Source organism: Thermoanaerobacterium sp. PSU-2, from assembly GCF_002102475.1.
In the GTDB taxonomy this organism is placed as follows: domain Bacteria; phylum Bacillota; class Thermoanaerobacteria; order Thermoanaerobacterales; family Thermoanaerobacteraceae; genus Thermoanaerobacterium.
In genome coordinates, this window is record NZ_MSQD01000002.1 from 57,672 (window position 1) to 173,014 (window position 115,343).

The window sequence follows — 115,343 nt, forward strand, 5'->3', positions numbered from 1 at the left end:
ACTTAAAGAAATAGAAGAAAAAATTCTTGGTGCAGAAACTAAGCTTGTAGAGATGGAGTATGAAATATTTGACCGTATAAGAGAGCAGATAAAAAATGAGATATATCGAATACAGATGACGTCCAGATATATAGCTATTTTAGATGTTCTCGTTTCTCTGGCGACAGTGGCAGAAACAAATAATTATGTTAAGCCTGTGGTAAATAGCAGTGACAGGATTGTAATAAAAGATGGAAGACACCCAGTCATTGAAACGATTATGGATGACTCTTTTATATCAAATGATATCGAAATTGATGGCAAAAAACCTATCATGATTATAACAGGGCCAAATATGGCCGGAAAATCTACTTACATGCGGCAAGTTGCATTAATTGTTTTGATGGCTCAAATTGGCAGCTTTGTTCCTGCATCTTATGCTGAAATAGGTGTTGTCGATAGGATTTTTACAAGAGTAGGTGCTTCTGATGATTTGTTTTCCGGGCAAAGTACTTTTATGGTGGAAATGAATGAGGTATCAATAATATTAAATTCTGCCACAAAAAACAGTTTAATTATACTTGATGAAGTTGGACGTGGTACAAGCACTTATGACGGTATGAGCATAGCATGTGCTATTCTTGAATACATTCATGATAAAATAAAGGCAAAAACTATGTTTGCAACACATTATCATGAATTAACTAATTTAGAAGACAAGCTAGATGGAATTAAAAATTATAATATCTCTGTTGAAGAAACGGATGATGAAATAATTTTTTTGCGAAAGATAATACCTGGTGCGGCAGATAAAAGCTATGGCATTCAGGTTGCAAAATTAGCTGGACTGCCGGATGAAGTCATTCAAAATGCGAAAAAAATATTGAATAATTTAGAGAATAGCGACTTAGAAGTGGCCACTACATTTATGCCTACTCAGATTGATATATTCAGCTTAGAAAAAGAAACGTTGATAGAAGAAATAGTTGACTTAGATATAGAAAATATTACACCTATACAAGCTTTAAATTATTTATACGATTTAAAGAAAAAAGCCCTTTCATTAAGGATGTGATCTCAATGAATAAAATCAACCTTTTAGATGATGAGTTGATAAATAAAATTTCTGCTGGTGAAGTTGTTGAAAGACCAATGTCTATAGTTAAAGAACTTGTAGAAAATTCAATAGACGCAGATAGTAAGAACATTACAATTGAAATAATAGATGGTGGAATACCTTACATAAAGGTTTTAGATGATGGTTGCGGTATGAATGAAATTGATGCTGTTTTAGCTTTTGGGCGTCATGCTACAAGCAAGATAAAATCAACAGATGATCTTTTTAACATAGGGACATTAGGGTTTCGCGGTGAAGCATTAGCAAGTATTGCGTCTATATCAAAAGTTTTGTTAAAGACTAAGGAAGAAAATTCCTTGTATGGAACTTTGATTAATGTTGAAGGTGGAAAAATTTTAAAAAAAGTTAAGTGCGGATGCGAGAAGGGCTGTAGCGTTGAAGTAAAAGATGTGTTTTACAATACACCAGCAAGGAGAAAGTTTTTAAAGCGACCATCTACAGAGGCAATGTATATAACAGATATGGTAGCTAAAATTGCCCTTTCAAGGCCGGACATATCATTTAAATACATAAAAGATAAAAGAATGGAATTTATGACGTCTGGAAATAATTCTGTCAATGAGGTCATTTTAAGGCTTTATGGTGACGAATTGTATTCAAATTTGATAGAGACTGAATACAATGATGAATATATGAATATAAAAATATTTTTATGTAAGCCTTCATATACAAGAGGAAATCGAAACATGCAAATTTTATTTGTCAATGGAAGGTTTGTAAAAAACAAGATCTATACAACTGCTGTTGAAGAAGCATATAAAACATTGATTCCAGTAAATAGATATCCTGTTGCGATTACGTATTTAAATATTGATCCTAAAAATATAGACGTAAATGTTCATCCAACAAAATTAGAAGTTAAATTTTCAGACGAAAAGGAAATTTTTGACTCTATATACAAAAGTATAAAAAATGCTTTAAATAGATCAAATCTTATTCCAACTATTAGACATGATATGTTTACATATGCAGATATCACAGAAAATAAAGTAGAAGAAAAATCTAATCCGAAACAGCTTAATATGATAGAAGAAGAGTCAACTAATAAAATATTAGAAGTCTATCCAAATAACAAAAGTTTAGTATCCAACGTAAAGGAAAGCAGCGAAAAGGCTTATTTTGATTACAATGATGTCAATGCTTTCAACAAAGAAATCGAAAATACGCACATAGAAAATTTTAATACATTGCCTGATGAACGTGATGATTATAAAATCGTTGGTGTGATTTTTTCAACTTATATAATTGTAGAAAAAGACGACGTGATATACTTAGTAGATCAACATGCTGCGCATGAAAGGATATTGTATGAAAAGTTTATGAACATGTATAATAATGTTCAGGGAAAACAGACAACTATCCCCATTCTGATAAATATTGAACCTGGTGATGATGTTATAATTAATGAGAACATAGAATTATTTAATAAATTGGGTTATAAATTTGAAAGTTTTGGAAATAATTCAATTATATTAAGAGAAGTGCCGGTTGTATTAGGTCAGCCAGAATCAAGACAACTATTCATTGACATAATTGATAAATTGAAAAGAGATGATTTTAACAAAGACATTAATTTAAAAGAGGAAACAATAATAATGATGGCTTGCAAAAAGGCAGTTAAAGCAATGGACAGTTTATCAAAAGAGGAGATTACCTCCTTATTTAATGATTTAAAAGTTACTGAAAATCCCTATACGTGTCCACATGGGCGGCCGGTAATAGTATCGATAAAAAAATATGAATTAGAAAAAATGTTTAAAAGGATCATGTAAGAGGTGTTTCAATGGCAATACCATTATTAATAATCGTAGGACCAACTGCTTCAGGAAAGTCAAGATTATCTATAGAAATTGCTAAATTTTATAATGGTGAAATAATATCTGCTGATTCGATGCAGATATATAAATATATGAATATTGGAACTGCTAAAGTAACAGATGAAGAAAGACAAGGTATACCACATTATATGATAGATATAGTTGAACCAAACGTTAAATTTAGTGTCGCTGAATACGAGAAAATGGCTAAACCATTGATAGATGATATTTTTAAAAGAGGGAAATTACCAATTGTTGTTGGCGGTACAGGCTTATATGTGGATTCATTGATTTACATAATGAATTTTTCAGAGTATATTGGCAATGATGATTTTAGATCTGCCCTAAAAAATATAGCGTCTGTTTTAGGCAATGAATATTTATTTGAAAGGTTAAAAATGATCGACCCTAAAACTTATTCTAAACTTCATCCAAATGACTTAAGAAGAGTCATTAGAGCTTTAGAGGTTTACCAATTTACCGGGATACCAATTTCTGTTTATCAGGAATTAAGCAATAAGCGCGTCAATCCAGACTACAATGCCATAATGATAGGTTTAAATTACAGAAATAGAGAAACTTTGTATAAAAAAATTGATGATAGAGTAGATGCGATGATAAAAAATAATTTAATAGATGAAGTGGTAAATTTGCTAAAAATAGGGTATAATAAGTATGGTACATCTATGCAGGCTTTAGGGTATAAAGAAATTGTAGAATATCTGGAGGGAAAAGTTTCATTAGAAGAAGCAATTGCTGATTTAAAAACGAAGACAAGGAGGTATGCAAAAAGGCAGATAACATGGTTTAAAAGTTATGAAACCATAAATTGGTTTTATGTTGATGATTATAGTAGCTTTGAAGATCTTGAAAAAAATATTATTTCTTTTTTAGCAGGAAAATTAAAATTTAAGTAGAATATAAATAATTATTAACAACAATAGAAGGGGGATGGCTATATGAATCAAAAAACAGCTATCAATTTACAGGATATTTTTTTAAATCAGGTAAGAAAAGAACATATTGCTGTAACAGTTTATCTGATTAATGGCTTTCAGTTAAAAGGCATGGTTAAAGGTTTTGACAATTTTACGGTTGTTTTGGAAACAGATAATAAACAACAGCAGCTTATATACAAACACGCTGTTTCTACAATAACTCCTTTAAAGCCAGTAATTTTTACAACGACTGAGAAGGATGAAAAGCAGCAATAATGTAAGAAAACGCAAAAACAGTATTAGAATAGCTAATACTGTTTTTAAATATTGGAGGTATATGTTTATGAAAATTGGATTTATAGGAACCGGTAATATGGGGACAGCTTTAATCAACGGCTTAATAAATTCTGAGTTTGCCACTGCAAATGATATATATGCCTATGATATTTCGTATGACAAACTTTTAAAATTAAAGGATGAATTAAGCATAAACATATCTAAAAGCAATGTCGATGTGATAAATGAGTGTGATGTTGTTATTTTAGCAATAAAGCCAAATTTATATGATAGCGTCTTGGAAGAAATAAAAAACGATGTAGATGAAAATAAAATTATTATTATAATTGCCCCTGGAATTAGTATTGATCACGTAAAGAGCATTTTAAATAAAGGGAAGATAGTGCGTACAATTCCCAATACACCGGCTTTGATTGGAGAAGGTATTACAGCTATATCGTATCCTGAAGATATATCTTCTAATGATAAAGAAATAGTTGAGAAAATATTCAAATCATGTGGAGAAATAGTTGAGATAAAAGAAAATCTAATAGATGCGGCAATGGCAATATCAAGTTGTAGCCCAGCTTACGTGTACATGTTTATTGAAGCTTTATCTGACGCTGGTGTATCGTTAGGTTTACCGAGAGATGTAGCCTACAAATTGTCTTCAAAAGCTGTTTCGGGTTCTGGTAGTATGGTTTTAAAAACAGGTTTTCATCCTGGCTATTTAAAAGATATGGTTACATCACCATCTGGAACTACAATACAAGGTGTCAGGACTTTGGAAAGGTACGGATTAAGAAGTGCTGTTTTTGAAGCTGTAATTTCATCTTTTGAAAAAGTAAAGGGAAACAAACAATGATAAATATGTCTGATGTTACTATATATACTGATGGCGCTTGTAGTGGTAATCCTGGTCCAGGTGGCTGGGGAGCAATTTTGATTTATAAAGACATAATAAAAGAAATATCAGGCTACGAAGAAAATACCACTAATAACAGAATGGAATTGACAGCCGCTATAGAAGCTTTAAAAATGCTAAAAAGGCCTTGTAATGTAAATTTATATAGCGATAGTAGTTACTTAATAAATGCATTTAATCAAAAATGGATAGACAATTGGCTGAAAAGAGGCTGGATTAAGTCTGATAAGGCTCCTGTGGAAAACAAAGACCTGTGGCTTAAATTATTAGATTTATCATCGATACATAATATTAAATGGATTAAAGTCAAAGGACATGCTGATAATGAATACAATAATAGATGTGATAAACTGGCCACTGATGAGATAAAAAAACATCAAATTGGAGTTATAAAATAATTTTTTAAATCAACACCCAATTATACGAAATAACTATTTCGTATAATTGGGTGTACATAAAGTTTATAGAGGTGAATTTTTGACATGTTTATCTCAACTAAAGATAATTTAGAATTACCTCCTATTCTTGAAGAATTCTTAAACTATTTTTCTACTATAAAAGCTAGATCACCTAATACTGTTAAAGCCTATTTATACGATTTAATTTTGTTTTTCAGATTTATAAAGGTTAGAAAAAATCTATGCTCTGATTCGGATTTTGATAACATCGATATTAGCGATATTGATATCTCTCTCATTGAGTCGATCGATTTAAATGATTTGTATGCTTTTTTATCTTTTGTCACACATGAAAGATCTAATACTCCTCCAGCCCGCGCTCGCAAAGTTGCAAGTTTAAGATCTTTTTATAATTACCTATACGCAAAAAGAAAAATAATAACAAAAAACCCTGCTTTGGAATTAGAGTCACCTAAGCTTGGCATTAGACAGCCTGTATATTTGACATTAGATGAAAGTGTAAAATTATTAAACTCTATTGATGGAGAATTTAAAGAGCGGGATTACGCCATAATCACCTTGTTCTTAAATTGTGGACTTAGACTGTCAGAATTAGCAAATATAAATATTAGCGATATTAAAGATGATAAACTTACTGTTATTGGAAAAGGAAACAAACAGAGGACTGTTTACCTTAATGATGCGTGTATAAATGCCATAAACGATTATTTAAAAGTTAGGCCACATGACGGCGTTAAAGACAAAAAGGCATTGTTTTTAAGCAAAAGATTGCAAAGGATAAGCATTAAGACTATACAATACATCGTTAAAAAACATTTAAAAGACGCTAATCTTGATGGCAAAAAGTATTCTACTCATAAACTTAGGCATACGGCAGCGACACTTATGTACAGATATGGAAAGGTTGATATCAGAACATTACAAAGGTTATTAGGACATTCTAACGTATCAACTACACAGATATATACACACGTTGATGACAGTCAACTGAGAGACGCTGTAAGTAAGAATCCCCTCTCTGAATTGAATATTGATAATAAGAACTAATGTTTGATTAAATTGTGCCTTTGTGTTATAATAAAGAAAAATTTGGAGGGGTCTAATCGTGAAAGATGTATCTAAAATAAGCATTAAGCAACAAGAGATAATTGATTTTATAAAGAGTGAAATTAAACGCAAAGGATATCCACCATCGGTTAGAGAAATTGGGAAAGCTGTGGGCTTGCGTTCTACATCAACAGTTCATGGACACTTGTCGCGCCTTGAGAAAAAAGGCTATATTAGAAGAGATCCAACAAAACCAAGAGCTATTGAGGTTTTAAGCAATGATGAAAAGTATATTAGCGACGTTGTAAAGTTGCCTGTCATTGGCAAGGTCACTGCTGGAACTCCTATATTAGCTGTTCAAAATATTGAAGAGTATTATTCTGTACCGAGAGATCTTATTACAGGTTATGAAAGTGAAAGTTTTATTTTAAAAGTTCGCGGAGAAAGCATGATAAATGCGGGTATATTAGACGGTGATTACATCATAATTAGAAAGCAGTCATACGCAGACAACGGTGACATTGTAGTAGCTTTAATGGAAGATGAAGCAACTGTGAAAAGATTTTATAAAGAAAACAATCATATAAGGTTGCAACCTGAAAATCCTTCAATGAACCCTATAATTGTAGATGATGTGATGATTTTAGGAAAAGTAGTTGGAGTAATAAGAAAGCTCAAATGATGATTCGTTTGAGCTTTCTTAAATTTAGATTTTGATGAATCCTTTCTCTATCATATTGCTTATTGCAATCATAAGGCTAAGCTTTACTTGATAATATGATAAACCACCCTGTACATAAGCTGTATATGGTTTCCTAATAGGAGCATCAGCACTTAATTCAATAGATGAACCTTGAATAAATCCCCCTGCAGCCATAATAACTTGATCGTCATATCCTGGCATATCCCATGGTTCAGGAACCACATGTGAATCAACAGGAGAACCTTTCTGGATGCTTTGAATGAAAGTAATTAATTCTTCTTTTGTTTTAAATCTAATTGCTTGTACAATATCTGTTCTCAAATCATTGAATCTTGGCAAAACTTCATATCCCAGCGTTTCCATTATTTTAGCTAAAATTATAGCTCCTTTCAATGCATTGCCAACAATCAAAGGTGAAAAAAATAATCCTTCTAATGTTAAACGATTTGTATTCAGTGTAGGGCCAACCTTCTTCCCTATCCCAGGTGCAAATAATCTGTATGCTGCTTTTTCAACAAGCTCTTTCTTTCCTGCAACATAACCACCTGTAGGAGATATACCACCTCCAGGATTTTTTATCAAAGAGCCTGCAATCAGATCTGCTCCAACGTCTGTAGGTTCTAAATCTTCTGTAAATTCGCCATAACAATTGTCTACAAATACAATTATATCTTTATTTTTGTCTTTCAACTTTTTAATAACAAATTCAATATCATCAATAGAAAGTGAATACCTAAAGTCATATCCTTTTGATCTCTGTATCATAACCATTTTTGTTTTTCTTGAAACTTCGCCTATAAGTCTTTCTACATCAATTTTCCCGTTTTTTAAAAGAGGAATTTCTTTGTATATAATTCCTAAATCTGTAAGAGAACCATTGTTGCTATTGCTTCCCTTCCCTATTATATCAGTAAGAGTATCATACGGTGTTCCACAAGCCGATATTAGCTCATCATTTGGTCTTAATACACCATAAAGGCATAAAGATATGGCATGTGTTCCAGAAACTATTTGAGGCCTTACTAAGGCGTCTTGTGTGTTAAATATGTCAGAATATATTTTTTCTATTGTATCTCTTCCTATGTCGCCATAACCATATCCTGTTGTTCCATTAAAATGTATATCGCTCAAATGATTCTTTTGCATTGCGTACAATACTTTGTATTGATTTTTTTCTACGATCTTATCAATTTTTTTAAACTCCTCTTCAACATCATTTTCTGCCTTTTCAAGCAAAAAAATAACATCTTTAGAGATGTTAAATTTTTCTTCAAGTATGTTTTCCGACATATTCTCAATCCTCTCTAATATCAATAGAATCAATTATCATCAAATCGTCTTTTGTTATTGTTTTTTTATTTATTACTCTTACAGCTTGTTTTCTTATAGCTCTTTCAATTATGTTTCTAACCAATCTCGCATTGCCTATTTCTCTTGTAGTATTGTCATTAATTAAAACTTTCATTATTTTTCTTTTTGCGCTATCTGTTAGTACGTATTGCCTATTCTTTGTCATTAATTCTGCAATCCGTAACAATTCATCTATAGTGTAGTCAGGAAAATCAATTTGTATAGGGAATCTAGATCTTAAACCTGGGTTTGTGTTTAGAAAATATTCCATTTCATCTCTATAACCTGCCAAAATCAAGACAAATTGATCTTTGTAATCTTCCATTGCTTTGACTAAAGTATCAATCGCCTCTTTACCAAAGTCCTTTTCTCCACCCCTTGCCAAGGAATAAGCTTCATCTACAAATAATATTCCGCCTAATGCTTTTTTTACATTTTCTTGTACTCTATGAGCCGTATGTCCTATGTATTCGCCAACTAAGTCGGCTCTTTCCACTTCTACCACATGTCCTTTGTTAAGGACTCCAATGCCCTTTAAAAGCTTACCCAATATTCTTGCAACGGTTGTCTTTCCAGTACCAGGATTCCCCTTAAACACCATATGTAAAACTATTGGATCTGTCACTAATCCTGCATTTTTCCTCTTAATTTGAACTTGCTCTAAAGCATATAACTCGTTTATTATTTGTTTTACTTTGTTAAGGCCAATTAAAGAGTTTAATTCTTTTAATGCTTCTATCTCGAGGTTTTTATCTTTTTCTATATTTTTATTGTCATCAGATTTTGATTTTTTTTCAATCTTATAATTTTCAAAGTTTACAGACCATATACTCATGACAATCACATCCCAATACATTTTTCGCTAATACTATTTTATGATATTGGGATGTGAAATGTTCATACTGTTTATTATGGGCGAATTCTGGACAGTGTTCTTGGAAATGGTATGCATTCTCTCACATGTTCTGTATTAGTTATCCATGCAACTGTTCTCTCTATACCAAGTCCAAAGCCGGAATGTGGTACAGTGCCATATTTTCTTAAATCAAGATACCAATCGTACATATCAATAGGCAAATTTTCTTCTTTCAGCCTTTTTACTAACAAATCATAATCGTGAATACGCTGACTGCCTCCAATAATCTCCCCATAGCCTTCAGGTGCAAGCAAATCTGCACATAGCACTACTTCAGGTCTATCTTCTTTCGGCTGCATGTAAAAGGCTTTGCATTTGGCAGGGTATTCAGTTATGAAGACAGGTTTATCGAATTGATTTGACAAGAATGTCTCATCTGGCGAGCCCAAATCATTCCCCCATTGAATCTCATATCCATTTTTATTCAAAAGCTCAATTGCTTCATCGTATGTCAATCGAGGAAAAGGAGTTTTGATTTTTTCCAGCTTACCTAGATCTCTTCCAAGTTCTTTTAATTCCCTTGAACAGTTTTCTAATACAGATTGAACTATGTATTCTACCAACTTTTCTTGAACTTCCATATTGCCGTAATGATCGACAAAAGCCATTTCAGGCTCAACCATCCAAAACTCATTTAAGTGTCTTCTCGTTTTTGATTTTTCAGCTCTAAATGTTGGACCAAAGCTGTACACCTTACCAAATGCCATGGCAGCAGCTTCTTGATACAACTGACCAGTTTGTGAAAGATAAGCATTTTCACCAAAATAATCTATTTGAAAAAGGTCTGAAGTTCCTTCACAAGTAGATGGTGTTATGATTGGCGAGTCAATTCTTACAAAATCATTATTATTTAAAAACTCTTGTATTGCCTTTATAACTTCATGGCGAATAGACAAAATTGCCTGCTGTCTCGGTGTTCTGATCCAAAGGTGTCTATTGTCTAATAAAAAATCTACTCCATGTTCTTTTAATGAAATAGGATAATCATTAAAAGCCATCTGTATTAAATCTACATTTTTAACTGTAAGTTCGAAACCGAAAGGAGATCTTTCATCTTTTCTCACAATGCCAGAAACTGATATAGAAGATTCCTGTGTTAATTTGTCGCAAAGTTCAAAGACATTTTCGTCTACTTCATTTTTTACAACTATGCCCTGAACAAATCCAGATCCATCTCGTATTATTAAAAATTTAATTTTCCCGCTGGATCTTTTATTGTATAGCCATCCATTAATTGTAACTTCTTCCCCCACATGATCTTTCATTTCTTTTATTTTTATCAGATTCATATTTACGCCTCCTATCACGTAAATTATAACATAATTATTTTTATACTTCTATACTGACTTCTACGTCTTCAATGCGATTTGCATTAAGCAACGGTTTAACCACATTCTTTATGTATTCTACCGTCTGATTTATAGCTCTTCCAGTAAATTTGATAGGATTTATAATATCATCAATCTCTGTGTCTGACAAAATTATTCTTTCATCTTTTTTTAACATATCTAATAGCTGATTTTCTCCACCGTTTTTAATAATTTCCTGGGCCTTTAGCGAATTTTCACGTATGACTTCATGCAATTCTTGTCTATCTCCGCCTTTTACAACACATTCCATTAAAATTGCTTCAGTAGCCATAAATGGCAGTTCATTCATGACATGCTTGTTAATTATTTTGGTATTCACCTGTAATCCAGATGCGACATTTAAATATAAATTTAAAATAGCATCAGTTGCGAGAAACATCTCTGGTATTATAATTCTTCTATTGGCAGAATCATCAAGTGTTCTTTCAAACCATTGTGAAGATGATGTAATTGATGAATTAAGCAGTGCCGTAATAACGTACCTGGAAAGTGATGCTATCCTTTCGCATCTCATTGGATTTCTTTTATATGCCATTGCTGATGAGCCTACTTGTTTTTCTTCAAATGGTTCTTCTATTTCCTTTAAATGCTGCAACAATCTTATATCATTGCTGAATTTGTGTGCACTTTGAGCTATTTCACTTAAAACAGAAAGAAGCAAAAAGTCATACTTCCTTGTGTAAGTTTGGCCAGTTACGTCAAACGATTTGTCAAAGCCCATCTTTTCTACTACAAGCCTATCAAGCAGTTTTACTTTTTCTTCGTCACCATTAAACAGCTCCATGAAACTTGCCTGTGTTCCTGTTGTTCCTTTTACGCCTCTTAGCTTTATATTTTTAAGCCTATATTCAAGATCTTCGTAATCAAATATCAAATCTTGAATCCATAGAGTAGCTCTTTTCCCGACAGTTGTCAACTGAGCTGGTTGAAAGTGAGTAAAACCCAATGTAGGTATATCTTTATATTTTAATGCAAAATCTGAAAGTATCTCAATTAGCTTAAGTAATTTTTTTCTGATTATCTGGAATCCTTTATACATAAGTATAATATCTGTATTATCATCCACAAAAGCAGATGTTGCTCCTAAGTGTATAATTGGCTTTGCCTTTGGACACTGCAGGCCATATGCTCTAATATGTGCCATGACATCGTGCCGAAGTTCTTTTTCCAGTCTCTTAGCATCTTCGTAATTTATATCTTCAACATGTTTCTCCATCTCTTCTATTTGTTCATCGGTAATATTAAGCCCTAATTCTTTTTCGCTTTTTGCTAAAGCGATCCATAGCTTTCTCCAAGTTTTGAATTTTTCATCATCTGAGAATATTTGAGACATTTCTTTGCTTGCATAACGTGTTATCAATGGATTTTCATATAGATTTGACATAATTACCTCCGATTTCTAAAAATTTGTTAATAAGTTTTCTATTCTATTGAAGCCTTCTTCAATATTATTCATCGATGTTGCATACGAAACTCTAATATAATTATCATTGCCAAATGGAAGACATGGTATTACAGCAACTTTAGCTTTTTCTAAAAGAAAATTAGCAAAATCAATGGAACCATTTATTTTTCTTCCATCTATTTCAGTCCCAATAAAATTACTAATGTTGATAATTATATAAAATGCGCCATCTGGTGCGATAGCCTTTAAACCATCTATTTTATTTATTCTTTGAAGCATGTAATCCCGTCTTCTCTTAAATTCAACAACCATAGCTTTGATCGTATCATCGCCTTGATTCAGTGCTGCAACACTGGCATATTGAGCTATTGTATTAGGATTTGATGTAGTATGACTTTGAATATTGTTAATTAATTTAGCAATCTCAGGATTTGATGCAGAATATCCAATCCTCCATCCTGTCATTGAATAAGCTTTTGACATGCCATTTATTATAATTGTCAAATTTTTTATTCCTTCATTAAAAGAAGCAATGCTGACATGTTTCCCATTGTAAATTAACTTTTCATAAATTTCATCAGAAATCACATAAATGTTATGTTTTACAGCTAAAGATGCTATATTTTTCAATTCATCTTCATTATAAACTGCCCCAGTAGGATTATTTGGGCTATTTATAATAATTGCTTTTGTCTTATCGCTTATTGCTTCTTCTAATTGCGTTGCAGTAATTTTAAAATTATTGCTTTCTGCAGTATCAATAAAAACTGGAACACCGCCAGCTAACTTAACCATTTCAGGATAGCTAAGCCAATAAGGAGAAGGAATTATGACTTCGTCACCTTGATTTAATATGGCACATAATGTATTAAAGATTGCCTGTTTAGCACCATTTGAAACTACTATTTGAGAAACATCATAAGATAAATTATTGTCTCTTTTTAACTTTTGTACTATTGCTTCTTTTAGCTCCAAAATACCTGAAGTAGGTGTATATTTTGTGTAACCTTCTCTTATAGCACTAATTGCTGATTCTTTTATATAATCAGGTGTATCAAAATCAGGTTCTCCTGCTCCAAAACCAATCACATTTATTCCTGATTTTCTCATTCTATTTGCTTTGGCGGTAATATCTAATGTCAGTGAAGGACTAATGCTAAGAGCCTTGTCCGATAATCTCATATTTCCACCTCCTACAGTATATCTATTATTTTAACTTATTTTTGATATTATTTCTACTATTTAATACTTTCTTTAAGTTTTACTACATATTCGTAATCAAGCTTTACTGTGCCCAACAGATATTTTCCATCTACATCAATTCCATGAAAATCTGAACCGCCGGTTATCAACAAATTATTTTCTATGGCAAAATTTTTAAAAAACGCTGTATCATCCTTGCTGTGTTTCGAATGATATACTTCGATGCCTTTTAAACCATTTTCGATAAGATGACTTATAATTTTTTTATCTTTAAGAAGACCTGGATGCGCCAATACAGGTATGCCACCAATATCTTTTATCATTTTAATTGATTCAAATGGATGAAGCCTATATCTCTCAACATAAGCTGGTTGTCCTTCACCAATATATCTGTCGAAAACTTCTTTTACGCTTTTTGAATAACCTGCCTCAACTATAGCTCTTGCAATATGAGGTCGTCCTATGTAAGATTCTTTAGCGTATTTTAGTACATCATCATAATTTATGTTAACGCCAATTCCATTAAGCTTTTGAATCATTAGTTTTGCGCGAGAGATTCTGGAATCTCTAATCTCTGCCAATCTTCCTAAAAAGTCTTTATTATTATGATTGATAAAATATCCAAGTATGTGTACATCTTGTTTTCCATCATATGAGTTAAGCTCGATCCCAGGTATTATTTCTACGTCGAAAATTTTTGAGGCATGTATTGCTTCATCAATGCCTTCCAATGTATCATGATCTGTAATAGCAATAATACTTAAACCGGCTTTTTTTGCCAAGTATACTACTTCTTTTGGTTTATGTGTTCCATCTGATTTAGTAGTGTGTATATGCAAGTCAGCAAACATTTATTTCCACTCCTAATGTTAAACTAAAAACAACCTGTTTTGCAGGTTGTTTATCTTGGTTCTACGATCAACTTAATGGCTGTTCGTTCCTCTCCATCGATTTCAATGTCTGTAAAGGCTGGTATGCAAATCAAATCGATACCACCAGGTGCAACAAAACCTCTTGCTATAGCTACTGCTTTTATTGCTTGATTTAATGCACCTGCTCCAATTGCTTGTACCTCTGCCCCACCGCGTTCTCTGAGTACACCAGCTAGTGCACCTGCTACTGAATTTGGATTAGACTTTGCTGAGACCTTTAAAACCTCCATCGTATATCCCCCTTTTAATATATCGAATACATTATCTATATTCTACAAAAAAATTAAAAATCCTTCTAAATTAAAACTTATATATAATTTTTGTTTATTCTGTAAATATCAATACATTTTCCTGTAGATTCGTCTATTTTTATTACCAATCCATTTATTTGAGCTGGGCCTTTTGCAATATCAAATTTAACAGGCAAAGAAGATGTAAATTTTTTTATTATCTTATCTTTGTCCATTCCCAAAACAGAATCATACGGGCCTGTCATTCCCACATCAGTTATATATCCGGTGCCACCTGGCAATATTTTTTCATCTGCCGTTTGAACATGTGTATGTGTTCCATACACACATGATACTTTCCCATCTAAGTAATAACCTAAAGCTATTTTTTCTGATGTAGCTTCAGCATGGAAGTCGACAATTATTATATTTGTATGTTCTTTTAACATTTTTATTTCTTCATCAGCAACAAAAAAAGGATTGTTATTACACGGCATAAACACTGTACCTTGTAAATTGATAATTCCAATTTTTACATTGTTTATGTTAAGCAGAGAAGAACCTCTTCCAGGGGTGTTAGGAAGATAATTTGCAGGTCTTACAATTCTTCTTTCTTCATCGATAAAATTAAAAATTTCTTTTTGATCCCAAACGTGGTTACCCATAGTTAAAGCCGATATTCCCATTTCAAAAAGTTCATCGGCAACTTTTCGTGTTATGCCATTTCCACCCGCAGCATTTTCAGCATTTGCAATGACTAAATTAATATCATTTTCTTCAATTAATTGTCGCAATTTATCTTTTAGTATATTTCTTCCGATTCTTCCAACAATATCACCTATTATAAGCGTATTCATATAAACCTCCGTTCATTTACAACATAATATTATTATACTACTATAATCGATAATTATAAATCGAAAAGCGTGCATATGCACGCTTTATTTCAAATTTATTTAGCATAATCAACTGCAACAGTTTCTCTAACTACTATAACCTTAATTTGACCAGGATATTCCAATTCTTCCTCGATTTTTTTAGTAATTTCTCTTGCTAACATGATCGTAGTTTCATCGTTTATGATCTCTGGTTTTACCATTATTCTTATTTCTCTGCCAGCCTGTATAGCATACGATTTTTCAACACCATCAAATGAATTAGCAATTTCCTCTAATTTATTTAATCTTTTTAAATACGCTTCAAGTGTCTCGCGTCTTGCACCAGGTCTTGCTGCAGATATGGCGTCTGCTGACTGAACTAAAACTGCTTCAACTGTCTGAGGCTCAACATCATTGTGATGTGCCATTATAGCATGAATGACTTCATTTGATTCATGATATCTCTTTGCAAGATCTGCCCCTATCATTACATGTGGACCTTCAACTTCATGGTCTACTGCCTTTCCTATATCATGCAATAATCCGGCCCTTTTGGCTATATTTGCATCAGCACCAAGTTCGTACGCCATAAGCCCCGCTAAATGAGCAACTTCTATAGAATGCTTCAAAACATTCTGCCCGTAACTTGTCCTAAACTTTAATCTTCCAAGTAATTTTATCAATTCAGGGTGAATTCCGTGAACGCCAACTTCAAAAGTTGCTTCTTCTCCAGCTTTAATAATGACATTATCGACTTCTTTTCTAGCTTTCTCCACCATTTCTTCAATTCTGGCTGGATGTATTCTTCCATCTTCAATTAATTTTTCTAAAGCTATACGGGCGATTTCACGCCGTATTGGATCGAATCCTGATATAACTACTGCTTCTGGTGTATCATCAATTATCAAATCAATACCTGTCAATGTCTCTAAGGTTCTAATATTCCTGCCTTCACGACCTATGATTCTTCCTTTCATTTCATCGTTAGGCAATGCTACTACCGAAACAGTTGTTTCGGCTGCATGATCAACAGCACATCGTTGAATTGAAGTAACAACTATTTCCCTCGCTTTGCTTTCTGCTTCTTCTTTTGCTTTAGCTTCAATTTCCTTTATCATCAAAGCAGCTTCATGTGATATTTCGTTTTTAACATCGTTTAATAAAATATTTCTGGCTTCTTCTCTGGTTAATTCGGATATTCTTTCTAATTCTTCAACTTCTTTTTGATGCATTATTTTAATTTCTTCTTCCAAATCGCTTATTTCTTTTTGTTTCCTTTCAATCATTGCATCCTTTTGTTCTAATGTTTCAGCTCTTCTGTCAAGAGACTCTTCTTTTTGGATTAAACGCCTTTCCATTCTTTGAAGTTCGCCTCTACGATCCCTGACTTCCTTTTCGAGATCAGTTCGTTGTCTATGAATTTCTTCTTTTGCTTCCAAAAGCAACTCTCTTTTTTTATTTTCACCGTCTTTTTTTGCATTTTCCAAAATAGTTTTAGCTAATTCTTCAGCGCTTTTTATTTTGGATTCTGCAATAAATTTTCGTATGAAATATCCTGCAAAAAGACCAATTGCTATGGCGATTAATGCAATTACTGCTATAAATAGTGGACTAATATTGTTAATATGCCTACACCTCCTTTGTTGATACTCATTTTATATTTTATTCCTATTTCAAAATTATGTCAAGTTAGCATCCTTGCTATATTACTGACTTAGTGCTTAAGGATATACTATATGTGACCCATTTTCATCTTTTGTGATTTCTATTGAGTATGGAAAGCTTTCTTTAAGTTCATCAATATGCGTTATTACTAAGACTAATTCAAATTCATCTTTTATCATATTCAATACGTCAATAATATTTTGACGTCCAAGTACATCTTGAGATCCAAAGCCTTCGTCTATTATTAAGGTTTGTAAATTAACACCTGCTCTTCTTGATAGAAACTTCGATAAAGCAATTCTCAACGCAAAATTGATCCTAAAGGCTTCTCCACCGCTAAAAAGTTCGTATTTTCTTTTTCCCAATTCATCTGAAATTTCTATATCAAGTGTTTCTTGTACAGAGCCATTTTTGTTAATTTTTTGAGTGACTAGACTTACATACATCCTTCCATCTGATAATTTAGACAAAAAATTGTTGGCAGTATCTTCAAATTCCGGCAATGCATTTTCTATAATTAATGCTTGTATACCTTTTTTGCTAAAACTTTTCTCCAATATTTCGTAATAATGTATTTCAGATAGATAAACATCTTTCTCTTTATTTAAATCGACAATTTTCTTCTCTAAAATTTCTAGCCTATTCAGTTGGTCAACAATAGATGTTAAATTGGCGTTTAGTTCTAGATATTCATTGTTTATAATATCTATTTTTTGCCTTAATTTTTTTATGTCATCTATCAAATTATCATAACCGGCAAACTGTGACTTAAAAAACTCCAACATTTCTTTGTCTTTGTTTAAATACTCTGAATAAACTTCTATCGTCTTTTTATAACTTTGATATGTATCCTGATAATCAGATAAGCTTTGCTTTGAAATGCAAAGTCTTTCATATTTTTTTTCAAAGTCTCTATATAATTCATATTTATTCTTTATATTTTCATAAAGCTCAATTGAAAAGTTTAAATTTTTTAATTTAGTTTCAACATCTGACAATCTATCTTTCTCAGCAGAAGCAAAAGATTCATTAGCCAAACAATTATTAACATCGCTCATTTTTTCCTTTAATTCATTTAGTAGATTTAATAAGCTTTCTTTTTCAGCAATAGTATTTTTAAGTGAATCAATGTTAGCTATTAACTTTCCCCGTTTATTTTGAAGCATCAACAGATTATCACGCTCTTTTTTTAAAAATCTTATATTGTTTTGCTCTTTTAAAATTTCATCATTTATTGCATATATCTTATTTGCTATATCTTTTATTTCTTTTTTGATATCATTCAGCAAACTACTTTTTTTATTTTCATCAAGTGGCGAACTACACAATGGACATTTCGCATCAGTTTGCAATATTAGTTTGTAGTTTTCTTTAAGTTCTTCCGTCTTTTTATTAAAATTGTCCAGTTGAACTTTATATTCAGCTATTTTTTGAGTAGATTTTTGAATTTCTTCATCGTTTAATTTTATTTTTTCTTGTAAATTACCAATTTCCTGTAAGCCTTTTTCCAATTCAAGTAATTTTGAAACATTATTTTCTATTTCATTGTACCTTAGTAAAGTATCATTGTATTTAAATTGCAAATTCTTTAGTTCCAACTGAGTTTCTTTTCTCAATATATTTATGGTAGTTTCAATTTGGATTTTTTCTCTTTCAAGCTGATTAAAATTAGTATATTTTTTTTCAAGTTCTTTTATCTGTTCTTTTACAAATTTAAATGTATTGTATCCTTCAACGATTGCACTTTCATCCTTCAAAAGATTATTTACTTCATTTATTTTATTTTTCATATCCTCCATCATAATTTTGTATTCTGAGATTACTTTTTCGTTAAACTTTATTCTCTCGTTATATTCATTGTATTTTATTATGTTATCATCCATGTGACGCTTTTTTTCATCTAATTCGTTTAAATCAATGCTTAACCTGTCAATTTCACATTTTTTTTCACTGCATTTTTTTAAAAGTTCATCTCTTTTGTTAACTAACTCATTTTTATCTTTTACTTCATTCATATACAGTTTCAATTGTTCATCTATAATATTTACCTTTTTCTCATATTCATTGCGTTTTATTTTGGCTTTTTCCTGTAATCTATCGTATATATCTAAGCCCAGGACCTCAGAAAATATCTCCTTTCTTTTTGTCGAATCAGCCTCAGAAAAAAAGCCATACTTGTTTTGTGGCATGAAAGATGAAGCGACAAAAGTATCATAATCTAACATGATAGTGCTTTCAATTTTGTCCCTTGTATCTTCTAACCTTTCTTGAGTCAATGATTTTAATGTTCCATCATCACCTATTATATGAAACTCAAGGATAGAACTTGAATTTCTTTTTTTCTTTCTTAGAATTCGATATTTAGTATTATTTATTTTGAATATGAATTCTACTTCCATCTCATCAGCACCAATTCTTATGAGATCATCACTGCCTCTGCCAGCGCCGTCTAAACCTCTAGCTCTTCCCCAAATACACCATGTTATAGCATCCCAAAGTGATGATTTGCCATTCCCATTTTTACCTGTAATTGCAGCAATATGAAACCTTGTAAAATCCATTACTTCGTTTTCAGAATATGACATAAAATTCTTTAACGTAAGCCTTATTGGAACCATTTATTTGTTCACCTCTTCTATCAATTCTTTGTATAAGAGGGAAGCTCTTTTTAGAAGTTCATCTTTATCAACATCTAAATCAACAGACAAAAAATATTTCGATAGAGCATCAATTGGATTAAGCTGTTCATTTATTTCAGGATTTCTTAAAGCACCTTTATCAGCATCAAATTCTTTTTTTATGCCAACAAAATAATAAGAATTTTCAATAAAATATTTGCTTATTTCTCTGTACCTGATGTGTTTATCGATATCCTTTGTAATTTTTAAGTTTAGTCTGACAATTGACTCTTTTAAATCGTATTTTTTAGCTGCTTTTAATATTTCTTCAGTAGGAGAAGAATCATCTTTTATTTCGATATTGATAGTTTTAAACTGCCTGGAATTCGTAGTGATAAATTTATGTGTAACATTTTGTCCATCGATAATCACATGGCAGAATCCTTTTTCGTCTCTTTCTTCCCCAAAATCTATTTTCTCTATGCTGCCACTGTATACGGCAAGTGGCATATCCCATACTATTTGATATTTATGTATGTGCCCTAATGCAATGTATTTGTATTGCGGTCTAGCAATTACGCTTATTGGTACAACAACCTCATCTCCAATCATGATGCTTTTTTCACTGCTGGTGATAGCTCCTGTTACGGATACATGAGCTGATAAAATTGAGGGTATAGAAGGATCAAGTTTTGCCGTAAGAATATCAATAATAGTATTTATTTTTTCAATCATTTTTTTGTTTATCTCATTTATACTTAAATTTTTGCTTTCTTCAAGTTTCAAAAGAAAACTTTTAGGAAAATACGGAAGACACGCAACTTGCAATGGACCGTTTTTAGTTTTAATAAGAAAAATATCAGGTCTGTTGGCTACATATACGTTCTTTACATCTAAAATTTTATATATATCAAAAGCCCTTGCTTTCGAATCAGAATTTGGTTGGTCATGATTTCCGTTGTTTATGACAACAGGAATATGTTGTGAAAGACGCTTTATTCTTTTTGCCAGTTCTCTTTGCTGAGTAGGATTAGGTTCTCTTGATTTGTACATATCGCCTGAAATAACTGCTATGTCACAATTCTCTATAGAATAATCTACAAACCGATCAAACGCATTTAGAAAATCTTCTAATCTAGTATTTAATCCTGTTTTTTTATTTATAACACCGTAATTCTCTATTCCAATATGAATATCTGCTGTATGTGCAATATTTATCATTTGTTTCACCTTCTTCTAATCAGTCTGGAAATAGCTCATCGATTTTTTCTTTTTCCATCAATTCTAAAAATGGCTTATCTATAAAATCCGAATCGTCATAAGTCGAAATATCTTTATAAAATTCTTGATCGTAGTTTCTCGTTTTAATCACAACAGGCATAGGTACAGCATGTCCCAATATTAAAGCCTGTTGCTTTTGGTCAAGACTTGCTAATACATTTCTCAATTTCGATGCATTATTTACACCAGATAAAAACGAATTAATGTCGTTATCATCCTCTAATCGACAAGTAATCTTTGTCCCAATTTGAGACATGACCTCTGAATCAATTTGGGATGTCCTCTGGTCTACAATCAATAAAGTCACATTGTATTTCCTCATTTCCCTTGCTATTTCTCCCATAGTAGTCTCTTTAGAAATTGAAGGATCTAAAAATCTGTGAGCTTCTTCTATTGTGATGATTAAAGGTATGGGACCTTTTCCATTATTAGCTATAGCTTCCTCGGATTTTTTTACATACATATCATGTATATGTCTTGTTATGATATTCGCCACAAGCATATAACCTAATGTTGACACATTTCCAAATTCAACAACGACATTTATACCATTTTGCAAGTAATCCATTATTTGTTTTATACAATCGTTAGGGACAACCTCCATCAAAAAAGGAAGCTTCGTAAATCTCTCCAACTTTCTTCTTAAAGCTTGAAGAGAGCTGGCATTAGCACCTATATCTAATGCATATTCATCAATTTCTGAAGCATCTATATTAAGGAAATTATACAGCCAATTGTTACCTTCCCTCTTCATTATTTGATAAATACTTTCAATTGCTGTAGTATTTAGATTCAACATGGAATTAAGCAACAAAATATCATCCGGAGTTATCTGATTATAGGCAATGTTTAAAACGCCATCAATAGGTACCTGTCTCCTCAAAGAAGATTCTCTATCTAAAGTAAATATTGCAACTTTACTTCCGAATAATTGCTTTAGCCCTTTTACATACCCGCTATTTTCGCTTTTGGCACCATAACCATATTCATTATGAGCATCAAAAATAAGACTAACTGCTAAATTTGATTTTACTAAACCAGACAACAATAACCGCGTCAAATACGTTTTTCCAGTTCCAGCTCGGCCAAAAATACCTGTGCTTCTTTCTACTAACCTTTTTAAATTAATACAAATTGGTATATTCATTTCAGGCGGTGTACCGATGTAAAAATTTTCTTCTGATGGTTCTCCAAAAACAGCATATATATCTTCTTTATCTGCATCTAATGCATAAGAACCATAAGAAGGTATCGATTTTACTGTTAAAGGATTTTTGCTTTCATCTATTTGTATCATAGGTGACAATGTAACGACACCATATACACCGGTACCTTCTATTATTTTTTCGTCTATTTCGCTGTCAAAATCTGTTCCACTGATCATTATTTGAGGATTAACAGCCTCATACTTTATATCAGTTACCATGCATAAATATTTGTTTTTCTTGCCGGTTACTACTATAAAATTGCCAACCTTAACATCTTCTATAATGCTGTCACCTATAAGTTTAACATCTAAACCAGATGAAATAGATCCTCTAAAAATTTTTCCTTTCATATATTACACATCCTTTTTATGGTCACATACCTGTCAAAATCATTCTTTAACAATCTTATCAACTCTTTGCCAACTTCAATCAAATATGTTTTTTCATCAGAATCGTGAGAATATAAATTCCTTATGGCTGCTGCTATTAATTCATCTTCAATCCCTGTTTTGCTATTTAATATATACTTTATGTAATTGAGATTTTCCCTTATACATTTTAAATCACTTTCATCGCAGGGATATGTAAAAGCATGTATTTTAGCTGGTTTAGGTGGAATTAATCCAATATACCTGTCTTTTTTATATCCAATTATTTGCACTTCAAAATACGTGTGCATTAATTCAAAAATTTGTGGTTGCTGCATTTTCAACTCTTCTTCAGACAATCCAAAAGCTACTGGTTTTCTACTTTGGTCATCGCTCATTGTAGAGACATTATATACAATTCCATATATAGTTATATCGTTTGATGTTGTTTTTACAAAACTTCCAAAGTCAGGACCATCATTTAATTTTATCGATTGACACAAAAATTTCTGCGTACTGGTTTCTATGACTTCACCTATATGATTCTGATTCATAGAATACTACTCCTTTTCCTTTGCGATTTATACGATCGAGATACTTTCAAGCCGCTTCTTACATATAAGTTCGAAAGAATATTATAGAATTGTTCCCTATCTGCGCCAGTAACAACAGCTTGTTCATGTGCTTCTGACAGTGATATTGGATACCCATTTCCTTTTTTGGCTTGATCATAACATATAAAATGAACTAAATCTAAATTTTTTCTATCAGTTGCAACCCAGTATGGAATCTCTATTCGTGCAATTTCATTTCCTGTATTTAAATAAAAAAATACAATTTTGTGCTGACCATAGTTTTCTAAAATATGGGATGTGCTTAGGAACAACGGAGATCTTTCTCCTTCATTAAGTATTTTCAAAAAAAGATCAGCATCGTTTAACTTGCTTATAGTGCTACAAGGCAATTCTTTATCATTTTTCAAATATGGACAATTACTACAATTTACTGGATCTTGTGGACACAGCGATATACGCAACATATTTATAAAATCATTGCTTTTTGGAGAACTTATATAACCGACAATAGGTGTATCAGATTTTTGTGCATAATCAAAAGTCGCAAGAACACTATCGATTATATTCTGTTCATCAGGTTCCCCCTGTACCATCCATTCTATCAGTGTCCCATCAACAAATGCCATCTTATTTTTGCTCTTCATTTTAGAGATACATTCGGAAATTTTTTTATACTCCATTACTGTTCTCTTAAATGTTATATCCTTAGGAGTAACTAAAGCTTTAACACCTGCATATTCCTTAAATAAATCTTCTTCCTTAAAATACAGATACGGTTCAGATTTTAATTCTGCACCTGAATCTTCGCCATAGGTAAATATTACATAACCAATATTTATTAAATAGCACAATCTGATTTCATGTCTATCAGGCATAATTTGTGAGCCATCCACTGCAAGTACACTGTAGTCTTTTATAATATCGCTGACAAGATTTGTGCTATTTAAACTTTCAAGAGGAATTGCAGTTAACCAAGATGTTTTGCTGGATTTTATCTTTTTTATAAGTTCATCCTCAACACCTTTAGCTTTATCAAATTCATTGATTGCATTCTTTAAATCATTTGATATATTATTAAGCATATTTTTTTCGCTGCTTATTAATGCATTAAGCAAAGGAATCAACTTAGAACTATTTAACAATCTAATAAACCTCCTCATCTGAGAGGACTTTATTTATGTCTTCGATTTTAAATCCCTTTCTGTATAGATAATTTTTGATTTTTAACTTATCATTTGTGGAAATACTTTTTTTTCTAATTAATTTTTGAATTACTTCTACTTCATTATCATATAGTTCAAAAAGTTTAAGCTCAACTAAAGAAGGTTCTACTCCCTTTCTTATAAGTTCATTGTAAATCCTATACTTGCTAAAAAGGCGATCTTTCTTTTCTTTTACGTATACCTCTGCGTAATATTCATCATCCAAATAATGCAAATCTATAAGCTTATTTACGACATCACTAATTACAGAATCGCTATATCCTTTTAAGCGAAGTTTCTCACATAGCTCTTTTTTTGTTTTCATAGCATAAGATAAAATTCTAATAGCATCGTTATATGCATTTTTAAACGTCAAGTAGTTTACATAATAATTATATTGTTCATTATCAATTTCAACGCCGCTCTCTAAATTAAACATTTCTTTTTCTTCATAAGAAACTGAAAAAGCGTATTTATCATCTATATAAACGTTGAATCGCATATTATCTTTTTTTTGTTTTTCTATATTTGTTATCTTCATTCAATCACCTTTTATAGAAAAATAACCCTCTACAGGGTTACTAATCTTGTTCAACTTCATCATCGATGACAGATTTTTTTGTTGTCACCAAAAGGTTGAAATTTTCTCTGATTTTGTTTTCTATCTCATCAGCAATTGCTTTGTTTTCCTTCAAATATTGTTTTGCATTTTCTCTGCCTTGTCCAAGCCTTATGTCACCATATGAATACCATGCACCACTTTTATCAATTATATCGATACTTGAAGCCAAATCTAAAATGCTTCCTTCTCTCGATATGCCTTCTCCATACATAATGTCGAATTCTGCTTGTTTAAATGGTGGCGCAACCTTATTTTTTACGACCTTTACCCGAGTTCTGTTTCCTACAATATCATTACCTTGTTTTATGCCATCCACTTTTCTTACATCTAGACGAATCGTAGAATAAAATTTTAATGCCCTTCCACCAGGTGTTGTTTCGGGATTTCCAAACATTACGCCAACTTTTTCTCTCAACTGATTTATAAATACAGCTACAGATTTTGTTTTGCTTATGACACCAGATAACTTTCTTAAAGCTTGCGACATAAGCCTTGCTTGAAGTCCAACATGTGCATCGCCCATGTCTCCATCTATCTCTGCTTTCGGTACGAGAGCAGCTACAGAGTCAATAACAATCACATCTACAGCGCCACTTCGAACTAAAGCTTCGACAATTTCAAGAGCCTGTTCACCAGTGTCCGGTTGAGAAACCAGCAAATTATCTATATTGACACCTACATTTTTAGCATACACAGGATCTAAAGCGTGTTCAGCATCTATAAAAGCACCTGTGCCTCCCAATTTCTGAGCCTCAGCTAATATATGTAATGCAATTGTCGTCTTGCCTGAAGACTCTGGACCAAATATTTCTATTATTCTTCCCCTTGGAACTCCCCCAACTCCTAAAGCTATGTCTAAATCTATAGAGCCAGTTGAAATCACATCGATATTAAGCTTGCTATTATCGCCAAGTCTCATTATGGAACCTTTCCCAAATTGTCTTTCAATTTGGCTTATGGCCATATCTAGGGCTTTTTGCTTTTCTATCATAATTTCTCCTCCCGCCAAAATTCGGCAATATTCATAATTCAATTATATATTAGTAACATTCAATAGTCAATTTTTAAACCGCTTAAATGTCTTCTAAGCATATCTAAAGCATTCATGGCAGAATTTAATCTTATTTTGTCTCTATTTCCATTTGAAATTATTTTTTTTATGTGTACCGCATCTTTATATGCTAAACCTATATAGACTAAGCCAACAGGTTTATTTGGCGTACCACCGCTGGGACCGGCTATACCTGTAATAGATAAACCGTAATCTGTTTTTGCAATATCTTTTACATTGACAGCCATTTCCCTAGCGGTTTCTTCGCTAACTGCTCCATACTTTTCTATGGTGTTTTTAGATACACCTAAAATTTCTTCTTTTGACTCGTTACTGTACGTTATAGCTCCAAATTTAAATATTTCAGACGCACCTGGTATATCAGTGATTTTTTTAGATAACAATCCACCCGTACATGATTCAGCAGTAGAAAGTGTGAGATTTTTTGTCTTTAATAAGTTTAAAACTACAGATTCCAATGTATCATCATCTACTCCAAAAATGTATTCGCCTAAAAGCTTTTTTATATTTTTTTCATATTCATCAATCATGTTTTTTGCTTTTAGAGGATCATCTGATTTTGCAGTTATTCTCAACGTGACAATTCCATTTCCAACAAGTGGAGCAACAGTAGGGTTCTGTGACACAAGCAAATTATTTACCATCTCATCAACTTGTGATTCACTAATGCCAAACATCTTTATTACTTTAGAAACAATTATTTCATCGCTTAGAGGCTTTAGATATGAATACACATAGTTTTTAAATATAGGTATTAATTCCGCTGGTGGACCAGGTAAAACAACTACTATATTTTTGTTTTTTTCTATAATGAAACCAGGAGCTGTACCATTGTCATTTGGTAAAATTTTAGCCCCTTCCGGGAATAAAGCCTGCTTGTAATTATTTTGAGTTAAATTTCTTTTTGACCTTTCAAAATATGATTGAATTTTAAGCTTTGTGTCAATGTCTTCAATAAGCCTTAATGAAAAAAACTCAGCAACAGTTTCCTTTGTTAAATCGTCTATTGTCGGTCCTAAACCACCTGTTAAAATTATCAAATCAGAACGTTCTGAAGCAATTTTAAGGCACTCTAAAAGTCTACTTTTATTGTCACCTACATTTGTTTGAAAATAAACATCTATTCCAAGTGTAGTTAACATCTCAGATATAAATTTTGAATTTGTGTTAGCAATTTGCCCTAAAAGAAGCTCTGTACCAACAGATATTATCTCACATTTCATAAAATGCACCTTCTCATCCTAAAATTATGTTTCTACATTTTACAACATAATCAATTCCAGAATAAACTGTAAAAAATAGCGCTAAGTACACAGCTATAGTCGAAAATGGAAAAAACACATATTCAAATGGATAATTATTTAACATCAGTGATATTATAGCGATGATTTGAAATGTCGTCTTATATTTGCCAAGATTGCTGGCTGCGATTACAACCCCTTTATCTGCTCCAACCGCTCTTAATCCAGTTATTATAAATTCCCTGCAAAGAATAACTATGACGATCCAACTTTGTATGCGATTTAGTTGTATTAAGACGATTAAAGCAGATGAAACCATAATTTTATCTACAAGAGGATCCATAAACTTACCTAAATTTGTAATTTGATTGTATTTTCTTGCTATATATCCATCTAACTTGTCAGTTAACGAAGCAACTAAAAATAAAGAAGCTGCAATTATGTTTGAGTATTTAATTCCTGACAACATTACTATTATAAAAAAAGGAACTAAAATCAATCTTGCAATTGTAATCTTATTTGCTGCGTTCACAACAACTCCCCCATTAGATCATAATCAAAAGCTTTTGTGATCTTGACCTTAGCAAAATCGCCAATGCTTAACTTCTTATGCGACTTAAAAAACGTCATTCCATCAATATCCGGAGCATCAATATAGCTTCTTCCATAATAAAGTCCATCTTTTTGTCCTTCCACCACTACTTCAAATTCACTGCCAATTAATCTCTTGTTATATTCAAGCGATATATTCTTTTGCAAAAGCATTATCTCATTATATCTTTTTTGCTTAATTTGTTCTGAAATTTGATTCTGCATATCATAAGCTTCAGTATCTTCCTCTCTGGAATATGTGAATACACCTAATTTATTAAACTTTTTCTCTACAATAAAATTTTTTAAATCGGCGAATTCATTCTCTGTTTCCCCTGGAAAACCAACAATAAACGTTGTTCTAATTATCATTCCAGGAATAGATTTAAGCTTTTCAATTGTATCTTCAATCTTTTTTCTCGTTGTATTTCTTTTCATTCGTCTTAAAACTTCATCATTTGAATGTTGCAACGGTATATCTATATATTTTAACACTTTTTCATTTGTCTTTATCTCATCAATAAGTTCATCTGTAATGCTGTCTGGATATGCATACAGTATTCTAATCCATTTTATTCCACTTATGTTTGCCAACTTCCTCAATAAAGTCGGCAACATGTATTTATTGTAGATATCAATGCCATACTTTGTTGTGTCTTGAGCAATTAATATTAACTCTTTGACACCATTTTCAGCTAATATCTTTGCTTCATTGAGCAAATCTTCCATTTTGACACTTCTGTAACGCCCTCTCAATTTTGGTATGATGCAGAATGAACACTTATTATTACATCCTTCTGAGATCTTCAAATATGCGTAATGTTTTGGCGTGCTTAATATTCTTGGTGAGTCTTTATCGTCCAATTCGTTTGCATGCCCATATTCTAAGATTCGCTTCCCCTTCAATGTATCTTCAATTACATCTGCAATTTTCAAAAAATCGCCAGTGCCTATTACAGCATCCAATTCAGGAAGACTTTTTAAAAGTTCATCTTTATATCTTTCTGATAAGCATCCAGATGCAATTAAAGATTTTAATCTCTTTTTCTTCAATTTGCCCATTTCTAGTATATAATCGATAGATTCTCTTTTTGCACTTTCGATGAATCCACATGTATTTATAATCAAAACGTCAGCATCATTTTCATTATTTACTATATTAAATCCTTTTTCCTTTATTATTCCTAACATTTTCTCTGAGTCAACGATATTTTTCGCACATCCAAGAGATATTATTCCGACATTTACCATTTGAAGCTCCTTCCTTAACCTTTTTGTATTTACAAAGAAAAGTATATACCATATAAACCACATTGTAAAGAAATATTAACCGTTTATTATTCTTTTTATTTCTTCTTCTGATAGCAATATTTGCCTTGGTTTAGAGCCGTCGTATCCACTTATTATTCCCTTTTGCTCCATCTGATCTATTATTCTTGCAGCTCTTGCATAGCCTATCCTAAGCCTTCTTTGCAGCATGGATATGGAAGCTTGTCCAGTTTCTACAATTACTTTAATTGCATCATTCATCAATTCATCTTCTTCTATTTCTTTGTTTAATGTACTTTTTGACTCGACGATTATTTCTTCATATTTTGGCTCATTAGCATTTGACTTTAAGAAATTTACGATTTCTTCAACTTCTTTATCCGAAATAAATGCACCTTGTACACGAATTGGTTTGGATTCGCCAATCGGGTAATAAAGCATGTCTCCCTTTCCTAACAATTTCTCAGCACCAGACATGTCTAAAATAGTTCTCGAATCTATTTGTGATGAAACAGCAAAAGAGATCCTAGACGGTATATTTGCTTTTATGACACCAGTTATAACATCTACTGATGGCCTTTGTGTAGCAATTACTAAATATATACCTGCAGCTCTTGCCATTTGGGCCAATCTACATATGTATTCTTCCACTTCTGCTGGTGAAACCATCATGAGATCTGATAATTCATCTACAATAACGACTATCTTAGGCATTGTGTCAATGCCATGAATTTTATTATACCCATCAATGTCCCTTACATTGTTTTCTGCAAATGCTTTATATCTTTCTGTCATTTCATTTACTGCCCAATTAAGGACACCAGCGGCTTTTTTAGGATCTGTAACAACAGGCGTTAGCAAATGCGGTATGCCATTGTAAATATTCAATTCGACAACTTTAGGATCTATTAAAATCATTTTGACTTTATCAGGGGAAGCTTTGTACAATAAACTTACAATTAGAGTATTAATACAAACACTTTTGCCTGAACCCGTAGCACCAGCAATCAACAAGTGAGGCATTTTTGATAAATCAGCTATAACTATGTTCCCAGCAATGTCTTTACCTAACCCTATTGTTAAATCGGACTTGCTTTCCCTAAATTTTTTAGTATCTATAACTTCTCTAAGTGTTACAACAGATATTTTTTCATTTGGTACTTCAATCCCAATTGCAGATTTTCCTGGGATTGGTGCTTCTATTCTAACGGAAGGCGCTGCAAGACTTAATGCAATATCGTCTGTTAAACTAACTATTCTGCTGACTTTGACTCCAGGGCTTGGTTGCAATTCAAATCTTGTAATAGCTGGCCCTCTGCTGACTTGCACTACTTTAGCATCAATGGCAAAATTTTTAAGTGTTTCTTCCAATTTCTTAGCATTTTCTATGATTAAATTATTGTTAACTCTTTGGTGTGGTATACCTTCTTTAAGCAATTCTATGGGTGGATAAATATAATTCTCGTAAGTTTTCCCTTTATTTTCTATCTTTGAGATTTTGGCTTCATCTTCGCTATGGTCTTTTTTCTCATCTATTTCTTCTTCTAAGTACGGTTGTATTATCTTTAATTGTTGTTCTTCGCTATTTGCAACTTTTTTTCTGGATAATTTTTTTTCATCTGGTTTTTCTACAATTTCAGGTAGCATATTTTCATGACTAAATTCTAATGTCTTTTTTTTGTTTTTATATTTTTCTATAAGCTTAGACATCTGTCTATATACTGATTTTATGCTTTCAATAAGTGATATATCTGTAAGAAGTATGATGCTGATGACTAATGTAGAAATCAGAAATAACCAGCTTCCTATAACTCCCAAAAACTTAACAAGTACAAAGACAGTTATGGCAGAAACAATTCCTCCGCCTGACCCATTTAGTCCATGCTTAATGCTATCTAAAACATAATTTTTAAAATAGCCAATGTTATAATAAAAATATATCTGAACCATATTTATAAAACACAGAAATGTTATTAATAAACATATGATTCTTTTATAGTCTAAAAAATTCTTATTTTTAAATAAAAGAAATAATGAATACACTAAAATTAATAGCGATATTGCATACGCGCCTACGCCGAAAAGGCTTTTTAATAAAATTACCAATTCTTTCCCTACTATTCCTGTCTTGTCAGAATAAAGGCTTATCATAGAAATAATCGAAAAAGTAAGCAAAATTATTCCAACTATTTCATTATTGTATTTTTCTTTAGTCTTTGATTTCATAATTATCACCCAATAATTAATTCTACATTTTATATAAAAATCCTTTTTATCAAAAAAATAGATGTGTTAAACACATCTATTATAGCACAATTTGATTTTTTTTGAAATCAATTGTAGTTCCAGGTGCGTATTTAGTTTTTAGATAATCGTTTGGATTTGTAGAGTACATTCTTATTATTTTATATTTATCCTCTTCTTTTTCTAAAATGAATGTTTTTCCTTCCATATATATTTCAATATAATTATCTTTTATTTCATCACATTTTTGAAAGACGAGTTCGTAAGGAATTATAGTGTATAGCATAAAATCACCTATTTTCTTTCTCTTTAATTAATTGTTGAAGTTTTTCAATTGCTTCTGAAACACCTCCAACTTCATCGATCAATCCATAGTCTACTGCTTCTTTTCCAACCAGGATAGTTCCAACATCATTTGCCAGCTCTCCTATCTTTAGCATAAGATTCATAAAAGCATCTCTTTTAATTCTTGAATTTCTTATTACAAATTCAACTATTCTATCCTGCATTTTATTAAAATAATCGAATGTCTGAGGCACGCCTATAACTAAACCTGTCATTCTTATTGGATGTATAGTCATTGTTGCGCTGGGAACAATGAAAGAGTAATTTGACGAAACTGCAAGGGGTACACCTATGCTGTGTCCACCACCTAATACGATTGAAACTGTAGGCTTTGACAAACTGGAAATCATTTCGGCGATAGCCAAACCGGCTTCTACATCTCCGCCAACTGTGTTTAACAAGATTAAAAGACCCTTTATCTGAGGATTTTCTTCAATTGCTACTAATTGCGGTATTATATGTTCATATTTCGTAGTCTTATTCTGTGGCGGTAATATCATGTGTCCTTCTATTTGTCCTATTATTGTCAGACAATGAATACTACTTTCGAAATTTGGCAAATTCGTCTGTCCAAAGCTCTGTATATTCTGCTGTACTGCCGTACCAGTTTGCACAGGTAAATCTTCATTTTTTAATATACCCATTTTATCACTCTCCTATAAAATTAGTATAAAAAAATTAGTGCATATTATGCACTAATTATAGCTTTCAAGCTTAAATTCATCGTGCAAAACCTTCACAGCTATATCTGCCTTATCTTGACTTACAAGACATGAAATAGTATTGTGAGAATCTGCCGTTTGAAAAATCTCTATATTATTATCAGATAATGCTTTTATTATTCTGGCCATAACACCTGGAACACCACGTATTCTATTACCAATTATCGAAACTTTGCTGCAATTTTTCCTTATCGCGTATTTAACATCATTTTCTTTTAACAGTGTTTCTAATTTTGATAAATCAGCTTCCGATATGGTGAATATTTTCTTATCAGGAAAGACATTTATAAGGTCAATACTGATTTTAGCTTCTGCAATCTTCCCAAAAATATCTTTATCATCTCTATTTAATTCAATAATAACTTGAACTCTATTGTTCATATTAGCTATACCTGTAACAAGGTTATCAGAGTCATAAATGTTATTGTAAACATTGTTGTATTGAGTAATAATAGTTCCCGGACTATCGCTCATTGTATTTTTTATTACTAAAGGTATATTGCCTCGCATCGCAATTTCTACAGCTCGAGGATGTATCACTTTTGCACCTTGTTCCGCCAATTGAAAAACTTCATTATAGCTTATTCGCTTCAATATATGAGCATTTGAGACGATTCTGGGATCTGCTGTCATGATTCCATCTACATCTGTATAAATTTCTACGGCATATGCTTTCAATGCTTCACCTAATAATGCAGCAGTCGTATCACTGCCACCTCTGCCTAAAGTCGTTATATCACCATCAACTGTAATACCTTGAAATCCAGCCACTACAGGAATTATATTTTGATTTAATGCGTCAATAAGATATTGTGGTTCTACTCTTATTATTTCTGCATCTCCAAAATTATCATCCGTAATTATTCCCGCTTGTCCTCCAGTAAAAACTTTTGATTTATAGCCTTTGCTCATCAATACATTTGAAAATATGACACTTGAAATAATTTCACCACATGACATTAAAATATCAAGTTCTCTTTTAGGAGTATCCTTATATATTGACTTGGCAAAATTTATTAAAGTATCAGTTGCATACGGATCTCCACTTCTTCCTATTGCAGATACTACTACCACTGGCATGAATCCTTGTTCAATAGCATCTACTACTTTTGATACCGCCATATTTCTTCTTTCAGACGTTGAGACAGATGTGCCACCAAATTTCTGAACAATAATATTCGTAATAACCACCCTTTCATATACATCATGCAAAATAAAATAAATTTAATATTATTATACTTTATTATGCTAATAAAGGAAAGGATATTTTCCTTTCCTTTATTAGCGATCATAAAAATTTCCTCATTTTATCAAGCTCTACTTCCACAATTATCATATCATTTCCTATCTTTTTTATATACTCCCAAGGAATCTCTATGTAATTAGGCCTGCTTCTGAAAATAGATCCTTTTGTTTCATAGACAACAATTGAATTAATCTTTCCAGTATTTTCATCGATTATAAGATCTGAATCTTCAATTAAACCAAGCCTTTTGCCATCATTTAAGTTTACAATTTCTTTGTTGCCAAATTCACTTAGCCTCATCGTATCCTCCTTTCTCATCTATAATCCTGTATGTCCGAAGCCATTCTCTCCTCTTAAAGTTTCGTCCAATTCATCCACTTCAACAATTTCCGGTATTTCTACTTTATTTATTATCATTTGTGCGATTCTAAGTCCTCTCTTAACTATAAAATCAATTTTTCCAAAGTTTATCAATATCAATTTAATTTCTCCTCTATAATCAGAGTCTATAGTACCCGGAGAATTCAACATGGTTATACCGTTATTTAACGCAAGTCCACTCCGTGGACGAATTTGTGCTTCATAACCTTCAGGCAACTGTATCATAATACCTGTTCCTATCAATTTTATTTCTCCAGGTTTAATAACCACGTCTTCATCTACTTTTGCATATAAGTCGATACCTGCGGCTCCATTGCTCATATATTTTGGCAAAGGCAAATCTTTCGCATCATCTGTTTTTTTTATTTTCAAAAGCAATTTATTATTCAATTTTCATCCATCCTATCTGATTTTCGTTTATATCACCGACAACTGAAATCCCCAATTGCTCAATATTAAATATCTTTTTCGCAAGATTGTTGTTAACATCATCATATGTAATTGAATCGATTTTATCTATAATATCATTGACAGTATAAACTTTTTTTAAAAAAAGCAGAGATTTGCCTATCGATGACATTCTGCTGCTAATACTATCCATATCCATTAAAATGCTAATTTTTAGCTGTTCTTTAAATTTGTTTACCTCAAATTCCGAAAAGCCATCATTTTTTACTTTTAAAATTTCCTCTATGATCAGTTCATAAACCGATTTTAAATTTTCAGTTGCAGTACTTGCAAAAATGGTAAAAGCACCTGTGTCAATATATGTAGACGGATAAGAGTAGATCGAATATACTAACCCTTCTTCTTCGCGAATTTTTTGAAACAGTCTGGAACTCATTCCTCCTCCGAATGCATTGCTAACAATAGATAAAGTATATATGCTGTCAAATGAATAATTTATGCCAGGCATACTTATACATATGTTTACTTGCTCATAGTCTTTGCTTTTTAATACTATACCTTTATTCCAGTCAGGTTTGTCTAATGAAATGGCATTATTACAAGAATTTATATATAAAGTCTTTCTTGATATAATATCAAATATAGAGTCATCAAAATTCCCTGCAATTGAAATCACAATATTGTCTTTAATGTAATTATCTCTATAAAATTTGACGATCATGTCTCTATCAAAAGATTTTACAGTATCTTCATAGCCAAGAACAGGATATGATAATGGGTTACCTTTCCAGGTAAGCTTTGCCAACATATCATAAGCGACATCCTCTGGAGAATCATTATTCATGTTTATTTCTTCCAACACTACATTTTTTTCTTTCTCTATATCTTCACTTTTAAAAAGTGGATTAAACACCATATCGAAAAGTACATCAACTGCTTTTTCTGTGTATGAATTATACACTTTAACATAAAAGCAAGTGCTTTCTTTCCCTGTGAATCCATTTAACTGTCCACCGATATTATCAATTTCTTCCGCTATATCTTTTGCGCTTCTATTTTTTGAACCTTTAAATACCATGTGTTCAATAAAATGTGATATTCCATTATTCTCTTTATTTTCATAACGAGAACCAACTTTAATCCATATTCCTATATACACTGAATTAACGTATGGCATCTTATAAGCTACCACATTAACATCGTTAATTTTCTTTTGTATGTACATTTACTACCTCCTCATTTATTTTAGAACATTTGAAACGCTAGTTATTTCATAACCTTTGCTTTCCAATTCTTTGATCATAGTAGGCAGCGCTTCTACAGTGCCTTTTGTCGGATGCATCAAAACGATAGCGCCATTATGAGCTTTTTTTACAACTCTATCGATAATATTATTAACACCTGGGTTGCTCCAATCTATAGTATCTAAACTCCATAAGATTACTTTATAGCCAAGATCTTCAGCAGTTTTTACCACATCATCATTAAAATCACCGTATGGTGGAGCAAAAAGATTAGGTTTTTTTCCAGTTATTTTAAAAAGCACATCACCTGCTTTTGATATATCCGCTGCATATTTTTCCCTGCTCCACTGCGTATACTTAACGTGTGTATACCCATGACTTGCTATCTCATGTCCATCGGTTGCAATTTGTCTTACTATCTCTGGATTTTTCTCAGCCCATTGCCCCTCAAAAAAGAATGTTATTTTTATGTTGTTTGATTTAAATATTTCTAACATCTTTGGAATATACTCATTCCCCCACGCTACGTTGCAAGCAAAAGCTATCTTTTTACTATTTGCATCGCCTTTATAAATAGGGTCATTTGTTTTAAACGTAGAAATAGAATGATTAACTAACATCCCTAATAAGATTATCGCAATAATTATTATTAAAATCAATATTACGGTAGTTTTTTTGGGATATTTTATATAATATATCTTCAACACTAACACCACCTAATCTATTTTCTTAATAAATTTTATTAGGTGATGTTATCAGATATTACTTTTTTATTGAATATTAATAAATAAAAAACATAAACCATAAGCGGTTTATGCATTTACACTTCTTTGTCACTTTTAGTTTCTTCTGGCAAAGCATCTTTCCTCGATAAATTAATCCGTCCTTGTTTATCAATTTCTGTCACTTTTACCAAAATTTCATCACCAATATTTACCACATCTTCGACTTTATTCACATGTTTTTTATCTAACTTAGATATGTGAACCAATCCTTCTTTACCAGGAGCAATTTCTACAAAAGCGCCAAATGAAGCCAGTCTTGTCACTTTTCCTAAATAAATTGAACCTACTTCTACATCTTTTGTTATTGCTTCAATGATCATTTTAGCTTTCTCGCCAGCTTTTAAATCGGTTGATGATATAAATACTCTACCATCGTCTTCTATATCTATTTTAACACCTGTATCTGCTATTATTTTGTTTATTGTCTTGCCACCTGCTCCAATTATATCCCTTATTTTTTCAGGATCGACGTTTAAGCTTATAATCCTTGGAGCATAAGGAGATAATTCCTTTCTTGGCTCTTTTATAGTTTCTAACATCTTATTCAATATGAATAACCTACCTTTTCGAGCCTTTTCTAAAGCTAACGAAAGGATATCGCGATCGATGCCAGCTATCTTTATATCCATTTGTATTGCCGTTATTCCTTTTTCAGTACCTGCAACTTTGAAATCCATGTCACCAAGAAAGTCTTCTATTCCCTGTATATCTGTCAGTATAGATACTATATCGCCCTCTTTAATAAGACCCATTGCAACGCCTGCAACTGGTGCTTTAATTGGAACACCAGCATCCATAAGGGCCAATGTACTTCCGCATACACTTGCTTGTGAAGTTGAACCATTTGAGCTTAACACTTCAGAAACCAATCTGATTGTGTAAGGAAATTCCTCCTCTGAAGGTATCATAGGCTCTAATGCCCTCTCAGCCAGTGCACCATGCCCTATTTCTCTCCTTCCTGGACCTCTTAATGGCCTCGTTTCACCTACGCTAAAAGGAGGGAAATTATAATGATGCATATATCTCTTAGATTCTTCGTCACCTAAACCATCGAGAATTTGTATATCGCCAAGAGGACCTAATGTTGCCACTGTCATAACTTGCGTCTGACCACGAGTAAATATAGCTGAACCATGTGTACGAGGCAAAACGCCGACATCGCATGTTATTGGCCTTATATCATCTAAACCTCTACCATCTACTCTTATTTTTTCTTCAGTGATCATTTTTCGCATCTGTTCTTTTGTAATTGTATATAAAACTTCATCAATATCTGCAAGGTTGTCTGGATATTCATCTTTAAAATGTTCTAAAACTTCTTCCTCAACTTTGTCTATATTATCGTTTCTTTCCTTCTTCTCTTCTGTTCTCAAAGCATTATATATTTTTTCAGTTGCAAATTCCCTAACCTGTTGTTCTAAGTTAGCATCTATTTCATGTACTATTACTTCCGCTTTTGGAAGTCCTACTTCTTTTACAATGCCTTCTATAAATTCTACTATCTGTTTTATGTATTCATGAGCGTACATTATTGCATCTAACATTACTTCTTCTGGAACTTCATTGGCACCAGCCTCAACCATCATTATGGCATCTTTTGTGCCTGAAACAGTCAAATGCAGATCACTTTTTTCTCTCGCTTTTAAGTCAGGATTTATTATGAAATTCCCATCTACAAGCGCTACTGATACAGAACCTGTAGGCCCGTTAAAAGGAATATCAGATATGGATAAAGCAACTGAAGAACCTATCATTGCCACTATCTCCGGCTGAACATCAGGGTCTACAGATAAAACAGTAGCAATAACCTGCACATCATTCCTATATCCATGTGGAAATAATGGTCTTATTGGTCTGTCTATTAATCTGGACGTCAATATTGCTTTCTCAGTAGGTTTACCTTCCCGTTTAATAAAACCACCAGGTATTTTACCTACGGAATAAAGCCTCTCTTCATAATCAACACTTAAAGGGAAAAAGTCAACTCCTTCTCTTGGTTCTTTAGAAGCGCAAGCAGTAACCAGCACAACTGTATCACCATATCTAACAAGAGCGCTACCATTAGCTAGTTGTGCAAGTTTTCCAGTTTGAACGATTAATTTTCTCCCTGCAAGATCGAGTTCAAAAATCCTTTCCATATTATCCTCCTTTCATCCTTTTAATATATTTTTTCAAATATTTGAGCATTAATACAGAAAAAAGAGCGAGGTTACCCGCTCTATTTTCTTAAATCTAACTTTTCAACGATGGCACGGTACCTATCCATATCTTTCTTCATTAGATAATTTAATAATCCTCTTCTCTGACCAACCATCTTAAGCAAGCCGCGTCTTGAATGATGATCTTTTTTATGAACTTTTAAATGTTCATTTAAAGAGTTAATCCTCTCAGTGAGTAAAGCAATCTGAACTTCTGGAGAACCAGTGTCTTTCTCATGAATCCTATTCTCAGCGATTATTTCATTTTTTCTCTCTTTGTTTAGCATGATTTCACCTCCACTCATAAATTCGCCAAATAGCATTGACATCGCCGGTGAACGAATATCAAAGCTATGGTAATCACGGATATAATTTTATCACAAAAAATCAATTATGTAAAATATATTTATAAGATTTTGCTAAAGCATAATCATTTTTCATCTGTTCTATAAGTTCTTTTTCGCTATTGAATTTTATTTCATTTCGAACACGCTTAATAAATTCAATTTCTATAAACAGCCCATAAATATTTTCATTAAAATCTAAAATATACGTTTCAACAGATAAATTATTGACATTAAAAGTCGGATTTATTCCAATATTTGTTATACCGAGAAAGCGTCTATTGCCTATTTTTACTTTCGTTATATACACGCCATTTAATGGTAAGATACAATCCCTGTCTATCCTAATATTAGCTGTTGGGAATCCTAACTTTCTTCCGATTTTTCTACCACTAATGACATACCCTTCTAAGCTAAAATATCTCCCAAGACATTTGCTTGCTTCTTCTACATTTCCTTCCTGGATCAAAGAACGTATAAAGCTACTACTTATTGGAATATCGTTCAATTTTATAGGTTCAACAATATATACTTCATAATTATAAATCTTCGAAAAATTTTTTAAAAGTGAAACATCACCATTAGCATTGTATCCAAATCTATAATTATCCCCTACAACTGCAATTTTCATATTTAACTTGTTAATTAAAATGTTCTCAATAAAAGCCTTTGGAGATAACAATGAAAAATCCTTATTAAAGTCATAAATTATAGCGTAATCTAAATTAAATTTAGAAAATTCCTCTATCTTTTTCCTATTAGTCGTCAATAGCTTTTGATAATCATTTTTGTATATTGTCTTTGTCGTATGGTGTTTAAATGTAAATACAGAGCTCATCATTTTATTTGTTTTTGACAATTCTACTGATTTTTTAATTAGTTCTTGATGTCCAAGATGGATACCATCAAAGTTTCCAAGAGCGATTACTTTTTTATCATTGTATTTTTCTGTATTGTACTCATCTATTATTATCACTTAGCCATCAGCTCCAAATAACAATCGTTCGACATAGATTCTATCACCTACAACTTTGCCAACGCCAACAAAGAAATGTTCTGGACTGTACAATTTTATAAATTCAGCATCTACATCTGTGTATTTATTTTTCACAGGATTGCCATGCACAATCTTATGATAATCATCATTGCTAAGACAAACATCAGGAAATGTTATAATATCATCCATTTTCATTATTTTATATTTTCCATCTACAATTTCTTCTAATGTAAATGAATTTTCTAAAGTAAATGATCCAGCGCTTGTTCTAATAAGCATTGACATATATCCTGAAATATTCAAATAATCACAAATATCACGAACAAGAGCTCTTACATATGTTCCTTTTGAACATTTTACGTCAAACATGATTTTGTACGGTGCTTCGTAAGATAGCACATTAATGTCATATATAGTCACAAGAGAAGGCTTGATATCAATAGTTTTGCCTTCTCGTGCATATTGATAAAGTTTTTTTCCATCAACTTTTTTAGCAGAGTAAATAGGTGGAATCTGTAAAATATCGCCTTTAAATGCATTTTCAATTTCTGATATTTTATACTGTTCCAAAATTTTAACAGGCGTTACACTTGTAATATTTCCAAATTTATCAATGCTGTCTGTAGAGAAACCAAAAGTTATTTCTGCTCTATACGTCTTTGTTTGTGATACTACATACTGAGCCAATTTCGTTGCTTTACCTATACATATAGGCAATACACCTGCTGCTCCCGGATCAAGTGTTCCCAAATGGCCTATTTTTTTTATATTAAGATTTCTCCTTAAAAATGATATTACATCATGAGATGTCATACCTGGCGGCTTCAAAACATTTAAAAAACCATCCATTTTTAATCACTCATCTACTTCAGATTTTATTAAATCTAAAATTTTTTCTTTTACATCATTTATACTGCCTTTTACTAAGAATCCTGATGCTCTTACATGACCACCACCGCCAAATTCTTTAGCTAGTTTATTTACATCCACATACTTTTTAGAGCGTAAACTTCCTTTTACAAAATCGTCTTTTTCAACCAGCATAACAGCGATTTCCACACTATCTATATCTCTTCCATAATTTATAATATTCTCTACATCTTCTAATTTTGTATTTGTGCTAAGAAAATCTTCATTTGATATCTCCATATACGCAACTTTTCCATCAAAATAAAGTTCCATATTGTTTATAACTCTGCCTATTAACTTAAGCTTCTCATATTTAATATTATGAAAAACAATATTGGATATTTTATCCACAGAAGCACCGTTATTTATTAAATCACCAGCAACTTCATGAGTAAATGATGTAGTTGAGCCATACATAAAATGTCCCGTGTCTGTAACAACTCCAACATACAGACATTCTGCAATTTCTTGGTCCAAATCAATACCTAATATTTTTATCAATTGATATACTATCTCAGATGACGAAGCTGCATTTGTATCTACATAATTCATAGTAGCATACAAAGTATTTGAAATATGATGATCTATATTTATTGACTTAGGAACTTTTCTAAGCAATTCTTTTGCCTTTCCCATTCTATCTGAATCAGCGCAATCTACAGCTATAAGCAAATCTGCTGATATGTCAAATGGTTTTGTGATTTTATCTGTGTATGGCATAAATCTATAGATCTCAGGTATATCATCATCAATAAATATAGATACATCTTTTCTCAATTTATTCATGGCCTTGTATAATGCAGTAACACATCCTATTCCATCACCATCAGGTGATACATGCGTTACAATAGCTATTTTTTCAGCTTCTCTTATTGAATCCAACATATCATTTAAAATCATTTGTCTTCACTCTCTTGACTATCTAAATCTCTTAAAATCTTAGAAATATGAGCACCATATTCTATCGAATTATCAAGTTCGAAAATCAATTCAGGAGTATATCTTAACTTAATTCTTTTTCCTAATTCATGTCTTATAAAACCAGTTGCACTTTTTAAACCTTCTATAGTGTTTTTCTTCTCGTCATCATTTCCATAAACGCTAATATAAATTTTTGCATAACGCAAATCTTTTGAAACCTCGATATCTGTTATGCTAGTCATACTGCTTATCCTTGGATCCTTTATCTCTTCGAATATCATTTGGCTTACTTCTTTTTTTATTTCTTCTGATAAACGTCCAATTCTGTACTGCACATTAATTCATCCTTTCAACGAGGTATTTCCTCCATCTGATATGCTTCCAGCACATCACCTTCTTTTATGTCATTAAATCTTTCTATACCGATTCCACATTCAAAACCAGATTGTACTTCTTTTACATCATCTTTAAATCTCTTTAACGAAGATATTTTCCCTTCAAAAATCACTATGCCATCTCTTACTAATCTTATGTTTGCATTTCTGGAAATTTTACCTTCTACAACATAGCATCCAGCCACATTCCCTACATTAGGAACTCTAAATACTGCTCTTACTTCTGCTTTACCTAATTCTTTTTCTCTATACTCTGGTTCCAACATACCCTTCATAGCTGCTTTTAAATCATCAATTGCATCATAGATTACTCTATATAACCTTATATCGACTTTCTCTTTTTCTGCTAAAGACTTAGCCTTGCTATCAGGTCTTACATTAAAACCGATTATTATAGCATTAGACGCGGAAGCAAACATAACATCAGTTTCAGTAATAGCACCAACCGCTCCATGGATAACTCTAAGTCTAACATCATCATTACTCAATTGCTCAATTGAGCTTTTTAATGCTTCCACAGAACCCTGCACGTCAGCTTTTAATATTATATTTAACTCTTTTACATTGCCTTCTTTTATTTGATTAAATAGTTCATCAAGAGATATCTTTTGCTTTTGCATCATTTCTTCTTCTCTAAACTTTTCCTTGCGTTTTTCGGCAATTGAACGAGCTTTTTTCTCATCATCCAATACAACAAGTATGTCTCCTGCCTTTGGAACATCAGATAGTCCCAAAACTTCAACAGGTATTGATGGTGATGCTTTTTTAACCTTCCTACCTTTATCGTCAAACATTGCTCTCACTTTTCCATAAGCTGTGCCAGCAATTATTACATCACCTGTTTTTAGTGTTCCCTTTTGTACTAAAACTGTTGCAACAGGACCTCTGTTTTTGTCAAGTTGTGCTTCAATGATTGTACCTCTGGCTGGCCTATTTGGATTTGCCTTTAATTCTAACATTTCCGCTTCCAACAATATCATTTCAAGCAAATCATCAAGCCCAATATTTTTTTGCGCTGAAACATTGACACATATTGTACTTCCGCCCCAATCCTCTGGCACCAAACCATATTCCACCAATTCTTGCTTAACTCTATCTGGGTTCGCATTAGGTTTATCAATTTTATTTATGGCTACAATTATCGGAACATTTGCAGCTTTAGCATGGTTTATTGCTTCTATTGTTTGAGGCATAACACCATCATCCGCTGCTACAACTAATACAGCAATATCAGTCACGCTGGCACCTCTCGCTCTCATAGCCGTAAATGCTTCATGTCCTGGTGTATCCAAAAACACGACTTTTTTGCCATTTATTTCTACAACAGATGCACCAATGTGTTGCGTAATTCCTCCAGCTTCACGTTGAGTAACGTTTGTCTTTCTGATTGCATCCAGCAAGGATGTTTTTCCATGATCTACATGACCCATCACAGTTATTACAGGTGGTCTGGGCAGAAGATCTTTTTCGTCATCTTCTTTGTCTATGATTTCAAGATTATCTTCATTTTCCTCTTTTTTTTCTAATAAAAAGCCATACTCTTCAGCGATTTGCGAGGCATTTTCATAGTCTATTTGTTGATTTATTGTCACCATTATTCCTTTGGATATCAATTTCTTTATGATATCTGAAGGATTTATTTTCATTTTTTCAGATAGCTCTTTAACAGTTATAAACGCAGGTATCGATATTATTTTAACAGAATCATCTTGTGGTTTATTGTTATCGTCCTTTGCTTTTTTGGCATCTGACTTTTTTTGCTTTTTGTTAGACTTTTTAGGCTTTTCATCAATTTCGTCATATTCTTCTACTAATTCATCGGTCTCTTTTTCCTCTTTTTCGGTCAATAAATCTATTATTAAACTTACTTCATCATCTTCTAACGTGCTCATATGATTTTTTACATTAATATCTAAATCATTTAACTTCGAAATCAATTCCTTGCTCGTAATTTTTAGTTCTTTTGCCAACTCATAAACTCTTGTCTTTGACATTTTATTCACCTCCATTAGTTAGAACCTCCTTTGCTTCAGCTAATAGTTTGTTAGATAGGTTTTCATCTGTAATGCCAATCACCGCTGTATCGTCTCTCCCTATGCTTTTGCCGATATAAGACATATTACCAGCGATTATATATAAAATGTTTTTAGAATTACATAAAGATATAAACTTTTTCTTTGTATTTTCAGAAGCATCTTCCGCTATAATAACAAGACGAACACTTGATTTAGCAATTCCTTTTTCAACTGGCAACCTTCCCGGCAATAATTTTCCTGCTCTCCTGCACAACCCCAGCATAGAATAAAATTTATTCATTTGAAACCTCTTTTCTGATTTGTTCAATAATATCTTCAGTTAATGAAGTTTCCAATGCCCTTTCTATTTTTTTTTGATTTTAAGGCTTTTTCTACACAATCAATGTTTTTGCAGACATAGCAACCTCTCCCAGATAACTTACCTGTCAAATCAACTTGGACTTCATTGCTATGCGCTTTTTTGACGATTCGAAGCAACTCTCTCTTTGGCTTCATTTCCTGGCAACCAAGACACATTCTCATTGGAACTTTTTTGGACTTCACGTTATCAACCCCAACCTTTAAGATTTAGCAGTAGATTCACTTGTTATGTCTATTTTCCATCCTGTTAGCTTAGCAGCTAATCTTACATTTTGTCCTTCTTTGCCAATTGCAAGAGAAAGCTGATAATCAGGTACGACGACTCTTGCTATTTTTTCTTTTTCATCAATATCAATACTTAAAACTTTAGCCGGACTTAAAGCGTTAGTTACAAATTCCTGTGGTTTTGAGCTCCATTTTACGATATCTATCTTTTCACCCTTTAGCTCATTTACAACAGCTTGTACCCTTGCGCCTTTGTAACCTACACATGAACCTACGGGATCAACATTTTCGTCTTTTGCATATACAGCCATTTTCGTCCTTGAACCAGGCTCTCTCGAAATACTTCGAATTTCGACGATACCTTGTTGCAATTCTGGTACCTCCATCTCAAAAAGCCTTTTTACTAATCCTGGATGCGAACGTGATATAAGTATTTGCGGACCTTTTGTAGTCTTTTTAACTTCTACTATATAGACTTTTATTCTATCTCCATGTTTGTAGGTTTCGTTTGGAATCTGCTCATTTGGTGTCAAAGTAGCTTCAGTTTTACCTAAATCAACTAAAACATTCTTTTTTTCTATTCTTTCTACGATTCCAGTGACTATTTCTGATTCCTTGCTTAAAAAGTCTTCATACACAATGCCTCGTTCTGCTTCTCTTATTCTTTGAACAACAACCTGTTTAGCATTTTGTGCTGCTATTCTCCCAAAAGATTTTGGCGTAACTTCAATATCAACGGTATCACCAACAAGGTATTTCTTACTTAATTTTTGAGCTTCTTCCAAACTTATTTCAAGCAAATCATTGTACACATTTTCGACAACTGTTTTTTGAGCATAGACTTTAACATCGCCAGTTTCTCTATCCATCTTTACTTTGACATTCTGAGCTGTTCCATAGTTTTTTTTGTACGCCGAAACCAATGCAGCTTCTATTGCTTCAAACATCGTTTCTTTCGGAATGCCTTTATCTTTGCAAATTTGTTCAAGTGCTTCAATAAATTCACTATTCATTATTTTCCCTCCTTTAATCTAAAATTTTATAACAGGTTTAACCAAACTAACATTTTTTATATCAAATTCTCTTTTCCCGCCATCATCAACAATGATTACTTTATCATCTTCAAGGCCTAAAAGCTCCCCTTCATACTTTTTCTTTTTATCTATCGGTTGATATAATGAAACTTCAACTAAGCTGCCTTTGAATTTTTCAAAATCCCGTTTTGTTTTTAATGGTCTATCTATTCCTGGTGAAGAAACTTCAAGTATATAGCTATTATCTATTGGATCTACTTCATCCAGCTTTTCACTTAAATATTCACTTATAATTTGACAATCGTCTAAGCTAACTCCTCCATCTTTGTCTATATAAACTCTTAGATACCAATTGTTGCCTTCTTTTTTGTATTCAACATCAACCAATTCAAAATTGTTTTTTTCTATGGCGGGAGTAACAAGCTGTCTTGTCAACTCTTCAATCTTTGACAATTTGATAACCTCCTTGTAGCTCATTATTTTATATATATAATACGAAAGAGTGGGAAACCCCACTCTTAAGTTCCATCTCTATTTTGCCATATCAATTATAACATACACAAATAACCAATGCAACATTAAAATAAACTTAATTGATTTGATTCAGGAATATCCTGCAAACAACCATGCTGCTTTAAAATGTCAATAACAGTTTTGCTGATTCTCGTTCTATTTCTCAGGTCTTCTATTGATAAAAATTTGCCTTTTTCCCTCTCTTCAGCTATTATCTTCGCTGCTTGCTTGCCTATACCTTCCAATGAGTTCAATGGAGGTAATATGCCATCTTTTGTAATTAAAAATTTTACTGCATCAGATTTATATAAATCAATATTTGTGAATCTTAGACCTCTAAGGTACATTTCGAGGCCAACCTCTAATATTGTCAATAAGCTTTTCTCTTTTGCCGTAGCATTATTGCCCTTTGATTCAATTAGCCTTATATTTTCCTTGATTTTCTCTAATGAATCCATCATATCTAAATTAAACTCATCAGCTCTAACAGTAAAATAGGTAGCATAAAAAGCCTCAGGGTGGTGCACTTTAAAATAAGCTATCCTAAAAGCCATTATGACATAGGCAACTGCATGGGCTTTAGGAAACATGTACTTGATTTTTTGACATGACTGAATAAACCAATCAGGCACATTATGGTTTTTCATTTCTTCTATTTCTTCATCTTTGATGCCTTTCCCTTTTCTAACGCTTTCCATTATCTTAAAAGACAGTTTCTTATCAAGCCCTTTGCTGATAAGAAATAACATTATATCATCTCTTGTAGAGATTACCTCTTTAAGTGTGGCTTTGCCTTCTTTTATTATGTCCTGTGCGTTATTAAGCCAAACATCCGTGCCATGTGATAGTCCGCTTATTCTTACAAGTTCTGCAAAAGTTGTGGGCTTTGTATCAACCAGCATTTGTCTTACAAATTTCGTTCCAAATTCAGGCAATCCTAAAGTGCCTACTGTACAATTTATATCTTCTGGATTTATGTTAAGTGCTTCTACACTTGTAAAAAGGCTCATCGTCTTTTTATCATCTAATGGTATTTCTCTGGCATTGATTCCTGTCAAATCTTCCAGCATTCTTATTACAGTAGGATCATCATGACCAAGTATATCAAGCTTAAGCAATCTTCCGCTTATAGAATGATAATCAAAGTGTGTTGTTATTATGTCTGAATCTTGTGCATCTGCAGGATGCTGTATTGGTGTAAAATCGTAAATATCTTTGTCTTTAGGAACGACCATAACGCCACCTGGATGTTGCCCTGTAGTCCTTTTGGCACCAGTACAACCCATGACTAACCTCTTGATTTCTGCATTATGAACCGTTAAATTTTTTTCTTCGAAATACTTTTTCACAAAGCCGTATGCTGTTTTATCAGCCAATGTACCAATAGTTCCAGCTCTAAAGACGTGACCTGTACCAAATATTTCTTCTGTGTACTTATGTGCTATCGGTTGATAATCTCCTGAAAAGTTTAAATCTATATCTGGTTCTTTATCCCCTTCAAATCCAAGGAACACTTCAAATGGAATATCATGCCCATCTTTTCTCATCTTTGTTCCGCATTGTGGACAATCTTTATCAGGCATATCCACACCAGAACCATAACTTCCGTCTAATATAAACTCCGAGTGCTTGCAATGAGGGCAGATATAATGAGGTGGCAGTGGGTTAACCTCGGTTATTCCACTCATGGTTGCCACAAATGATGAACCGACTGAACCCCTTGAACCAACTAAATAACCATCACTCAGTGATTTTGTAACTAACTTTTGAGCTATAATATACATGACAGCATAGCCATTATTTATGATAGAATTTAACTCTTTGTCCAGCCTTTTTTCAACTATTTCTGGCAATTTTTCACCGTATATTTCATGAGCTTTGTTTAATGTCAATTTCCTAAGCTCTTCTTCTGCACCTTCTATTGACGGAGGAAATGTTCCATCTGGTATTGGTTTAACATCTTCTATAGAATCTACTATTTGATTAGGATTGTCTATGACAATCTCCTTTGCAATCTCTCTATCAAAATAATCAAATTCTCGCAGCATTTCATCAGTTGTTCTGAAATAAAGTGGTGGTTGTCTATCAGCATCTTTAAACCCCTTTCCATACATGAGTATTTTTCGATACACATTATCCCAAGGGTCTAAAAAATGTACATCACACGTTGCAACAACCGGCTTTTTGAGTTGTTTGCCTAAATCATAAATTCTTTTATTTATTTTAATCAATTCTTCTTTGTTTTTTACCTCACCCTTATCAATTAAAAATTCGTTATTTCCTAAGGGTTGCACTTCTAAATAATCATAATAACTGATGATTTCATGTAATTTATCGTCGTCAAGATTTGATATAAGTCCTCTAAAGACTTCGCCTTGTTCACAAGCAGAACCAATTAACAATCCTTCTCTCATTTGCGACAAAAGACTTTTAGGAATTCTCGGATTTCTATGAAAATACTCCAAATTTGACCTTGATACCAATTCATAGAGATTTCTCAACCCCTTTTGATTCTTGACAAGTATAATCACATGATATGTAGGCATTTTTTTTATGTCAACCTTGTTTTTTAAATAATCATTTATTTCATTTACTTTTTCTATTCCGCTTTCTTTCAGCTTATTGATGCTTTTAATAAAAATTTCAGCAGTTGCTTTAGCATCGTCTACGGCTCTATGATGATTTTCAAGTGACACACCAAGATGCTGCGCTACAGTATCCAGTTTGTAATTTTTTAGATTTTCATACATGTGCCTACTTAACTCTAAAGTGTCTAAAACGGGATTGTCCACTTCCATACCAAGATTTCTGGCCTTTGTCTTTATAAAAGTCACATCAAAGTTTGCATTATGCGCTACAAGAATAGAATCCTTTATAAAGTCCAAAAATTTAGGCAAAATTTCTTCAATAGATGGGTACTCTTTAACCATGTCGTCTGTTATGCCAGTCAATTTTGTTATAAATTTAGATATGTGAACTTGTGGATTCACAAAAGTCTCGAATGTATCTACTATTTGACAATTTTTTATCTTAACAGCCCCAATTTCAATAATATTGTCATTAATGCTTGAAAGACCGGTAGTTTCAATGTCAAATACAACAAAGCTGCCATCGATAGTCGTAGATGTGCTTCCGCTGACGATTGGAACACCATCGTTGACAAGATAACCCTCTACACCGTAGATGACTTTAACACCATATTTTTTCGCAGCACTTTGAGCTTCAGGATAAGCCTGCAATACAGCATGATCTGTTATTGCAATCGCTTTGTGCCCCCACTCTGATGCCCTTCTGATTAAAGACTCTGCAGAGCTTACTCCATCCATGCTGCTCATTTGAGTATGTACATGCAGCTCTACCCTTTTTTGTGGATGAGAATCTACTCTGACAGATTTCTCGCACAGTTCTACGTCTTTAGCATTCAATATTAGATCTCTTTCATATTTATCGTAAATAACAGTACCACGCACTTTTACATTGCTTCCTATTGTCAATCTGTCCTTGATTAAATTGTATTTTTCACCATTTAAAAATGCTTTAACTGTAAATGAAGATGTAGTATCAGTAATATCAAAAGTCATCAGATATTTAGATTTTATTTCGCGAAAATCTATTGAAAAAATTTCACCTTTTATTGCAACATCATCGCCTTCTTGAAATACATCGCAGATCTTTACAACTTCTGTATTTATTTCTTTTCCAAGCAATACTTTGCTGTCATTATCATCCACGTCACTTTCAATTTTTTGGCTACTTTCTGTAGGACTTGTGATGATGTTATTTGCCAAGATTTCTTCGTCCTTTTTGATTTCTTCATGAAGTTTGTCATATATTGCTTCATCAAAATCTAAAGCAAAATTTACGTCTAGATCATAATATTCTTTTATCAATTCGCCAATGTACGCATCGATTTTGTTTTTCTTAAGAAAATTAAAAGATACTTCATTTGATGCCTTTATTATTACATGTTCCTCATCTTTAATCGATACATGACATGATTTTATAAAGCTTAAAGTGCCAGGATATTTTTCACTGGCTTTTTTTATAATATCGTCCCAATAATCATTTAAAATGGAATACACATCAATGTTATTTGTGCCTATAAATTCAAATTCTATATTAGAAAGTAGAGGGATTTTTGATTTGATAGTAGATTTTAAAGATTCTAATTTTGAAACATCTTTTTTAAAATTGAAAGGCAAAAACAGTATAAGCTTTCTTTCCTTTAGACATAAACTTATCTTATTTATTTTTATATCGCTTATACCTAATTCCTCTTTAAGAAAAGAAGGTAGCATCAAAACGCACTCCTTACATCCATACCTTTAAAATGTCTTTATACATCATCAATCTAGCTTTAAAACCTTTAATAAAACCCAATTTTTCTTCTTTCATTACATGCGTCATATTTTCTAACTGTACATGTTGCACTCTTAAATGTTTTTCTTTGGCATATTTCGTAAGCGCTACTTCTATTCCATATTTCAAAATGTCTACATCGCTTTTATTTATAAAATCTATAAGAACATCTCTTTTTAAAGCACGCTGCCCTGACAAAAAAGGAGCTATTTTTTGTGCTAAATCAGTTCTTTTCCTTCCAGATGAAAATATGCCAACTGCCATATCACACTTATTATCTAAAACAGGTTTTACTAATTTATTAAAATGCTCTGGAGTAAAACCTATAAGATCTGCATCAAGCAAAACTAATACATCTCCATTAGCAGCTTGAATGCCCCTTTTTAAAGCGGCACCCTTCCCTAAATTTGTCTTTAGATTTATAAGCTTTACGTTAAAAAGAGAAACGACTTTTTCAGTATCATCTGTTGAACCATCATTTACAACTATTGTTTCATCAATAATATTGATTTTTTCTAATACTTTTAAAACATCTTTTATATTTTTTCCCTCATTATACGCAGGAATAATGACAGATATCATCATGATTTCTCCTTCAGTATATCGTTAAGTTCCTTAATAAATTCATCAAAAAGCTTATCTTCTGGTACTTTTTTAATAATCTTTCCTTTTTTAAAGATAAGACCTTCTCCAATTCCACCGGCTATTCCTATATCTGCTTCTCTTGCCTCGCCGGGGCCATTGACTGCACATCCCATTACAGCAACTTTTATGTTTTGATTTATATTTGCTGTTGCTTTTTCAACTTTTTGAGCCAATTCTATCAGATCAATTTTAGTTCTTCCACATGTTGGGCAAGAAATTATTTCTACGCCTCCTTTTGCCAATTCTAAAGATTTTAATATTTGTTTTCCAACTCTTACTTCTTCGACAGGATTCCCCGTCAAAGATACTCTTATTGTATCTCCAATACCCATATATAGCAGTGTGCCAATCCCAACAGCAGATTTTATAGTTCCTGAAAAAATTGTTCCAGCCTCTGTAATGCCAACATGAAGTGGATAATCTATCTTTTCAGAAATAATCTTATAAGACTCAATTGTCAATGGTACATTAGTAGTTTTCAAAGATACCACTATATCGTAAAAGCCGCATTTTTCTAACAGAGATACACTTTTAAGTGCACTTTCAACAATTCCATCCGCTGTTACACCACCATATTTATTTAAAATGTCCCTTTCCAATGAACCAGAATTTACACCTACTCTTATGGGGATTCCTGCTTCTTTAGCAGCAGCTACTACTGCTTTAAGCTTATCATCTCCACCAATATTGCCTGGATTTATCCTGATCTTATCTGCTCCACACTTGATAGCTTCTAAAGCTAATCTGTAATCAAAATGTATGTCGGCAACAATAGGGATATCAATTTCTTTTTTTATTTCTTCAATGGCTTTTGCAGCATCTACATCAAGGACAGCTACACGCACAATATCACAACCCACACTTTCAAGCTCTTTAATTTGCTGCACGGTTTTTTTTACATCTTTTGTGTCAGTATTAGTCATGGACTGTATTGCAATCGGGTTTTCTCCACCTATGCGTACGCTTCCTATTTTTATTTCTTTTGTTCTTTTCCTCATAAAGTTTATCACCTATTATTTTAAAATATTTATCCTAACCAAATCTTTATATGTAGCAAAAAGTATAAGCGCAATAAGCAACATAAAACCTATATAATGGACAAATCCTTCTTTTTCGGGATCGACAGGTTTTCCTCTAATTTTTTCTATCAGCACGAATAGAATCCTACCGCCATCCAATGCTGGAAACGGCAGTAAATTAAATAACCCTAAATTTACGCTTATAAGCGCAGTAAATGCCATTAAATTCAGTATGCCAGATTTCGCCTCTGTGCCAATAGCTTGAACTATGCCAACTGGCCCCATCAAATCATTCGTTGAAACTTTGCCAGTTATTAACATGTACAGAGATAAAATTATCATTTTCGAAAAATAAATAGTTTGTTTTACACCACTATCGACAGCTAATACCAAAGACCTGCGATACTGTGGCACTATACCTATCATTGGCTTTGCAGTGCTTTTGTCAACTATCGGTATAACAGACTTTTTTAAAGTAGCATTTCCCCTTTTAATTGTAAAATTTAATTTTACTCCATTGTTTGAATTTATAATATTTTGCAATGTAGTCCAATCATTTATTTTAGTATTGTTTACCATTACTATTTCATCTCCCGGCTTTATACCGGCCTTTTCTGCAGGATAACCACTTATAGTTGAACTGACAATCGGAACTGGACTTCCAACAAAATAGAAAACCATAATTAAAATTATAAAAGTTAATAATATATTCATCAAAGGACCAGCCGCAAAAATGCCAAGCCTTGTGTACCAAGGTTTATTAGTCACAGCTCTTTTATCATTAGACATTTCATCTTCACCTGCTAAAGCACAAAAACCGCCAAAAAGCATTAATCTAAACGAATATTCTGTTTCACCATGTTTTTTTGAAAATATCTTCGGTCCAAAACCAATAGCAAATTCATTAACTTTTGTGCCAGACAATTTTGCTACTATAAAATGTCCAAACTCATGAATCGTGACTAAAATGCCCAATACAATTACACTTACAACAACATAAAAAAATACCACTTACCTATCACCTCATATATTCACGCTTAATTTTTTCCCTTATTTCTTTATCTACTTCTATTATATCATTTAATTCAGGATTAATGATGTTTTTATGATTATTCATATATTTTTCTATTATATGAGGAATATCATTAAACGAAATTGCTTTTTCTAAAAACAATTGAACTGCTACTTCATCTGCTGTATTTAAAACTGTTGTCATTGTTCCACCTTCTTCTAAAGCATCATATGCCAGTTGAAGGCATCTAAAAGTATTAACATCTGGTTTTTCAAATGATAAACTTCCAATCTTCGCAACATCCAAATATCGTATGCCTTCTACATATACCCTGTTTGGAAAATTTAAAGCATACTGTATCGGTATCCTCATATCAGCAGTCGCCATTTCTGCAATAATGCTTCCATCAATAAACTCTACCATTGAATGGATTATGCTTTCTTTATGCACAACAACTTCTATTTTTTCCAATGGCACATCAAAAAGCCATTTAGCTTCTATTACCTCAAACCCTTTATTCATAAGTGTAGCAGAATCAATTGTTATTTTCTTACCCATCTTCCAATTAGGATGATTTAAAGCTTCTTCAACTGTCACTGATTTTAAATCGCTTAATGTTTTCCCTCTAAATGGTCCTCCAGATGCAGTTATAATCAATTTATTTACAAATTCTTTTTTTCCTGATTGAATGCATTGGTAAATCGCATTGTGTTCACTGTCAACAGGTAGTATATTTATGTTTTTCTCAATTGCCAGTTTCTTAATTATATGTCCGCCTGTAACTAAGCATTCCTTATTGGCAAGTGCAATATCATGCCCTGCTTCAATCGCTTTTATAGTAGGAATAAGCGCTGCTATGCCTTCAATTGCTACAACAACAGTCTGAACATTTGAAAGAGAAGCTACTTCGTTTATTCCACCATCACCAGAGAGAATCACTGTATTAGTGTCCACCATTTCTTTTAACTTTTTTGCAGACAATTCATCTTTAACAGCTACAAATTGCGGCTTAAATTCATCAATTTGTTGCTTTATAAGATCAATATTATTATAACATGTAAGTCCTATAACACGAAATTCATTTGATTTTCTTACCACATCAAGTGTTTGAGTCCCAATCGAACCTGTAGAACCTAAAACGACAATATTTTTCATGCCTAGCTCCTTTCATCTGTATAAATATGTGAAAAATATGTAAATACAAGGAGATACAAAAAGAATACTATCAAATCTATCCAATATCCCGCCATGCCCAGGAATAATTTTGCTAAAATCTTTCGTGTTGCAATTTCGTTTTATAAACGACGCAAAAAGATCACCTATTTGAGCCACTATACTGCCTATAATGCTTAAAAAAATGATATAATAATAATTTAGTTCTAATTTTCCTCTAAATAAATATGTAAACAAAAGGCATCCTACCAACGAACCTATTATTCCACCAACTGAACCTTCAAAAGTCTTGTTAGGACTAATTGATGGACATAATTTATTTTTACCGATGCGTTTACCTATGAAATATGCAAAAGTATCTGTCAGCCAAGAAATGATAAATATAAGCCATACAAGCAAGTAACCGCCTTTAATATCCCTTATTTTCCCTATGTACGAGAAAAAAATGACATATATGATTCCCATAATCGTTATGGAAGTATCTTTCAAATTATACTTATGAAGTACAACCGGAATAGAAAATATTACTACAGACAAAATCACAAAAAGATCTATAGAATCATAGGTATAACCAAAAATATAAAAAAATAAGACAGCCCCATAGCCTATAAAATTTATAGGCCTTATTTCTGTATTTTTAAACACCGCGTAAAACTCGTACAATCCAATAAGACTGATAGCTACTAAAAAAAGTCTAAGATACCAGCCCCCCATGATTAATGCCGCAAAAACTAAAGGAAGCCCTATTACTGCACTAAGTATCCTTTTTTTTAACATAGATTCAACTCCTTAATTCATATGCCGCCAAAACGTCTATTTCGCTTTTGGTAATCAAATATAGCCTGCAAAAGGTGCCTTTTTTCAAAATCTGGCCATAAGACATCAGAAAACCATAGCTCAGAGTATGCAGACTGCCAAAGCATAAAATTGCTAATTCGCAATTCTCCGCTTGGTCTTATAATCAAATCAGGATCTGGTTGTCCTGATGTATATAAATTATCGGCAATAACATTTTCATCAATATCATTTAAATCAATTTCGCCGTTCAATAAAGAGCTGCCTATCCTTTTAAATGCTCTAACTATTTCACTTCTGCCACCATAATTTAAGGCGATATTTAAAGTAAGGCCAGTATTGTTTTTGGTTATTTCCTCGGACTCTTTTATCTTGATTCTACATTTTTCAGGTATCATTGATAAATCGCCAATAAAGTTTAATTTCACATTGTTTTCATTCAATTCATTTACTTCACGACCTAAATACTCTATAAGTAAGTCCATCAATCCATTAACTTCATCTGCAGGCCTTTTCCAATTTTCTGTCGAAAATGCGTATAAAGTCAAATACTTGATTCCGATTTCAGATGATGCTTTAACAATTCGCCTTACAGCTTCCATACCAGCTCTATGTCCAAGTGTTCTTATGAAACCTCTCTTTTTCGCCCATCTACCATTTCCATCCATTATTATTGCCACATGCTTTGGAATATTGTTTTCATCAAGTTTTTTCTCTATATCCTCATCAAAATCTTTTTGTCGTTTTTTGATAAACCCCATTAAATTTCCTCCTTATAATATGGGCAATACCCCCTCATGTGAGGGGGTTAAAATTCAGCTACTATAACTGATAATATACCATCTTCAAACATCGTTTTTAAGACGCGTCTCTGATATCCTCTATATTTTTTGGTAGGCTTAGTAAATATTATATTGTATTGAACATTATTTTTTTCTAAAATCTTCTTAGCCGCTTCAATATCGTACCCAATAATATCGATCAAATCTCCATTATCTCCTTTTCCTTTTGCTCCAAAATTTTGTCTATCTCTTTAATATAATTATCCGTAAGTTTTTGTACATTTTCTTCACTTTTTAATTTCTCATCTTCCGAAATCTCGCCATTTTTATCCATCTTTTTAATAGCATCATTGGCATCTCTTCTAATCTGCCTTACTGCGACCCTAGCTTCTTCACCTTTTTTATGAACTAATTTAACAAGCTCTTTCCTTCTCTCTTCTGTCAAATCCGGAAAAACTAATCTGATTATTTTGCCATCAGAAGTAGGATTAATGTTTAAATCTGATTTTTGAATTGCTTTTTCAATTTCAGATATTTTGGATGTGTCCCACGGCTGAATGATTATAACTTTTGGTTCTGGTGCCGTAATTGTCGCTAACTTATTTATTGGAGTCATGGTACCATAGTAGTCGATTGATATTCTGTCTAAAAGTGCAGGATTAGCCCTGCCAGCCCTTATAGACATCAATTCATTTTTTAAAACTGCTATTGACTTTTTCATTTTTTCTTCAGTGTTTTTTAACAAATCATCCATCGCTATCCCTCCTTGACAATTGTTCCTATTTTTTGGCCCATTATTACGTTCTTAATGTTTCCTGGTACAGTCAAATTAAACACGATAATTGGAATATTATTGTCCATACATAGAGAAGTTGCTGTAGAGTCCATCACTCCAAGTCCTCTGTTAAGCACATCAAGATATGTCAACTTATCAAATTTAATAGCATCTTTATGTTTAACAGGGTCCTTATCATAGACTCCATCTACTTTCTTAGCAAGAAGAATCACTTCCGCATCTATCTCAGCAGCTCTTAAAGATGCTGTCGTATCGGTAGAGAAAAAAGGATTACCAGTACCAGCCGCAAAAATCACAACTCTTCCTTTTTCAAGATGCCTTATTGCCCTCCTTCGAATATACGGTTCAGCAATCTGCCTCATCTCAATGGCAGTTTGAACCCTCGTTTCTACACCTCTCCGCTCTAAAGCATCTTGCAAAGCAAGAGAATTAATAACTGTAGCAAGCATTCCCATATGATCAGCGGTAGTCCTATCCATTCCTACTCCTTCTCTACCCCTCCAGATATTACCACCTCCAATTACAACGCCTATTTGAACGCCCATTTCTTTTACTTCTTTTATTTGATCAGCAATTAAATTTACAGTTTCAAAATCGATACCGTATCCTGTGCTGCCAGACAAAGCTTCTCCTGAAATTTTTAATATTATTCGTTTGTATTTCACAGACATTAAAACACCTCATTTTATTATTCTATAAAAATATTAAAAATCCTTCATAAAAATCTATTAAAAATAGGACACAACCGTGTCCTATTTTGGTTGCCTATTTAATTTTATTCTTCTTCTTGAGAATTTTCAATACCTTCTCCTCTTTCGAATCTCACAAATCTTCTTATTATTATATTTTCACCAAGCTTTGCAATCAATTCATTTAATAGGTCTTTTATCGTCTTGCTATCATCTCTTATATACAATTGTTCTAATAAGCAATTTTCCTTATAGAATTTTTCGAGTCTTCCTTCAATTATTCTGTCAATCACTTGGGCTGGTTTGCCTTCATTTAATGATTGTGCCTTTAAAATTTCCCTTTCTTTTTCAATAACTTCTTGCGGTACATCTTCTCTTTTTATGTACTGCGGATTTGCTGCAGCGATTTGCATGCATATTTCTTTTACAAAAGATTTAAAATCATCTGTATTGGCGACAAAATCTGTTTCACAATTTACTTCAACAAGAACACCAATTCTGCCGCCACCATGAATGTACGATTCTACTAATCCTTCATTTGCAACTCTGCCAGCCTTTTTAGCAGCGGCTGCTAATCCTCTTTCTCTTAATATATCAATCGCTTTTTCAATATCGCCATTAGAATCAGTAAGCGCTCTTTTGCAATCCATCATACCTGCCCCAGTACGCTCTCTAAGTTCTTTAACTTGTTGTGCAGAAATCATATAATCTTACCTCCATCCTAATATAATTTATGGTAAGGATGAAAATTCCTTACCATTCTAAAATTACTCTTCAACCGCAGTTAATTGTTCACCCTGTTTAGCCTCAATTACAGCATCAGCTATCTTTGAAGCTATTAATTTTACAGCACGAATCGCATCATCGTTGCCCGGTATAGGATAATCTACTTCTTCAGGATCGCAATTTGTATCAACAATTGCAACGATAGGAATATCGAGATTTTTAGCTTCAGCGATGGCAATTGCTTCTTTCTTAGGATCAACCACAAAAAGTACCGATGGAAGGCTATTCATGTTTTCTATTCCACCTAAATACTTTTGAAGTTTTTCCTTTTCTTTTCTAAGCTTTATAACCTCTTTTTTAGGTAAAACTTCAAATGTGCCATCCTCTTCCATCTTCTTTAACTCTTTAAGTCTTTCAATCCTGCTCCTAATTGTCTTGTAATTTGTCAACATTCCACCAAGCCATCTTTGATTGACATAGTACATTCCGCATCTTTCTGCTTCTTCTTTAACAGAATCCTGGGCTTGTTTCTTTGTACCTACAAATAAGACAGTACCATCATTTGAAACAACATCTTTTATAAAATCGTATGCTTCCTCTATCTTTTTTACCGTTTTTTGAAGATCTATAATATATATTCCATTCCTCTCGGTAAAAATATAAGGAGCCATCTTAGGATTCCATCTTCTTGTTTGATGACCGAAATGTACACCTGCTTCTAATAATTGTTTCATTGAAATAACTGACATATTCTCACCTCCTGGTTATTCCTCCGTTCAAATCATCTCACAAAACAACCATTGTGGCACCAGTTTTATGATCTTTGAACGTGCGTTATCCACTGATTAATATATTATATTATGATATTTTTGTCAATACAATTTTAAATTTTTATGTCCACATGCCCTAATAAAAACTTTTTTCTTTCTTTTTGAGATGATTTCCCTTCCATTCTATTTTTATCTTTCTTAGTTGACAATTTATTTGATTCGTTGATTTTGTTTGTCCTGCTTTTTTTTATCTCATTTTCATTATTTATCATCTCCATGAATTGACCAACAAATACATCTGGCCTTTGAATTTCAATCTGTTTTATATTGCTTACGTCCACCATTTTAGGAATTGCTACCTGTAAATCTATCGGATTTACTGACATATATATTCCCCCTTACCCTATTGGCAATATGTCTATATCCGCACCATTTCTCACAAAAGTAACATATTTTACAGGATCCTTTATGTTTCTAGATACATCATCTATGGTTATTTTTGTTCCCGGATAAACCGTATCATATACTTTAATTATACCAAATGATTCATCATTATTTGAATTTAATTCTCTATATTCATCTAACAAGGATTTATTCTCAGCTTCCAACTGCAACAAAGATTTAAGAGTTTTTTCATAAATGGCTCTTTTATCTTCGGGTACACCTAATTTCGTTAAATATGAAACGATTTTATTTAATCCGTCTATGGATTTCTCATTTTCAGATATTTTTTTAGATATTTCTTCTTTTCTCTTTCTCTTTTCAGGTGGTTCTCCGACTATTAACTCTGTATGTACAAACATTTTAGAACCAACGTTTATTGCTTCTATTTCTCGCGTTGCTATAACTACACTTCCAACGATTACACCTTTGTTTCCAATTAATTTAACGCAGCTATTTGTTTTCACTGTGCTGTACATTATGGCCTCACTTACGACATCATCTTCAGCTATTACTTCACAATTTTGCAAATACTTCGATACAACTTTCCCACCTGAGATAATTTTTGCCTTACCATTACCTTGAATGCCTTTATGAATTATTATATTACCCTTTGCCGATATGGTAGAGCCTTCTACAACACCATATATTTCCACATCTCCATCGCTTTCTATCTTATATCCAGAACTTATGTTGTTGTAGATTTTAATACTTGCAAAAGTTCTGACATTTCCTGTGGAAGCATTGACATCTTTTAACTCAATTATAGGATTTACATTGATTTTTTGATCTTTTTTAAAAATATGTCCATCAATAGAGGAATAAAGACATCCATCATTAATATATGTATTTTTGCCTAATGGCAATTTGGCCTCTTTGCCTTTATTTGCTTTGACTATTTCTCCTTTTACGTTCATACCGTCTATACCGTCTTCAGGATCTACCTTTCGGGCTATGATTTCATCCTTTTTCACACTTTTAAATATTTGCAACTCTTTATAATCCACTCTTCCATCTTCAAGCACTTTCGGTTCAGCATTGCTTTCAAAATCGATTAAATACTCAACACGCCCATCTTTCCCATTTATAGGCTTTTTACCTTGTGCAATCAAATAACGTTCGTTAATATTGGGGGACTTGCAAATTTTATCGATGACATTTTCAATTATCCCAAAAACTACGTTGTGTGAACTTAATAAATCGTAAATATTGTCTTTATTTAAAGTGATACCATCGTTTGAAATATTTTCAACTATTAAAAATGCTGACATTTTGTCCGATGATATTTCCAATTTGCAAGAATATTTTAAATCACACATAAAAATGCCCCCAAATTTTTATTAGTTACAGCAAGTCACTTAGCTTTTCCTTTAACTTTTTTATGGCCTTTGAATGAATTTGTGATATTCTAGATTCCGTCAGTCCCATTATTTTACTAATTTCCTTATAGTTCAAATCCTCATAGTAATACAATGAAATAATCAATCTTTCTTTCTCTTGTAGCGTATCAATAGCCTTAGAAATATTCTGCTTCAAGTCAAACATCATTACTTCGCTTTCAGGATTTGTAACTTCGTTGTCTGTGATTGAAGTGATTTTTAAATTATTCTCAATCACTTCATCTAAAGAACTTATGTATCCTGCATTCATGTAGCTTAAAGTCTTTAAAACGTCATTTTTTGATAACTTTGTTGCCTCCATAATTTCTTCTATAGTAGGTTCTCTTTTATATTCCTGTTCCAATTGTTCAATTGTTTTTTCGATGCTTTTATATCGTTTTTTTAGACTTCTCGGAATCCAGTCTTTTTTTCTCAAATAATCAATTATCTCTCCCTTTATTCTTATCGACGCATATGTTTCAAACTTTACACCTTTTGATACATCATATTTATTAACTGCATCGATTAACCCAATCATTCCTTGGCTTATAAGATCATCAGTATCTTCTTTGCTTAATTCTGACAAGCAAATTCTCTTGACTATATGCTTAACAAGTGGCATATACTTGATGATTATGTCTTCCTTGGAACTTCCGTCTTTTTGTTTCTCATATTTATCCCATAAGTCTTGTTCGAGTAGAGACATTTTTAAACATTCCTTTCCTACCCTAAATAAATTTTACACCATGCCCAATTGTTTTAATTAATAGCTTACCACTTTCGCAGTCAAATTCAATTGTACGACCATAATTACCACCTGTATCCTCTGAAACCAATGGTATGTTTAAAGACGATAAAACTTCTTTAGTAGCAATTACATTGCGGGCACCTATATTCATAATATCCAAGTTTGCCTTTGTTGCAAACATTTGAGCGCCACCTGCTATTTTACTTATTATGTACTTTCTGTCAGCACCTAACTCTAACATCATATCTATCAATGCTGTGATACCTGTATCAGCAAATTTAAGTTTATTTGAGTTGTTTTTACTTTGATTGCTATATGGCAACATAATGTGGACAAGTCCAGATATTTTACTTACTTTGTCATATAGGACGATACCCACACATGACCCAAGACCGACTGTAACCAATTTGCTTGGACACTTTGCAACTCTTGCATCGGCCATTCCTACTCTAAATGTAAAATTATCCATCTAATTCAACTCCAAGTGCGCTAAGTATTTTATCAAATGATTCTATATCAGGTATAAGAAAGAAATCGCCTTTTATTAATCTATTGCCTTCAAAAAACTCCGTCTCAATAAACAAAATTTTATCTGACAATTCGCTAAATTTAATTGCAGGAACGCTTAATATAGCACCTGCCATATCAATGCTGATTGCAGGAGGTGATATTTTCATGTCCAAATTTGTCAATGTAGACAGTGAAGACACATAACTTCCTGCCATAATATTACCTATTTCTTCCAATGCTGATTTTTCGATTTCTGTAAATTCATCGCCAACATTGACTCCCATCAAATATTGAATCAAATAAGAAGCACTTTCAACATCTAAAGAAAATAAAATATTGCCATTCACACTTCCTTCAAGATCAAAATATATTCCCACAATAATAGTGTCGGCAAGTCCGAATATATCCTGTACTTCGTTTAATTCCATCAGCCGTACGGTAGGGATTTTCATATCTATTTTCTTTCCTATCAAAGATGCTAAAGCTGTTATAGCGTTTCCTGAGCCTATATTCCCAAGCTCTTTAAGCACATCGATGTATGTCTCATTTATCTTATTTATATTCATATCTTCACTTCCTGCTGAGTAGTCAATTTGTCTATATCAAAAAGCATCAATAGCCTGCTTCCTACCTTTCCTATTCGCCCAATAAAACTTTCCTTTTTGTATAAATTGCTGTTAACATCTATTGAGTCTATGTTTTCATCATTTATTTCTACAACTTCATTAGCATTATCTACAATAACTCCAATTACAATGTCGTTATTTTTTATTATGACGATCCTTGTATCATCGTTAAAATCAACTTCTTCTAATTTTAACAACATTCTAATTGAAATGACAGGAATTATCTCACCCCTCAAATTTATAACACCTTTTACAAATGAAGGCGCTTTTGGAACTCTTGTTATCTTAGTAATTTTTTCAATGGATTGTACTTTATCAATTTCTATTCCGTATTCTTCACCGCCTAATTTAGTCACGACAAACATGCTCATATGTAACGCCTCCTTCTTCTCTTAAAATAAATTATTAGAATCTATGATTAAAGCCACTTGCCCGTCCCCCAATATTGTCGCGCCAGCAATTACTTTTACATTGCTTAAATATTTACCTAATGGTTTTATTACTATTTCCTGCTGCCCAATAAGTTCATCAACACTACATGCAGCCAAATTGTCGCCTTTTTTTATAATCACACATATAAACTCATCATTGTCTTCATTAGACTCAACATCTAAAACATTATGCAGCCTTATAAGTGGAATTACTTTGCCTCTATACATGACGACTTCCTTGCCTTGTACCAAATGTACTTCGCTTTTATTTTTGTTTACAATTTCCGATATTGAATTAAGTGGAAAAGCGTACTTTTCGTTTCCAACCATCACTAACAATGCCTGAATTATAGCCAAAGTCAATGGCAATTTTATTATAAATTTTGTCCCCTTATCTTTTTCCGTTTTGACTTCTATGGAACCGTTCAAAGATTCTATCTTATTTTTAACTACATCAAGTCCTACTCCTCTACCTGATATATCAGATATCTTGTCAGAAGTGCTGAATCCAGGTTCAAATAACAATTTTACTAATTTTTCGTTTGACAACTCATTAGCTTCCTCATCAGAAAGCATACCTTTTTCATAAGCTTTCTTTTTCACCTTTTCAAAATTAATACCAGAACCATCGTCACTTACTTCAATTATTACATTATTTCCTTCATGGTATGCCTTCAGATTTATAGTTCCAGTCTCCACCTTACCTTTCTTTATTCTCAATTCTGGTGTTTCTATACCATGATCTATAGAATTTCTTATTAAATGTACTAATGGATCACCTATTTCGTCTATTACAGTCCTATCAACTTCAGTATCCTGTCCAAACATGTTTAATGTGATTTTTTTATTCAGCTCTCGAGATAAATCCCTTACCATTCTTGGAAAACGGTTGAAAACTCTTTCCACTGGCACCATTCTTACCTTCATCACAGCATCATGAAGATTTGTAGTTATTCTCTCGAGATACTCAATCGTTGCAATAGTGTCAGGATTTTTTTCGTTTGATTCCAATCCTTCTAACCGCGTTTTTATTATTATCAATTCGCTTACTAAATTCATCAAATTGTCTAATCTTTCAATATCTACTCTAACGCTTTTATTTGTCTTATTATGCTTTATTTGATCGTCGTTATTTGTATTGGCCGTCTTTTCGAAGTTCTTATTATCTTTTATTTCTTTAGAATACAATATTTCTTCGATATTTATTTCCTTTATCTCTGATATTGCGGTTAATTTTGACTTTACAAAGTCTTTATCGTGTTTGCTAATCAAATGAACGGTAAATCTATCGTCAAATTTTTCATCTTCTATATCTTCTACTGAAGGCTTAGAATCTATAACATCGCCCAAATTGTCCAATGTATTAAATACTATAAAAGCTCTTGCAGACTTCATCACGCAATTTTTATCAATAACTACTTCAATACTATACGTTTTATAGCCCTGAGACGCTGCTTTTTCAATTATATCTTTCTCGTACAAATTCACTTCATTGCTGGCATAAGCTTTGGATTCTTCACTTTTATTGGTTACAGCAATTTCCTCATTTGAATTGCCATTCTCCAACAATTTAATCAAATTTTCAATGTCATATGCATCATTACCACTTTCAGATATTTTCCCAATCATAGAACTTAAAGCATCCATACATTTAAACAATACATCCATTAAATTACTGGAAACTTTCAAAGAATTATTTCTAATTTCTTGAAAAACATCTTCCATCTTATGAGTCAATTTTGTCATGTTTTCAAAGCCCATTGTGGCAGCCATTCCTTTTAGAGTATGGGCAGATCTAAATATTTCATCTACAATATGTGAATCTTCAGGATTTTTTTCAAGCTGAAGAAGATTTTCATTTAAGCTCTCAATGTGTTCTTCAGATTCCTCCAAAAATATCTCTAAGTATTGATTTGTATCCATTCTATTTTCCTCCTTTTTACAATCAAAAGTTTATCTGCTGTCTTTTTAATCGTCTTTGCTCTTTAAAAATAAATGATATTATCTTCTCTCTTATTCTATCTTGTATATCGACATATTGAGCGGCTATTTCATATCCATCATCAAAATAGTTACACCTTACCACTTTACATTTTTGGACCAATTCATCAGTTTCATCGCTTAACTTAACATAACAAATTATATCTGCCCCTACGTCTACTTTTTTCTTAACCTTTGCCCTAAATCCACCGCCACTTATATCTTTTATTACACCTTTTTCGAAAGACTCATCATCTTCATGCAGCTTATACTTAAATTCCATTATTTTTTCTAATCTAAAAAATTGTCTTCTTTGCAGTTTCTCTATATCAGTTACCCTTTTTAATTGTATAAACGACAAATTGCCGAAAAATCTATTTATTACTATCCCATCAAAAGTAAATAATCCATCCTTGTTAAAAAAAATCACATTAACTTTTGCGCCAATTCTTATTGGAACAAAGTGTCCATTATGTATCGGTGTTTCCACAAGCAGTGTACCATCCGCAGATACATCGTCAACTTTTGACACATATTTGTTGTTACTTTTGCCAATACTTATTTCGATCTTTTGCCCAGGCTTTATGTTAACCATTATTAATGCCTCCACCATTCAAAAACATTTTTTTAAATATTCCAAGAAGACCTTCTTTCTTTTTATCCGTCTTATAATTTGTAAGGACTTCGGCAATTCTCGCGATATCTTTTGAAGGCTTACTATGCTGATATTTTAGTACAACAGGAATTTGCATTTTTATACATTCGCTTATTTTAGCATCTTCATGTATAAAGCCAAGATCAATTATTGAAGCACCCAAAAAGTTAATAAGTGCATTGTTAAGCCTTTCATAAACAGAAACATATTCGTTCTGGTTAGCGACTTTATTAACTATTAAATACAAATTTTTATCGCTTAAGTCGTTAATTGTCTTAATAAGTATGTAAGCATCCATTATGGCAGTTGGCTCTGGTGTGGTTACGATTATCACATCATCTGACATATCTATAAAACTCTTTACAGTCTTGTTAACTCCAGCTCCAGTATCAACAATAATATAATCAAAATAATTATCTAATATTTTAATATTGTTAAAAAATACATTTAAATCTATATCGTCATTTACAAGATCAAAATTTCCTCCTGTTGAAATGAATTTTACCCCGACAGGTCCATCGTTTATAACGTCAATAATCTTTTTATTTCCATACAGCACATCGTACAATGTGTAATTAGATACGACTCCTAACTCTATCTCTGCATTGGAAAACCCTATATCAGCATCAACTATTAAAACTTTATACCCAATCTTTTTTAGCGCTATAGATAGATTAACTGAAATGCATGTTTTACCAGTTCCCCCTTTTCCACCTGTAACGGTTATGACTCTACATCTTTTTCCATTGTTTTGTTGAAATAGATACCTAAGCCTCTCCGCCTGATCCATGTTAATTCCCCTTTAAAATATTTTGTGCAATCATTTTGCTATCAGCTAAACTAATATCATCAGGTACCATCTGACCATTTGTCACGTATGATACAGATTTTTTTGAGTAGTATATTGAATTTAAAATAACACTATAATTATCTGTTTCATCTAACTTAGTAAAAAGAAGATTGTACTCATTTATAAAGTCGTACGATTTTATAATTTTTTTAATATCACTGTTTTTTGTAGCTGCGCTTAGGCAAAGATAAACTTCGTCATAGGTACCATATTGCAAAAAGGTTTTTAATTCCTGCATTTTCTTAGAATCAGTATGGCTTCTTCCAGCAGTATCAATCAAAACCACATCGTATTTGCTTATTTCACCTTCCAATCGATTTAAATCAAAAATATTGTTAACTACCATTACAGGCACACCTAAAATCTCACCGTAAATCTTTAATTGTTCTGCACCAGCAATTCTAAATATATCCGCAGTTATTAGCAGTACTTTTTTCTTTTCCCTTAAAATTAAATTAGAAGCAATTTTTGCAATCGTCGTCGTTTTACCGACACCTGTAGGTCCAATAAAAACAGCACGTTTTTTCTCGTTCAAGCCGGTTATTTTCTTTGGAGGCCCAATAAAATTTACAATTCTTTTTTGCAATGTCTCTAAATTATCATCCGAAATCTCATTTATGCCATCAGTCAGAATTTTCGACAATTTATCATCAACGCCTCTTGAAACAAGTTCATAGACTAGATCTTTTCTACTTTCATCCTTTATTTCATTATGTTTAAATTCTCTTAAAAGCGACTTGATTTCATACAAATCTTTAATAAACAGATCTCTTTCATCGATTTTATTTTCTTCTACTGCAGCTACAACTTCAACTTTCTTCTTTTTAAATAAACCTCTCAATCCTCTTTCTCTGTAACTGCTCTGTTGCAATATTACCGCATCGCTGCCCATTTCAGCTTTAATCAGTTTTAAAGCATCTTGATAATTATCTGCAATATATCGCTTAACTTTCACTTAGTTTCACCGTCCCTACAGAAAATACCTCTACATTAGGCAAAAGTTCATTGTACGATAAAACGACTATATCTTTCGAAATTTGCTCGATTAATTTACGCAAATAAAATCGTATAATTGGTGCTGTAAGTATAATTGGCTGTTCGCCCTTAATCGTAATCTTTTTTATGATGTTGTGTACAGCCTTCAATATTTTTTGCATTGAATCAGGCGGAAGCGCTAAATACGATCCATGCTCGGTCTGATTTATAGCGTTTTGTATTGACCTTTCAACTTCCGGATCTAATGTTATCACCTGGAGTTTACCGTCTTTTGCATACTTGTTTGTTATAGCTCTTTTTAATGATTGTCTTACATACTCTGTTAAAACATCGGTGTCTTTTGTAGTTGGCGCATAATCAGCTAAAGTTTCCAAAATAGTTACCATATCTCTAATCGAAATTTCCTCTCTTAGCAAGTTACACAAAACCTTCTCAATATCACCTATGCTTAATAATTTCGGCACAATTTCTTCAACCAAAGCTGGATTTGACAGCTTTATATTATCTAAAAGCTCTTTAACCTCCTGCCTTCCTAAAAGTTCATCTGAATGCCTCTTTATGATATTTGTAAGATGTGTAGAAATGACAGATGGAACATCGACTACTGTACATCCCAACATTTCAGCTTTTTGTTTTTCACTATCGTCAATCCATAATGCAGGCAATCCAAAAGCCGGTTCTCTCGTGCTTATACCCTTTATATCGCTGTTTATTTCGCCGACTTGCATACACAAATATTTATTTACATACACATCGCCTTTCCCTACTTCGTTGCCTCTTATTTTGATTATGTACTCGTTTGGTTTAAGCTGAATATTATCTCTCAACCTTACCATAGGCACCACTAAGCCTAAATCCAAAGCAATTTGCCTTCTAATCATCACAATTCTGTCTAATAATTCACTGCTGGCAATTGGAATCAACTCATATCCAAATTCCAGTTCAATTGGGTCCACTTGCAATAAGTCATAAGCTCTTTTAGGATCTCTAATTTCTTCCAATTCTTTCAAGTCGTCTTTTTTAACTTCATCATTTGCTAAATTTTTCTTTCTATTTGAAAATCCCAAATATGTAAATAGCGAACCTATTATAAGCAATGGAATGGCAGGGAGCATAGGAACGAATGCCATCAGCATGAGTAAGATACCAGTCATTTGTAAAACCCTCGGCTCTTTTATAAGCTGCATTATAACATCGTTTCCCATATTGGACTCTGATGCAGTCCTTGTGACTATGATGCCAGTAGCTGTTGATATTAAAAGAGCTGGAATCTGACTTACCAATCCATCACCAACAGTCAAAATCGTATAAGTATTTATGGCTTGATTTATATCCATGCCTTTAATAGTCATCCCAATGATTAATCCAGCAATTATATTTATTATCATGATTATGATTCCAACGATAGCATCTCCCTTTACAAATTTACTTGCACCATCCATTGAGCCAAAAAACTTTGCTTCTTCCTGAATTTTCTTCCTTCTTTCTTTTGCTTCTTTGTCGTTTATTATTCCAGCATTCAAATCTGCATCAATTGACATTTGTTTGCCTGGCATTGCGTCAAGAGTGAATCTTGCGGAAACTTCGGACACTCTTTCAGCGCCCTTTGTTATGACAATGAATTGTACAATTGCAATTATAATAAACACTATAAATCCTACTATGGGATTGTTGCCTATGACAAAGCTTCCAAATGCATGAATCACATTGCCTGCAAATCCAGACGTCAAAATCAATCGGGTAGAAGAAATATTAAGGGATAATCTCATCAAAGTCGTTATAAGCAATATTGATGGAAAAACAGAAAAATCCATAGCATCCTTAACATACATTGTCGTAAGCAGTATTATAATTGACAGTGATATATTTAAAATAAGCAAAAAATCCAATAATATAGATGGAACAGGAATGATTATTATTAAAACAATTCCTACGACAAATATTGCTGCAATTAAATCTGAAAATTTCAATATATCCCTCCTATTCTCCCCTCAAACTATATACATAAGCCAAAACTTCTGCAACTGCTTTATACAATTCAGGTGGTATGCTATCACCGATTTCCGTTGTTTTATACAAAGATTGAGCCAATGGTTTATTCTCAACAATCGCAATCGAATACTTAATTGCTTCTTCTTTTATTTTCTGAGCTATATAATCTTGTCCTTTTGCTACGACAACAGGTGCATCATTAATTTCGCTATCATACATTAAAGCTACTGCAATGTGAGTAGGGTTTGTTATGACGACATCGGCTTTTTTTATGTTTTGCATCATCCTCCTCATGGAAATTTGTCTTTGTTTCTTTCTAATTTCTGATTTTATCTGAGGGTTCCCTTCAGTTTCCTTAAATTCCTCTTTGATGTCTTCTTTACTCATTCTAAGGTTTGATTCATATTCTCTCCACTGATATACGTAATCTATTGCCCCTAAAACTACCAATACTAAGGAGATCCTCAACAATATGCCGGCAAATATGTTCATATTGTATTTAATAAGATCTTGCACAGACATATCTAAAAGCTGTGGTATGCCCTTATACTGACCTATCAAAAATGAATACATTACGTATGCCAATATGCTAATTTTAATGATTGATTTTACAAGTTCTAATAAACTCCTTTTAGAAAACATCCTTTTTAAACCATCAAGAGGATTTAATCTTTCTAATTTAAAATTCAAAGTCTCTAAAGTAAACACAAATCCAACTTGCGCATAAGTTGATATAAGGGCTATTATAAATACCGTTGCAATGGTTGGCAAAATTAGCTTTATAAAAACAGAAAACACCATCTCAAACAGCTTGTATATTCCATTAATCGTAAATACATTATCACTGGCACCACCATAATTTAAAAAAAGAAATTTGATTAAATTCATGATTTCAGCAATGCTATTTTGCACTGTAAAATATATAACAAGAAAACCTGCTATTGTTACAAGTGCCGAAGTAACTTCTCTACTTTGAAATACTTGTCCTTTTTTCCTTGCGTCTTGCCTTCTTTTGGGTGTTGCCGGTTCTGTTTTTTCACCTGCAAAAATTTGTAGCTTCAATTCATGTCATCCTTTGACAATTGATTTAAAAAGTGCAAATATATCTGAGTACATGCCATTAAACAAGACATCAATAACAGCTAAATACATTGGCAACATAATAAACAACGTAAAAATACCAACGAATATTTTTATAGGCATACCTATCATAAATACATTTAATTGCGGTATTGTCCTTGATATTATGCTTAAAGTTATATCTGTAAGCAAAGTTGACACGACAATGGGTGCGCTTATTCTAAATCCTAAGACAAACATATCCGATACAATTTTTGTAATGACTGTATTAATGCTTTCTAAATGTAAAAACGGCGTACCTACAGGTATCATACTATAGCTTTGAAAAAGCAACTGAAAAAGCTTATGATGGCCGTCTATAAGTAAAAACAATAGTAATGTAAGTATATATACAAAATTTCCAATTAAGGGCACCTGCGTTTCTTCACCAGCCGCCAAAACATTGACAATGCTAAAGCCTAATTGGTAATCTATTATTTGTCCAGCTAAATATATAGCGCTAAATGAAATCATAGAAGACAAACCAATCAATAAGCCAATCAGAAACTCATTAAAAACAATTTCAACGTATTGATATAAATTATTTGCATCAATTTTCACATTTACTAATTCAAAAATCATTATTGATGTAAAAAAAGCAAGCCCTATCTTAAACGTGGAAGGCAATGTTTTTGTCCCAAAAAGCGGTGTCAATATAAAGATTCCCAGCATTCTAACAAATACTATTAAAAAGTACTGTACATTGTTTAAAATATAATAACTTAACTCCATATTATCTACCTGATGAAACTATTAATATTTAATATTAATTTTTGAGTGTAATTAATAAGTACCGTAAGCATCCATGGACCAAACAATATAATAGATGCAAATATTGCTAAAATTTTCGGCACAAATGTCAACGTCTGTTCTTGAATTTGAGTTGTGGCCTGAAAAATACTTATTATTAATCCTACAAGCAATGATATAATTAGAAGTGGCGCAGAAACCATCATGGTCACCATTAATGCCTCTCTGCCTATATCAAGTACTAATCCCGGATCCATCTATTAACCCCCTTATCTAAAACCAATTACTAAAGACTTGGCCAAAATATTCCATCCATCCACCAGTATGAAAAGCAAAAGTTTAAATGGCAAGGATATAAGTACAGGTGGCAACATGAACATCCCCATCGACATCAATACACTGGCAACAACCATGTCTATGATTAAGAATGGTATGTATATGATAAATCCAATTTCAAATGCTGTTTTCAACTCACTTATTATGAATGATGGTATGACTACTCGCAAAGGAACATCATTTACACTTTTTACTTTCAACTTTGACAAACTGATAAACAAATTTAAGTCATTTTTCCTGGTCTGCTTAAGCATAAAGCTTTTCAACGGATCTCTTGCTTTAACATAAGCTTCTTGTGGTGTTATTTTTCCTTGCATATATGGCTGAATAGAATCTTTATTTATTTGTGCACCAACTGGTGCCATTATAAAAAACGTCAAAAACAAAGCCAGACCAATCAAAACTTGATTTGGAGGCATTTGCTGCAGACCTAAGGCGTTTCTTAAAAATGATAAAACCACAATTATCCTTGTAAAAGAAGTCATCATTATAAGTATTGATGGCGCTAATGTCAATACAGTCAAAAGAAGAACTATTTGAATGCTTGATGCGACTTCATTAGAAGTCGATGGAGCATTGATCGTTATTAAAGATGAAGCGTTATTTGGAGCTGCATATGCATTTTGTGTCAATAAAATTGGCAATACAAGCACCAACCAACTAAATTTTTTTATCTTTATCATGTTCATTACCACCTAGATTTTTAATTGACAATCTCCTTAAATTGTTTAATGAAATATTTAAGCTTTGCCCAAAGTTAAAACTTTTATCTTTTATTTTTAAGTCTTTTTCATTCAAAGTTTTTATGTAAACAATAGAATTACTTGTAGCACTAAATAGCATGTATTCATTGCATACTTTAATTATATATAAGTTTTTATCCTTGCCTAAAGCCAGATGATCGACAATATCAAAATTTTCTCCTTTGTATATATTAAACGCTTTTTTATTTAAAAACAAAGTTACATAATAAGCTAAAAACACGACTAAAATAAATATCAAGAGAAATGCTACAGCTTCAATAAACAGATTATCGCTGGACATCCAAATTCCTCATTTCAACATTTTCTTGACGGCTTCTATGACTCTATCTGGTTGAAACGGCTTTACTATAAAGTCTTTTGCACCTGCCTGTATTGCCTCTATAACCATTGCTTGCTGTCCCATAGCTGAACACATGACTACTTTTGCATTCGGATCCTTTTTAACTATTTGCCTTACAGCTTGGATGCCATCCATTTCTGGCATTGTAATATCCATAAGCACTAAATCAGGTTTCTCTTGACTGTACTTTTCTACGGCTACAGATCCATCTTCTGCTTCAATTACAGTGCCAAGATTGTTTTTAGTTATTATATCTTTTATCATCATCCTCATAAAAGCTGCATCATCTACAATCATTATTTTGCTCATGACCAAATCCTCCTCGTATTATAATGAATTTATTCTTTTGCTTTGTTTTACTATATCAAGTATTCTGACGCCGAAGTTCTCATCTATTACTACTACTTCGCCTTTCGCAATAAATTTCCCATTAACTAATATATCTACAGGTTCGCCAGCTAATTTGTCAAGCTCAATTATAGAGCCTTCATTAAGTTCTAGTATATCTTTTATTAATTTTCTCGTACGTCCCAGCTCAACAGTAACAGTTAGTGGAATATCCATAATAAGGTTTATATTTTCTTTTTCTGAAACCATCTGTTCATCAGCGTCAAGCTCTTTAAAGACGACTGGCTTCACATCGACCTTTCTACTTTTTGGCTGGCTTATTTGCTCTTCATGTCTAATTTCTTCATTGAAATCATTCTTTATTCCTTCAGTACCAGTATTTATTATATCATCATCATTAACATCTTGAAAAGAACCTTTTGGAGAATTTTCTACATTTTTTGACATCACCTGCTCGACAAGCTTTTTAGCAAATGAAATAGGAATCAATTGCATGATTTCACTGTCAATTATATCTCCAACCACCATCTTAAACGCAACCTTGACTATATCTTCTTCAGGAAATGAGATGTCTCCTGGCAATCCTTTGTTAAAATCCACGATAAAAGCTTTTGGCGGCGAAATATTTATGCTTTCGCCAATGAGTGTAGACAGCGAAGTCGATGCAGAACCAATCATCTGATTCATTGCTTCTCCAATAGCACTCAAATGAAGTTCTGTTATCTCGCCTTCAGTGACATTCCCATCACCACCCATCATTAAATCAGTGATGCGAAGTACATCTTGCTCCTTTAAAATTAAAAGATTGTTGCCTTTAATGCCTTCTGTATACTCCACTTCAACAGCAACGTATGGTATATTGAACTCTTTCTTTAAGCTCTCCCAGTTAACAATGCTGACTTTAGGCGTTGTTATGGTTACTTTGTTTCTGAGAAGCGTAAACAAAGTTGTTGCAGACGTTCCAAAGCTAATATTTCCTATCTCACCTAAAACATCTTGTTCTTCTTCAGTTAGAATTACATCACTTTTGCTATTTTCTACACCAGCCATACCACTTAATAATGCATTAATTTCATCTTGTGATAAAATATCACTCATCCGCATCATCTCCTTCGCTGCAAATCTCAGTTATTTGAACGCAGTATTTCTTGTTTCTAATCCCTGGAACACCTAAAAACTTCGTTTCATCGTTTATCTTTACTTCAATAGGATCTTTATACCGTTTATTTATCTCAATTACATCGCCTTTATCAAAGCTTAACAAATCTCTAACCGTTATCTTTGATGTACCTATGACAACTTTTAAAGGAACATATGTATTAGATATTTTATCTTTAATTATTCCTATATCACACGTCTGCTTTTCTGCATTAGAGAACCATGTCTTTGTAGTAAGCAACGGCAGTATAGGAACAATCGTTATATGTGGCAGGCAAAAATTTATCAGCCCTTCATTATCATTTATTTTTAAAGACATTGTACACAATGCTACAGTTTCATTAGGAGAAATTACTTGCGTAAATTGAGAATTGGTTTCTATTCTCGTTATCTCTGGGTTGAGCTCTGTAACATTGCTCCACGCATCTTTTATCAGTGGCAACAATTGCGTTGTTATTCTCGTTAAAAGTCCCATCTCAATTTCAGTATAATCTCTTTGCACAATTTCAGATGCACCAATACCACCTAATATTTTATCTATTATTGTAAATGTTGTATTATTGTTGTACTCAAGTATTATTGGTCCTTCCAGCGGCTTTGCATCAATAACGGCTATGAATACTGGATTTGTCAATGAATTGCTAAACTCATAATATGTTATCTGTTCCACAGACACTATTGATACTTGAACTAATGTCCTTAAATAACCAGATAAAAACGTCGTAAAACTTCTCGACATATTTTCAAATATCATTTGGAGAGTTCTTAATTGTTCCTTTGAAAATTTATTAGGTCTACGAAAGTCATAAGGTTTAACTTTTGCTTCTTGCTGACTTTCTTCTATCTCTTTTACATCAAATTCTCCTGAATTCATTGCTTTTAATAATTCATCGATTTCGCTTTGTGACAGTATGTCAGCCATAGAACTCTCCTCCCTTATTGAACTATGAAATCATCAAAATAAACGTTCGTTATCTTGTCGGCTCCTAATATTTTATTGATTTGACTCTTTATTTGATTCTGCAGCTTAGCTTGTCCTTCAGAACCTTCTAAATCTTGAGCAGTTTCATTTCTCAAAATTTGAATTATTGCATCCCTTATTTTCGGATTTTGATCGCTTAATTCTTTTAATACATTTTTATCGGTAACCTCTAATTCAATACCAGCCTTGATAAATTTATCGTCTCCCTTTAAGTTTGTAATAAACTCGCTGCCAGGAGAATAGTTATAATAAACAATTTTAGCTGGTTTTGAGTTGTAATTAAAAAAGAAAAATGCACTTCCAAAAGCTATGATAACTACTAATAAAATTATTATTATGATGTTATTTTTCATGACAACACCTCTGCTATATTTAAAAAATGATCTTATGCCTTTCCTAAATGCAAAAATTTAACTAGACATGATTTTGCGTTTATACTCTATGACTTTTCTTATAATATCATCTTTTCTTTCTTTCACGACAACTTTTTTCCCGCTAATCAAACTTATAACGGTGTCCGGCGTCTCCTCAATAAATTCTATCATATCGGCATTGACGACGAATTCATCTCCATTTAGTTTTGTAACGCTTATCACTTATCAATCCCTCTTAACACATTAAAAATAAATCAAACTACCTTTTTAAGTTTACCAAATCTTGCAATATTTCATCAGATGTAGTTATTACCTTTGCATTTGCTTCAAAACCTCTTTGAGTCGTAATCATGTTAGCAAATTCATTTGCAAGATCCACGTTTGACATTTCAAGTGTTCCTGGATTTATGGTACCTCTTGTCCCTGTATTTGCAGCACCTATCATTGGATCACCGGAGTTAACTGTATTTATAAACATTGTATTTCCTACTTTCTCCAATCCCTGCGTGTTTTGGAAATCAGCCAACGCTATTTGCCCGATCACTTGGGTTCTGCCATTTGAATATATACCACTTACAACACCATATTGATCGATATTTATGCTTTCAATCGAACCTGCAGAATTGCCATCTTTACTTAATTCTCTTATATCTGTCGGATTAGAATACATAGTAAGCTTAGAAAGATCTACAGTAATATTTGTTCCATCTCCCAATGTAGCATTTGTATTTGTTATTGGAAGTGATGATACGCCTACTGTAAATATCCCTACAGGAGAAGCTGGTGGAGCCGGCTGCTGTATTACACCACTTGAATCGAATGTAATTGTCCCTATTGTGACAGGTGTGGACAAGTTAGTGCCATCAAAATTTGTTATTGTGGCATTCCAATTTCCAGCATTGTCTTGCTTAGTAAACTGAATTGTTGCAACATGGCTTCCACCTTGTGAATCATAGATTGTAACATTATAGCTAACTGAGCTTCCGACACTTGTACCTGCATCAAGATTGCCACCTAACTGGATCGTTTTAGTAGAAGCTGGTGATGTACTTGACCAATTTTTAATGCTTATGGGCGACAAATTTCCAGTATCTGTGTTTACCGTTTTCCCATCTTGGGATATCCACCCCATTACTTTATATCCATCAGGCGTTACAAGATCCCCATTTGAATCAAATGAGAAATTTCCAGCTCTCGTATATAAATTTGCACCACCATTGTTCACTATAAAAAAGCCATTGCCATCTATAGACAAATCTGTCGGGTTGTCAGTTCTCTGAGAACCACCATTTGTAAACAGCGTATCAATAGATGCTATAGCGACACCTAGCCCGATTTGCTGAGGGTTTGTACCTCCTCCATTGTCTTGCGGCGCAGAAGCACCTTTTATCGTTTGGTTAAATATCTCTTTAAATGTCATTCTGCTGGCTTTAAACCCTACGGTATTTACATTAGCAATGTTGTTGCCTATTACATCCATCTCGGCTTGGTTCGCTTTAAGTCCTGAGACTGCTGAATACATCGACCTTAACATGATCTTTCCTCCTTAAAATTATTTTAATTAGTCGGATACAGAAGTTACAGAATCCAATGACACATCAGTTCCATTGATTTCTAAGTACAAGTTGCTGCCATCAAATTTCACTGAATCAACTTTCCCTGTGACGGTAGAACTGGAACCATTTGAATCCACACTTGCCGTAACCGTCTTCCCTAATAAACTATAAGCTTTAACAGCACTAAAACTTTCATTTAGATTTTGCATTTGCTCTAATGCTGAAAATTGTGCCATTTGAGCTATAAACTCTTTGTCATCCATCGGATTTAAAGGATCTTGGTTCTCCAATTGAGTAACAAGCAACTGCAAAAATTGATCTTTGCCTAATTCGGAATTTGGATTAGTAACTTTAGTTCCATCAGTATATGTATTAATATAACTATTATCATAATTTGTATTTATTGCCATGATATCACCTCCTTCAAACAACAACATCTACATGATCGTTAGATATGCTATTTAATGTTGAATAAGTTTGCGTTTGAAAATCTGCGTCATCGTAATCTTCATAATTAATGCGCATCTTGCTATTGTTAGGACTTTTATATTTTTGACTGCTATCCTCTTGTCCACTGTACTGAGATGCAAATTGCATATTTCTGTCTATCGAAACATTGAAACTATCTATTTTTATGCCCTTTGATTCAAGCTGATTATTTAATATGTTTAAATTTGCCTCAATCTGGTGTTTCACTTTTTCATTATCAGTTAAAATGTTAGCCGTCAAACTACCATCTACAGATTTTATGTTGATTTCTAAATTTCCTAAAAAATCCGGCTTAAGCTGAATTTTTATATTTGACTCTGTTTCTGTTTTAGTTATATTGACGTTTTTAACAATTTGATCGATTATATCATTTATCTGTACGTTATTTTTAGAATCTATATTACCTTCTAAGGCCGTTACTTGTTTGCTTTGAACAGTATTAAAAGCAATCAAATTGTCACTCTTTGCTTCCATCAATTTACTGTCATTTATTTGCTGAGATGTATTATCTAATTTTTTAGACAATGCTTTGTTACTTATTTCTAAATTAGCATCCTTTTGAGTTCCATTTAAATTATCATTTTGACTTTGATTTTCATTTTGTGATAAATTGCCATTTTTAACTTCTACTTTTGTATCGACAACCATTTTAGAATCATATGCATTTGTACTGGATTTTGCATTTCCATTGTCATTAATGGTTGTCAACTGTTTTTGTACATCAACATCACCTGAACTCTGATTTGATTTATTTATTACATCATCTTTAGCTGTATTGTTAACATCCAACATAATAACATCAGATTTCATTTTAGATAAATCAACATTTTTTAACGCTTTTAAAACTTCATTAGCGTCAATGTTTAAGTTATATTTATCATTCAAAGTTTTTGTAATAATTTCTGCCAATTTGCTTAAGTTTATTTTAGCCCCATTTTGACTTGTAATCATATTATTTAACTGATTTAATATGCTTTCTTTCAGAGATTCCAAATTATCTTGATTTGCTGATAAATTTAAATTGAAACTATTATTTATCAAATTTAAAATCATTGCTATCATATCTGATATTTGTTTGTCATCTAAAGGTGCACTTCCATCGACATTTTTTCCGTCGCTTTTGATTGCGCTATTTTTGATATTTTTGATAATGTCTTTGAAATCTGAAACTTTTTTGTTTAGCATTTTACCATTATTTTTTAGCTGTACAGAACTATTTAAGATGTTCATTACCTGCATCACTCTATCATCTCCTCTCTATGGGGAACTGGAAGCATTTGCATAAAGTATCTTCGTTATATCAGCCGCCTTTTTAGGATCCAACTGTTCAAGTATCTTAGATGCGTTATCTTTATTCATATTGCTTAAAATGCCTATTAAAACATTGTTGTCCGTTATTTGATTCAATATGTTAGCAGCATTATCAGGATCCATGCTTTCATAATACGTAGCTAATGTCTTTAAATCCGTTTTTTTTGTGTTTGACTGCGCTTTTAAGCCATTTATCTCATCTTGCTGTTTTTGAAGTTGCGACTGCAAATCTTCAATAGTTTTTTCTTTATCACTTAAAGCGGATTGAACGCTTTGCAATTCTTTTTGCTTTATGCTAAGCTCTTCATTTAATTTTTTTATTTCATCTGCGTAATTAGTCGCAGGTTTGACTTGAATTAAACCTTTTAACACAGGCACATTGCTTAAAATTTTTAATGTATGATTGCTGATTCCACCAATATTAAAATAAAACAACAAACCGACTAATAAAACTACAAATAATACAATAAATACAACTATAAATAGTCGCAATGGTCTTCTTCCGTTTATGGATTCTTCTTTTTCCATCGATTAACCTCCTAAAGTAGACCTGGCTGTTTTGTACGATATCTGTTCATCGATCATCAAATTTTGTTCTATCACCGTTTGATACTTGTACTCTTCATATTTCTTTTCTTTCAGGCTTTCCAAGGCTTCTTTTTCCTTGCTAACTTCCATCAGATTATGCCTCTCTTTTTCGATTTCTTCTTCTATCTCTTTTAGAATGGCTTTTTGCTGATTGTATTTTTCGTAAAGAGTTTCTATGTACAAATTAAATTGTCTTAAATTCATCGCTGAAGTGCCTAACGCCTTATTCTCTTCACTTTCTTTCGTTGTTTTTTCTATTATATTTATAATTTCAATTAATTTATTTTTTTGAACTTCGTATTTTGAAATCAAAATTGCCATTTTTTCCTTTTCCATCTTTTGCCTTTGCTCTTTTATATTTAAAACTGTCTCCAAAGTGTACCTGAATTTTTTCACATTATCACCTGTTCAATATATTTTTTAGCATGTTTATTTCGTCGTCAAAGTCATATTTTTCATCTGTCGATTGCTTTATGTAATTTATCATGTCATCATGAAGTAGTATAGCCTCATCTATTTTAGGATTGCTGCCTCTTGCATAAGCGCCAATATTTATTAAATCTTCAGATTCTTCATAAACAGACAATATGTTTTTAAACCGCAACGATAAATTTTTATGTTCATCAGAGACAATGTCATTCATAACCCTGCTGATGCTTGATAAAACATCTATGGCTGGATATTGACCTTTATTTGCCAGCTTTCGCGATAAAACGATATGCCCATCCAATATACCTCTTACTGCATCTGTTATTGGCTCATTTAAATCGTCGCCATCTACTAAAACTGTGTACAAAGCCGTTATTGAACCATGTTTTGAAGAACCAGCTCTTTCTAATAGCTTTGGAAGAACCGAAAAAACTGACGGAGTATAACCTCTTGAAACAGGTGCTTCGCCTATTGATAATCCAATCTCTCTCTGAGCCATAGCAAACCTTGTTACAGAATCCATCATAAGCAATACATCTAAGCCCTGATCTCTGAAATACTCTGCAATAGACGTAGCCACCATAGCCCCTTTGACTCTCATCAATGCAGGAGTATCAGACGTAGACACTACCAATATAGATCTTTTTAGTCCGTCCTCTCCTAAGTCCTTCTCAATAAATTCATTAACTTCCCTTCCTCTTTCACCTATTAGTGCGATAACGTTAATATCAGATTTCGCATTTCTGGCTATCATTCCAAGTAAAGTGCTTTTCCCAACACCACTGCCTGCAAAGATTCCTATTCTCTGACCTTTACCACAAGTAAGTAAACCATCTATGGCTTTTATGCCTAAAGTCATCACTTCACTTATTCTCTTTCTTTCAATCGGATTCGGAGGTGTATTGTTGGCACTGACTAACTTTTTGCATTTTATTGCACCTTTTCCATCAATCGGATTGCCTAAGGCATCAATAACTCTCCCCAACAATTCTTCTCCTACTCCAATTTTTAATTTTTGCCCTGTAGATACAACGCTATTACCTGGACCTATGCCATCCATATCTCCTAAAGGCATCAAATAGACTTTATCATCTTTAAACCCCATTACTTCTGCATAGACAGTAGCGCCATTTATTGATCTTATTTCACAGACATCTCCAATATTAGATATAGGGCCTACGCTTTCAATTGTTAAGCCAACAACTTGGCTTACCTTGCCATAATACTTGATAAAATTTTTGTCTTGCAATATAGCTTTGCACCTATCAACAAAATTACTATTGCTCATTTAAAACACCTTTTAATGCTTCTCTAATGCTTTCTATTTGGGTTTTTAATCCAGAATCAATCATCCCTGACGGCGTCTGTACAATGCAATCGTACTTGTCGAGGGAAATATCCCTTACAATGTTTACGTCATCAATAAATTTCAAACTTTTCAATAACTTATCCTTGTTTTTGGATAGAAATTCATAATCTTCGTCACTAACTCTAATAGTTACCACATTAGATGCTTCATAGTTTTCTAAACCTTTCTTAACAAGATTAATCACTAAATCTTTATTTTCTTCGATATTAAGATCAATTATTTTCTTTACGCAATAAATTACAGTTGAAACAATATCGCTTTCAATCTCCTTATGAAGATTTCGCTTTTCGTCTGCAATCATTTCTTTAATCTCTCTTGCCTCAGCTAATAATCCGTAAGTTTGGCTTTTACCATCTTCAAGCCCTTTATTCAAGCCATCATCATAGCCTCTTTCATATCCTTCTTTGTACCCATCTCTCTTAGCATTTTCCTTTATCTCTTCAGCTATTTCTTTTGCTTTCTTTATAAGATTTTCTGCCTCATCTTTAGCAGTTTTAATAATTTCATTTTGGATAATACTTATCTTCTCAAGTCGCTTTTTAAATTCCAGATATTTAAAAGACTCATCTATATTAAGTTTATCATCAGTAAGCTCTTTCACTTTTTCCACATGAGGCTTATCAATAATCACAGGAGATGAATTTACACAATCCTCATTTTTAAGTATTCTATACAATTATTTCATCACCTCCACCTCTGGATATGACTATCTCGCCTGCTTCCTCTAACCTTCTTATAATATTGACAACTTTTTGTTGTGCTTCTTCAACATCTTTTAATCTTACAGGACCCATGTATTGAATGTCTTCTTTAATCATATCTGCCAACCTCTTGGACATGTTGCTGTAAATAACTCTTTGCACTTCCTCATTAGAACCCTTAAGCGCAAGGGCAATATCGTGATTGTCTACTTCTCTTAAAACCCTTTGTATAGAGCGGTTATCCAATGTTATAATATCTTCAAATACAAACATGCGTTTCTTTATTTCTTCTACAAGCTCTATATCTTTTGTCTCCAGTGTATCAATGATATTCTTCTCTGTAGATCTATCAACTGCATTTAAAATATCTACAATCGTCTGTATGCCTCCTGTAGACGTGTAATCTTGAGTCACCAAAGAAGATAGTTTCTTTTCCAGTATGCGTTCAACCTCTTTCACAATTTCTGGCGATGTAGCTTCCATTTTTGCAATTCTCATTGCAACATCCGACTGTATCTCTTCAGGCAACGATGACAATATAACACCTGCTTGTTGTGGCTTTAAATACGACAATATCATCGCTATTGTTTGAGGATGTTCATTTTGAATAAAGCTCAATATTTGAGATGGATCTGCCCGCCTTACAAAGTCAAAAGGTCTTACTTTAAGTGTTGACGTAAGCTTGTTTATTATCTCTAAAGCTTGCTGAGAGCCGAGAGCTTTCTCCAAAATCTCTTTTGCATAATCGATGCCACCTTCAATTATGTATTCTTGTGCAATACACATATTATAAAAATCATCCAGTATTTTGTCTTTCTCCTCGGGAGATATATTTCTTATATTAGCTATCTCCAATGTCAATTGCTCTATTTCTTCTTCCTTTAAATGCTTGTAAATTTGTGCTGCTGTCGAAGGTCCTAAAGCTATCAAAAGCATTGCACTCTTTTGTTTGCCTGATAATGTACTTTTCGCCAATGTAGACATCACCATCCATTCTATTCTTCATTTAGCCATGTTCTAATCAATTGAGCTACTATGTCTGGTTTTTGCTTAATAAACTTCTCAATTTGCTTTTTCTTTTCATCTCTTTCGTCATGTACTTCTATATCCTCTAAAGGCTCAACCATAGATATGGCTTCTTCTAATTTTGCAGAAGGCACAGCAAGTTTGCTTCTCTTTTTCATAGCATAGAAGACACCTCCAGCTAAAGCCAATGCACCTAATACGATAAGCCATACATATGGGAATGACTGTTTCCCATTATTTTTCATTTGATTCAATAAATCGTTGTTAAATTTTATTCCCATAACCGAGACAGATACGTTCTTACCTCCAGCGGCATTTGAAACAAGATCTGTAAGCTGCTGTTTCATAGCTGGAGTCAAATTACTGTTGTTTACTACTACGCTTAAAGATATGTTTTGTATTTTACCTTGTGCTGAAGTTAACGTCGTCTTTATCTGATTTATCTCATAATTTATGGTCGTATCTGTCTTGCTATAACTTGAATTTCCATTATTTTGAGTGGTATATGTAGTGCTGCCTGGTGGATTGTTTGTCGCAGTACCGGCTGGTGCTCCATTGCTGGAACCATTGGCTATCTCTTTTATTGTCTGTGTGCTTCTTATAATCCCATTGTTGTCAATCACTGGCTGCCATTCTACTTTGTCTTGCACCTGTTTATCAAAATTCAAGTTTACACTGGCTCTAACTATGACATTTCCTGGCCCAAAAACTTGTTCTAAAAGGGACTGAATATTATTTTGTAAATCATTTTGTACTTTCATTTGAAGGGCATACTGCGAACTTGCCCCATCAAGTGAACTGTCATTTTGAGCTACCAACACTTTCCCATTTCCATCAATAATCGTAACTTTGTCAGGACTTAATCCTTGAACGCTTTTAGATACAAAGTTTGTTATTCCGTTTATCTGCTGATTTGTCAATGTGACGCCGGGTTTTAATTGCAGCATAACTGCTGCTGTCGAAGAATTGTCGCTATTAGACAGCACAAAATTACTCTGATCTGGTACGACTATATTCACTTTCGCGTCCTGTACACCATCTATTGTCTTCAATGTATTTTGTATTTCATTTTGGACAAAATATATGTACTTCTCTCTTCTCTCTTGATCCGTAGTAGCTAATGAATTATTCATTGCATCGCTAAAGCTAAAACCATCTTGTGGTATCCCTTCTGTTGCAAGTTGCATTCTCGCCTCATCTTTGTACTGGGCAGGCACTAATATTGTGCTGCCATCTCCTTCAATTTTATAGGGTATTTTCAATTCGTTTTTCAATTTGTCGACTACAGTACCTGCATCTTTTGTACTTAAACCAGAATACAAAACTTCGTAATTAGGCCTATTTAAAATGTACAGAAGCAGTGCAATACTTCCTATTAATAATAATGCAATAATACCTATTTGAATTTTTTGCTTTTTATCAAACTTATTCCAAAAATTGTCTATCTGCTCACGTATGTTATTTATAAAAACGGGCATTAATTCACCTCATCTCAAAGCATTTTAAACTGGCATTCTCATTATCTCCTGGTAGGCATCAAGTATCTTATTTTTAATCTGAATAGTAAGCTCCAATGCTATATCGGCTTTGGTAGCATCAATCATCACATTGTGTATATTATTGATGTCACCTGTTACTAACATTTGATCATCCTGCTGCGCTTTAAGTTGCAAATTATTCACATCTGAAATAGCTGTTTTTAAAATATCTCCAAAAGAAGAAGCGTTACTTGTTGCGCTTGAAGTACCAACACTACCAACAGCACTTATCTGGGAAATAGGATTTATCATAATCAACCACCTAAGCCTTTCCAATTTCTAATGCTTTTTCTATCATGGATTTGGTTGAATTAACTGCAGTCACATTGGCTTCATATGCCCTTGTAGCAGAGATCATATCAACCATTTCAGAAACGATGTTTACATTAGGATAATTAACGTATCCAGTGCTATCTGCATCAGGATTACCCGGATCATACACGCGGTTAAAAGGCGTCTTGTTGTCCTCCTCAATAGATACGACTTCAACACCATTTCCAACTGTTGATGAACCTCTTGCAGCATTTAACATATCGCTAAAGCTATTTTGATTATCAATTTCTTTTAAAACCACAAGCTTCCTTCTATAAGGACCGCCATTAGACGTCCTCGTTGTATCTACATTTGCGATGTTTTGAGAAATGACATCCATTCTAAGCCTCTCAGCCGTAAGGCCTGTAGCGCTTATATCAATAGAATTTAAAAATCCCACCGTTAATTACCTCCATCTTTTATCGCTGTAAGTAGAGAATTCAATTCACCACTGACTCTTTGATCCAACGCATCATAATAAAGCTGATTTTTTGCAAGATTCGACATTTCTACATCAATATCAACATTATTGCCATCTAACCTCATAGATGTACTATTATCCTGAACAATTTGCGGTTCAATATTGTCTATGGATGTCGAATTAATAGGTATATGATTTTTATCCGTAACAAAACCGGCTAATTTATTAGAATTTATAGCATCATTTAAAATGCTTTCAAAATTCACATCAGATCTTTTAAAACCTGGGGTATCCACATTGGCTATATTATTCGATATGACTTCATTTCTAAGCTCTGAAGCATCTAAGGCTTTACTCATAAGATCTACTGTATTAAAGTTGATTCCCAGCATTTATATTCCTCCATTTCAATAATACTATTATTCGACATAAAATTGCATTTTCCTTCAAAAAATATTCAAAAAAGTAGATTATTTTGACATAAAAGCTATGTTATAAATAATGAAAGAAATATATGTCAGTATTTATCAAATTTTGTCAAAATATATTATATCACTGGATGATTTTAAAGACCATAAGAAAAAAGTCCTAAATTTACTTAGGACTTTTTTCGCATTATCTTTTTAATTTTTTAAGCTCATCTATAAGTTTATCATTCAAAATTTTTATGTGGGTTCCTTTCATTCCTAACGATCTGGATTCAATAACACCAGCACTTTCAAATTTTCTCAAAGCATTAACAATCACAGACCTTGTTATCCCGACTTTATCGGCAATCTTGCTGGCTACAAGCAAACCTTCGTTTCCATCCAACTCTTCAAATATGTGAATCACAGCTTCTAATTCTGAATAAGATAATGTTGCCAAAGCCATCTGTACTACTGTGCGTTTCCTTTCATCTTCCTCCATTTCATAATTCTTAGATCTTAATATTTCTAATCCTATGACTGTTGCACCGTATTCAGCTAAAATAATATCATCATCAGTAAATTTATCTCCTACTCTTAAAAGCATTAAGGTGCCCAGTCTATTTCCTCCACCAAAAACAGGAACTATAGTTTCAAAAACATCGCCTTTTTTTATAAGCATGGCTTTGCTTTCTTTAGTCAAATTTACAGACGTTTCTGCTATCTTTAAAAGCTCATCATTAAAATCTTCTGAAAGCTGCATCCCTTTGACTATCGATTCATCTATATCTCCCACAAATTTCTCCATATTTTTCCCTAAGAGCTTGCCTCTCCTGCTTACTATAAAGACATCGCAGTTGATAACATCCTTCAGTATCTCAGACAATTCATTAAAATCAACTGGCTGAACACCTGTCTTTTGAAGTACCTTATTTACCTTTCTAATTTTCTCTAATAGTATCCCCATTATTATCCTCCTCTTAAAGTATGTATTTGTTAACATCAAATTTGCTTAAATTATCTTTTAGCTGTTCATTGATATAATTCTTATCGATAATCACTTTGCCACCAGTTATGTCAGGAGCTTCAAACGATAGCTTTTCAAAAAGCTTCTCCATTACCGTGTGTAACCGTCTTGCACCTATATCTTCAGATTGTTGATTTATTATATAAGCAATTTCTGCAATCCTATCTATTCCATCATCTGTGTATTCAACTTCTACCCCTTCAGTGCTCAGTAATGCCGCATACTGTTTTGTCAGTGCATTTTTAGGCTCCTTCAAAATCCTTATGAAATCTTCTTTAGTTAGAGGTTTAAGCTCCACTCTTACAGGAAATCTTCCTTGTAGCTCAGGAATTAAGTCACTTACCTTAGACACATTAAATGCACCTGCAGCTATAAAAAGAATGTAATCCGTTTTAACAGGACCGTATTTTGTCATAACCGTGCTGCCTTCCACTATAGGCAATATATCCCTTTGAACTCCTTCTCTAGATACATCTGGACCATTAGTGTATCCGCTTCCAGCAATTTTGTCAATTTCATCTATAAAGATTATTCCATCTTGTTCTGTTCTCCTGATGGCCTCATCGATAACTTCATCCATATCAATCAAACTTTGGGCTTCTTCAGATTCTAAAATTTTCTTCGCTTCACCTATAGGAACTTTTTTATACTTCTTTTTTTTAGGTAAAATATCAGCAAACATATCCTGCAAATTGATATTCATTTCTTCTGCACCTATATTTGAATACATTTCTAAGATAGGTGAGGAAGAATCTGTTATCTCAATCTCAATTATCCTATCGTTTAATTCTCCGCTTCTAATTTTTTCTCTTAATTGCTCTTTTTGCATTCTTATTTCTTGCCCATCATCATCGTGAGTATCCTCATCGCCTTGTGCATTAAACAAAAACTCAAACGGATTTTTCTGTCTTTTGCTTTTTCTGCCATTTATCAAGTAATCTAATATTCTCTCTTCTGCAAGCTCTTTTGCCCTTAACATGACATTTTGCATCTTCTCCTGCTTAACCATCCGAATGGCCGACTCAAGCAGATCTCGTATCATCGACTCTACATCTCGTCCAACATAACCGACTTCTGTAAACTTAGTAGCCTCAACTTTAACAAAAGGAGCTTCGATAAGTTTTGCAATTCTTCGTGCTATTTCCGTTTTTCCTACGCCTGTAGGTCCAATCATCAAAATATTTTTAGGCGTTATTTCATCCTTTATTTCATCTGGTAGCAAATTTCTGCGATATCTATTCCTAAGTGCTACAGCCACAGATCTTTTTGCTAAATCTTGACCAACTATATATTTATCAAGTGCATCGACAATTTCTTTTGGAGTATAATTCTTCATGCTAAGTCCCTCCTTACAAGCTTTCTACTGTTATATGATCGTTTGTATATACGCAAATTTGAGATGCAATCTCAAGGGACTTTCTCGCGATTTCATCTACCGGCAAATCTGTATTGTACCTTAGGGCAAGTGCTGCCGACATTGCAAAATTTCCACCGGAACCAATCGCAATTACATCGTTATCTGGCTCAATCACTTCGCCATTGCCAGAAATGACTAAGGTGACATTTTTATCTGCTGCAATTAAAAGTGCCTCTAACTTTTTTAGAATTTTGTCTTTTCTCCATTCCTGTGCAAGCTCAACAGCAGCTCTTTTTAAATTTCCACCATATTGCTCTAACTTTTCTTCAAACATTTCAGATAAAGTAAATGCATCAGCTACTGATCCAGCGAAACCAATCAACACCTCATCATTGTACAACCTTCTGATCTTCTTAGCTCCGTGTTTTAAAATTGTATTTTCACCAAATGTTACTTGCCCATCACCAGCCATTGAAACTTTATTGCCGCGTCTTACGGCAACTATAGTAGTACCTTTAAACAAACTTTCACCCCCCAAAAAACAATATAATATTAACACAAAATTTATAACATTTCAATAATATTTCAAAATTTTTTATATATTTAAATTACTTTACATAATCACAATTACTGCATTTGATAATCTTTCGCCCTTTTGAATACTTCTCAACAAGCAAGGCCCCACATTTGGGACATGTTTCTGATATAGGTCTATCCCAAAACATAGTGCCACAATTGGAGGAATTTTCACATGCGTAATAAATCTTACCTTTTTTGCTTTTCTTGATGATTATTTTGCCTCCACATTTAGGACATGTAACACCAATTTCTTCGTACAATGGTTTAGTATTTTTACACTCTGGAAATCCCGGACAAGCTAAAAATTTACCATAACGGCCGTATTTTATAACCATATTTCTGCCGCAGAATTCGCATTTAATATCAGTTTCTTCATCTTTTATTTCAATATCTTTCATTTGTTCTTCTGCTATCTTTAGTGAATCATTAAAACCATTGTAAAATTCATCGATGACATCACACCACTTTTCAATTCCTTCTTCTATTCTGTCCAGTTGCTCCTCCATTTGAGCTGTAAATTTTACATCTACTATGTCTGGAAAGAACTCTTTCATTACATCTGTTACAATGAATCCCAATTCCGTAGGTTTAAGATTTTTCTTTTCTTTTATCACATATCCTCGCTCTAACAATGTAGATATTATAGGAGCGTAAGTGCTTGGCCTTCCTATACCTTTTTCTTCAAGCTCTTTTATCAGTGTAGCTTCAGTATATCTTGCAGGTGGCTGCGTAAAATGCTGCTCTGGCTTTAGTTCTTTTAATTTCAAAAAATCTCCGCTATTAAGCATTGGAAGCATCTTATCTTCATTTTCATTTTCCTCATCATCTGTGTAAACCGCCATAAAACCAGCAAACTTAATTTTAGAGCCACTTGCCTTAAACACATAATTTTTATTAATAATATCAACATTCATCGTATCATATAAGGCCGGTGACATTTGACTTGCCAAAAATCTGCTCCAAATCAATTTATACAATTTATATTGATCTGGCTTTAAGGAATCCTTAATTTTTTCAGGGTCTAAATCTATATATGTAGGTCTTATAGCTTCATGAGCATCTTGAACATTCCCTCCCTTTTTTGAATATGTAGCATTTGGATTTGCATATTCCTTTCCGTATTTCCGCAATATATACTCATAGGCTGCTTTTTTAGCTTCATCTGAAACTCTTGTCGAGTCTGTTCTCATGTAAGTTATTAATCCGAGGCTGCCTTCACCTTTTATTTCTACACCTTCATAAAGTTGCTGTGCAATCATCATGGTCTTTTTCGCAGTAAAACCCAATGTTTTTGAGGCTTCTTGTTGCATTGTGCTTGTTATGAAAGGAGGCGAAGGATTTCTCTTTTTCGTACCTATTTTAACATTTTCTACTACATAATCGTCTGTCAAATCTTCTACTATTTTATTTACATCATTCTCATTTTTTAACTCTACTTTTCCATCTTTTGTACCATAAAATTTTGCTTCAAAAGACTGTGACTTTTTTTCTTTATACAAATACGCCGATATGCTCCAGTACTCCTCCGGTTTAAAATCCTCAATTTCCTTTTCTCTATCACAAATCAATCTTGTTGCTACTGATTGAACTCTACCTGCACTCAAGCCTCTCTTTATTTTTTTCCAGAGCAAAGGACTTATATTATAACCTACAAGTCTATCTAAAATTCGCCTAGCCTGCTGTGCGTCAACCAAATTCATATCTATCTTCCTTGGATTTTTAATGGCATTCTGAATGGCATTTTTTGTTATCTCATGGAACTCTATCCTGCATTTTTCATTAATATCAATATTCAATAAACTTGCCAAATGCCATGATATAGCTTCCCCTTCCCTATCCGGGTCCGTTGCAAGGTAAATTTTCGATGCATTTTTTGCCTCTTTTTTTAACTTCTCGATTATCGGTCCTTTTCCACGAATCGTTATGTATTTTGGTTCAAAATTTTTTTCAATATCTATCCCAAGCTGACTTTTAGGCAAATCCCTTATATGCCCCATAGATGCTTCGACCTTATAATTTTTGCCTAAATATTTATGTATTGTTTTAGCCTTAGAAGGCGATTCTACTATTACCAAAGATTTTTCCATTTTGATACCTCCAAAACAATTATTAATTATATCAAATTGTCTTATTAATTAAAACTCTTTTCATATTTATTTCCAGGTAACCTGACAATAAGCCCTTTAATCGTCAGTGATGATAAAAGATAATTGACTTTAGATATAGGAAATTTAGTTATCTCCACAATTTCTTCTATATCTCTCGGGCATTCTGATATTATAGCGTACAGTTTTTGTTCTTCACTGCTTAGTGTATTTACGAATCGCTCATTTATTCTTGTTTTTATATCTTCTCTAAAATTATACTCATCAAGTATATCGCTGACACTTGCGACTAACTTTGCACCTTGCTTTATTAGTCCGTTTGTGCCTTGGCTGTAAGCACTTGTAATAATACCTGGAACAGCAAAAACATCTCTTCCCTGTTCCAATGCAAATTTAGCAGTAATCAAAGAACCGCTTTTAACACCCGCCTCGACAACTAATACGCCTAGTGACAAGCCGCTTATTATCCTGTTTCTAGCAGGAAAATTGCCAGCTACAGGAAGATAATCAAGCGGATATTCAGATACAACAGCACCTTTAGAAATTATTTCTTCCATCAATTTTTTATTTTCTTCAGGATATGCTATATTTACCCCGCACCCAAGTACTGCAATTGTCCTTCCTCCAGCTTTTATAGCGCCTTTATGAGCTTGACTGTCGATTCCTCTAGCCATTCCACTTATTATAGTAAACCCATGCTTCGATAATTCGTATGAAAATTTTTCAGACATCGATTTGCCGTACGATGTAGCATTTCTTGAACCAACTATGGCAATTGACATATCATCAGATTCAGTAATATTACCTTTTACATATAAAACTGGAGGCGCATCGTATATTTCTCGAAGTAGCTTTGGGTATTCATCATCATCTATCAATAGAACTTTTACTTTTTCTTTATGTAGCCTTTCTGCGTATTTGTACGGTTCAATTTTTTTCGCTTCTATTATACTGTTTAAAATTCTTCCATTACTAACCACTTGTTTTATATCTTCCAAGCTTGACTTATATACATTTTCTGCATTTCCAAAGTAATCCACAAGTTTTTTAAAAGTCTTTGAACCTACGCCATTAATTGAACTAAGCCAAACAGAAAATACTTTATTCCTATCCATTATTGCACCTCAAATATATATTTAAACATTATCATTATAATAATAAAAAATAAAAAATAAAAGCAGGTATTTTATATATTTTTGTCGAATAAGTATAAGTTGGGTGATAAAATGGTGAAACAATTTTTTACGATAAAAAGTTTAAAAGAGCACATATACAACTATGGATTCGAAATAGAAGGATGCAAGATAAGCAGTAATGCTTTAAGATGGCTTGAAAAAGAAAAAAATAGATTAAATAACTTAATGAAATACGAAAATGAACTTTACAATTTAGATTATAAGTTGATTGGAGGAATTGACGAAGTAGGGCGAGGACCTTTAGCAGGTCCTGTCGTTGCAGGATGTGTCATACTTCCAAAGCAATCATTTATTCCAGATATTGATGATTCAAAAAAATTAAGCGAGTCAAAAAGAGAACTATTGTCTGAAATAATTAAAAAAAAAGCTATTGCATATGGCATTGGCATAATAGATAATGAACACATTGACAGAATAAACATACTAAACTCCACTTATGAAGCCATGAAAGTGGCGATTTCTAATCTTAATATTAAAGCTGATTTTTTGCTGGTAGACGCAATATCAATACCAGACATTGATATTGCACAAATGCCTATAATAAAAGGTGACGCAAAAAGCATCTCGATTGCAGCTGCATCTATAGTAGCTAAAGTTACAAGGGATAACATAATGAGAAAATACGATGAAATGTATCCACAGTATGGGTTTTGCAAAAACAAAGGTTATGGCACAAAAGAACACATAGAAGCTATAAAGAAATACGGGCCATGCCCAATACATAGAAAAACCTTTTTAAAAAGTATATTAGGTGATTGATTACATGAATAATAAAATATTAGGTAATTTGGGAGAAACAATTGCAGAAAATTATTTAAAAAAATCCGGTTATAATATTGTCTGCAAAAATTTTAGATGCTCTATCGGAGAAATAGATATAATAGCGTTAAATAAAGATAGCCTGATTTTTGTTGAAGTTAAAACAAGGACTTCAACTAAATTCGGCTATCCCAAGGAAGCGGTAACGTACCATAAAAAAAGCAAAATCATTAAAGTCGCGGAAACTTTTTTGGCATTTAACGAAAAATATACAAATCATATTTTTAGATTTGATGTAATTGAGATATTAGTAGATCCAAAAACATTTAAGCTTAACAATATAAATCACATAAAAGACGCATTTACGCTTTAGGTAAAAGTCCCATCTTATCCTTAACTTTATTTACAGTTGCCTTTGCAATTTCACTAGCTTTTTCAGCACCGTCTTTTAATACTTCATTTATAAAATTTAAATCTAAGTTTCTGTAATTAGATTGTATTTCCTGAAGTCTTTCTACTATGACATCAACCAGTTCTTTCTTTAAGGTTCCATACCCTTGCCCCTTAAACCTTGCTTCCACGTCTTCTATGCTTATGTCGGTAAATGCGCTGTATAGCGTAAGCAAATTGCTTAAACCTGGTTTATTCTCAGGATCATATCTTATCATGTTCTCTGAATCTGTGACTGCCTTCATGATTTTTTTCTTTACCAGAGAAGGTTCATCTAATAAATTTATTTTGCTGTATTGATTTTCGCTGCTTTTGCTCATTTTTTTATCAGGTTCAGTCAAGCTCATTATTCTCGAACCAGTCTTCAAAATCATCGGTTCAGGTATTACAAAAGTATCGCCAAATCTATTGTTAAATCTTATAGCTATATCTCTTGTAAGCTCTAAATGTTGTTTTTGATCATTGCCTACAGGAACAAAATTCGTATCGTATAGCAGGATATCTGCCGCCATCAGATCAGGATACGTGAACAAACCTACAGAAACAGACTCTTTACCTTTGCTTTTCTCTTTAAATTGAGTCATCCTATTTAACTCGCCAAAATATGTCATGCACTGTAGCAACCAAGCAAGTTCTGAATGCTCTTTAACATGTGATTGAACAAAAATAATCACTTTTTTTGGATCAAGGCCTATGGCAAGATAAAGTCCAGCCAGTTCGATGGATTTTTTGCGCAAAGTTTCTGGATCTTGCGGAACCGTCAATGCATGCAAATCCACAATACAAAACAAACAGCTATAATCATCTTGAAGTTTTACAAATTGTCTCATTGCTCCTAAGTAATTGCCAATATGAATATCCCCTGTTGGTTGCACACCTGAAAAAACTCTCTGCATCTTTCACACCTCTTTCAGTTGCTTATGTATTTATTGTTTAAATTTCTATACTGAAATGCTTCTACAACATGTTCATATTTAACATCATGACTTCCTTCTAGATCAGCAATCGTCCTTGCTACTTTCACTATTTTATTATAAGCTCTGGCACTAAGTCCTAATGTGTCAAAGTATTCTTTTATCATATCTGTAGTTTTTTCATCAAGTTTTATGTATTTTTTTATCATATTATTATTTAGCTGAGAATTAAAAAATATACCACTGCCTTTATACCTTTTTAATTGAATCTCTCTTGCCTTTTTTACTCTATTGCGTATCATCTCTGATGTTTCGACATTTGTATCATCATCAAAATATTTTTGCTTGTCGACGCGATTTACTTCCACATGCAAATCGATCCTATCCAATAAAGGACCAGAAATCTTATTTTGATAACGCCTTATTTCATTAGGAGTACATCTACATTCATGAGTATCGTCGCCCAAATAGCCGCAAGGACATGGATTTAATGCGACAACGAGAATTACTTTAGCCGGATACGTAAAAGTGGCATTGACTCGTGATATTGTCACACATTCATCTTCTAACGGTTGCCTAAGCGCTTCAATAGCATCTCTACGAAATTCAGGAAACTCATCAAGAAATAAAACACCGTAATGCGCTAAAGAAACTTCTCCTGGTCGCGGAATCCTGCCACCGCCAACTAAAGAAACTGTTGAAATAGTATGGTGAGGCGCTCGAAAAACCCTGTTTGTCAGGAGTGATACATCTTCAGGCAAAGTCCCTGCTATGCTATGTATTTTTGTAACTTCTAATGCCTCTTCCAAAGTCATCTCTGGAAGTATGGTAGGAAACCTTCTTGCCAACATGGTTTTGCCTGAACCAGGAGGACCTACAAGCATAACATTGTGGCCACCGGCAGCAGCAATTTCAAATGCTCTTTTTGCATTTTCCTGTCCTTTTACATCAGAAAAATCTACATCATAATTTTCTCTTTTGAAAAGCTCATCAATATCGATTTTAATACTGTTGATTACTTTTATACCGTTTATGTAATCAACAACGTCTTTTAATGATTTGACAGGTATAACTTCTACATCTTTTGTTATGGCAGCTTCTTTTGCATTTGCATACGGCAGTATTATCCTTTTAATTCCGTAGAGTCTTGCATCCATAGCCATAGGCAACGCACCTTTAATTGGCCGTAGAGAACCATCAAGTGATAGCTCCCCCAGCAAAACTGTATCATTATCAACAGTTTTAACTTGTCCAGTGCATATAAGTATTCCTACAGCTATCGGCAGATCAAACGATGTGCCTTCTTTTTTAGTATTAGCAGGCGCTAAATTTACTGTTATTTTTTTAACCGGAAATTCGTAGCCACTATTTTTTATAGCAGCTCTTACTCTATCTCTCGATTCTTTTATCTCTGTATCGCCTAATCCGACTATATCAAAAGCAGGAAGCCCATTTGATATATCAATTTCTACATCTACTACATATCCGTCAATGCCTAAGATTGCCATGCTTTTTGTTATAGAAAGCATCAAAAATCCCCCTAATTAGGTCTTTCAAGAGATATTTTGCCGATTTTCCCTGTGCGAAAATCATCAATAATGATTTTTGCAGCACGCTCTGTGTCAACAATTCCTCCAGAAGACAAACAACCTCTTGCTTTACCTATATCTGTGAGTAATTTATACACATCTTTGCCTATGTCTTCTAACTTGTATCTTTTCATTAAAAGCTCTGGATAATTTATTCTCAATATATCAAGTAATGAATATGCCAACTCTTCATGATTTAATAGCTCATCTTTAATTGCAGAAGTTAAAGCCAACATTATTCCAACATGTTCGTCTTCAAATTTAGGCCACAGAATGCCTGGAGTATCTAATAAATCAAAATAAGGTGTTTTAATCCACTGCTTCGATTTTGTCACACCTGGTTTATTGCCTGTCTTAGCATTTTTTGTTTTTGTTAATGAATTTATCAATGTTGATTTTCCAACGTTAGGTATACCGACTATCATTGCCCTTAATTTGGTTTTTATACCCTTCTGTCTTTTTTTATCGATTATATCGCTGCACTCTTTTAAAGTCAATTCGTAAATACTTTGAATGCATTTGCTATCTAAAGAATTTATATTAAGGCTTACATGACCTTTAAGGTTGAAATAATCGTTCCACATTTTATTGACTTCTAAATCAGCCAAATCAGATTTATTAAGTAAAATAATTCGTTTTTTATTTTTGACTAAGTCATCTATCAATGGATTTCTACTGCTTTTTGGAATTCGAGCATCTAATAACTCATAAACAATATCTACTATTTTTAAATTTTCTTCAATCAGGCGTTTAGTTTTTGCCATGTGTCCAGGATACCATTGATACATAATTTCCTCCAAATATTGAAAAAGGGACCAATCAAGTCCCCTTTATTTCTTCTCTTGAATTTTAGCAGCTTTGCCAACTCTTTTCCTAACATAATAGAGTTTAGCTCTTCTAACTCTACCTTTTCTTACTACTTCTATCTTTTCAATCCTAGGTGAGTGAAGTGGGAAAGTCCTTTCTACTCCAACACCATAAGAAATACGCCTTACGGTAAAGTTTTCTCTTAATGAACCACCACTTCTTTTTATAACAACACCTTCAAAAACCTGAATTCTTTCTTTGTCACCTTCGATAACTTTATAATGTACTCTTACAGTATCACCAACATTAAATTCAGGTACTTCTCTCAATTGTTCTCTTTCTACAATATCAACTAGATTCATTTTTTTCCCTCCTTTCAAATATCCGAATAACCTAACTCTTTAAGATATTCAATATCTTGTTCTGATAGATATTTTCTATCCAAAAGATCTGGGCGTAAATTAAGCGTAGTCTCTAATGATTTCTGCCTTCTCCACTTAGCAATCTCTGCATGGTTTCCAGACAGTAACACTTTCGGGACTTCCATCCCATTAAATATTTCAGGCCTTGTATATTGAGGATATTCTAATAAACCACAATAAAAAGATTCATCTATAAAACTTTCATCTTGCGGCAAAACACCATGTATCAACCTTGACACAGAATCTATGACTGCCATCGCAGCGATTTCGCCGCCTGTCAAGATAAAATCACCTATTGATATCTCCTCATCTATCAGTGAATACGCTCTTTCGTCGATTCCCTCGTAATGTCCACATAAAATGATTATTTCGTCGTATTTTGATAGCTCTATTGCTTTTTTTTGATCGAATCTTTTCCCTTTAGGACCCATATAAAAAACTGGCATATCTTTAGATGACTTGACTGCATTAATTGCATCGTATATTGGCTGAACCATCATTACCATGCCATACCCGCCACCATATGGATAATCATCGGTTTTCTTATGTTTGTCTTTCGAATAATCCCTGATATTTACCAAATTTACTTTTATCAATTCTCTCTCGATTGCCCTTTTTAGAATGCTATTTCTGAGTATACCTTCAAACATATCAGGAAAAATCGTTAAAACATTAAAAACCACTATAGCCCCTCCAAAAGATGGACTATCATTTTTTTGCCATTTACATCCACATCTTTAATCACATCTTTAATGGCAGGTATCAATATATCCCTCTCATCTGTTTTTACTACATACACATCATTAGCACCAGTTTTTAACACGTCCTTTAATACACCCAACTCTCTTTTGTCATCAGTGTAAACTTTCATATCTATCAAATCTTTAATAAAATACTCGTCTTCTTCTAACTCTACAGCATCATCCATCGTTATTTTTATAAATTTGTTTTTAAGCTTCTCCGCCTCATTTCTGTCATTTACTTCATAAAATTTTATCAAAACAAGATTCTTAATAAATCTTACTGATTCAATTTGATATTGAACCCTTTTGTCATCATCAAAAATATACACATAATCAAGATCATAAAATCTATCTAAATGATCTGTAAGCGGATATACCTTGACTTCGCCGTTTACACCGTATGCAGATGTAATTTTGCCTACGGATAAATAATCATCCATAAAATCACCTAAATTATTTCTACGATGACACGTTTTTTCTCTTTGGTCGCAGCAGCCTTAACAACAGTTCTTATAGCTTTTGCTATCCTACCTTGTTTACCTATAACTTTTCCCATATCTTCTGGAGCAACCTTAAGCTCTATTATAATTGACTGCTCACCTTCAATTTCATTAATTTGAACTGCATCAGGGTTGTCAACAAGAGATTTCGCAATGAACTTAACTAATTCACCCATGTTTATCCCTTCCTAAAACAGCATTTTAATTGTTAATTTTATCAAATATACCTTCTTTTTTGAATAGAGCTCTAACCGTGTCAGATGGTTGTGCACCTACTTTTAGCCACTTTATTGCTTTTTCAGAATCAATTTTAATTTCCTTTGGATTAGATACTGGATTATAATATCCAATCTCCTCTATAAACTTACCATCACGTGGTGATCTTGAATCGGCCACAACGAATCTGTAAAATGGTGACTTTTTCGCACCCATTCTTTTTAATCTAATCCTGACTGCCACTTTATCACCTCCTTTTAAAGCCAAATATTTATCTGAAAAATGGCATTTTTCTTTTGCCTATTTTCATATTTTTGCCCATATCAGTAAACTGCTTCATCATCTTCTTAGTTTGCTCAAACTGTTTAAGCAAGCTATTTACTTGCTGAATCGATGTACCACTGCCAGCAGCGATTCTTTTTTTTCTGCTGCCATTTATGATAGAAGGATTCTGTCTTTCTTCCTTAGTCATTGACTGAATTATTGCCTCTATCCTCTTTATGTCCTTATCACTTATGTTTACTCCTTTTAATTTTGACATATTTACACCGGGTATCATGGAAAACAACTGATCAATTGGCCCCATGTTTTTTAATCCCTGCAATTGATCTAAAAAGTCATCAAACGAAAACTGTTGCTCTAAAATCTTTTTTTGCAGCTCCAATGCCTTTTTTTCATCTATCTGTGCCTGAGCTTTTTCAATTAAGCTTAAAACATCTCCCATTCCCAATATTCTTGAAGCCATTCTATCTGGATGAAAAACTTCTATGTCAGTAAATTTTTCGCCTGATGCTATAAATTTAATGGGTTTATGCGTGACAGCTTTCACCGACAAAGCTGCTCCGCCTCTTGTATCACCATCAAGTTTTGTCAATATAACTCCATCTATATCAAGTTTTTCATTAAAAGATTCAGCTACATTGACAACATCTTGACCTGTCATAGCATCGACAACCAAAAGTATCTCATCTGGATTCACGGCATCTTTTATGTTTTTCAATTCATCCATCAGTTCTTCATCTACGTGAAGTCTTCCAGCCGTATCAATTATTACTACGTTATAATTATTATTTCTTGCAAAATCTATAGAAGCCTTTGCAATATCAACAGGTGAAGTCTTATCACCCATCGAAAAAACAGGCACATTTATGGATGAACCAACTACTTGAAGCTGTTTAATTGCTGCAGGTCTGTATATATCACATGCAACAAGTACAGGACTTTTTCCTTTAGACCTTAAATAATTAGCAAGTTTGCCACTTGTAGTCGTCTTACCGGAACCTTGCAATCCTACCATCATTATAACTGTTGGAGGTTTATCGCTAAAATTGATCTTGCTTTCTTTAGAACCCATCAGTGCCGTCAATTCGTCATTGACAATTTTTATGACATGCTGTGCAGGCGTTAGGCTTTCCATTACTTCTTGCCCCAAAGACTTTTCAGTAACAGTATTTATAAATTCTTTAACAACTTTAAAATTAACGTCAGCCTCTAAAAGCGCTATCTTGACTTCTTTCATAGCCTCTTTTACATCTTTTTCGCTTAGCTTGCCTTTACCCCTAAGTTTCTTAAAAATGTCTTGAAGCTTTCCAGTAAGACTTTCAAATGCCATTCAAAAACCTCCTAGAAATTTTTATTTAAAATTCTAAACCATCAATTTCTTTTTCTATATCTTCCAAAGCCTCTAAGACTTTTTGATCGGAAATATACTTTTTAACCTCACCTATCGACTGCTTTATTTTAGAGAGCTTTTCCATGTTATCATTGTATTTTTTTACAAGTCCTAATTTATCTTCATAGTATTTTAAAATACTTTCAGCCCTTTTTAAAGAGTCGTATACACCTTGTCTTGAAATATTAAGTTCCTGTGATATTTCGCCTAATGAATAATCATCCATATAATACATTTTAAATATATCCATTTGTTTGCCTGTAAGTAGCGAACCATAAAAATCATACAATACATTCATTTCAACAAAATCAGAATTCATATATATACCACCTGTTAAGGTACTTGCCTTTACATTAAGATTTTATACGAGAAAAGCTAATTTGTCAAGTTTTTATTCAAACAATGCCCTAACAAATTTTTCTGAATCAAATTCTTGAAGGTCATCAATACCTTCTCCTACACCAATAAACCTTACTGGTATATCAAGCTCAGATTTTATCGATATTACAATGCCTCCTTTTGCTGTTCCATCAAGTTTTGTCAGTATTATACCAGTTACATCTGTAGCTTCTTTAAAAATTTTAGCTTGTTGTATTGCATTTTGGCCAGTTGTAGCGTCTAAAACCAAAAACGTCTCTATATTGCCTTCATTAAATTCTCTTTGAGCAACTCTATATATTTTTTTCAATTCCTCCATAAGATTTTTTTTGTTGTGTAACCTTCCCGCAGTATCGCACAATATAACATCTACGTTTCTGGATTTCGCAGCTTTTATACCGTCAAAAAGGACAGATGCTGGATCTGACCCCTCCTCATGCCTTATTATTTCACAATTATTTCTTCCTGCCCATACCTCTAACTGATCTATGGCTGCTGCCCTAAATGTATCTGCTGCCACTAGCAATACTCTTTTTCCATCTCTTTTAAACTTATTGGCAAGTTTGCCTATTGTCGTCGTCTTACCGACACCATTGACACCAACAATTAAAATTAAAGTTGGTTGCGTAATTTTAAACGACGTCTCTTTAGCCTCCATAATATCGTATATTTCTTCTGCCAACAATTCCTTTATTTTTTCTGCATCTTTAACTTTCTGCTCTTTAGCTTTCTCTTTTAAATTATCAATAATCTTTTCTGTTGTAGAAACACCAACATCTGCTAATATTAGAATTTCCTCCAATTCTTCAAACAATTCATCGTCTACTTTTCTTCCAAACGATAATATGCCATCTATTTTAGATGTAAAATTATCCCTTGTCCTTGCAAGACCATCTTTTAATCTCTGATAAAGTCCTTTTTTATCTTCTTTTTCTACAATTTCATCGTCTTTTTTATTTTTTTTGAAGAAGTTTAGCATACATTACATTCCTTTCTAAGCACTTTCTAATTTTAACGATAATAACTTTGAAACACCTTTTTCCTGCATAGTTACTCCATATAATGTGTCAGCAACTGACATGGTACCTTTTCTGTGAGTCACAACTATAAACTGTGATTCACGTGAAAGGTCTTTCAAGTAAGATGCAAATCTATCCACATTTGCATCGTCTAGCGCAGCATCTATTTCATCGAGTATACAAAAAGGTGTCGGTCTTATTAATATCATAGCAAATAGCAATGATATTGCAACTAATGCTTTTTCGCCACCTGATAGGAGAGAAATGTTTTGAAGCTTTTTCCCAGGAGGCTGTACATTTATTTCTATCCCCGTATTAAGCAAATCATCAGGATTTGTCAACATTAACTCTGCTCTCCCACCGCCAAACAATTTTTTAAATGTTTCTTTAAATTGTGCTTCGATTAAGTTAAAATTATCTTTAAATTTGGCCTTTATAATCTTATTTGCATCATCAATAATTGAATTAAGTGAATTCTTTGCTTCCACCAAATCATCATATTGCATCTTCAGAAAATCGTATCGTTCTTTTAAATTTTTGTATTCCTCTATTGCATTTAGATTGACTATTCCTAACTCTTTAATAGATGCATTAATTTTTGATAACTGCTGCCTCAATGTCAAAATATTTTCATTTATTAAATTCGCTTTTGCATTGTTGAAAGTCATCTCATAATCTTCCCAAAGTTTATTTTTGATATTTTCAATTTCCATTTCAAGTTTTTGAATATTCAATTCTTTTAATCGTTTCTTTTCTATTTCTTTAGAATATTCATTTTCTAATTTATCCAATATTTCTTTATCTATATTTATGTTTTTCAATTTTGTCTCAATCTTTCTTTCTATTTCATGTATTTCTTCGTTAATCTTTTTAAGCCTTTCATTTAAAATTTCACTTTTCTCATTAGTTCTATTTATATCTTTTTCATACATTATTTTTAAATTTTCATACTTGTCAATGCTTTTTTCTATCTCAATAATTGATCCAGTAATGTTGCTATATTCTAACTCCTTTTCATTTAATTTCGAAACATCATTCATCAACTTTTGCTCATATTTTGCTAATTCAATTTTTAAATTAGTTATTTCTACCTCTAGCTTATTGAGAACATCAGCACTAGAATCTTTGTTGTCTTTATAATCTCTGATCAATTTGTCTAAACAAGCTTTTTTTTGATTAAGTTGCGATATGTTATCTTTGTATTTATTAATTTCCTTGTCATAGCTATTTATAATATCTCTTATCTGTTTTTCTTCTAATTCACTTTGTTTTATAATCGTGCTTAATTTTTCTATCTCCATCTCTAAAGAAGATTTATTTTTCATCAAGTCATTTAAAATGCCTGCTTTAATATTAATGTTATTTATTATATTATCCAATTTTTCTTTTGTTTTTTCCATTTCTTTGGTTAAAGTATCTTTGTGCTTTTTCAATTCTTTTAATTCTTTTGCCAATTTATTGCATTTTATATCTTCAAGTTTAATATCTTCTTTCCGCTTCAATATATTTTGAGACTTTAAGACGCTTCCTCCAGTTATAGAACCACCAGGATTAATGACTTCACCTTTTAATGTCACTAATTTAAACTGATTTTTAAATTTTCTACTTAGCGAAATAGCAGTATCTAAATCCTTTGTTACTATTACCCTTCCTAAAATAAATTTTATCGCTTTTTCAATTTTTTTATCGTAATCAATAATATCAGAAGCCAATCCTATTACTCCATCGCAGTTATTAAATGATTTATCAAATGGTTTGTACGTTATATTGTCAAGTGGCAAAAATGTCGCTCTACCAAAATTATTCTTTTTAAGCACAGATATGAGATCCTTAGCACTTTCGGTAGTTTCCGTTATAACGTCTTGAATTGCTGAACCTAATGCTATCTCAATAGCTAAAGAATATTCACTTCTTACATCAATTAATTCTCCAACTACACCTAATACATTCTTTCTTAATGACTCATTCTTCTCAATGTACTTCATCAAATTTTTAATGCTGTGATTATATCCCTCATATTCTTTATCCATATCCCTTAGAAGCCTTAACTTAGCTATCGCGCTGTTGTATTCATTTAATGTTTTTTCATATTTCCCATTTTGAATCTTTATATTATCTTCTAATGACTTTAATTTTTCTTCAGTCAAATTTTTATCATCATTAAATATAACTAATTCACTATTAAGGCTTTCAATGTTATTTTGTATTTCGTTTATTTCATGATTTTTAAGTTCAATGTCGTTTAGCAGATTGTTTTGTGTTTTAACTAAATCATTTAATTTTTCGGATAAATTATTTTTCATTATTTCCGTCTTTGAAAGAATGTTATTATTCTCTGCAATCTCATTTAAAATGTCAACTACGTCTTCTTTTGCAGATTCAACTTCCATTTGTTTTAAACTAGACTCTTCTTTTATAGATTCATACCTTGAAATAAGGATGCTTAATTCTGATTCAAAATATTGTTTCTTTGACTCAATCTCTTTTATGCTGTCATTAATTACACCTATTTCTTTTGATGTAAGAGATGATTTATTCTTACTATCTTCAAGAGATTTTTTTAATCTGTCTATATTTTCTTCACTATTTTTTACTTTTTCATTTAAAAGTTCTATCTTTCCATTTAATGTCTCTATCTCATTTATAGAATTATAATAATCTTGTTTTTTTCTGTCTAATTGCTCTTTGAAACTTTCAAGCTCTGATTCCGCTTCATTTAAAGTGTTTTTTTTGCTTTCGATTTCTGTTTTTAATTTCAACACATTCTTTTCAATCACAGTATAATCTGATTTAAAATTATTTAACTTTTTAAAAAGCTCATCTATATCATGGCAATAAATTGTTATATCAATGCGTTTTTTTTCTTCCTGTAATTTCAGGAAAGTTTCTGCTTTTATTTTTTGTTCATGCAGAGGTTCCAATTGATTTTGAAGCTCCAGCAATATATCGTTTATCCTATTTATATTTTCATTCGTCACAACTAATTTTTTTTGTGCCTCTTCCTTTTTATATTTGTATTTTGAAATTCCAGAAGCTTCCTCAAAAATTTGCCTTCTATCTTCTGGTCGTGACAGTAAAATCTCATCGATTTTACCTTGACCAATGATAGAGTACCCATCTCGCCCTATTCCTGTATCCATAAACAGCTCAAATACATCTTTTAATCTGCATTGCGTCTTGTTTATGTAAAATTCGCTTTCACCTGATCTAAATATTTTTCTGGTTATTACCACCTCAGTAAAATCCAGTGGAAGCATGTGATCACTGTTATCAAGTGTCAACGTAACTTCCGCAAAACTCAACGGCTTTCTATTTTCTGTGCCTACAAAAATGACATCTTCTAATTTATTTCCCCTTAAACTTTTGATACTTTGTTCTCCTAAAACAAGCCTTACAGCATCTGAAATATTGCTTTTTCCACTTCCGTTTGGACCAACAATTGCTGTAATTCCCTTTTCAAAATTCAATACAACTCTATCTGCAAAGGACTTAAATCCTATTATCTCTAATTTCTTTAAAAACATAAGACCCTCCAAAAATTAGAATTAAAAGGCACTCCACAAGATAATTAAAACCTGCTTTAGCAGGTTTTAATTATCTTGGTTCTACTATGAACTTTATTGCTGTTCGGGTCTCCCCTTCTATTTCTATCTCTGAAAAAGCTGGTATAGCAATTAAATCTATACCATTAGGGGCCACAAATCCTCTTGCTATTGCTATAGCTTTAACAGCCTGATTTACGGCTCCCGCTCCGACAGCCTGTATCTCAGCTACAGACTTGTCTCTCAATACAGCCGCCAATGCACCTGCTACAGATTTAGGTTGAGATTTAGCTGATACTTTTAGAACCTCCACTATAATAACCTCCTTAGTAGAATTGAAAATGAATACAAAATATATATTCTATAAATAATGACTAATTCCTTCTTTTTATAAAAATTTTTTTAAGATCATATAGTGGACTCATTTATGTAATCTTCTATTGATTTTTTAAATACATGTCCGTCATATTCTAAAAGCACGCTGTCTTCTTTAACATCTTCAAGCTGAACTATATTAATTTTTACGCCAAATTCCGATTCTAAGTAAATCTTATTTCTTTTTTTGTTTCCAATTAAAGCTGAAACCGAACGAGGATTGACATAAATAAACACCGTACATTCTTTAATATCGTTATTTTGAAAAAGATGTTTAACAACATCTTTATAAATAGACGACTTTACTAACTCTCCAAACGCTGGATGAAACGGACCAGCTACTACATCTCTATTTACGTTTATCGCATCTGTTGCTTGTAGTCCTATTCTAATTACATCTATATGGTTTTTCTTAAATTTGATGTACAATTCTTTTGAAATCTCCACAGCATCTTCCAAACTAATAGGCATATACACCCCATTTTTATACATTTTTTCTAAATAAGTGCCTTTCAAAACGAGAGTAGGATAAATCCTTACAAACGCAGGTTTCAATGAAATTATCTCATCCGCTGTTTTTAATGTTTTTTGTCTAGTATCACCCGGCAATCCTACCATAATCTGTAGCCCTAATGTAAATCCATATGCTTTTATAAGCCTTGATGCTCTATAAACATCATCAATGCTATGACCTCTATGGCTCCTTAATAGCACTTCATTATCCAGGCTTTGTACTCCCAGTTCTATGATCGAAACATCATACCTTTTTAAATTGTCAAGAATAATCTCATCTATATAATCAGGTCTGGTAGACAATCGAATTGCATCTATGTTTCCTGAAGCCAAATATTTTTGTGCAATCGACAAAAAATTCTTTTGTATCTCTAATGGTATTCCGGTAAAGCTTCCACCATAAAAGGAAACCTCAACGTGAGCATATTTCGGAATAGTCTTCAAATAATCTTCGATAGTTCTTTCTACGTATTCCTCATTTACTTCCGATTTCAAACCAGTTATTTCGTCTTGATTGCAAAAAACACATTTATGAGGACATCCTAAATGTGGAACAAAAATCGGTATAATGTAGATATCTTTCATATTAACCCCATCTTGCTTAAAGCCTCCATGGCTGCATATTGCTCAGCTTCTTTTTTACTTCTTCCCTTTCCTCTACCAAGTCTATTTTCACCGACAAAAACTTCTATCACAAACATCTTATTGTGATCAGGCCCATATTCATCTATTAGTTTATAATTCACTCTTTCTGAGCCCATTTTTTGTGTTACTTCTTGCAACTTTGTTTTATAATCCCGATATATTAATCCACTTAAAACTTCGTTTATAATTTTCTCAAAGAGCCTTAATACAACTTCACTTACTGTTTTAAGATCTGAATCCAAGTAGACTGCCGCTATTAAAGCTTCCATCGCATCTGCAAGGATAGAATCCCTATTGCGGCCACCTGTCATCTCTTCACCTCTACCTATATTTAAATACTTGCCAATCTCTATCTCTCTTGCACATCGCGCAAGTGAAGGCTCACAGACTATTTCGGCTCTATACTTTGACAAATAGCCTTCTTCCAAATCAGTCCTATTTTTATATAAGTATTCACTTATTACGATGCTTAAGACAGAATCGCCTAAAAACTCCAATCTTTCATTGCTGCTTAGAAAGTTTTTGCTTTCATTTGCCCATGAACTATGTGTTAAAGCATTTTTAAGCAATTTTTTATTATTAAAAGTATAACCGATATTTTTCTCTAAATTTTCATATCTATCGCTTAACTCCATGATTGTGCCTCTTTCAATATTTTTTAAACACTAATGAAGCATTGTGTCCTCCAAAGCCAAAAGAATTTGACAAAGCATAATTTACATCCATCTTTAAAGCTTTATTTGGAACATAATCCAAATCGCATTCAGGATCTGGAGTCTCATAATTGATAGTAGGCGGAACAATTCCATTTTTTATAGCAAGTATTGTAGCTACAGCTTCCACAGCCCCTGATGCTCCAAGCATATGTCCTGTCATAGACTTGGTGGAACTGATTTTTAATTTATAAGCATGTTCTCCAAATACATTTTTAATAGCCATAGTTTCATATTTATCGTTGTACTCTGTAGAAGTCCCGTGTGCGTTTATATAATCAATATCATCTGGCACAATACCAGCATCTTTTAGTGCAAGTTTCATCGCTCTCGCTGCTCCTTCGCCCAAAGGCGCAGGTGCAGTTATATGATAAGCATCGGCAGTAGCACCATAACCCACAATCTCACAGTATATTTTAGCACCTCTTTTTAACGCATGATCCAATGACTCGAGGACAAGTGTAGCCGACCCTTCTCCCATTATAAATCCATCTCTATTAGCATCAAAAGGTCTGCACGCAGTCTTAGGATCTTCATTTGTTGACATCGCCTTCATTGAGCAAAATCCCGCAATTGCCAAAGGTGTTATTGCAGCTTCACTGCCACCAGTAACAATTATATCCGCATCACCGCGCTCAATTACTTTAAATGCATCACCTATGGCATTGGAACTTGATGCACATGCGTTGACTATCGTTTCATTGTGTCCTTTAAGTCCAAAAGTAATCGATATGAGCCCTGCTGCCATATCGGCTATCATCATCGGAACAAAAAAAGGACTTACTCTTCCTGGACCTTTCTCCCTTAAAATATTCTGTTGATTTTCTAACGTTTCTATTCCACCTATTCCTGAGCCATACACAACGCCTATTCTATCCAAATCTTCACTGGCAAGGTCAAGTCCTGAATCTGCTAAAGCCATTTTTGCAGATGCCAAAGCAAACTGAGTAAATCTGTCCATCCTCTTGGCTTCTTTTTTATCAATATAATCTGTCGGTTCGAAATCTTTTACTTCTGCCGCCAGTTTCGTTGGATAAGCTGAAACATCAAATCTGGAAATTCTATCAATTCCCGACTTTCCATTTATAAGAGAATTCCATAAATCATCAATGTTATTGCCTATTGGAGTTATGGCTCCTATACCAGTTATTACAACCCTGTTCATAGATAATCCTCCATCAAATAATTATCTAATTAAGTCCCGCAATTGCGGGACTTAATATTACTTTTCAAGATTTTTTAAATATTCTACTACATCACCAACTGTCTTAATTTTTTCTGCATCTTCATCAGGAATTTCAACATCAAATTCTTCCTCAAGCGCCATGATTAATTCAACTATATCGAGTGAATCTGCTCCAAGATCATCTATAAAAGATGATTCCATAGTGACTTCTTCTGGATCTACTCCCAATTGTTCAACGATTATGTCTCTAATCTTTTCAAACTCCATAAAGTTCACCTCCTCTCAAAGCACCCATATTAGAATAATATTACATTACCATTCCTCCGTCAACATTGATTACCTGTCCTGTAATATAATCTGAAGCATTGCTGGCAAGAAAAGACACTACATTTGCTATATCCTGTGGTTTTCCTGCTCTTTTTAATGGTATGGAATTCAACATTGACGATTTTACTGTTTCACTTAATACATCTGTCATATCAGTTTCTATAAAACCAGGCGCAATAGCATTAACAGTTATTCCTCTGGACGCTAATTCTTTTGCCAAAGATTTTGTCAAACCTATAATTCCAGCTTTAGATGCCGCATAATTGGATTGGCCTGCATTTCCAATCACACCTACTACTGAAGATATGTTTATAATTTTCCCTTTTCTTCTTTTTATCATATACTTAGAAACAAATTTTATTACATTAAAAGTTCCCTTTAAATTAACATCTATAACATTATCCCAGTCATCTTCTGACATTCTAAGTATAAGGTTATCCTTTGTTATTCCAGCATTATTTACAACAACGTCAATATTACCGAACATATCGATTATGTCATTGACCATTTTTTCAACTTCATTATAATTTGAAATATCGCATTTTAAAGCACAAGATTCAACGCCAAACTTTTTAGCTTCTTCAACAGTCTCTAAAGCATCTTTCGAACTCTTTGAATAATTAATTACGACATTATACCCGTCTTCTGCTAACTTTAAGGCGATAGCTTTCCCTATCCCTTTTCCTCCTCCTGTCACTAATGCCGTTTTAATTTCCCTATCCATTCAGTTTACCTCCAAAGTGGATAAAAGTTTATCAAGCGAACTCGTATCTTCAAAATTGATGGCTTTTTTCGTCTTATCTATTCTCTTCATGAATCCAGTAAGTGTTTTCCCTGGCCCTATTTCAATGAAAACTTCAACTTGATCATCAATCATCTTTCTTACTGATTGTTCCCATAAAACAGGACTGCTTACCTGTTTCACTAAGGTCTTTTTAACTTCGTCAATTTTAAGGTAATCCGCAGTAACATTAGTAATGACTGGAACTGACATATCAAATATTGGAACATGCTTCAAATCTTCTTCTAGTTTAATGCCTGCATCCTTAAGCATACTGCAGTGAAATGGTGCACTAACAGGCAACATAACTGCTTTTTTTGCCCCTTTTTCTTTAGCAAGTTCTACAGCTTTTTCTAAAGCTTTAATTTCACCTGCAATCGATAATTGCCCTGGACAATTGTAGTTAGCTGGTTCAACAACACCAAATTCTCTTACATTATAGCATATATTCTCTACCACTTCATTGTCAAGTCCTATTATTGCTGCCATTCCTCCTATACCTATTGGAACAGCATTTTGCATGTATTCTCCCCTTTTCTTCACAAGCTTCACTGCATCTTTAAAAGATAATACACCTGAATATACAAGAGAACTGTATTCACCTAAGCTTAAGCCAGCCGTCACATCTGCTTTCAACCCTCTTTTTGATAGCACCTTAGTCAATGCAATACTTACCGTCAATATGGCAGGTTGTGTATTTTCCGTCTTCATTAATTCTTCATCAGGACCTTCAAAACATAATCTAGTAATATCGTATTTTAATGCATCATTTGCCTCTTCAAAAACTTCTCTTGCTTCAGCAAAATTTTCATATATTTCTTTGCCCATTCCTGTATATTGTGCACCTTGTCCTGGATATATAAATGCAATCTTCATCTTTTAAAGCCCCCATATAAACTTACAATAATTTTCTCAGCATCATTAAACAAATCCTCAATTATTGCTTTAGCAGGCTTAATATCGTTTATAAGACCAGATATTTGACCAGCCATAACAGAACCATTCAAAACATCTCCATATACTACTGCATCTCTTAACTTTCCTGCACCTAACTGTTCCAATTCCTCTTTTGAAGCTCCGTTTTGCTCTGCTTTTTCAAACTCTCTTGTAAGATGATTTTTTAAAGATCTTACAGGATGGCCTGTAGTTCTGCCAGTCACAACTGCATCTCTGTCCTTAGCATTTATTATGTACTCCTTATATTTTTCATTTGCTGTACACTCCGTACAACACACAAATCGCGTACCCAACTGAACACCTTGAGCTCCAAGGCAAAAAGCTGCAGCAACACCTCTTCCATCGCCAATGCCACCTGCCGCTATGACAGGTATACTCACCGCATCGACAACTTGAGGCACTAAAGCCATAGTAGTAAGCTCACCTATATGTCCACCTGATTCTGTTCCTTCTGCTACAACCGCATCGACCCCAATTGATTCCATTCTTTTAGCCAATGCAACAGATGGGACAACAGGAACAACTTTTATATTGTTTTCTTTCAACCTGTTTATATATTTGCCTGGATTCCCAGCACCTGTAGTGATAACACTTACTTTTTCCTCTATCACAACATCCATAACTTCATCAACAAATGGCGACATTAACATTACATTAACGCCAAAAGGTCTATCAGTCAATTCTCTCGCTTTTCTTATTTGTTCTTTGACAAAACTGGCAGGTGCATTTCCTGCACCAATAATGCCAAGTCCACCAGCATTTGAAACTGCAGCAGCCAATTCTGCTGTTGCAACCCAAGCCATTCCACCTTGAAATATAGGATATTCCAAGCCAAATAAATCAGTAATCTGTGTCTTTATCATGTTCTCACTCCTATCTCAACCACTTTATCACAGTAGAACCCCACGTTAAACCAGCGCCAAACGCAACCATCAAAATTATATCTCCATTTTTTATTCTCCCTGCTTTTAAAGCCTCGTCTAAAGCGACAATGACAGAAGCTGCAGACATATTTCCGTATTTATCCAAGTTGATAAAAACTTTTTCTTTTGACAGTTTCAACTTTTTCATTGCTGCATCTATTATTCTAATATTTGCTTGATGTGGTATAAAAAGATCTACATCTTCAGGTTTCAATCCGCATCTATTTAAAACCTCTACAGTCGCTGTATTCATGACATTGACTGCAAATTTAAAAACTTCCTGCCCATTCATATGGATTGTATGTAATTTGTTTTTTACAGTATCTTCACTTGCTGGCATTCGCGAACCACCAGCTGGCATGTATAAATGCATTCCTCCAGTTCCATCAGCCCCAATGACATTGTCTAAAATTCCGTATCCATCTTTAACCGGACCTACTATAGCAGCCCCTGCTCCATCACCAAATAATACACAAGTATTCCTGTCCTCCCAATTGGTTATTTTTGATAACACGTCTGCTGCAATCACAAGGACAGTCTTATATGTACCACTCTCCACAAACTGTTTTGCTATAGAAAGGCCATATATAAATCCAGAACATCCTACTTCTATGTCAAAAGCCGCTGCTTTTGTAGCTTTAATATTTGCCTGTACAAGACAAGCAGTAGAAGGGAAATTCATATCTGGAACGACAGTTGCAACGATAATTAAATCTATTTCTGAAGCTTCTATTCTAGCATCTTCAATAGCCTTTTTTGCCGCTTCAGTTGCCATGTAAGACGTAGTCATTGATTGTGGTGCAATGCGTCTTTCCTTTATCCCTGTCCTCGATACGATCCATTCATCTGAAGTATCCACCATCTTTTCTAGATCTTGATTTGTCAACTTGTTTTCTGGGACAAAACTTCCCGTTCCCAAAATTCCAGCTTTGAAATCTCTATTTTGCAGCACTTATATCATCTCCAATCAATTCTATTTCCCTCTGGATGTGTGATATAACATCCATTTCCACAATTGTTTTAGCCTGTCTTATAGCATTAAAAATTGCTTTTTCTTTCGAACTTCCATGAGCCTTAATAACAGGTTTCTTTATACCAAGAAGCGGAGCACCACCATATTCAGTGTAATCCATTTTCTTAACTATGTTCTTTAAAGCACCGTAAATTAACATAGCACCTAATTTAGTAAATATATTCCTTTGAAGCTCCTGCTTTAACAAGGATGATATTACAGATGCAGTCCCTTCCATCGACTTTAAGATGGCGTTTCCAACAAATCCATCACATGTTACAACGTCTGCAATCCCATAAGCAATGTCTCTACCCTCGACATTTCCAATGAAATTTAAATGAGAATTTCTTATTAAATCGTAAACTTGTTTTGTAAGCTCATTTCCTTTTTCTTCTTCAGCGCCAATATTAAACAATCCAATTTTAGGGTTCTCGACATTAAGCATTTTTTGTGCATATACACTTCCCATTATAGCAAACTGAAACAAATTTATTGGTTTGCAATCTGTGTTTGAACCTGCATCAAGTAAAATTGTGGCACCATTCAAAGTTGGCAGTATTGGTGCCAACGCTGGCCTATCTATCCCTTTGATCCTTCCAATATTAAAAAGCGAACCCGCCATTAAAGCACCCGTATTGCCTGCTGATAAAAAAGCATCCACTTCATCCCTTTTAAGCATTTCAATGCCAACAGCCATAGAAGAATCTTTCTTTTTCCTTATGGCGGCTACAGGTGGTTCATTGTTTGTAATTACATCTTTTGCATGTACAATAGTCAAGCCATCTTTTTCTTTTACATATTTATCTAATTGCTCTTTGTTTCCAACCAAAACTATTTCTATATCAAAACTATCTAATGCCTTTTCAACGCCTTTTATTATTTCATATGGAGCATAATCTCCTCCCATAGCATCAACTGCTATTTTCAAGGTTGTTGCACCTCCTTTTCGGTGCTATCGCTTTCTAAAGATACTAATATAAATTTGCCTCTGAACACTTCTCTATCTTTCACTTTAATCATAACCCATACAAAATATTTATTCCCTCTTTTTCTGGTTACTTCTGCTTTTGCGACAAGCCTATCACCTATCTTGACTGGATATTTATACTTTATATTTGCAACACCTATCAATGCAGCCTCAGCATCGATAACAGATATCGCCAAAGACTCTGCTTGTGAATATATGTAATGCCCTCTTATAATTTTCGTCTTTAAAAAAGCCATTTCAGGCGTAGGCTCGAAAACAGATATTCCGCTTTTTCCTAACTCTAAATCGATAAGCTCACCTACTATTTCGCTGCCTACTATTGCTTTTACCTTGTTATAATTTTTTTCAGCAACGTTCTTTATTCTTTCTCTAAGCTCTGGAATACCTAATTCCATTCTATCCAGCCTTATCGTCTGAACGCTAACCGAAAACAAATCAGCTAATTCGTCATCAGTATAAAATGGATATTTTTCAATCTCAATTTTTAATTTTTTTAGTCTATCTCTTTTACTAAGCTTCGTGGCCACATTATCAGCTCCAAATATAAGTTGTTTTTATGACTTACTCATAATTATAAATTACGCCGTATATAAAAGTCAAGAAATAAAAAAGAAAAGTAATAGAGAAAACTCCATTACTTTTCTTCCACTTTCAATACCTCTTTACCATCGTAATAACCACAGCTTAAGCAAACTCTGTGAGGCAATTTTGGTTCGTGACATTGTGGGCACAAAACATAAGCAGGTACAGCTAAACTATGGCTATGCCTTCTCTTATCTCTTCTTGCCTTAGATGTTCTACGCTTTGGAACTGGCATACTATACACCTCCTACATCTTCTGCAGTAATTTATTCAAAACTGAAAGGCGTGGATCAATTTCTTTTATTTGGCAATCGCATTTTTCATGATTAAGATTTTTACCACAAGTAGGACATAGACCCTTGCAATCATTGGAGCAAATGAATTTCATGGGAAGAGAAAGTTCTACATTTTCAATTACAATCTTCGTCAAATCAAGCTTTTCATCTTCCACTTCACCAGAAAATTCATCATCAGACTCGTTCACTACTTCATCAATCGGTATTACAAACTCATACTCAAATTCATCAAGGCACCTATCGCATGTTACTTTAATAGCCCCACGTGCTAAAAGCTTTAAAACTATCCCTTCACTGTCGTGTGTTATGCTTCCAGTAACGGTAATTGGCTTTATAACCACGTATCTGTTGCTATTTGCCTCAAGAACACTCAGATTTTCTACGTAGTTGACTTCAATGCTGCGACCCCTATGTCCCTTAATTTTTGATAAATCAATTTTCATTTTCTCACCCCAATATAATTGCCAAAATTAATTATACTAATGGGGTAAACATTTGTCAAGAATGCTATTTTATACTCTTTACAATCTTTT

123 protein-coding genes and 1 pseudogene (2 of these 124 cut by a window edge) are annotated in these 115,343 nt (G+C 33.0%); 10 read left to right on the forward strand and 114 right to left on the reverse strand.

Annotation, left to right across the window (positions count from 1 at the left end; genetic code table 11):
* From mutS to lexA, 8 genes are all read left to right on the forward strand, one after another.
* Positions 1-1,054 carry the end of a DNA mismatch repair protein MutS gene (gene mutS / locus BVF91_RS02290; RefSeq protein ID WP_085111916.1) on the forward strand. 1,520 nt of this gene lie to the left of the window's left edge, so 1,054 of the gene's 2,574 nt are visible here — the last part of the coding sequence; the start codon falls outside the window, past its left edge; its stop codon occupies positions 1,052-1,054.
* Positions 1,055-1,059: 5 nt separating this feature from the next.
* On the forward strand, positions 1,060-2,889 hold the full coding sequence (mutL, locus tag BVF91_RS02295; RefSeq protein WP_085111917.1) for a DNA mismatch repair endonuclease MutL: 1,830 nt from the start codon (positions 1,060-1,062) through the stop codon (positions 2,887-2,889).
* Positions 2,890-2,900: 11 nt separating this feature from the next.
* Entirely contained in the window at positions 2,901-3,851 is a 951-nt protein-coding gene (gene miaA, locus BVF91_RS02300) for a tRNA (adenosine(37)-N6)-dimethylallyltransferase MiaA (RefSeq protein ID WP_085111918.1), read from the forward strand.
* Positions 3,852-3,893: 42 nt separating this feature from the next.
* Entirely contained in the window at positions 3,894-4,148 is a 255-nt protein-coding gene (hfq, locus tag BVF91_RS02305) for an RNA chaperone Hfq (RefSeq protein WP_013788022.1), read from the forward strand.
* A gap of 67 nt (positions 4,149-4,215) precedes the next feature.
* Entirely contained in the window at positions 4,216-5,013 is a 798-nt protein-coding gene (gene proC / locus BVF91_RS02310; RefSeq protein ID WP_085111919.1) for a pyrroline-5-carboxylate reductase, read from the forward strand.
* Positions 5,010-5,471, forward strand: coding sequence for a ribonuclease HI (gene rnhA, locus BVF91_RS02315; RefSeq protein ID WP_085111920.1), 462 nt, complete (start codon positions 5,010-5,012; stop codon positions 5,469-5,471). Before proC ends, rnhA begins: the two co-directional genes overlap by 4 nt.
* Positions 5,472-5,555: 84 nt before the next feature.
* A complete protein-coding gene (locus tag BVF91_RS02320) occupies positions 5,556-6,539 on the forward strand; it encodes a tyrosine recombinase XerC (protein WP_085111921.1) in 984 nt (327 codons plus the stop codon).
* A gap of 58 nt (positions 6,540-6,597) precedes the next feature.
* Positions 6,598-7,221 carry a transcriptional repressor LexA gene (gene lexA / locus BVF91_RS02325; RefSeq protein WP_085111922.1) on the forward strand — a complete coding sequence of 208 codons (624 nt, stop codon included), beginning with the start codon at positions 6,598-6,600 and terminating at the stop codon, positions 7,219-7,221.
* Positions 7,222-7,245: 24 nt separating this feature from the next.
* Here the strand turns inward: lexA and BVF91_RS02330 are convergent, their stop codons facing one another.
* The 88 genes and pseudogenes from BVF91_RS02330 to dprA all read right to left on the reverse strand — a co-directional run bounded on the left by BVF91_RS02330 (position 7,246) and on the right by dprA (position 92,420).
* Complete coding sequence (locus BVF91_RS02330; RefSeq protein WP_085111923.1) at positions 7,246-8,532, reverse strand: methionine gamma-lyase family protein; 1,287 nt, start codon at positions 8,530-8,532, stop codon at positions 7,246-7,248.
* 4 nt (positions 8,533-8,536) lie between these two features.
* Positions 8,537-9,427, reverse strand: a complete 891-nt coding sequence (spoVK, locus tag BVF91_RS02335; RefSeq protein ID WP_085111924.1) for a stage V sporulation protein K — start codon at positions 9,425-9,427, stop codon at positions 8,537-8,539.
* A gap of 74 nt (positions 9,428-9,501) precedes the next feature.
* Complete coding sequence (gene asnS / locus BVF91_RS02340; RefSeq protein WP_085111925.1) at positions 9,502-10,797, reverse strand: asparagine--tRNA ligase; 1,296 nt, start codon at positions 10,795-10,797, stop codon at positions 9,502-9,504.
* Between the two features lie 40 nt (positions 10,798-10,837).
* Positions 10,838-12,262, reverse strand: a complete 1,425-nt coding sequence (purB, locus tag BVF91_RS02345) for an adenylosuccinate lyase (RefSeq protein ID WP_085111926.1) — start codon at positions 12,260-12,262, stop codon at positions 10,838-10,840.
* Between the two features lie 15 nt (positions 12,263-12,277).
* Positions 12,278-13,465, reverse strand: a complete 1,188-nt coding sequence (locus BVF91_RS02350) for a pyridoxal phosphate-dependent aminotransferase (protein ID WP_085111927.1) — start codon at positions 13,463-13,465, stop codon at positions 12,278-12,280.
* A 56-nt stretch (positions 13,466-13,521) separates the two neighbouring features.
* Positions 13,522-14,337: a PHP domain-containing protein gene (locus BVF91_RS02355; protein WP_085111928.1), complete on the reverse strand. Its 816-nt coding sequence runs from the start codon at positions 14,335-14,337 to the stop codon at positions 13,522-13,524.
* 50 nt (positions 14,338-14,387) lie between these two features.
* A complete protein-coding gene (locus tag BVF91_RS02360) occupies positions 14,388-14,648 on the reverse strand; it encodes a stage V sporulation protein S (protein ID WP_013297863.1) in 261 nt (86 codons plus the stop codon).
* 77 nt (positions 14,649-14,725) lie between these two features.
* On the reverse strand, positions 14,726-15,505 hold the full coding sequence (locus BVF91_RS02365; RefSeq protein ID WP_085111929.1) for a TIGR00282 family metallophosphoesterase: 780 nt from the start codon (positions 15,503-15,505) through the stop codon (positions 14,726-14,728).
* A 95-nt stretch (positions 15,506-15,600) separates the two neighbouring features.
* Positions 15,601-17,127, reverse strand: a complete 1,527-nt coding sequence (rny, locus tag BVF91_RS02370; RefSeq protein ID WP_206199004.1) for a ribonuclease Y — start codon at positions 17,125-17,127, stop codon at positions 15,601-15,603.
* Positions 17,128-17,247: 120 nt separating this feature from the next.
* A complete protein-coding gene (locus BVF91_RS02375) occupies positions 17,248-19,809 on the reverse strand; it encodes an AAA family ATPase (protein WP_085111931.1) in 2,562 nt (853 codons plus the stop codon).
* The gene (locus BVF91_RS02380; protein ID WP_085111932.1) at positions 19,810-21,030 is read right to left on the reverse strand and encodes a metallophosphoesterase family protein; all 1,221 of its coding nucleotides are present in this window, start codon (positions 21,028-21,030) and stop codon (positions 19,810-19,812) included. It abuts the gene before it with no gap.
* Between the two features lie 19 nt (positions 21,031-21,049).
* Positions 21,050-22,648 carry an ATP-binding protein gene (locus BVF91_RS02385; protein ID WP_085111933.1) on the reverse strand — a complete coding sequence of 533 codons (1,599 nt, stop codon included), beginning with the start codon at positions 22,646-22,648 and terminating at the stop codon, positions 21,050-21,052.
* Entirely contained in the window at positions 22,645-23,220 is a 576-nt protein-coding gene (locus BVF91_RS02390) for an HAS-barrel domain-containing protein (protein WP_085111934.1), read from the reverse strand. Before BVF91_RS02390 ends, BVF91_RS02385 begins: the two co-directional genes overlap by 4 nt.
* The gene (locus BVF91_RS02395; protein WP_085111935.1) at positions 23,217-24,383 is read right to left on the reverse strand and encodes a DNA double-strand break repair nuclease NurA; all 1,167 of its coding nucleotides are present in this window, start codon (positions 24,381-24,383) and stop codon (positions 23,217-23,219) included. Before BVF91_RS02395 ends, BVF91_RS02390 begins: the two co-directional genes overlap by 4 nt.
* Position 24,384: 1 nt before the next feature.
* A complete protein-coding gene (locus tag BVF91_RS02400) occupies positions 24,385-24,984 on the reverse strand; it encodes a RecX family transcriptional regulator (RefSeq protein WP_085111936.1) in 600 nt (199 codons plus the stop codon).
* 40 nt (positions 24,985-25,024) lie between these two features.
* The gene (recA, locus tag BVF91_RS02405) at positions 25,025-26,056 is read right to left on the reverse strand and encodes a recombinase RecA (RefSeq protein ID WP_085111937.1); all 1,032 of its coding nucleotides are present in this window, start codon (positions 26,054-26,056) and stop codon (positions 25,025-25,027) included.
* 59 nt (positions 26,057-26,115) lie between these two features.
* Positions 26,116-27,360, reverse strand: a complete 1,245-nt coding sequence (locus tag BVF91_RS02410; protein ID WP_085111938.1) for a competence/damage-inducible protein A — start codon at positions 27,358-27,360, stop codon at positions 26,116-26,118.
* Between the two features lie 13 nt (positions 27,361-27,373).
* Complete coding sequence (gene pgsA / locus BVF91_RS02415; protein WP_085111939.1) at positions 27,374-27,910, reverse strand: CDP-diacylglycerol--glycerol-3-phosphate 3-phosphatidyltransferase; 537 nt, start codon at positions 27,908-27,910, stop codon at positions 27,374-27,376.
* Positions 27,907-29,220 carry a 30S ribosomal protein S12 methylthiotransferase RimO gene (gene rimO, locus BVF91_RS02420; protein WP_085111940.1) on the reverse strand — a complete coding sequence of 438 codons (1,314 nt, stop codon included), beginning with the start codon at positions 29,218-29,220 and terminating at the stop codon, positions 27,907-27,909. Before rimO ends, pgsA begins: the two co-directional genes overlap by 4 nt.
* A 75-nt stretch (positions 29,221-29,295) precedes the next feature.
* Positions 29,296-31,464 (reverse strand): FtsK/SpoIIIE family DNA translocase, encoded by a 2,169-nt coding sequence (locus BVF91_RS02425; RefSeq protein WP_085111941.1) that lies wholly within the window; start codon positions 31,462-31,464, stop codon positions 29,296-29,298.
* A gap of 79 nt (positions 31,465-31,543) precedes the next feature.
* Entirely contained in the window at positions 31,544-31,768 is a 225-nt protein-coding gene (locus BVF91_RS02430; protein ID WP_085111942.1) for a YlzJ-like family protein, read from the reverse strand.
* A 4-nt stretch (positions 31,769-31,772) separates the two neighbouring features.
* The gene (locus BVF91_RS02435) at positions 31,773-32,471 is read right to left on the reverse strand and encodes a ClpP family protease (RefSeq protein ID WP_085111943.1); all 699 of its coding nucleotides are present in this window, start codon (positions 32,469-32,471) and stop codon (positions 31,773-31,775) included.
* Between the two features lie 51 nt (positions 32,472-32,522).
* A complete protein-coding gene (gene dapG / locus BVF91_RS02440) occupies positions 32,523-33,740 on the reverse strand; it encodes an aspartate kinase (RefSeq protein WP_276204887.1) in 1,218 nt (405 codons plus the stop codon).
* Between the two features lie 97 nt (positions 33,741-33,837).
* The gene (locus BVF91_RS02445) at positions 33,838-34,095 is read right to left on the reverse strand and encodes a YlmC/YmxH family sporulation protein (RefSeq protein WP_085111945.1); all 258 of its coding nucleotides are present in this window, start codon (positions 34,093-34,095) and stop codon (positions 33,838-33,840) included.
* Positions 34,096-34,113: 18 nt separating this feature from the next.
* On the reverse strand, positions 34,114-34,566 hold the full coding sequence (gene dut / locus BVF91_RS02450; protein WP_085111946.1) for a dUTP diphosphatase: 453 nt from the start codon (positions 34,564-34,566) through the stop codon (positions 34,114-34,116).
* Positions 34,559-35,809: a M16 family metallopeptidase gene (locus BVF91_RS02455; protein ID WP_085111947.1), complete on the reverse strand. Its 1,251-nt coding sequence runs from the start codon at positions 35,807-35,809 to the stop codon at positions 34,559-34,561. The genes dut and BVF91_RS02455 overlap by 8 nt, the downstream gene beginning before the upstream one ends.
* Positions 35,810-35,824: 15 nt before the next feature.
* Positions 35,825-36,532, reverse strand: coding sequence for a polysaccharide deacetylase family protein (locus BVF91_RS02460; protein ID WP_085111948.1), 708 nt, complete (start codon positions 36,530-36,532; stop codon positions 35,825-35,827).
* Positions 36,533-36,648: 116 nt separating this feature from the next.
* Complete coding sequence (locus tag BVF91_RS02465) at positions 36,649-38,751, reverse strand: polyribonucleotide nucleotidyltransferase (protein ID WP_085111949.1); 2,103 nt, start codon at positions 38,749-38,751, stop codon at positions 36,649-36,651.
* A gap of 80 nt (positions 38,752-38,831) precedes the next feature.
* Complete coding sequence (gene rpsO / locus BVF91_RS02470) at positions 38,832-39,098, reverse strand: 30S ribosomal protein S15 (RefSeq protein WP_013788055.1); 267 nt, start codon at positions 39,096-39,098, stop codon at positions 38,832-38,834.
* A gap of 100 nt (positions 39,099-39,198) precedes the next feature.
* A complete protein-coding gene (locus BVF91_RS02475) occupies positions 39,199-40,131 on the reverse strand; it encodes a bifunctional riboflavin kinase/FAD synthetase (protein WP_085111950.1) in 933 nt (310 codons plus the stop codon).
* Complete coding sequence (truB, locus tag BVF91_RS02480; protein ID WP_085111951.1) at positions 40,132-41,001, reverse strand: tRNA pseudouridine(55) synthase TruB; 870 nt, start codon at positions 40,999-41,001, stop codon at positions 40,132-40,134.
* Positions 41,002-41,007: 6 nt separating this feature from the next.
* Positions 41,008-41,961, reverse strand: a complete 954-nt coding sequence (locus BVF91_RS02485) for a DHH family phosphoesterase (protein WP_085111952.1) — start codon at positions 41,959-41,961, stop codon at positions 41,008-41,010.
* Positions 41,958-42,317 (reverse strand): 30S ribosome-binding factor RbfA, encoded by a 360-nt coding sequence (gene rbfA / locus BVF91_RS02490; protein WP_014758690.1) that lies wholly within the window; start codon positions 42,315-42,317, stop codon positions 41,958-41,960. The genes BVF91_RS02485 and rbfA overlap by 4 nt, the downstream gene beginning before the upstream one ends.
* 14 nt (positions 42,318-42,331) lie before the next feature.
* Positions 42,332-44,386: a translation initiation factor IF-2 gene (gene infB / locus BVF91_RS02495; RefSeq protein ID WP_085111953.1), complete on the reverse strand. Its 2,055-nt coding sequence runs from the start codon at positions 44,384-44,386 to the stop codon at positions 42,332-42,334.
* On the reverse strand, positions 44,373-44,693 hold the full coding sequence (locus tag BVF91_RS02500) for a L7Ae/L30e/S12e/Gadd45 family ribosomal protein (protein WP_014758688.1): 321 nt from the start codon (positions 44,691-44,693) through the stop codon (positions 44,373-44,375). The genes infB and BVF91_RS02500 overlap by 14 nt, the downstream gene beginning before the upstream one ends.
* Positions 44,686-44,956, reverse strand: a pseudogene (gene rnpM, locus BVF91_RS02505) (RNase P modulator RnpM). The gene BVF91_RS02500 and the pseudogene rnpM overlap by 8 nt, the downstream one beginning before the upstream one ends.
* Before the next feature lie 17 nt (positions 44,957-44,973).
* On the reverse strand, positions 44,974-46,011 hold the full coding sequence (gene nusA / locus BVF91_RS02510) for a transcription termination factor NusA (protein WP_045408210.1): 1,038 nt from the start codon (positions 46,009-46,011) through the stop codon (positions 44,974-44,976).
* An 18-nt stretch (positions 46,012-46,029) separates the two neighbouring features.
* The gene (rimP, locus tag BVF91_RS02515; RefSeq protein ID WP_014758686.1) at positions 46,030-46,485 is read right to left on the reverse strand and encodes a ribosome maturation factor RimP; all 456 of its coding nucleotides are present in this window, start codon (positions 46,483-46,485) and stop codon (positions 46,030-46,032) included.
* A gap of 125 nt (positions 46,486-46,610) precedes the next feature.
* Positions 46,611-50,843: a PolC-type DNA polymerase III gene (locus tag BVF91_RS02520; protein WP_085111954.1), complete on the reverse strand. Its 4,233-nt coding sequence runs from the start codon at positions 50,841-50,843 to the stop codon at positions 46,611-46,613.
* A gap of 13 nt (positions 50,844-50,856) precedes the next feature.
* The gene (locus BVF91_RS02525; protein WP_085111955.1) at positions 50,857-51,486 is read right to left on the reverse strand and encodes a glycosyltransferase family 2 protein; all 630 of its coding nucleotides are present in this window, start codon (positions 51,484-51,486) and stop codon (positions 50,857-50,859) included.
* Positions 51,486-52,547: a flavodoxin-dependent (E)-4-hydroxy-3-methylbut-2-enyl-diphosphate synthase gene (gene ispG / locus BVF91_RS02530; protein ID WP_085111956.1), complete on the reverse strand. Its 1,062-nt coding sequence runs from the start codon at positions 52,545-52,547 to the stop codon at positions 51,486-51,488. Before ispG ends, BVF91_RS02525 begins: the two co-directional genes overlap by 1 nt.
* 15 nt (positions 52,548-52,562) lie before the next feature.
* Positions 52,563-53,579 carry an RIP metalloprotease RseP gene (rseP, locus tag BVF91_RS02535; RefSeq protein WP_085111957.1) on the reverse strand — a complete coding sequence of 339 codons (1,017 nt, stop codon included), beginning with the start codon at positions 53,577-53,579 and terminating at the stop codon, positions 52,563-52,565.
* A gap of 7 nt (positions 53,580-53,586) precedes the next feature.
* Positions 53,587-54,735, reverse strand: a complete 1,149-nt coding sequence (dxr, locus tag BVF91_RS02540) for a 1-deoxy-D-xylulose-5-phosphate reductoisomerase (protein ID WP_085111958.1) — start codon at positions 54,733-54,735, stop codon at positions 53,587-53,589.
* A 12-nt stretch (positions 54,736-54,747) separates the two neighbouring features.
* Positions 54,748-55,530: a phosphatidate cytidylyltransferase gene (locus BVF91_RS02545; RefSeq protein WP_085111959.1), complete on the reverse strand. Its 783-nt coding sequence runs from the start codon at positions 55,528-55,530 to the stop codon at positions 54,748-54,750.
* Between the two features lie 17 nt (positions 55,531-55,547).
* On the reverse strand, positions 55,548-56,309 hold the full coding sequence (uppS, locus tag BVF91_RS02550; protein WP_085111960.1) for an undecaprenyl pyrophosphate synthase: 762 nt from the start codon (positions 56,307-56,309) through the stop codon (positions 55,548-55,550).
* 47 nt (positions 56,310-56,356) lie between these two features.
* Complete coding sequence (locus BVF91_RS13255) at positions 56,357-56,533, reverse strand: hypothetical protein (RefSeq protein ID WP_013788072.1); 177 nt, start codon at positions 56,531-56,533, stop codon at positions 56,357-56,359.
* The gene (gene frr, locus BVF91_RS02555) at positions 56,530-57,084 is read right to left on the reverse strand and encodes a ribosome recycling factor (protein WP_085111961.1); all 555 of its coding nucleotides are present in this window, start codon (positions 57,082-57,084) and stop codon (positions 56,530-56,532) included. The genes BVF91_RS13255 and frr overlap by 4 nt, the downstream gene beginning before the upstream one ends.
* A gap of 2 nt (positions 57,085-57,086) precedes the next feature.
* The gene (gene pyrH / locus BVF91_RS02560; protein WP_014758676.1) at positions 57,087-57,797 is read right to left on the reverse strand and encodes a UMP kinase; all 711 of its coding nucleotides are present in this window, start codon (positions 57,795-57,797) and stop codon (positions 57,087-57,089) included.
* A 104-nt stretch (positions 57,798-57,901) separates the two neighbouring features.
* Positions 57,902-58,519, reverse strand: a complete 618-nt coding sequence (gene tsf / locus BVF91_RS02565) for a translation elongation factor Ts (protein ID WP_085111962.1) — start codon at positions 58,517-58,519, stop codon at positions 57,902-57,904.
* A 63-nt stretch (positions 58,520-58,582) separates the two neighbouring features.
* On the reverse strand, positions 58,583-59,290 hold the full coding sequence (gene rpsB / locus BVF91_RS02570; RefSeq protein ID WP_085111963.1) for a 30S ribosomal protein S2: 708 nt from the start codon (positions 59,288-59,290) through the stop codon (positions 58,583-58,585).
* A gap of 134 nt (positions 59,291-59,424) precedes the next feature.
* A complete protein-coding gene (locus tag BVF91_RS02575; protein WP_013788077.1) occupies positions 59,425-59,697 on the reverse strand; it encodes a hypothetical protein in 273 nt (90 codons plus the stop codon).
* 12 nt (positions 59,698-59,709) lie between these two features.
* A complete protein-coding gene (locus tag BVF91_RS02580; protein WP_085111964.1) occupies positions 59,710-61,071 on the reverse strand; it encodes a flagellar assembly protein A in 1,362 nt (453 codons plus the stop codon).
* A gap of 25 nt (positions 61,072-61,096) precedes the next feature.
* Positions 61,097-61,837 carry a sigma-70 family RNA polymerase sigma factor gene (locus tag BVF91_RS02585; protein WP_085111965.1) on the reverse strand — a complete coding sequence of 247 codons (741 nt, stop codon included), beginning with the start codon at positions 61,835-61,837 and terminating at the stop codon, positions 61,097-61,099.
* A gap of 22 nt (positions 61,838-61,859) precedes the next feature.
* Complete coding sequence (locus tag BVF91_RS02590) at positions 61,860-62,348, reverse strand: chemotaxis protein CheD (RefSeq protein WP_014758670.1); 489 nt, start codon at positions 62,346-62,348, stop codon at positions 61,860-61,862.
* Positions 62,341-62,955 (reverse strand): chemotaxis protein CheC, encoded by a 615-nt coding sequence (locus BVF91_RS02595; RefSeq protein WP_085111966.1) that lies wholly within the window; start codon positions 62,953-62,955, stop codon positions 62,341-62,343. The genes BVF91_RS02590 and BVF91_RS02595 overlap by 8 nt, the downstream gene beginning before the upstream one ends.
* On the reverse strand, positions 62,952-63,386 hold the full coding sequence (locus tag BVF91_RS02600) for a chemotaxis protein CheW (protein WP_085111967.1): 435 nt from the start codon (positions 63,384-63,386) through the stop codon (positions 62,952-62,954). Before BVF91_RS02600 ends, BVF91_RS02595 begins: the two co-directional genes overlap by 4 nt.
* A gap of 21 nt (positions 63,387-63,407) precedes the next feature.
* On the reverse strand, positions 63,408-65,369 hold the full coding sequence (locus BVF91_RS02605; protein ID WP_085111968.1) for a chemotaxis protein CheA: 1,962 nt from the start codon (positions 65,367-65,369) through the stop codon (positions 63,408-63,410).
* Between the two features lie 22 nt (positions 65,370-65,391).
* A complete protein-coding gene (locus tag BVF91_RS02610) occupies positions 65,392-66,021 on the reverse strand; it encodes a flagellar brake protein (protein WP_085111969.1) in 630 nt (209 codons plus the stop codon).
* Positions 66,014-66,871 carry a MinD/ParA family ATP-binding protein gene (locus tag BVF91_RS02615; protein ID WP_085111970.1) on the reverse strand — a complete coding sequence of 286 codons (858 nt, stop codon included), beginning with the start codon at positions 66,869-66,871 and terminating at the stop codon, positions 66,014-66,016. The genes BVF91_RS02610 and BVF91_RS02615 overlap by 8 nt, the downstream gene beginning before the upstream one ends.
* Before the next feature lies 1 nt (position 66,872).
* Complete coding sequence (locus tag BVF91_RS02620; RefSeq protein WP_085111971.1) at positions 66,873-67,886, reverse strand: flagellar biosynthesis protein FlhF; 1,014 nt, start codon at positions 67,884-67,886, stop codon at positions 66,873-66,875.
* A complete protein-coding gene (flhA, locus tag BVF91_RS02625) occupies positions 67,876-69,897 on the reverse strand; it encodes a flagellar biosynthesis protein FlhA (RefSeq protein ID WP_085111972.1) in 2,022 nt (673 codons plus the stop codon). Before flhA ends, BVF91_RS02620 begins: the two co-directional genes overlap by 11 nt.
* Before the next feature lie 10 nt (positions 69,898-69,907).
* On the reverse strand, positions 69,908-70,981 hold the full coding sequence (flhB, locus tag BVF91_RS13105; protein ID WP_143588961.1) for a flagellar biosynthesis protein FlhB: 1,074 nt from the start codon (positions 70,979-70,981) through the stop codon (positions 69,908-69,910).
* 6 nt (positions 70,982-70,987) lie between these two features.
* Positions 70,988-71,770 (reverse strand): flagellar biosynthetic protein FliR, encoded by a 783-nt coding sequence (gene fliR, locus BVF91_RS13110; RefSeq protein ID WP_013788089.1) that lies wholly within the window; start codon positions 71,768-71,770, stop codon positions 70,988-70,990.
* A 5-nt stretch (positions 71,771-71,775) separates the two neighbouring features.
* Positions 71,776-72,045 carry a flagellar biosynthesis protein FliQ gene (fliQ, locus tag BVF91_RS02635; RefSeq protein WP_013788090.1) on the reverse strand — a complete coding sequence of 90 codons (270 nt, stop codon included), beginning with the start codon at positions 72,043-72,045 and terminating at the stop codon, positions 71,776-71,778.
* A gap of 12 nt (positions 72,046-72,057) precedes the next feature.
* A complete protein-coding gene (gene fliP, locus BVF91_RS02640) occupies positions 72,058-72,807 on the reverse strand; it encodes a flagellar type III secretion system pore protein FliP (protein ID WP_085111973.1) in 750 nt (249 codons plus the stop codon).
* Positions 72,785-73,168 (reverse strand): flagellar biosynthetic protein FliO, encoded by a 384-nt coding sequence (locus BVF91_RS02645; protein ID WP_085111974.1) that lies wholly within the window; start codon positions 73,166-73,168, stop codon positions 72,785-72,787. The genes fliP and BVF91_RS02645 overlap by 23 nt, the downstream gene beginning before the upstream one ends.
* Positions 73,169-73,177: 9 nt before the next feature.
* Positions 73,178-73,537, reverse strand: coding sequence for a response regulator (locus tag BVF91_RS02650; RefSeq protein ID WP_085111975.1), 360 nt, complete (start codon positions 73,535-73,537; stop codon positions 73,178-73,180).
* An 18-nt stretch (positions 73,538-73,555) separates the two neighbouring features.
* On the reverse strand, positions 73,556-74,674 hold the full coding sequence (gene fliY / locus BVF91_RS02655; protein WP_085111976.1) for a flagellar motor switch phosphatase FliY: 1,119 nt from the start codon (positions 74,672-74,674) through the stop codon (positions 73,556-73,558).
* Positions 74,667-75,656: a flagellar motor switch protein FliM gene (fliM, locus tag BVF91_RS02660; protein WP_085111977.1), complete on the reverse strand. Its 990-nt coding sequence runs from the start codon at positions 75,654-75,656 to the stop codon at positions 74,667-74,669. Before fliM ends, fliY begins: the two co-directional genes overlap by 8 nt.
* 14 nt (positions 75,657-75,670) lie before the next feature.
* Complete coding sequence (locus tag BVF91_RS02665; protein ID WP_013788096.1) at positions 75,671-76,069, reverse strand: flagellar basal body-associated FliL family protein; 399 nt, start codon at positions 76,067-76,069, stop codon at positions 75,671-75,673.
* Positions 76,070-76,126: 57 nt separating this feature from the next.
* Positions 76,127-76,312, reverse strand: coding sequence for a flagellar FlbD family protein (locus tag BVF91_RS02670; protein ID WP_085111978.1), 186 nt, complete (start codon positions 76,310-76,312; stop codon positions 76,127-76,129).
* Between the two features lie 37 nt (positions 76,313-76,349).
* Complete coding sequence (locus BVF91_RS02675) at positions 76,350-77,624, reverse strand: flagellar hook protein FlgE (RefSeq protein WP_085111979.1); 1,275 nt, start codon at positions 77,622-77,624, stop codon at positions 76,350-76,352.
* A 27-nt stretch (positions 77,625-77,651) separates the two neighbouring features.
* Positions 77,652-78,056 carry a flagellar hook assembly protein FlgD gene (gene flgD / locus BVF91_RS02680; protein WP_085111980.1) on the reverse strand — a complete coding sequence of 135 codons (405 nt, stop codon included), beginning with the start codon at positions 78,054-78,056 and terminating at the stop codon, positions 77,652-77,654.
* A gap of 13 nt (positions 78,057-78,069) precedes the next feature.
* Positions 78,070-79,374 (reverse strand): flagellar hook-length control protein FliK, encoded by a 1,305-nt coding sequence (locus BVF91_RS02685; RefSeq protein WP_240495792.1) that lies wholly within the window; start codon positions 79,372-79,374, stop codon positions 78,070-78,072.
* A gap of 18 nt (positions 79,375-79,392) precedes the next feature.
* Positions 79,393-79,974 carry a MotE family protein gene (locus tag BVF91_RS02690; protein WP_085111982.1) on the reverse strand — a complete coding sequence of 194 codons (582 nt, stop codon included), beginning with the start codon at positions 79,972-79,974 and terminating at the stop codon, positions 79,393-79,395.
* Positions 79,975-79,977: 3 nt separating this feature from the next.
* Entirely contained in the window at positions 79,978-80,430 is a 453-nt protein-coding gene (gene fliJ, locus BVF91_RS02695) for a flagellar export protein FliJ (RefSeq protein ID WP_085111983.1), read from the reverse strand.
* A gap of 4 nt (positions 80,431-80,434) precedes the next feature.
* Entirely contained in the window at positions 80,435-81,751 is a 1,317-nt protein-coding gene (fliI, locus tag BVF91_RS02700) for a flagellar protein export ATPase FliI (protein ID WP_085111984.1), read from the reverse strand.
* Positions 81,741-82,508, reverse strand: a complete 768-nt coding sequence (locus BVF91_RS02705; RefSeq protein ID WP_085111985.1) for a FliH/SctL family protein — start codon at positions 82,506-82,508, stop codon at positions 81,741-81,743. The genes fliI and BVF91_RS02705 overlap by 11 nt, the downstream gene beginning before the upstream one ends.
* Positions 82,501-83,517, reverse strand: coding sequence for a flagellar motor switch protein FliG (gene fliG, locus BVF91_RS02710; RefSeq protein WP_464849787.1), 1,017 nt, complete (start codon positions 83,515-83,517; stop codon positions 82,501-82,503). The genes BVF91_RS02705 and fliG overlap by 8 nt, the downstream gene beginning before the upstream one ends.
* 11 nt (positions 83,518-83,528) lie before the next feature.
* Positions 83,529-85,037, reverse strand: coding sequence for a flagellar basal-body MS-ring/collar protein FliF (gene fliF, locus BVF91_RS02715; protein ID WP_085111986.1), 1,509 nt, complete (start codon positions 85,035-85,037; stop codon positions 83,529-83,531).
* Between the two features lie 24 nt (positions 85,038-85,061).
* Positions 85,062-85,349: a flagellar hook-basal body complex protein FliE gene (gene fliE / locus BVF91_RS02720; protein WP_085111987.1), complete on the reverse strand. Its 288-nt coding sequence runs from the start codon at positions 85,347-85,349 to the stop codon at positions 85,062-85,064.
* A 10-nt stretch (positions 85,350-85,359) separates the two neighbouring features.
* Positions 85,360-85,809 (reverse strand): flagellar basal body rod protein FlgC, encoded by a 450-nt coding sequence (flgC, locus tag BVF91_RS02725; protein WP_085111988.1) that lies wholly within the window; start codon positions 85,807-85,809, stop codon positions 85,360-85,362.
* A 2-nt stretch (positions 85,810-85,811) separates the two neighbouring features.
* Complete coding sequence (gene flgB / locus BVF91_RS02730; RefSeq protein WP_085111989.1) at positions 85,812-86,222, reverse strand: flagellar basal body rod protein FlgB; 411 nt, start codon at positions 86,220-86,222, stop codon at positions 85,812-85,814.
* A 223-nt stretch (positions 86,223-86,445) separates the two neighbouring features.
* Entirely contained in the window at positions 86,446-87,204 is a 759-nt protein-coding gene (codY, locus tag BVF91_RS02735; RefSeq protein ID WP_085111990.1) for a GTP-sensing pleiotropic transcriptional regulator CodY, read from the reverse strand.
* A gap of 13 nt (positions 87,205-87,217) precedes the next feature.
* The gene (gene hslU, locus BVF91_RS02740) at positions 87,218-88,600 is read right to left on the reverse strand and encodes an ATP-dependent protease ATPase subunit HslU (RefSeq protein WP_085111991.1); all 1,383 of its coding nucleotides are present in this window, start codon (positions 88,598-88,600) and stop codon (positions 87,218-87,220) included.
* Between the two features lie 13 nt (positions 88,601-88,613).
* Positions 88,614-89,144 carry an ATP-dependent protease subunit HslV gene (hslV, locus tag BVF91_RS02745; RefSeq protein WP_085111992.1) on the reverse strand — a complete coding sequence of 177 codons (531 nt, stop codon included), beginning with the start codon at positions 89,142-89,144 and terminating at the stop codon, positions 88,614-88,616.
* A gap of 85 nt (positions 89,145-89,229) precedes the next feature.
* A complete protein-coding gene (gene topA / locus BVF91_RS02750; RefSeq protein ID WP_085111993.1) occupies positions 89,230-91,287 on the reverse strand; it encodes a type I DNA topoisomerase in 2,058 nt (685 codons plus the stop codon).
* A gap of 44 nt (positions 91,288-91,331) precedes the next feature.
* Positions 91,332-92,420, reverse strand: coding sequence for a DNA-processing protein DprA (gene dprA, locus BVF91_RS02755; protein ID WP_085111994.1), 1,089 nt, complete (start codon positions 92,418-92,420; stop codon positions 91,332-91,334).
* 111 nt (positions 92,421-92,531) lie between these two features.
* On the opposite strand from dprA, the gene rnhB reads away from it, so the two are divergent.
* Together rnhB and BVF91_RS02765 are read left to right on the forward strand one after the other, a co-directional pair.
* On the forward strand, positions 92,532-93,260 hold the full coding sequence (gene rnhB / locus BVF91_RS02760; RefSeq protein ID WP_085111995.1) for a ribonuclease HII: 729 nt from the start codon (positions 92,532-92,534) through the stop codon (positions 93,258-93,260).
* A gap of 4 nt (positions 93,261-93,264) precedes the next feature.
* Positions 93,265-93,633: a YraN family protein gene (locus tag BVF91_RS02765; protein ID WP_085111996.1), complete on the forward strand. Its 369-nt coding sequence runs from the start codon at positions 93,265-93,267 to the stop codon at positions 93,631-93,633.
* On the opposite strand, the gene trpS is transcribed toward BVF91_RS02765, so the two are convergent.
* The 26 genes from trpS to BVF91_RS02895 form a co-directional block, all read right to left on the reverse strand.
* The gene (trpS, locus tag BVF91_RS02770; protein WP_085111997.1) at positions 93,623-94,606 is read right to left on the reverse strand and encodes a tryptophan--tRNA ligase; all 984 of its coding nucleotides are present in this window, start codon (positions 94,604-94,606) and stop codon (positions 93,623-93,625) included. The two genes, BVF91_RS02765 and trpS, sit on opposite strands and share 11 nt — an antisense overlap.
* Positions 94,607-94,620: 14 nt before the next feature.
* Positions 94,621-96,153 carry a YifB family Mg chelatase-like AAA ATPase gene (locus BVF91_RS02775; protein WP_085111998.1) on the reverse strand — a complete coding sequence of 511 codons (1,533 nt, stop codon included), beginning with the start codon at positions 96,151-96,153 and terminating at the stop codon, positions 94,621-94,623.
* 11 nt (positions 96,154-96,164) lie between these two features.
* Positions 96,165-97,001, reverse strand: coding sequence for a ribosome biogenesis GTPase YlqF (gene ylqF, locus BVF91_RS02780; protein ID WP_085111999.1), 837 nt, complete (start codon positions 96,999-97,001; stop codon positions 96,165-96,167).
* 42 nt (positions 97,002-97,043) lie between these two features.
* Positions 97,044-97,382 (reverse strand): 50S ribosomal protein L19, encoded by a 339-nt coding sequence (rplS, locus tag BVF91_RS02785; protein WP_014758630.1) that lies wholly within the window; start codon positions 97,380-97,382, stop codon positions 97,044-97,046.
* A gap of 14 nt (positions 97,383-97,396) precedes the next feature.
* Positions 97,397-98,125, reverse strand: a complete 729-nt coding sequence (gene trmD / locus BVF91_RS02790) for a tRNA (guanosine(37)-N1)-methyltransferase TrmD (RefSeq protein ID WP_085112000.1) — start codon at positions 98,123-98,125, stop codon at positions 97,397-97,399.
* The gene (gene rimM / locus BVF91_RS02795; RefSeq protein WP_085112001.1) at positions 98,125-98,625 is read right to left on the reverse strand and encodes a ribosome maturation factor RimM; all 501 of its coding nucleotides are present in this window, start codon (positions 98,623-98,625) and stop codon (positions 98,125-98,127) included. The genes trmD and rimM overlap by 1 nt, the downstream gene beginning before the upstream one ends.
* Positions 98,626-98,633: 8 nt before the next feature.
* A complete protein-coding gene (locus BVF91_RS02800) occupies positions 98,634-98,861 on the reverse strand; it encodes a KH domain-containing protein (protein ID WP_013788123.1) in 228 nt (75 codons plus the stop codon).
* Positions 98,862-98,886: 25 nt separating this feature from the next.
* Complete coding sequence (rpsP, locus tag BVF91_RS02805) at positions 98,887-99,144, reverse strand: 30S ribosomal protein S16 (RefSeq protein ID WP_013788124.1); 258 nt, start codon at positions 99,142-99,144, stop codon at positions 98,887-98,889.
* Between the two features lie 28 nt (positions 99,145-99,172).
* Complete coding sequence (ffh, locus tag BVF91_RS02810) at positions 99,173-100,513, reverse strand: signal recognition particle protein (protein ID WP_085112002.1); 1,341 nt, start codon at positions 100,511-100,513, stop codon at positions 99,173-99,175.
* A gap of 25 nt (positions 100,514-100,538) precedes the next feature.
* On the reverse strand, positions 100,539-100,892 hold the full coding sequence (ylxM, locus tag BVF91_RS02815) for a YlxM family DNA-binding protein (RefSeq protein WP_085112003.1): 354 nt from the start codon (positions 100,890-100,892) through the stop codon (positions 100,539-100,541).
* Positions 100,893-100,964: 72 nt separating this feature from the next.
* Entirely contained in the window at positions 100,965-101,930 is a 966-nt protein-coding gene (gene ftsY, locus BVF91_RS02820; protein WP_085112004.1) for a signal recognition particle-docking protein FtsY, read from the reverse strand.
* Between the two features lie 15 nt (positions 101,931-101,945).
* Positions 101,946-105,494, reverse strand: coding sequence for a chromosome segregation protein SMC (gene smc / locus BVF91_RS02825; protein WP_085112005.1), 3,549 nt, complete (start codon positions 105,492-105,494; stop codon positions 101,946-101,948).
* A 70-nt stretch (positions 105,495-105,564) separates the two neighbouring features.
* Positions 105,565-105,825, reverse strand: coding sequence for a stage V sporulation protein S (locus tag BVF91_RS02830; protein WP_013788129.1), 261 nt, complete (start codon positions 105,823-105,825; stop codon positions 105,565-105,567).
* 95 nt (positions 105,826-105,920) lie between these two features.
* Complete coding sequence (locus BVF91_RS02835) at positions 105,921-106,985, reverse strand: elongator complex protein 3 (protein ID WP_085112006.1); 1,065 nt, start codon at positions 106,983-106,985, stop codon at positions 105,921-105,923.
* Positions 106,982-107,680, reverse strand: a complete 699-nt coding sequence (gene rnc / locus BVF91_RS02840) for a ribonuclease III (RefSeq protein ID WP_085112007.1) — start codon at positions 107,678-107,680, stop codon at positions 106,982-106,984. The genes BVF91_RS02835 and rnc overlap by 4 nt, the downstream gene beginning before the upstream one ends.
* Before the next feature lie 13 nt (positions 107,681-107,693).
* Positions 107,694-108,923 carry a beta-ketoacyl-ACP synthase II gene (gene fabF, locus BVF91_RS02845; RefSeq protein WP_085112008.1) on the reverse strand — a complete coding sequence of 410 codons (1,230 nt, stop codon included), beginning with the start codon at positions 108,921-108,923 and terminating at the stop codon, positions 107,694-107,696.
* A gap of 57 nt (positions 108,924-108,980) precedes the next feature.
* Complete coding sequence (gene acpP / locus BVF91_RS02850; RefSeq protein WP_013297969.1) at positions 108,981-109,211, reverse strand: acyl carrier protein; 231 nt, start codon at positions 109,209-109,211, stop codon at positions 108,981-108,983.
* A 40-nt stretch (positions 109,212-109,251) separates the two neighbouring features.
* A complete protein-coding gene (gene fabG / locus BVF91_RS02855) occupies positions 109,252-109,995 on the reverse strand; it encodes a 3-oxoacyl-[acyl-carrier-protein] reductase (protein ID WP_085112009.1) in 744 nt (247 codons plus the stop codon).
* Positions 109,996-110,928 carry an ACP S-malonyltransferase gene (fabD, locus tag BVF91_RS02860; RefSeq protein WP_085112010.1) on the reverse strand — a complete coding sequence of 311 codons (933 nt, stop codon included), beginning with the start codon at positions 110,926-110,928 and terminating at the stop codon, positions 109,996-109,998. It abuts the gene before it with no gap.
* Positions 110,925-111,872 (reverse strand): enoyl-[acyl-carrier-protein] reductase FabK, encoded by a 948-nt coding sequence (gene fabK, locus BVF91_RS02865; RefSeq protein ID WP_085112011.1) that lies wholly within the window; start codon positions 111,870-111,872, stop codon positions 110,925-110,927. Before fabK ends, fabD begins: the two co-directional genes overlap by 4 nt.
* Before the next feature lie 10 nt (positions 111,873-111,882).
* On the reverse strand, positions 111,883-112,884 hold the full coding sequence (locus BVF91_RS02870; RefSeq protein WP_085112012.1) for a beta-ketoacyl-ACP synthase III: 1,002 nt from the start codon (positions 112,882-112,884) through the stop codon (positions 111,883-111,885).
* Complete coding sequence (plsX, locus tag BVF91_RS02875; protein ID WP_085112013.1) at positions 112,871-113,872, reverse strand: phosphate acyltransferase PlsX; 1,002 nt, start codon at positions 113,870-113,872, stop codon at positions 112,871-112,873. The genes BVF91_RS02870 and plsX overlap by 14 nt, the downstream gene beginning before the upstream one ends.
* A complete protein-coding gene (fapR, locus tag BVF91_RS02880; RefSeq protein WP_013788138.1) occupies positions 113,869-114,459 on the reverse strand; it encodes a transcription factor FapR in 591 nt (196 codons plus the stop codon). Before fapR ends, plsX begins: the two co-directional genes overlap by 4 nt.
* 107 nt (positions 114,460-114,566) lie before the next feature.
* A complete protein-coding gene (gene rpmF, locus BVF91_RS02885; RefSeq protein ID WP_013788139.1) occupies positions 114,567-114,749 on the reverse strand; it encodes a 50S ribosomal protein L32 in 183 nt (60 codons plus the stop codon).
* A 12-nt stretch (positions 114,750-114,761) separates the two neighbouring features.
* Positions 114,762-115,253, reverse strand: coding sequence for a YceD family protein (locus BVF91_RS02890; RefSeq protein WP_085112014.1), 492 nt, complete (start codon positions 115,251-115,253; stop codon positions 114,762-114,764).
* Positions 115,254-115,317: 64 nt separating this feature from the next.
* Positions 115,318-115,343, reverse strand: the 3' portion of a protein-coding gene (locus BVF91_RS02895; RefSeq protein ID WP_085112015.1) for an acetate kinase. It continues 1,177 nt past the right edge of the window; only the last 26 of its 1,203 coding nucleotides appear in the window; its start codon lies off the right edge, out of view; it ends in the stop codon at positions 115,318-115,320.

Excerpts from the sequence above, each read along its gene's own strand:
- mutL (WP_085111917.1), top strand. The coding sequence starts at position 1,060 with ATGAATAAAATCAACCTTTTAGATGATGAGTTGATAAATAAAATTTCT.
- miaA (WP_085111918.1), top strand. The coding sequence starts at position 2,901 with ATGGCAATACCATTATTAATAATCGTAGGACCAACTGCTTCAGGAAAG.
- hfq (WP_013788022.1), top strand. The coding sequence starts at position 3,894 with ATGAATCAAAAAACAGCTATCAATTTACAGGATATTTTTTTAAATCAG.
- proC (WP_085111919.1), top strand. The coding sequence starts at position 4,216 with ATGAAAATTGGATTTATAGGAACCGGTAATATGGGGACAGCTTTAATC.
- rnhA (WP_085111920.1), top strand. The coding sequence starts at position 5,010 with ATGATAAATATGTCTGATGTTACTATATATACTGATGGCGCTTGTAGT.
- BVF91_RS02320 (WP_085111921.1), top strand. The coding sequence starts at position 5,556 with ATGTTTATCTCAACTAAAGATAATTTAGAATTACCTCCTATTCTTGAA.
- BVF91_RS02330 (WP_085111923.1), bottom strand. The coding sequence starts at position 8,532 with ATGTCGGAAAACATACTTGAAGAAAAATTTAACATCTCTAAAGATGTT.
- spoVK (WP_085111924.1), bottom strand. The coding sequence starts at position 9,427 with ATGAGTATATGGTCTGTAAACTTTGAAAATTATAAGATTGAAAAAAAA.
- asnS (WP_085111925.1), bottom strand. The coding sequence starts at position 10,797 with ATGAATCTGATAAAAATAAAAGAAATGAAAGATCATGTGGGGGAAGAA.
- purB (WP_085111926.1), bottom strand. The coding sequence starts at position 12,262 with ATGTCAAATCTATATGAAAATCCATTGATAACACGTTATGCAAGCAAA.
- BVF91_RS02350 (WP_085111927.1), bottom strand. The coding sequence starts at position 13,465 with ATGAGATTATCGGACAAGGCTCTTAGCATTAGTCCTTCACTGACATTA.
- BVF91_RS02355 (WP_085111928.1), bottom strand. The coding sequence starts at position 14,337 with ATGTTTGCTGACTTGCATATACACACTACTAAATCAGATGGAACACAT.
- BVF91_RS02360 (WP_013297863.1), bottom strand. The coding sequence starts at position 14,648 with ATGGAGGTTTTAAAGGTCTCAGCAAAGTCTAATCCAAATTCAGTAGCA.
- BVF91_RS02365 (WP_085111929.1), bottom strand. The coding sequence starts at position 15,505 with ATGAATACGCTTATAATAGGTGATATTGTTGGAAGAATCGGAAGAAAT.
- BVF91_RS02375 (WP_085111931.1), bottom strand. The coding sequence starts at position 19,809 with ATGGTTCCAATAAGGCTTACGTTAAAGAATTTTATGTCATATTCTGAA.
- BVF91_RS02380 (WP_085111932.1), bottom strand. The coding sequence starts at position 21,030 with ATGATAAATATTGCACATACAGCAGATATTCATATTGGAATAGAGAAT.
- BVF91_RS02385 (WP_085111933.1), bottom strand. The coding sequence starts at position 22,648 with ATGAAAGGAAAAATTTTTAGAGGATCTATTTCATCTGGTTTAGATGTT.
- BVF91_RS02390 (WP_085111934.1), bottom strand. The coding sequence starts at position 23,220 with ATGAATCAGAATCATATAGGTGAAGTCATAGAAACCAGTACGCAGAAA.
- BVF91_RS02400 (WP_085111936.1), bottom strand. The coding sequence starts at position 24,984 with ATGAAGATAACAAATATAGAAAAACAAAAAAAAGATAATATGCGATTC.
- recA (WP_085111937.1), bottom strand. The coding sequence starts at position 26,056 with ATGATAGAAAAGCAAAAAGCCCTAGATATGGCCATAAGCCAAATTGAA.
- BVF91_RS02410 (WP_085111938.1), bottom strand. The coding sequence starts at position 27,360 with ATGAAATGTGAGATAATATCTGTTGGTACAGAGCTTCTTTTAGGGCAA.
- rimO (WP_085111940.1), bottom strand. The coding sequence starts at position 29,220 with ATGGTAAATGTCGGAATAATATCTCTTGGATGTGCGAAAAATATCGTT.
- BVF91_RS02425 (WP_085111941.1), bottom strand. The coding sequence starts at position 31,464 with ATGAAATCAAAGACTAAAGAAAAATACAATAATGAAATAGTTGGAATA.
- BVF91_RS02430 (WP_085111942.1), bottom strand. The coding sequence starts at position 31,768 with ATGCTATACACTATAATTCCTTACGAACTCGTCTTTCAAAAATGTGAT.
- BVF91_RS02435 (WP_085111943.1), bottom strand. The coding sequence starts at position 32,471 with ATGGGTATATTAAAAAATGAAGATTTACCTGTGCAAACTGGTACGGCA.
- BVF91_RS02445 (WP_085111945.1), bottom strand. The coding sequence starts at position 34,095 with ATGAGGCTAAGTGAATTTGGCAACAAAGAAATTGTAAACTTAAATGAT.
- BVF91_RS02455 (WP_085111947.1), bottom strand. The coding sequence starts at position 35,809 with ATGTACATACAAAAGAAAATTAACGATGTTAATGTGGTAGCTTATAAG.
- BVF91_RS02465 (WP_085111949.1), bottom strand. The coding sequence starts at position 38,751 with ATGGAAAGGATTTTTGAACTCGATCTTGCAGGGAGAAAATTAATCGTT.
- rpsO (WP_013788055.1), bottom strand. The coding sequence starts at position 39,098 with ATGCTAAACAAAGAGAGAAAAAATGAAATAATCGCTGAGAATAGGATT.
- truB (WP_085111951.1), bottom strand. The coding sequence starts at position 41,001 with ATGGATGGTTTTTTAAATGTTTTGAAGCCGCCAGGTATGACATCTCAT.
- BVF91_RS02485 (WP_085111952.1), bottom strand. The coding sequence starts at position 41,961 with ATGATTTTAAATGATATGTTGGATTCAATAAGAGAAGCTGAAAAAATA.
- infB (WP_085111953.1), bottom strand. The coding sequence starts at position 44,386 with ATGGAGGTGAATAAAATGTCAAAGACAAGAGTTTATGAGTTGGCAAAA.
- BVF91_RS02500 (WP_014758688.1), bottom strand. The coding sequence starts at position 44,693 with ATGAATAAATTTTATTCTATGCTGGGGTTGTGCAGGAGAGCAGGAAAA.
- nusA (WP_045408210.1), bottom strand. The coding sequence starts at position 46,011 with ATGAATAGTGAATTTATTGAAGCACTTGAACAAATTTGCAAAGATAAA.
- BVF91_RS02520 (WP_085111954.1), bottom strand. The coding sequence starts at position 50,843 with ATGCTACCTTCTTTTCTTAAAGAGGAATTAGGTATAAGCGATATAAAA.
- BVF91_RS02525 (WP_085111955.1), bottom strand. The coding sequence starts at position 51,486 with ATGATATCTGTCATTATTCCTGCGTATAATGAGGGAAAAAATATAAAA.
- ispG (WP_085111956.1), bottom strand. The coding sequence starts at position 52,547 with ATGAGGAAAAGAACAAAAGAAATAAAAATAGGAAGCGTACGCATAGGT.
- dxr (WP_085111958.1), bottom strand. The coding sequence starts at position 54,735 with ATGAAAAATATTGTCGTTTTAGGTTCTACAGGTTCGATTGGGACTCAA.
- BVF91_RS02545 (WP_085111959.1), bottom strand. The coding sequence starts at position 55,530 with ATGTTAAAAAAAAGGATACTTAGTGCAGTAATAGGGCTTCCTTTAGTT.
- uppS (WP_085111960.1), bottom strand. The coding sequence starts at position 56,309 with ATGGGGTTTATCAAAAAACGACAAAAAGATTTTGATGAGGATATAGAG.
- frr (WP_085111961.1), bottom strand. The coding sequence starts at position 57,084 with ATGGATGATTTGTTAAAAAACACTGAAGAAAAAATGAAAAAGTCAATA.
- pyrH (WP_014758676.1), bottom strand. The coding sequence starts at position 57,797 with ATGTCTGTGAAATACAAACGAATAATATTAAAAATTTCAGGAGAAGCT.
- tsf (WP_085111962.1), bottom strand. The coding sequence starts at position 58,519 with ATGATTTCTGCACAACAAGTTAAAGAACTTAGAGAGCGTACTGGGGCA.
- rpsB (WP_085111963.1), bottom strand. The coding sequence starts at position 59,290 with ATGTCAGTTATTTCAATGAAACAATTATTAGAAGCAGGTGTACATTTC.
- BVF91_RS02575 (WP_013788077.1), bottom strand. The coding sequence starts at position 59,697 with ATGTCAGTAAATCCGATAGATTTACAGGTAGCAATTCCTAAAATGGTG.
- BVF91_RS02580 (WP_085111964.1), bottom strand. The coding sequence starts at position 61,071 with ATGTGTGATTTAAAATATTCTTGCAAATTGGAAATATCATCGGACAAA.
- BVF91_RS02585 (WP_085111965.1), bottom strand. The coding sequence starts at position 61,837 with ATGTCTCTACTCGAACAAGACTTATGGGATAAATATGAGAAACAAAAA.
- BVF91_RS02590 (WP_014758670.1), bottom strand. The coding sequence starts at position 62,348 with ATGGATAATTTTACATTTAGAGTAGGAATGGCCGATGCAAGAGTTGCA.
- BVF91_RS02595 (WP_085111966.1), bottom strand. The coding sequence starts at position 62,955 with ATGAATATAAATAAGATAAATGAGACATACATCGATGTGCTTAAAGAG.
- BVF91_RS02600 (WP_085111967.1), bottom strand. The coding sequence starts at position 63,386 with ATGAGCATGTTTGTCGTGACTAAATTAGGCGGTGAAGAATACGGAATA.
- BVF91_RS02605 (WP_085111968.1), bottom strand. The coding sequence starts at position 65,369 with ATGGATACAAATCAATACTTAGAGATATTTTTGGAGGAATCTGAAGAA.
- BVF91_RS02610 (WP_085111969.1), bottom strand. The coding sequence starts at position 66,021 with ATGGTTAACATAAAGCCTGGGCAAAAGATCGAAATAAGTATTGGCAAA.
- BVF91_RS02615 (WP_085111970.1), bottom strand. The coding sequence starts at position 66,871 with ATGGATCAGGCGGAGAGGCTTAGGTATCTATTTCAACAAAACAATGGA.
- fliR (WP_013788089.1), bottom strand. The coding sequence starts at position 71,770 with ATGGAGTTAAGTTATTATATTTTAAACAATGTACAGTACTTTTTAATA.
- fliQ (WP_013788090.1), bottom strand. The coding sequence starts at position 72,045 with ATGGATCCGGGATTAGTACTTGATATAGGCAGAGAGGCATTAATGGTG.
- fliP (WP_085111973.1), bottom strand. The coding sequence starts at position 72,807 with ATGATAAAGATAAAAAAATTTAGTTGGTTGGTGCTTGTATTGCCAATT.
- BVF91_RS02645 (WP_085111974.1), bottom strand. The coding sequence starts at position 73,168 with ATGTCCAGCGATAATCTGTTTATTGAAGCTGTAGCATTTCTCTTGATA.
- BVF91_RS02650 (WP_085111975.1), bottom strand. The coding sequence starts at position 73,537 with ATGAGCAAAATAATGATTGTAGATGATGCAGCTTTTATGAGGATGATG.
- fliY (WP_085111976.1), bottom strand. The coding sequence starts at position 74,674 with ATGAGTGATATTTTATCACAAGATGAAATTAATGCATTATTAAGTGGT.
- fliM (WP_085111977.1), bottom strand. The coding sequence starts at position 75,656 with ATGGCTGACATACTGTCACAAAGCGAAATCGATGAATTATTAAAAGCA.
- BVF91_RS02665 (WP_013788096.1), bottom strand. The coding sequence starts at position 76,069 with ATGAAAAATAACATCATAATAATAATTTTATTAGTAGTTATCATAGCT.
- BVF91_RS02675 (WP_085111979.1), bottom strand. The coding sequence starts at position 77,624 with ATGTTAAGGTCGATGTATTCAGCAGTCTCAGGACTTAAAGCGAACCAA.
- flgD (WP_085111980.1), bottom strand. The coding sequence starts at position 78,056 with ATGGCAATAAATACAAATTATGATAATAGTTATATTAATACATATACT.
- BVF91_RS02685 (WP_240495792.1), bottom strand. The coding sequence starts at position 79,374 with ATGCAGGTAATGAACATCTTAAATAGTTCTGTACAGCTAAAAAATAAT.
- BVF91_RS02690 (WP_085111982.1), bottom strand. The coding sequence starts at position 79,974 with ATGGAAAAAGAAGAATCCATAAACGGAAGAAGACCATTGCGACTATTT.
- fliI (WP_085111984.1), bottom strand. The coding sequence starts at position 81,751 with ATGAGCAATAGTAATTTTGTTGATAGGTGCAAAGCTATATTGCAAGAC.
- fliG (WP_464849787.1), bottom strand. The coding sequence starts at position 83,517 with ATGTCTACATTGGCGAAAAGTACATTATCAGGCAAACAAAAGAGTGCA.
- fliF (WP_085111986.1), bottom strand. The coding sequence starts at position 85,037 with ATGCCCGTTTTTATAAATAACATACGTGAGCAGATAGACAATTTTTGG.
- fliE (WP_085111987.1), bottom strand. The coding sequence starts at position 85,349 with ATGATAAATCCTATTTCCCAGATAAGTGCTGTTGGTAGTGTTGGTACT.
- flgB (WP_085111989.1), bottom strand. The coding sequence starts at position 86,222 with ATGCTGGGAATCAACTTTAATACAGTAGATCTTATGAGTAAAGCCTTA.
- codY (WP_085111990.1), bottom strand. The coding sequence starts at position 87,204 with ATGGGGATACTATTAGAGAAAATTAGAAAGGTAAATAAGGTACTTCAA.
- hslU (WP_085111991.1), bottom strand. The coding sequence starts at position 88,600 with ATGAAGAATTATACTCCAAAAGAAATTGTCGATGCACTTGATAAATAT.
- topA (WP_085111993.1), bottom strand. The coding sequence starts at position 91,287 with ATGGAAAAATCTTTGGTAATAGTAGAATCGCCTTCTAAGGCTAAAACA.
- dprA (WP_085111994.1), bottom strand. The coding sequence starts at position 92,420 with ATGGATAGGAATAAAGTATTTTCTGTTTGGCTTAGTTCAATTAATGGC.
- rnhB (WP_085111995.1), top strand. The coding sequence starts at position 92,532 with ATGGTGAAACAATTTTTTACGATAAAAAGTTTAAAAGAGCACATATAC.
- BVF91_RS02765 (WP_085111996.1), top strand. The coding sequence starts at position 93,265 with ATGAATAATAAAATATTAGGTAATTTGGGAGAAACAATTGCAGAAAAT.
- trpS (WP_085111997.1), bottom strand. The coding sequence starts at position 94,606 with ATGCAGAGAGTTTTTTCAGGTGTGCAACCAACAGGGGATATTCATATT.
- BVF91_RS02775 (WP_085111998.1), bottom strand. The coding sequence starts at position 96,153 with ATGCTTTCTATAACAAAAAGCATGGCAATCTTAGGCATTGACGGATAT.
- ylqF (WP_085111999.1), bottom strand. The coding sequence starts at position 97,001 with ATGTATCAATGGTATCCTGGACACATGGCAAAAACTAAACGCCTGATT.
- rplS (WP_014758630.1), bottom strand. The coding sequence starts at position 97,382 with ATGAATCTAGTTGATATTGTAGAAAGAGAACAATTGAGAGAAGTACCT.
- rimM (WP_085112001.1), bottom strand. The coding sequence starts at position 98,625 with ATGGATGATTATTTATCCGTAGGCAAAATTACATCTGCATACGGTGTA.
- BVF91_RS02800 (WP_013788123.1), bottom strand. The coding sequence starts at position 98,861 with ATGGGTGAATTAGTTAAGTTCATTGCGAAATCTCTTGTTGACAACCCT.
- ffh (WP_085112002.1), bottom strand. The coding sequence starts at position 100,513 with ATGGCATTTGAAAGTCTTACTGGAAAGCTTCAAGACATTTTTAAGAAA.
- ylxM (WP_085112003.1), bottom strand. The coding sequence starts at position 100,892 with ATGAATTCTGATTTTGTTGAAATGAATGTATTGTATGATTTTTATGGT.
- ftsY (WP_085112004.1), bottom strand. The coding sequence starts at position 101,930 with ATGCTAAACTTCTTCAAAAAAAATAAAAAAGACGATGAAATTGTAGAA.
- smc (WP_085112005.1), bottom strand. The coding sequence starts at position 105,494 with ATGTTTTTAAAGAAATTAGAGATAATAGGATTTAAGTCCTTTGCAGAT.
- BVF91_RS02835 (WP_085112006.1), bottom strand. The coding sequence starts at position 106,985 with ATGAAAGATATCTACATTATACCGATTTTTGTTCCACATTTAGGATGT.
- rnc (WP_085112007.1), bottom strand. The coding sequence starts at position 107,680 with ATGGAGTTAAGCGATAGATATGAAAATTTAGAGAAAAATATCGGTTAT.
- fabF (WP_085112008.1), bottom strand. The coding sequence starts at position 108,923 with ATGAACAGGGTTGTAATAACTGGTATAGGAGCCATAACTCCAATAGGC.
- acpP (WP_013297969.1), bottom strand. The coding sequence starts at position 109,211 with ATGGAGTTTGAAAAGATTAGAGACATAATCGTTGAACAATTGGGAGTA.
- fabG (WP_085112009.1), bottom strand. The coding sequence starts at position 109,995 with ATGGATAGGGAAATTAAAACGGCATTAGTGACAGGAGGAGGAAAAGGG.
- fabD (WP_085112010.1), bottom strand. The coding sequence starts at position 110,928 with ATGAAGATTGCATTTATATATCCAGGACAAGGTGCACAATATACAGGA.
- fabK (WP_085112011.1), bottom strand. The coding sequence starts at position 111,872 with ATGATAAAGACACAGATTACTGATTTATTTGGCTTGGAATATCCTATA.
- rpmF (WP_013788139.1), bottom strand. The coding sequence starts at position 114,749 with ATGCCAGTTCCAAAGCGTAGAACATCTAAGGCAAGAAGAGATAAGAGA.
- BVF91_RS02890 (WP_085112014.1), bottom strand. The coding sequence starts at position 115,253 with ATGAAAATTGATTTATCAAAAATTAAGGGACATAGGGGTCGCAGCATT.